General features: G+C 72.5%; 105 protein-coding genes, 1 pseudogene and 1 riboswitch (2 of these 107 cut by a window edge). Of the genes and pseudogenes, 51 read left to right on the forward strand and 55 right to left on the reverse strand.

Annotated features, from left to right (window positions below):
- A protein-coding gene (locus tag ABTZ58_RS22895) for an alpha/beta hydrolase (protein ID WP_351359624.1) crosses the window boundary here: on the reverse strand, window positions 1-702 show its 5' portion. The gene continues 420 nt to the left of window position 1, outside the view; the window shows 702 of its 1,122 coding nt (coding positions 1-702); its start codon is at window positions 700-702; its stop codon lies off the left edge, out of view.
- A 71-nt stretch (window positions 703-773) separates the two neighbouring features.
- On the reverse strand, window positions 774-1,517 hold the full coding sequence (locus ABTZ58_RS22900) for a class II aldolase/adducin family protein (protein WP_351359626.1): 744 nt from the start codon (window positions 1,515-1,517) through the stop codon (window positions 774-776).
- Between the two features lie 311 nt (window positions 1,518-1,828).
- Here ABTZ58_RS22900 and ABTZ58_RS22905 point away from each other — a divergent pair, with 311 nt between their 5' ends.
- From ABTZ58_RS22905 to cobC, 15 genes are all read left to right on the forward strand, one after another.
- Window positions 1,829-3,079, forward strand: a complete 1,251-nt coding sequence (locus ABTZ58_RS22905) for an inorganic phosphate transporter (protein WP_351359629.1) — start codon at window positions 1,829-1,831, stop codon at window positions 3,077-3,079.
- 32 nt (window positions 3,080-3,111) lie between these two features.
- Complete coding sequence (locus ABTZ58_RS22910; protein WP_059422310.1) at window positions 3,112-3,333, forward strand: hypothetical protein; 222 nt, start codon at window positions 3,112-3,114, stop codon at window positions 3,331-3,333.
- 132 nt (window positions 3,334-3,465) lie between these two features.
- Window positions 3,466-3,604: riboswitch (cobalamin riboswitch) on the forward strand.
- A 103-nt stretch (window positions 3,605-3,707) separates the two neighbouring features.
- Entirely contained in the window at window positions 3,708-4,649 is a 942-nt protein-coding gene (locus ABTZ58_RS22915; protein ID WP_351359632.1) for a cobalamin biosynthesis protein, read from the forward strand.
- Window positions 4,646-6,154, forward strand: a complete 1,509-nt coding sequence (locus tag ABTZ58_RS22920) for a cobyric acid synthase (RefSeq protein WP_351359634.1) — start codon at window positions 4,646-4,648, stop codon at window positions 6,152-6,154. Before ABTZ58_RS22915 ends, ABTZ58_RS22920 begins: the two co-directional genes overlap by 4 nt.
- Complete coding sequence (gene cobN, locus ABTZ58_RS22925) at window positions 6,151-9,807, forward strand: cobaltochelatase subunit CobN (RefSeq protein ID WP_351359637.1); 3,657 nt, start codon at window positions 6,151-6,153, stop codon at window positions 9,805-9,807. The genes ABTZ58_RS22920 and cobN overlap by 4 nt, the downstream gene beginning before the upstream one ends.
- On the forward strand, window positions 9,804-11,798 hold the full coding sequence (locus ABTZ58_RS22930) for a putative cobaltochelatase (RefSeq protein WP_351359640.1): 1,995 nt from the start codon (window positions 9,804-9,806) through the stop codon (window positions 11,796-11,798). Before cobN ends, ABTZ58_RS22930 begins: the two co-directional genes overlap by 4 nt.
- Window positions 11,798-12,397, forward strand: a complete 600-nt coding sequence (gene cobO, locus ABTZ58_RS22935; protein WP_351359643.1) for a cob(I)yrinic acid a,c-diamide adenosyltransferase — start codon at window positions 11,798-11,800, stop codon at window positions 12,395-12,397. Before ABTZ58_RS22930 ends, cobO begins: the two co-directional genes overlap by 1 nt.
- Window positions 12,394-13,776 (forward strand): cobyrinic acid a,c-diamide synthase CobB, encoded by a 1,383-nt coding sequence (locus tag ABTZ58_RS22940; RefSeq protein WP_351359646.1) that lies wholly within the window; start codon window positions 12,394-12,396, stop codon window positions 13,774-13,776. Before cobO ends, ABTZ58_RS22940 begins: the two co-directional genes overlap by 4 nt.
- Entirely contained in the window at window positions 13,773-14,504 is a 732-nt protein-coding gene (gene cobI, locus ABTZ58_RS22945) for a precorrin-2 C(20)-methyltransferase (protein WP_351359649.1), read from the forward strand. Before ABTZ58_RS22940 ends, cobI begins: the two co-directional genes overlap by 4 nt.
- A gap of 50 nt (window positions 14,505-14,554) precedes the next feature.
- On the forward strand, window positions 14,555-15,373 hold the full coding sequence (cobM, locus tag ABTZ58_RS22950) for a precorrin-4 C(11)-methyltransferase (protein ID WP_351359652.1): 819 nt from the start codon (window positions 14,555-14,557) through the stop codon (window positions 15,371-15,373).
- Complete coding sequence (cbiE, locus tag ABTZ58_RS22955; RefSeq protein ID WP_351359654.1) at window positions 15,370-16,605, forward strand: precorrin-6y C5,15-methyltransferase (decarboxylating) subunit CbiE; 1,236 nt, start codon at window positions 15,370-15,372, stop codon at window positions 16,603-16,605. The genes cobM and cbiE overlap by 4 nt, the downstream gene beginning before the upstream one ends.
- Window positions 16,602-18,302 (forward strand): precorrin-3B C(17)-methyltransferase, encoded by a 1,701-nt coding sequence (cobJ, locus tag ABTZ58_RS22960; protein ID WP_351359656.1) that lies wholly within the window; start codon window positions 16,602-16,604, stop codon window positions 18,300-18,302. The genes cbiE and cobJ overlap by 4 nt, the downstream gene beginning before the upstream one ends.
- Entirely contained in the window at window positions 18,299-18,886 is a 588-nt protein-coding gene (locus ABTZ58_RS22965; RefSeq protein ID WP_351359659.1) for a precorrin-8X methylmutase, read from the forward strand. Before cobJ ends, ABTZ58_RS22965 begins: the two co-directional genes overlap by 4 nt.
- Window positions 18,883-19,821 carry a sirohydrochlorin chelatase gene (locus tag ABTZ58_RS22970; RefSeq protein ID WP_351359662.1) on the forward strand — a complete coding sequence of 313 codons (939 nt, stop codon included), beginning with the start codon at window positions 18,883-18,885 and terminating at the stop codon, window positions 19,819-19,821. The genes ABTZ58_RS22965 and ABTZ58_RS22970 overlap by 4 nt, the downstream gene beginning before the upstream one ends.
- Window positions 19,811-20,866, forward strand: a complete 1,056-nt coding sequence (cobC, locus tag ABTZ58_RS22975; protein ID WP_351359665.1) for an Rv2231c family histidinol phosphate aminotransferase CobC — start codon at window positions 19,811-19,813, stop codon at window positions 20,864-20,866. The genes ABTZ58_RS22970 and cobC overlap by 11 nt, the downstream gene beginning before the upstream one ends.
- Window positions 20,867-21,338: 472 nt before the next feature.
- On the opposite strand, the gene ABTZ58_RS22980 is transcribed toward cobC, so the two are convergent.
- Together ABTZ58_RS22980 and ABTZ58_RS22985 are read right to left on the reverse strand one after the other, a co-directional pair.
- A complete protein-coding gene (locus tag ABTZ58_RS22980) occupies window positions 21,339-22,232 on the reverse strand; it encodes an SCO1860 family LAETG-anchored protein (RefSeq protein WP_351359668.1) in 894 nt (297 codons plus the stop codon).
- Between the two features lie 152 nt (window positions 22,233-22,384).
- Window positions 22,385-23,482: an amidohydrolase family protein gene (locus tag ABTZ58_RS22985; RefSeq protein WP_351359671.1), complete on the reverse strand. Its 1,098-nt coding sequence runs from the start codon at window positions 23,480-23,482 to the stop codon at window positions 22,385-22,387.
- 132 nt (window positions 23,483-23,614) lie between these two features.
- On the opposite strand from ABTZ58_RS22985, the gene ABTZ58_RS22990 reads away from it, so the two are divergent.
- From ABTZ58_RS22990 to thpD, 5 genes are all read left to right on the forward strand, one after another.
- Window positions 23,615-24,730, forward strand: a complete 1,116-nt coding sequence (locus ABTZ58_RS22990; protein ID WP_351359674.1) for a pyridoxal-phosphate-dependent aminotransferase family protein — start codon at window positions 23,615-23,617, stop codon at window positions 24,728-24,730.
- Between the two features lie 350 nt (window positions 24,731-25,080).
- Window positions 25,081-25,587 (forward strand): diaminobutyrate acetyltransferase, encoded by a 507-nt coding sequence (ectA, locus tag ABTZ58_RS22995; protein WP_351359677.1) that lies wholly within the window; start codon window positions 25,081-25,083, stop codon window positions 25,585-25,587.
- Between the two features lie 104 nt (window positions 25,588-25,691).
- Complete coding sequence (ectB, locus tag ABTZ58_RS23000) at window positions 25,692-26,963, forward strand: diaminobutyrate--2-oxoglutarate transaminase (protein ID WP_351359680.1); 1,272 nt, start codon at window positions 25,692-25,694, stop codon at window positions 26,961-26,963.
- A gap of 47 nt (window positions 26,964-27,010) precedes the next feature.
- Complete coding sequence (locus ABTZ58_RS23005) at window positions 27,011-27,409, forward strand: ectoine synthase (protein ID WP_094056451.1); 399 nt, start codon at window positions 27,011-27,013, stop codon at window positions 27,407-27,409.
- A 7-nt stretch (window positions 27,410-27,416) separates the two neighbouring features.
- On the forward strand, window positions 27,417-28,331 hold the full coding sequence (gene thpD / locus ABTZ58_RS23010; protein ID WP_351359683.1) for an ectoine hydroxylase: 915 nt from the start codon (window positions 27,417-27,419) through the stop codon (window positions 28,329-28,331).
- 80 nt (window positions 28,332-28,411) lie between these two features.
- Here thpD and ABTZ58_RS23015 read toward each other — a convergent pair whose 3' ends face one another.
- The 5 genes from ABTZ58_RS23015 to ABTZ58_RS23035 form a co-directional block, all read right to left on the reverse strand.
- Window positions 28,412-29,464 (reverse strand): aminotransferase class V-fold PLP-dependent enzyme, encoded by a 1,053-nt coding sequence (locus tag ABTZ58_RS23015; protein ID WP_351359686.1) that lies wholly within the window; start codon window positions 29,462-29,464, stop codon window positions 28,412-28,414.
- A 96-nt stretch (window positions 29,465-29,560) separates the two neighbouring features.
- On the reverse strand, window positions 29,561-30,277 hold the full coding sequence (locus ABTZ58_RS23020) for a DsbA family oxidoreductase (protein WP_351359689.1): 717 nt from the start codon (window positions 30,275-30,277) through the stop codon (window positions 29,561-29,563).
- A gap of 74 nt (window positions 30,278-30,351) precedes the next feature.
- Complete coding sequence (locus ABTZ58_RS23025; protein WP_351359692.1) at window positions 30,352-30,846, reverse strand: GNAT family N-acetyltransferase; 495 nt, start codon at window positions 30,844-30,846, stop codon at window positions 30,352-30,354.
- A gap of 46 nt (window positions 30,847-30,892) precedes the next feature.
- Window positions 30,893-31,501 carry a DUF1349 domain-containing protein gene (locus ABTZ58_RS23030; RefSeq protein WP_351359695.1) on the reverse strand — a complete coding sequence of 203 codons (609 nt, stop codon included), beginning with the start codon at window positions 31,499-31,501 and terminating at the stop codon, window positions 30,893-30,895.
- 100 nt (window positions 31,502-31,601) lie between these two features.
- Window positions 31,602-33,131 (reverse strand): aldehyde dehydrogenase (NADP(+)), encoded by a 1,530-nt coding sequence (locus ABTZ58_RS23035; RefSeq protein ID WP_351359698.1) that lies wholly within the window; start codon window positions 33,129-33,131, stop codon window positions 31,602-31,604.
- A 132-nt stretch (window positions 33,132-33,263) separates the two neighbouring features.
- On the opposite strand from ABTZ58_RS23035, the gene ABTZ58_RS23040 reads away from it, so the two are divergent.
- The 6 genes from ABTZ58_RS23040 (at window position 33,264) to ABTZ58_RS23065 (ending at window position 39,044) form a co-directional block, all read left to right on the forward strand.
- Window positions 33,264-34,037, forward strand: a complete 774-nt coding sequence (locus ABTZ58_RS23040; RefSeq protein ID WP_351359701.1) for an IclR family transcriptional regulator — start codon at window positions 33,264-33,266, stop codon at window positions 34,035-34,037.
- Between the two features lie 3 nt (window positions 34,038-34,040).
- Complete coding sequence (locus tag ABTZ58_RS23045) at window positions 34,041-34,511, forward strand: GNAT family N-acetyltransferase (protein WP_351359704.1); 471 nt, start codon at window positions 34,041-34,043, stop codon at window positions 34,509-34,511.
- Between the two features lie 89 nt (window positions 34,512-34,600).
- The gene (locus ABTZ58_RS23050; protein ID WP_351359707.1) at window positions 34,601-35,596 is read left to right on the forward strand and encodes a hypothetical protein; all 996 of its coding nucleotides are present in this window, start codon (window positions 34,601-34,603) and stop codon (window positions 35,594-35,596) included.
- Entirely contained in the window at window positions 35,593-36,852 is a 1,260-nt protein-coding gene (locus ABTZ58_RS23055; protein WP_351359710.1) for a sensor histidine kinase, read from the forward strand. Before ABTZ58_RS23050 ends, ABTZ58_RS23055 begins: the two co-directional genes overlap by 4 nt.
- Window positions 36,849-37,511 carry a response regulator transcription factor gene (locus ABTZ58_RS23060; protein WP_351359713.1) on the forward strand — a complete coding sequence of 221 codons (663 nt, stop codon included), beginning with the start codon at window positions 36,849-36,851 and terminating at the stop codon, window positions 37,509-37,511. The genes ABTZ58_RS23055 and ABTZ58_RS23060 overlap by 4 nt, the downstream gene beginning before the upstream one ends.
- A 75-nt stretch (window positions 37,512-37,586) precedes the next feature.
- A complete protein-coding gene (locus ABTZ58_RS23065) occupies window positions 37,587-39,044 on the forward strand; it encodes a peptidoglycan D,D-transpeptidase FtsI family protein (RefSeq protein WP_351359716.1) in 1,458 nt (485 codons plus the stop codon).
- 108 nt (window positions 39,045-39,152) lie between these two features.
- Here ABTZ58_RS23065 and ABTZ58_RS23070 read toward each other — a convergent pair whose 3' ends face one another.
- Window positions 39,153-40,610, reverse strand: a complete 1,458-nt coding sequence (locus ABTZ58_RS23070; protein ID WP_351359719.1) for an NCS2 family permease — start codon at window positions 40,608-40,610, stop codon at window positions 39,153-39,155.
- A gap of 269 nt (window positions 40,611-40,879) precedes the next feature.
- Between ABTZ58_RS23070 and ABTZ58_RS23075 the strand changes: the two genes are divergently transcribed.
- The 4 genes and pseudogenes from ABTZ58_RS23075 to ABTZ58_RS23090 all read left to right on the forward strand — a co-directional run bounded on the left by ABTZ58_RS23075 (window position 40,880) and on the right by ABTZ58_RS23090 (window position 45,809).
- Entirely contained in the window at window positions 40,880-41,479 is a 600-nt protein-coding gene (locus tag ABTZ58_RS23075; RefSeq protein WP_351359722.1) for a SigE family RNA polymerase sigma factor, read from the forward strand.
- Entirely contained in the window at window positions 41,476-42,321 is an 846-nt protein-coding gene (locus tag ABTZ58_RS23080; protein ID WP_351359725.1) for a hypothetical protein, read from the forward strand. The genes ABTZ58_RS23075 and ABTZ58_RS23080 overlap by 4 nt, the downstream gene beginning before the upstream one ends.
- An 85-nt stretch (window positions 42,322-42,406) precedes the next feature.
- Window positions 42,407-43,240: a pectate lyase gene (locus ABTZ58_RS23085; RefSeq protein WP_351359728.1), complete on the forward strand. Its 834-nt coding sequence runs from the start codon at window positions 42,407-42,409 to the stop codon at window positions 43,238-43,240.
- A 353-nt stretch (window positions 43,241-43,593) separates the two neighbouring features.
- Window positions 43,594-45,809, forward strand: a pseudogene (locus ABTZ58_RS23090) (glycoside hydrolase family 43 protein).
- A gap of 3 nt (window positions 45,810-45,812) precedes the next feature.
- Here ABTZ58_RS23090 and ABTZ58_RS23095 read toward each other — a convergent pair.
- The 16 genes from ABTZ58_RS23095 to ABTZ58_RS23170 form a co-directional block, all read right to left on the reverse strand.
- A complete protein-coding gene (locus tag ABTZ58_RS23095) occupies window positions 45,813-46,907 on the reverse strand; it encodes a dienelactone hydrolase family protein (protein ID WP_351359731.1) in 1,095 nt (364 codons plus the stop codon).
- On the reverse strand, window positions 46,889-48,016 hold the full coding sequence (locus ABTZ58_RS23100; RefSeq protein WP_351359734.1) for a pectinesterase family protein: 1,128 nt from the start codon (window positions 48,014-48,016) through the stop codon (window positions 46,889-46,891). The genes ABTZ58_RS23095 and ABTZ58_RS23100 overlap by 19 nt, the downstream gene beginning before the upstream one ends.
- A 96-nt stretch (window positions 48,017-48,112) precedes the next feature.
- Complete coding sequence (locus ABTZ58_RS23105; RefSeq protein WP_351359737.1) at window positions 48,113-49,423, reverse strand: pectate lyase family protein; 1,311 nt, start codon at window positions 49,421-49,423, stop codon at window positions 48,113-48,115.
- 32 nt (window positions 49,424-49,455) lie between these two features.
- Window positions 49,456-50,247: a rhamnogalacturonan acetylesterase gene (locus ABTZ58_RS23110; RefSeq protein WP_351359740.1), complete on the reverse strand. Its 792-nt coding sequence runs from the start codon at window positions 50,245-50,247 to the stop codon at window positions 49,456-49,458.
- A gap of 123 nt (window positions 50,248-50,370) precedes the next feature.
- Complete coding sequence (locus ABTZ58_RS23115; RefSeq protein WP_351359743.1) at window positions 50,371-51,720, reverse strand: ABC transporter substrate-binding protein; 1,350 nt, start codon at window positions 51,718-51,720, stop codon at window positions 50,371-50,373.
- A 51-nt stretch (window positions 51,721-51,771) separates the two neighbouring features.
- A complete protein-coding gene (locus ABTZ58_RS23120; RefSeq protein WP_351359746.1) occupies window positions 51,772-53,763 on the reverse strand; it encodes a pectinesterase family protein in 1,992 nt (663 codons plus the stop codon).
- A 33-nt stretch (window positions 53,764-53,796) separates the two neighbouring features.
- A complete protein-coding gene (locus ABTZ58_RS23125) occupies window positions 53,797-55,317 on the reverse strand; it encodes a glycoside hydrolase family 43 protein (protein WP_351359749.1) in 1,521 nt (506 codons plus the stop codon).
- A complete protein-coding gene (locus ABTZ58_RS23130; protein WP_351359752.1) occupies window positions 55,314-56,162 on the reverse strand; it encodes a DUF6807 domain-containing protein in 849 nt (282 codons plus the stop codon). The genes ABTZ58_RS23125 and ABTZ58_RS23130 overlap by 4 nt, the downstream gene beginning before the upstream one ends.
- Window positions 56,159-57,346, reverse strand: coding sequence for a Gfo/Idh/MocA family protein (locus ABTZ58_RS23135; RefSeq protein WP_351359755.1), 1,188 nt, complete (start codon window positions 57,344-57,346; stop codon window positions 56,159-56,161). Before ABTZ58_RS23135 ends, ABTZ58_RS23130 begins: the two co-directional genes overlap by 4 nt.
- Complete coding sequence (locus tag ABTZ58_RS23140) at window positions 57,343-57,723, reverse strand: hypothetical protein (RefSeq protein ID WP_351359758.1); 381 nt, start codon at window positions 57,721-57,723, stop codon at window positions 57,343-57,345. Before ABTZ58_RS23140 ends, ABTZ58_RS23135 begins: the two co-directional genes overlap by 4 nt.
- The gene (locus tag ABTZ58_RS23145) at window positions 57,720-58,616 is read right to left on the reverse strand and encodes a carbohydrate ABC transporter permease (RefSeq protein WP_351359761.1); all 897 of its coding nucleotides are present in this window, start codon (window positions 58,614-58,616) and stop codon (window positions 57,720-57,722) included. The genes ABTZ58_RS23140 and ABTZ58_RS23145 overlap by 4 nt, the downstream gene beginning before the upstream one ends.
- A complete protein-coding gene (locus tag ABTZ58_RS23150; protein WP_351359764.1) occupies window positions 58,613-59,548 on the reverse strand; it encodes a carbohydrate ABC transporter permease in 936 nt (311 codons plus the stop codon). The genes ABTZ58_RS23145 and ABTZ58_RS23150 overlap by 4 nt, the downstream gene beginning before the upstream one ends.
- A gap of 120 nt (window positions 59,549-59,668) precedes the next feature.
- On the reverse strand, window positions 59,669-61,399 hold the full coding sequence (gene araD / locus ABTZ58_RS23155) for an L-arabinonate dehydratase (RefSeq protein ID WP_351359767.1): 1,731 nt from the start codon (window positions 61,397-61,399) through the stop codon (window positions 59,669-59,671).
- A complete protein-coding gene (locus ABTZ58_RS23160) occupies window positions 61,396-62,307 on the reverse strand; it encodes a dihydrodipicolinate synthase family protein (protein WP_351359770.1) in 912 nt (303 codons plus the stop codon). Before ABTZ58_RS23160 ends, araD begins: the two co-directional genes overlap by 4 nt.
- On the reverse strand, window positions 62,304-62,963 hold the full coding sequence (locus tag ABTZ58_RS23165; protein ID WP_309097558.1) for a GntR family transcriptional regulator: 660 nt from the start codon (window positions 62,961-62,963) through the stop codon (window positions 62,304-62,306). The genes ABTZ58_RS23160 and ABTZ58_RS23165 overlap by 4 nt, the downstream gene beginning before the upstream one ends.
- 151 nt (window positions 62,964-63,114) lie before the next feature.
- Window positions 63,115-63,711 carry a TIGR03086 family metal-binding protein gene (locus ABTZ58_RS23170; protein WP_351359774.1) on the reverse strand — a complete coding sequence of 199 codons (597 nt, stop codon included), beginning with the start codon at window positions 63,709-63,711 and terminating at the stop codon, window positions 63,115-63,117.
- Between the two features lie 132 nt (window positions 63,712-63,843).
- Between ABTZ58_RS23170 and ABTZ58_RS23175 the strand changes: the two genes are divergently transcribed.
- Window positions 63,844-65,064, forward strand: coding sequence for an MFS transporter (locus ABTZ58_RS23175; RefSeq protein ID WP_351359777.1), 1,221 nt, complete (start codon window positions 63,844-63,846; stop codon window positions 65,062-65,064).
- A gap of 498 nt (window positions 65,065-65,562) precedes the next feature.
- Here the strand turns inward: ABTZ58_RS23175 and ABTZ58_RS23180 are convergent, their stop codons facing one another.
- Together ABTZ58_RS23180 and ABTZ58_RS23185 are read right to left on the reverse strand one after the other, a co-directional pair.
- A complete protein-coding gene (locus ABTZ58_RS23180) occupies window positions 65,563-66,726 on the reverse strand; it encodes a hypothetical protein (RefSeq protein ID WP_351359780.1) in 1,164 nt (387 codons plus the stop codon).
- The gene (locus tag ABTZ58_RS23185) at window positions 66,723-67,664 is read right to left on the reverse strand and encodes a 5-dehydro-4-deoxyglucarate dehydratase (RefSeq protein WP_351359783.1); all 942 of its coding nucleotides are present in this window, start codon (window positions 67,662-67,664) and stop codon (window positions 66,723-66,725) included. Before ABTZ58_RS23185 ends, ABTZ58_RS23180 begins: the two co-directional genes overlap by 4 nt.
- Before the next feature lie 223 nt (window positions 67,665-67,887).
- Here ABTZ58_RS23185 and ABTZ58_RS23190 point away from each other — a divergent pair, with 223 nt between their 5' ends.
- The 8 genes from ABTZ58_RS23190 (at window position 67,888) to ABTZ58_RS23225 (ending at window position 75,558) form a co-directional block, all read left to right on the forward strand.
- A complete protein-coding gene (locus tag ABTZ58_RS23190; RefSeq protein ID WP_351359786.1) occupies window positions 67,888-68,697 on the forward strand; it encodes an NAD-dependent epimerase/dehydratase family protein in 810 nt (269 codons plus the stop codon).
- Window positions 68,698-68,999: 302 nt separating this feature from the next.
- The gene (locus ABTZ58_RS23195; protein WP_309095102.1) at window positions 69,000-69,767 is read left to right on the forward strand and encodes a DeoR/GlpR family DNA-binding transcription regulator; all 768 of its coding nucleotides are present in this window, start codon (window positions 69,000-69,002) and stop codon (window positions 69,765-69,767) included.
- An 80-nt stretch (window positions 69,768-69,847) separates the two neighbouring features.
- On the forward strand, window positions 69,848-71,221 hold the full coding sequence (locus ABTZ58_RS23200) for an ABC transporter substrate-binding protein (protein ID WP_351359790.1): 1,374 nt from the start codon (window positions 69,848-69,850) through the stop codon (window positions 71,219-71,221).
- Window positions 71,218-72,159, forward strand: a complete 942-nt coding sequence (locus ABTZ58_RS23205) for a carbohydrate ABC transporter permease (RefSeq protein ID WP_351359794.1) — start codon at window positions 71,218-71,220, stop codon at window positions 72,157-72,159. The genes ABTZ58_RS23200 and ABTZ58_RS23205 overlap by 4 nt, the downstream gene beginning before the upstream one ends.
- A complete protein-coding gene (locus ABTZ58_RS23210) occupies window positions 72,156-73,007 on the forward strand; it encodes a carbohydrate ABC transporter permease (RefSeq protein WP_311683720.1) in 852 nt (283 codons plus the stop codon). The genes ABTZ58_RS23205 and ABTZ58_RS23210 overlap by 4 nt, the downstream gene beginning before the upstream one ends.
- Complete coding sequence (locus ABTZ58_RS23215; protein ID WP_351359797.1) at window positions 73,004-73,993, forward strand: zinc-dependent alcohol dehydrogenase family protein; 990 nt, start codon at window positions 73,004-73,006, stop codon at window positions 73,991-73,993. The genes ABTZ58_RS23210 and ABTZ58_RS23215 overlap by 4 nt, the downstream gene beginning before the upstream one ends.
- A gap of 73 nt (window positions 73,994-74,066) precedes the next feature.
- Window positions 74,067-74,288: a hypothetical protein gene (locus ABTZ58_RS23220; protein WP_351359800.1), complete on the forward strand. Its 222-nt coding sequence runs from the start codon at window positions 74,067-74,069 to the stop codon at window positions 74,286-74,288.
- A 64-nt stretch (window positions 74,289-74,352) separates the two neighbouring features.
- Window positions 74,353-75,558, forward strand: a complete 1,206-nt coding sequence (locus ABTZ58_RS23225) for a TerD family protein (protein WP_351359944.1) — start codon at window positions 74,353-74,355, stop codon at window positions 75,556-75,558.
- 185 nt (window positions 75,559-75,743) lie between these two features.
- Here the strand turns inward: ABTZ58_RS23225 and ABTZ58_RS23230 are convergent, their stop codons facing one another.
- From ABTZ58_RS23230 to ABTZ58_RS23240, 3 genes are all read right to left on the reverse strand, one after another.
- Window positions 75,744-76,319: a TetR/AcrR family transcriptional regulator gene (locus ABTZ58_RS23230; RefSeq protein ID WP_351359803.1), complete on the reverse strand. Its 576-nt coding sequence runs from the start codon at window positions 76,317-76,319 to the stop codon at window positions 75,744-75,746.
- Window positions 76,320-76,403: 84 nt separating this feature from the next.
- Window positions 76,404-77,441: a LacI family DNA-binding transcriptional regulator gene (locus ABTZ58_RS23235; protein WP_351359806.1), complete on the reverse strand. Its 1,038-nt coding sequence runs from the start codon at window positions 77,439-77,441 to the stop codon at window positions 76,404-76,406.
- A 108-nt stretch (window positions 77,442-77,549) separates the two neighbouring features.
- Window positions 77,550-77,954 (reverse strand): VOC family protein, encoded by a 405-nt coding sequence (locus ABTZ58_RS23240; RefSeq protein WP_351359809.1) that lies wholly within the window; start codon window positions 77,952-77,954, stop codon window positions 77,550-77,552.
- Between the two features lie 285 nt (window positions 77,955-78,239).
- Here ABTZ58_RS23240 and ABTZ58_RS23245 point away from each other — a divergent pair, with 285 nt between their 5' ends.
- The gene (locus ABTZ58_RS23245) at window positions 78,240-78,755 is read left to right on the forward strand and encodes a DinB family protein (RefSeq protein WP_351359812.1); all 516 of its coding nucleotides are present in this window, start codon (window positions 78,240-78,242) and stop codon (window positions 78,753-78,755) included.
- 31 nt (window positions 78,756-78,786) lie between these two features.
- On the opposite strand, the gene ABTZ58_RS23250 is transcribed toward ABTZ58_RS23245, so the two are convergent.
- From ABTZ58_RS23250 to ABTZ58_RS23265, 4 genes are all read right to left on the reverse strand, one after another.
- Window positions 78,787-79,803 (reverse strand): 1-aminocyclopropane-1-carboxylate deaminase, encoded by a 1,017-nt coding sequence (locus ABTZ58_RS23250; protein WP_309095092.1) that lies wholly within the window; start codon window positions 79,801-79,803, stop codon window positions 78,787-78,789.
- 29 nt (window positions 79,804-79,832) lie between these two features.
- Window positions 79,833-80,474 (reverse strand): GntR family transcriptional regulator, encoded by a 642-nt coding sequence (locus ABTZ58_RS23255; protein WP_351359815.1) that lies wholly within the window; start codon window positions 80,472-80,474, stop codon window positions 79,833-79,835.
- Between the two features lie 109 nt (window positions 80,475-80,583).
- Complete coding sequence (locus ABTZ58_RS23260) at window positions 80,584-82,026, reverse strand: alkaline phosphatase PhoX (protein WP_351359818.1); 1,443 nt, start codon at window positions 82,024-82,026, stop codon at window positions 80,584-80,586.
- Window positions 82,027-82,177: 151 nt separating this feature from the next.
- The gene (locus ABTZ58_RS23265; protein ID WP_351359821.1) at window positions 82,178-83,593 is read right to left on the reverse strand and encodes a hypothetical protein; all 1,416 of its coding nucleotides are present in this window, start codon (window positions 83,591-83,593) and stop codon (window positions 82,178-82,180) included.
- Between the two features lie 306 nt (window positions 83,594-83,899).
- Here ABTZ58_RS23265 and ABTZ58_RS23270 point away from each other — a divergent pair, with 306 nt between their 5' ends.
- On the forward strand, window positions 83,900-85,729 hold the full coding sequence (locus ABTZ58_RS23270) for a DUF8508 domain-containing protein (RefSeq protein ID WP_351359824.1): 1,830 nt from the start codon (window positions 83,900-83,902) through the stop codon (window positions 85,727-85,729).
- Between the two features lie 43 nt (window positions 85,730-85,772).
- On the opposite strand, the gene ABTZ58_RS23275 is transcribed toward ABTZ58_RS23270, so the two are convergent.
- The 5 genes from ABTZ58_RS23275 to ABTZ58_RS23295 all read right to left on the reverse strand — a co-directional run bounded on the left by ABTZ58_RS23275 (window position 85,773) and on the right by ABTZ58_RS23295 (window position 88,521).
- Window positions 85,773-86,471, reverse strand: coding sequence for an antibiotic biosynthesis monooxygenase (locus ABTZ58_RS23275; RefSeq protein WP_351359827.1), 699 nt, complete (start codon window positions 86,469-86,471; stop codon window positions 85,773-85,775).
- 318 nt (window positions 86,472-86,789) lie between these two features.
- A complete protein-coding gene (locus tag ABTZ58_RS23280; protein WP_351359830.1) occupies window positions 86,790-87,155 on the reverse strand; it encodes a DUF3618 domain-containing protein in 366 nt (121 codons plus the stop codon).
- Window positions 87,152-87,571, reverse strand: coding sequence for a phage holin family protein (locus ABTZ58_RS23285; RefSeq protein WP_351359832.1), 420 nt, complete (start codon window positions 87,569-87,571; stop codon window positions 87,152-87,154). The genes ABTZ58_RS23280 and ABTZ58_RS23285 overlap by 4 nt, the downstream gene beginning before the upstream one ends.
- 63 nt (window positions 87,572-87,634) lie before the next feature.
- Window positions 87,635-88,348 carry a hypothetical protein gene (locus ABTZ58_RS23290; RefSeq protein WP_351359835.1) on the reverse strand — a complete coding sequence of 238 codons (714 nt, stop codon included), beginning with the start codon at window positions 88,346-88,348 and terminating at the stop codon, window positions 87,635-87,637.
- The gene (locus ABTZ58_RS23295; protein WP_351359838.1) at window positions 88,345-88,521 is read right to left on the reverse strand and encodes a hypothetical protein; all 177 of its coding nucleotides are present in this window, start codon (window positions 88,519-88,521) and stop codon (window positions 88,345-88,347) included. The genes ABTZ58_RS23290 and ABTZ58_RS23295 overlap by 4 nt, the downstream gene beginning before the upstream one ends.
- A gap of 152 nt (window positions 88,522-88,673) precedes the next feature.
- Between ABTZ58_RS23295 and dapA the strand changes: the two genes are divergently transcribed.
- Window positions 88,674-89,570: a 4-hydroxy-tetrahydrodipicolinate synthase gene (gene dapA / locus ABTZ58_RS23300; protein ID WP_351359841.1), complete on the forward strand. Its 897-nt coding sequence runs from the start codon at window positions 88,674-88,676 to the stop codon at window positions 89,568-89,570.
- Window positions 89,571-89,746: 176 nt separating this feature from the next.
- On the opposite strand, the gene ABTZ58_RS23305 is transcribed toward dapA, so the two are convergent.
- The 4 genes from ABTZ58_RS23305 to ABTZ58_RS23320 form a co-directional block, all read right to left on the reverse strand.
- Window positions 89,747-89,977: a hypothetical protein gene (locus ABTZ58_RS23305; RefSeq protein WP_351359844.1), complete on the reverse strand. Its 231-nt coding sequence runs from the start codon at window positions 89,975-89,977 to the stop codon at window positions 89,747-89,749.
- 105 nt (window positions 89,978-90,082) lie between these two features.
- Window positions 90,083-91,072, reverse strand: a complete 990-nt coding sequence (dapD, locus tag ABTZ58_RS23310) for a 2,3,4,5-tetrahydropyridine-2,6-dicarboxylate N-succinyltransferase (protein ID WP_351359847.1) — start codon at window positions 91,070-91,072, stop codon at window positions 90,083-90,085.
- Between the two features lie 359 nt (window positions 91,073-91,431).
- Window positions 91,432-91,983 carry a TetR/AcrR family transcriptional regulator gene (locus ABTZ58_RS23315; protein ID WP_351359850.1) on the reverse strand — a complete coding sequence of 184 codons (552 nt, stop codon included), beginning with the start codon at window positions 91,981-91,983 and terminating at the stop codon, window positions 91,432-91,434.
- Window positions 91,983-92,303 (reverse strand): DMT family transporter, encoded by a 321-nt coding sequence (locus tag ABTZ58_RS23320; protein WP_309095078.1) that lies wholly within the window; start codon window positions 92,301-92,303, stop codon window positions 91,983-91,985. Before ABTZ58_RS23320 ends, ABTZ58_RS23315 begins: the two co-directional genes overlap by 1 nt.
- Before the next feature lie 200 nt (window positions 92,304-92,503).
- On the opposite strand from ABTZ58_RS23320, the gene ABTZ58_RS23325 reads away from it, so the two are divergent.
- Window positions 92,504-93,343, forward strand: coding sequence for an AbfB domain-containing protein (locus tag ABTZ58_RS23325; RefSeq protein WP_351359854.1), 840 nt, complete (start codon window positions 92,504-92,506; stop codon window positions 93,341-93,343).
- A gap of 57 nt (window positions 93,344-93,400) precedes the next feature.
- Here the strand turns inward: ABTZ58_RS23325 and ABTZ58_RS23330 are convergent, their stop codons facing one another.
- From ABTZ58_RS23330 to ABTZ58_RS23365, 8 genes are read right to left on the reverse strand one after another with little or no spacing between them, the layout of a single operon-like run.
- The gene (locus ABTZ58_RS23330; RefSeq protein ID WP_351359857.1) at window positions 93,401-93,733 is read right to left on the reverse strand and encodes a metal-sulfur cluster assembly factor; all 333 of its coding nucleotides are present in this window, start codon (window positions 93,731-93,733) and stop codon (window positions 93,401-93,403) included.
- On the reverse strand, window positions 93,730-94,200 hold the full coding sequence (gene sufU / locus ABTZ58_RS23335; RefSeq protein ID WP_062926164.1) for a Fe-S cluster assembly sulfur transfer protein SufU: 471 nt from the start codon (window positions 94,198-94,200) through the stop codon (window positions 93,730-93,732). The genes ABTZ58_RS23330 and sufU overlap by 4 nt, the downstream gene beginning before the upstream one ends.
- A gap of 18 nt (window positions 94,201-94,218) precedes the next feature.
- On the reverse strand, window positions 94,219-95,475 hold the full coding sequence (locus ABTZ58_RS23340) for a cysteine desulfurase (RefSeq protein ID WP_351359861.1): 1,257 nt from the start codon (window positions 95,473-95,475) through the stop codon (window positions 94,219-94,221).
- On the reverse strand, window positions 95,472-96,236 hold the full coding sequence (sufC, locus tag ABTZ58_RS23345) for a Fe-S cluster assembly ATPase SufC (RefSeq protein ID WP_309095075.1): 765 nt from the start codon (window positions 96,234-96,236) through the stop codon (window positions 95,472-95,474). Before sufC ends, ABTZ58_RS23340 begins: the two co-directional genes overlap by 4 nt.
- Before the next feature lie 7 nt (window positions 96,237-96,243).
- The gene (locus ABTZ58_RS23350) at window positions 96,244-96,561 is read right to left on the reverse strand and encodes a non-heme iron oxygenase ferredoxin subunit (RefSeq protein ID WP_351359864.1); all 318 of its coding nucleotides are present in this window, start codon (window positions 96,559-96,561) and stop codon (window positions 96,244-96,246) included.
- Window positions 96,558-97,778: a Fe-S cluster assembly protein SufD gene (gene sufD / locus ABTZ58_RS23355; RefSeq protein ID WP_351359867.1), complete on the reverse strand. Its 1,221-nt coding sequence runs from the start codon at window positions 97,776-97,778 to the stop codon at window positions 96,558-96,560. Before sufD ends, ABTZ58_RS23350 begins: the two co-directional genes overlap by 4 nt.
- A gap of 60 nt (window positions 97,779-97,838) precedes the next feature.
- Window positions 97,839-99,260, reverse strand: coding sequence for a Fe-S cluster assembly protein SufB (sufB, locus tag ABTZ58_RS23360; protein ID WP_351359870.1), 1,422 nt, complete (start codon window positions 99,258-99,260; stop codon window positions 97,839-97,841).
- A complete protein-coding gene (locus ABTZ58_RS23365) occupies window positions 99,257-100,000 on the reverse strand; it encodes a helix-turn-helix transcriptional regulator (RefSeq protein WP_309095071.1) in 744 nt (247 codons plus the stop codon). The genes sufB and ABTZ58_RS23365 overlap by 4 nt, the downstream gene beginning before the upstream one ends.
- Window positions 100,001-100,161: 161 nt before the next feature.
- On the opposite strand from ABTZ58_RS23365, the gene ABTZ58_RS23370 reads away from it, so the two are divergent.
- Genes ABTZ58_RS23370 through ABTZ58_RS23385 form a run of 4 tightly spaced genes read left to right on the forward strand, consistent with a single transcriptional unit; the run spans window position 100,162 to window position 103,756 of the window.
- Window positions 100,162-100,956: an AAC(3) family N-acetyltransferase gene (locus tag ABTZ58_RS23370; RefSeq protein WP_351359873.1), complete on the forward strand. Its 795-nt coding sequence runs from the start codon at window positions 100,162-100,164 to the stop codon at window positions 100,954-100,956.
- 49 nt (window positions 100,957-101,005) lie between these two features.
- Window positions 101,006-101,929, forward strand: a complete 924-nt coding sequence (locus ABTZ58_RS23375; protein ID WP_351359876.1) for an ABC transporter ATP-binding protein — start codon at window positions 101,006-101,008, stop codon at window positions 101,927-101,929.
- Window positions 101,926-102,702, forward strand: coding sequence for an ABC transporter permease (locus ABTZ58_RS23380; RefSeq protein ID WP_351359879.1), 777 nt, complete (start codon window positions 101,926-101,928; stop codon window positions 102,700-102,702). Before ABTZ58_RS23375 ends, ABTZ58_RS23380 begins: the two co-directional genes overlap by 4 nt.
- 4 nt (window positions 102,703-102,706) lie before the next feature.
- Window positions 102,707-103,756, forward strand: a complete 1,050-nt coding sequence (locus ABTZ58_RS23385) for a COX15/CtaA family protein (protein ID WP_351359882.1) — start codon at window positions 102,707-102,709, stop codon at window positions 103,754-103,756.
- A 9-nt stretch (window positions 103,757-103,765) separates the two neighbouring features.
- Here the strand turns inward: ABTZ58_RS23385 and ABTZ58_RS23390 are convergent, their stop codons facing one another.
- From ABTZ58_RS23390 to ABTZ58_RS23400, 3 genes are all read right to left on the reverse strand, one after another.
- Entirely contained in the window at window positions 103,766-104,881 is a 1,116-nt protein-coding gene (locus ABTZ58_RS23390) for an amidohydrolase family protein (RefSeq protein WP_351359885.1), read from the reverse strand.
- A gap of 151 nt (window positions 104,882-105,032) precedes the next feature.
- Window positions 105,033-105,365: a hypothetical protein gene (locus ABTZ58_RS23395; RefSeq protein WP_351359888.1), complete on the reverse strand. Its 333-nt coding sequence runs from the start codon at window positions 105,363-105,365 to the stop codon at window positions 105,033-105,035.
- A 67-nt stretch (window positions 105,366-105,432) separates the two neighbouring features.
- Entirely contained in the window at window positions 105,433-106,386 is a 954-nt protein-coding gene (locus ABTZ58_RS23400) for a heme o synthase (protein WP_309095064.1), read from the reverse strand.
- A 346-nt stretch (window positions 106,387-106,732) separates the two neighbouring features.
- On the opposite strand from ABTZ58_RS23400, the gene tkt reads away from it, so the two are divergent.
- The 4 genes in view from tkt to opcA are tightly spaced (at most 34 nt apart) and all read left to right on the forward strand, a layout consistent with a single transcriptional unit that may run on beyond the window.
- Window positions 106,733-108,820: a transketolase gene (tkt, locus tag ABTZ58_RS23405; protein ID WP_351359891.1), complete on the forward strand. Its 2,088-nt coding sequence runs from the start codon at window positions 106,733-106,735 to the stop codon at window positions 108,818-108,820.
- Window positions 108,821-108,854: 34 nt separating this feature from the next.
- Window positions 108,855-109,973, forward strand: coding sequence for a transaldolase (gene tal, locus ABTZ58_RS23410; RefSeq protein WP_351359894.1), 1,119 nt, complete (start codon window positions 108,855-108,857; stop codon window positions 109,971-109,973).
- A 4-nt stretch (window positions 109,974-109,977) separates the two neighbouring features.
- Window positions 109,978-111,501: a glucose-6-phosphate dehydrogenase gene (zwf, locus tag ABTZ58_RS23415; RefSeq protein ID WP_351359897.1), complete on the forward strand. Its 1,524-nt coding sequence runs from the start codon at window positions 109,978-109,980 to the stop codon at window positions 111,499-111,501.
- Window positions 111,498-112,093: the 5' portion of a glucose-6-phosphate dehydrogenase assembly protein OpcA gene (gene opcA / locus ABTZ58_RS23420; RefSeq protein ID WP_351359900.1), read on the forward strand. The gene runs 487 nt beyond the window's last position; the window shows 596 of its 1,083 coding nt (coding positions 1-596); it begins with the start codon at window positions 111,498-111,500; its stop codon lies off the right edge, out of view. The genes zwf and opcA overlap by 4 nt, the downstream gene beginning before the upstream one ends.

Here is a 112,093-nt window from a genome sequence, read left to right on the forward strand (position 1 = left end):
CCAGCCGTGCAGGACGACCTGGCGGGCGCCGTAGCGCACGGCGTAGCGGATCGCCGCGTCGAGGTCGCGCCACTCGGTCTCGCCGAGGTGGTTCAGGCCGTCGGCGGGGCGGGGTGCGCCGAGGTCGCCGCGGTAGGCGAGGGCGAGCACCGGGAAGCGGCTGCGGTGCCAGAACCCCATGACGTTGAGGGCGACTTCCCGGGTGGTGCCCAGGCCGTGCACAGCGATCACCCAGGTGTCCCGGGCGCCGGGCACGAACCACGCGGGCAGGGCGCCGAGTTCGCCGGGGACGTCGACGTCGGCGTGTTCGATGCCGAGGGCGGAGCCCGGGTCGCCGACGTGCACGTTGGGGGTGAGCCAGACCTTGTCGCCGGGTTCCAGGGTGCCGTGCGTCACGCTCTCCAGACGGCGCACGACGGTGTCGGCGGAGGGCGGGGCGCCGGCCAGGACGGGGCCGACGATCGCGTGGGAGCCGTCGCCGGACAGGCCGTAGCGGCCGGGCCGCAGGGCGGCCAGGTCCCGGGTGAGGGTGATCCGCCCGGCGGCGGTGCCGTGCACGGTGAGCCGGGGTTCGGTGGGCAGCGGCCGGCCCGCGGGCGCCTTGAGCGCGGCGTCGCTGGCGAGCCGGCCGGCCGCCACCGCGGCGGCGCCGGCCCCTAGCGCGGCGGTGACGGCAGCGGCCGTCGCTCTGACAGTGCGCACGGCTCCAGTGTCCCGGCGGGGTGCGCGGGCGACCAGTGGGAGGCGGCGGCGGGGTGACGTCGCGCGCCGGGTCAGGACCGCTGGCCGTAGCCGCGCAGCCGCTCCCGCACCTCCGCCAGTTGCCGACCGGACAGCAGGCTCGGTGTGAGGCCCGGCACCGACGTGGCGGTGAGCCACAGGCGGCACATCCACTCCAGCTGGGCCGTGCGGTCGTAGGCCTGGTCGAGGGTGGCGCCGTAGGTGACGGTGCCGTGGTTCTGCAGGAGGCAGCCGGAGCGGCCGGCGAGGGCGCGCAGCATGTGCGCGGCCAGCTCGTCGGTGCCGTACGTGGCGTAGGGGGCGACCCGGACGGGTCCGCCGAGCGCGGCGGCCATGTAGTGGATCAGCGGCAGCTCGGTCACGAGCGTGGACACGGCCGTGGCGTGCACGGCGTGGGTGTGCACGACGGCACGGGCGTCGGTGGTGCGGTGGACGGCCAGGTGCATGGGCAGCTCGCTGGTGGGGACGAGGGTGCCGAGGACCTGCCGGCCGTCGAGGTCGACGCCTGTGACGTCGCCGGGCGTGAGGCGGTCGTAGGGGACGCCGGAGGGCGTGACCAGGACGGTGTCCCCGACACGCACCGAGACGTTGCCGGACGTGCCGACGACGAGTCCCTCCGCGACCGTGCGGCGGGCCGTCGCGACGAGTTCCTCCCAGGCGCGTGCCTCCTCGGGGCGTACGCTCCTGCGCCGCGAGGAGGCGCGCGCCTGGCCCGCGTCCTCTCCGCCGCCCCGGACGTCCCGCCTGTCCCGCTCGTCGTCTCGCTGCTCAGCCATGCGGCGATCCTGCCAGGCGGAGGCCCGGCACACGGCCGTGCGGCTTGTATCCGATGGGGCTCCGGCCGGGCGGCACCGAAGACCGGGCACCGGGCACCGGGCACCGGTGACGGAACGTCCTCGACGGGTCACTCGATCGGCTGAGACGTTCGCGGGGGGCGCCTAGGTCGCGGGGGCGTGGGGAGTCTCACAGCGGGGCGGAACGTCAAACCCCCGTTGTGGACACCCATGCGCCCCTCCCAGTTCATCTTCCGTTCACTCGGGTTACTTACGTTCGTCCAGCCAATGACCTCGAACGATTGCCTGGGTAAATGGAAAGCTTCTCGCTGATCCTCGCGATTGTGGTGGTAACCGCACTCGCGTTCGATTTCACGAACGGTTTCCACGACACCGCGAACGCGATGGCCACGACCATTTCCACGGGCGCCATGCGACCGAAGGCCGCGGTCGCCATGTCCGCGGTCCTGAACCTGGTCGGCGCCTTCCTGTCCGTCGAAGTCGCCAACACGATCTCCAAGGGCCTCGTCGACGAGGCCGGCATCCGTCCCGAAGTCATCTTCGCCGCCCTGGTCGGCGCGATCCTGTGGAACCTGCTGACGTGGTTGGTCGGCCTGCCGTCCAGTTCCTCGCACGCCCTCATGGGCGGTCTGATCGGCGCCACGATCGCCTCGGCGGGCGTCGGCGCGGTGCACGGCGACGTGCTGGTGACCAAGGTGCTCATCCCGGCGGTCGCCGCCCCGCTGGTGGCGGGCGTCGCGGCGATGCTGGCCACGCGGCTGACGTACTCGCTGGGCCGCAAGGCCGACGGCAAGGCGTCCGAGAAGGGCTACCGGGCCGGCCAGATCGCCTCGGCGGGCCTGGTCTCCCTGGCGCACGGCACCAACGACGCGCAGAAGACGATGGGTGTCATCACCCTGGCCCTGGTCGCCGGCGGCGCCGTCGCCCCCGACTCCGACCCGCCCATGTGGGTCATCCTCTCCGCGGGCATCGCGATCGCGCTCGGCACCTACCTGGGCGGCTGGCGCATCATCCGGACCATGGGCAAGGGCCTGACCGACCTCCGGCCGCAGCAGGGCTTCGCCGCCCAGACCAGCGCGGCCACGGTCATCCTGGCCTCCTCGCACCTCGGCTTCTCCCTCTCCACCACCCACTCCGTGTCCGGCGCGGTGATGGGCGCGGGCCTCGGCCGCAAGGGCGGTGTCGTCCGCTGGTCGACCGCGACGCGGATGTTCGTCGCCTGGGGCCTGACCCTGCCGGCGGCCGCCCTGGTGGGCGCGCTCGCCGAGTACGTCACCGGCTTCGGGAACTGGGGCACCGCCGTGGTGGCCGTCTTCCTCGTCGCCTCCTCCGCGGCGATCTGGAAGCTCTCCCGGCGTGAGGTCGTCGACCACACCAACGTCAACGACGCCGGCGCCGAAGCCGACGAGGAGCCGGCCGGCGTGGTGACCGCGGCGATGGCCGCGGTGACGCCGCCGCCCGCGGGCCCCACGGCCGGCGACGTCCCGACGTTCCCCGCCCAGGCGGCCGCCGAGCGGACGCCCACCACGACCACCACGGTCTGACCCCGCCCACCGGTTACAAGGAAGAAGCAGAGATGAAGATCGACTGGGCGGCGCTCGGCTCCGTCTTCGGCGTCAGCCTCGTGGTCACCGTGGCCCTCGTGGGGCTGTTCACCCTCGGCATCACCGGTCTGTCGCGCCGCGAACGGGCGGTGGCGCAGGGCGGGTCCGCGGGCCTGGCGGTGACGGGCGCCTACGCGTGCTTCGCCGCGTGCGCGGCGGCCGTGGGGTACGGCATCTACCTGATCGTGGCCTGACGGCCCGACCGCACATCGTGTCCGCCGGGCGGCACGGGACCTCGGTCCCGTGCCGCCCGGTCGTCGTGTGTGCGAAAGGGACGGTGTGGGGTTCTCCACACTCTCCCCTCGCAGGTCAAGGGCAAGTTGACGGCGGTTCGCGCCCGTGGTGGACTTCCGGGGCCAGTACGGCGGCAGGAGAGGAAGCCGGTGCGAGTCCGGCGCGGTCCCGCCACTGTCACCGGGGTAGCCATCCCCGGGAGCCAGGAACTCTCACCGCCGGTCACGTCGAACCAGGGCGCGGACACCCTGAGTGAGGACACGTATCGCCATGCGCGGCTGCCGATCGAGGTTCAGCACCCCACCCCTGCCTGCCCCGTTGGGCGGCTGACCCCATGGGTGCCGGTCGCGTCTTCGCGTACGGTGCCGCCGCCGGCCTGATCGGTGACCTGCTGCTCGGCGACCCCCGCCGAGGGCATCCGGTCGCCGCGTTCGGGCGGGCCGCGGGTGCCGTGGAACGAGTGGTGTGGCGGGACCACCGCGGGTGGGGCGCGCTGCACGCCGGGGTGTGCGCGTCAGGCGCCGTCGCGCTGGGGGCTGTCGCCCAGCGTGCGGTGCGGTCCTCCGCCGTCGCCTCCGTCGCGCTCACCGGTGCCGCCACCTGGGCCGTCGTCGGGGGGACTTCACTCGCGCGCGAGGCGCGGACCATCGGACGTGCCCTGGAGGCGGGCGACGTCGAGGCGGCCCGGGCGCGGCTGCCGCATCTGTGCGGACGCGACCCGCAGGCCCTGGACGCCGACGGCATTGCCCGGGCCGTGGTCGAGTCCGTCGCCGAGAACACCTCCGACGCGGTGGTGGGGGCACTGGTGTGGGGGGCCCTGGGCGGGGTGCCGGGGCTGCTCGGGTTCCGGGCCGTCAACACCCTGGACGCCATGGTCGGGCACAAGTCGGCCCGTTACCGCCGCTTCGGGTGGGCCTCCGCGCGGCTGGACGACGTCATGGGGTGGCCGGGGGCGCGGCTGACGGCCGTCCTGGCGACGCTGGCCGGGCCGGATCCGCGCGGCGCCGTGCGCGCCTGGCGGGCGGACGCCGCGCAGCACCCGAGCCCCAACGCCGGCCCCGTGGAGGCCTCGTTCGCGGGGGCGCTCGGGGTGCGGCTGGGCGGGACCCTGTCGTACGGCGGGCGGGTGGAGCACCGGCCCGTGCTCAACGAGGCGGGGCGGGGCGTCGGCATCCGGGACGTCGAACGGGCCGTGCGGCTGTCCCGCCGCGTCGGCTGGCTCGCGCTCGGCGTCTGTGTCGCCGCGCGCCACATCACGAAGGGGCGTACGTCATGAGCGGTGGGCTTCTCGTCGCCGGGACCACCTCCGACGCGGGCAAGAGCGTCGTGACGGCCGGGATCTGCCGGTGGCTGGTGCGTCAGGGCGTCAAGGTCGCGCCCTTCAAGGCGCAGAACATGTCCCTGAACTCCTTCGTGACGCGGGAGGGCGCCGAGATCGGGCGGGCGCAGGCCATGCAGGCACAGGCCTGCCGGGTCGAGCCGACCGCGCTGATGAACCCCGTGCTGCTCAAGCCCGGTGGCGAGCAGAGCAGTCAGGTCGTGCTGCTGGGCAAGCCGGTCGGCGAGATGAGCGCGCGCGGCTACCACGGCGGGCGGCAGCGGAAGCTGCTCGGGACGGTGCTGGACTGTCTGGAGCAGTTGCGGGGCACGTATGACGCGGTGATCTGTGAGGGGGCCGGTTCTCCCGCCGAGATCAACCTGCGGCGGACCGACATCGTCAACATGGGCATCGCCCGGAACGCCGGGCTCCCGGTGCTCGTCGTGGGCGACATCGACCGGGGCGGTGTCTTCGCCTCGTTCTTCGGGACGGTGGCGCTGCTGTCCCGCGAGGACCAGGAGCGCGTCGCCGGGTTCCTGGTCAACAAGTTCCGCGGGGACGTCTCCCTGCTGGAGCCCGGGCTGGAGATGCTCCAGGGCCTCACGGGGCGGCGGACGTACGGCGTGCTGCCCTTCCGGCACGGGCTCGGGATCGACGAGGAGGACGGGCTGCGGGTGTCCCTGCGCGGTGCGGTGCGCGAGTCCGTCGTCGCGCCGCCCGTCGGACAGGACGTGCTGCGTGTCGCCGTGTGCGCGGTCCCCCTCATGTCCAACTTCACGGACGTCGACGCGCTGGCCGCCGAACCCGGTGTCGTGGTGCGGTTCGTGGACCGGCCGGAGGAGCTGGCCGACGCCGACCTCGTCATCGTGCCCGGCACCCGAGGGACGGTCCGCGCGCTGGACTGGCTGCGCGAGCGGGGGCTCGCCGACGCCCTGGTGCGCAGGGCCGCCGAGCAGCGGCCGGTGCTCGGCGTCTGCGGCGGCTTCCAGATCCTCGGCGAGCACATCGAGGACGACGTGGAGAGCCGCCGGGGCCGGGTCGACGGGCTGGGCATCCTGCCCGTGCGGGTGCGGTTCGCCCGCGAGAAGACCCTCACCCGGCCGGAGGGCGAGGCCCTCGGGGAGCGGGTCGAGGGCTACGAGATCCACCACGGGGTCGCCGACGTCACCGGTGGTGAACCCTTCCTGGACGGCTGCCGGGTCGGCCAGACCTGGGGCACCCACTGGCACGGCTCACTGGAGTCGGACGGCTTCCGGCGGGCGTTCCTGCGCGAGGTGGCGGCCGCCGCGGGCCGCCGTTTCGTGCCGGCTCCCGGCACCTCGTTCGCCGCGCTGCGCGAGGAGCAGCTCGACCGGCTCGGCGACCTCATCGAACAGCACGCGGACACCGACGCGCTGTGGCGGCTCATCGAGTCCGGCGCGCCGCAAGGACTGCCCTTCATCCCACCGGGAGCACCCGCATGAGCACTGTGTTGTTGTTGTCGACCGCCGACACGGACCTGCTGGCGGCCCGGGCCGCCACGGGCGCCTCGTACCGGATCGGCAATCCGACCCGCGTGGACGTGCGCGAGGAGCTGCCGGCGCTGCTGCACGGGGCGGACATCGCCGTGGTGCGGCTGCTCGGCGGCAAGCGGGCCTGGGAGGACGGGCTCGCCGCGCTGAGGGCCTCCGGGATCCCCACCGTGCTGCTGGGCGGCGAGACAGTGCCGGACGCGGAGCTGATGGCCGAGTCGTCCGTGCCCGCCGGGGTCGTCGCGGAGGCGCTGAAGTACCTCGTGGAGGGCGGCCCGGAGAACCTCACCGAGCTGGCCCGGTTCCTGTCCGACACCGTGCTGCTCACCGGCGAGGGCTTCGCCGCGCCGCGGAAGATGCCCGAGTACGGCGTGCGCGGCGAGCGGGCGCACACCGAGGGACGCCCGACCGTCGGTGTGCTCTTCTACCGGGCCCACGAACTGAGCGGCAACACCGCCTTCGTGGACACCCTGTGCGACGCGATCGAGGCCCACGGCGCCAACGCGCTGCCCGTGTACTGCGGTTCGCTGCGCGGGGCGGACGAAGGGCTGTACGAGATCCTGGGCCGGGCGGACGCCCTGGTCGCCACCGTCCTGGCCGCCGGCGGCACGCACGCCTCGCAGGCCTCGGCCGGCGGGGACGAGGAGGCCTGGGACGTCGGCGCCCTGGCCGAGATGAACGTCCCCGTGCTGCAGGGGCTGTGCCTGACGTCCTCCCGGCAGGCCTGGGAGGAGTCGGACGCCGCCCTCTCCCCCATGGACGCCGCGATGCAGGTGGCGATCCCGGAGTTCGACGGGCGTCTGATCACCGTGCCGTTCTCCTTCAAGGAGCAGGGCCCGGACGACGTGCCCGTGTACCTGGCCGACCCGGAGCGTGCCGCGCGGGTCGCCGGCATCGCCGTACGGCACGCCCGGCTGAAGCACAAGGAGAACGGCGAGAAGAGGCTCGCGCTGGTCTTCACCGCGTACCCGACCAAGCACTCGCGGGTCGGCAACGCGGTCGGGCTCGACACCCCGGCCTCGGCGGTGCGGGTGCTGGACGCGCTGCGGGACGCCGGGTACACCGTCGAGGGGTACCCGGACAACGGCGACGAGCTGATCCACCGGCTGATCGAGGCCGGCGGGCACGACGTGGAGTGGCTGACGGAGGAGCAGCTCGCCTCGGCGCCGGCGCGGGTGCCGCTGGCGGACTACCGGGCCTGGTTCGACAAGCTCGACCCGGAGCTGCGGGACGCCATGACCGAGGCGTGGGGCGAGCCGCCGGGCGGCCTCTACGTCGACGGGGACGACATCGTGCTGGCGTCCCTGCAGTTCGGGAACGTCGTGGTGATGATCCAGCCGCCGCGCGGCTTCGGCGAGAACCCGATCGCGATCTACCACGACCCGGACATGCCGCCCTCGCACCACTACATGGCGGCCTACCGCTGGCTGGAACACAGCTTCGGCGCCGACGCCATCGTGCACATGGGCAAGCACGGCACCATGGAGTGGCTGCCGGGCAAGGGCCTCGGGCTGAGCGCCGGGTGCGCCCCGGACGCGGTGCTGGGCGACCTGCCGCTGGTCTACCCGTTCATCGTCAACGACCCGGGCGAGGGCACCCAGGCCAAGCGCCGCGGGCACGCCACCGTCGTCGACCACCTCGTGCCGCCGATGGCCCGCGCCGACACCTACGGCGACCTGGCCAAGCTGGAGCAGCTCCTGGACGAGTACGCGCTCGTCTCCGACCTGGACCCGGCCAAGGCCCCGGCCGTGCGGGCGCAGATCTGGACGCTGGTGAAGGCCGCCGAACTCCACCACGACCTGCACGTCGACGAGCAGCCGGACGACGAGGCGTTCGACGAGTTCGTCATGCACATCGACGGCTACCTGTGCGAGATCAAGGACGTGCAGATCCGCGACGGACTGCACGTCCTGGGCGGCGGTCCGGTCGGCGAACCGCGCGTCAACCTGGTGCTGGCCGTGCTGCGCGCCTCCCAGGTGTGGGGCGGGCAGGCCGGCGCGCTGCCCGGGCTCCGGGCGGCGCTGGCGGAGCACTTCGGGCTGGTGGAGAAGGAGCTGCTGGCCGAGCCGGGCGCCCCGGTGAAGGTGCCGGCCGAGCTGACGGACCTGGTCGACGGCCCCGCCCGCAGCGCCGCCGACGCGATCGACCTGCTGGAGCAGTTGTGCCGGCGGTTCGCGGAGGGCCTGGAGGAGCGCGGCTGGGCGGTCACGGAGAGCGCGCCGCTGGTGCGGGAGGTCCTCGGCGCCGACCTGCCCGAGGCGGTGGCCGTGCTGGAGTTCGCCTGCGCCGAGGTCGTGCCGCGGCTGGCGCGCACCACCGACGAGATCGGGCACATCCTGCGCGCCCTGGACGGCGGTTACGTCCCGGCCGGTCCCTCCGGCTCGCCCACCCGCGGTCTGGTCAACGTCCTGCCGACGGGCCGCAACTTCTACTCCGTCGACCCCAAGGCCATCCCGTCCCGGCTCAGCTGGGAGGTCGGGCAGTCGCTCGCGGACTCGCTGGTGCAGCGCTACCTCCAGGACACCGGGGAGTACCCGAAGTCCGTCGGCCTGACGGTGTGGGGCACCTCCGCCATGCGCACCCAGGGCGACGACATCGCCGAGATCCTGGCGCTGCTGGGCTGCCGGCCGGTGTGGGACGACGCCTCGCGCCGGGTGACCGGGTTCGAGGTGATCCCCCTGGCGGAACTCGGCCGGCCGCGCATCGACGTCACGGTCCGCATCTCCGGGTTCTTCCGGGACGCGTTCCCGCACGTGGTGGGCCTGATCGACGACGCCGTGCGCACGGTGGCCGAGCTGGACGAGCCCGCCGAGTCCAACCACGTCCGGGCGCACGCCGACGAGGACACCGCCGAGCACGGCGACCGGCGCCGCGCCACCGCCCGGATCTTCGGCTCCAAGCCGGGCGCCTACGGGGCCGGTCTGCTGCCGCTGATCGACGCCCGCAACTGGCGCTCCGACGCGGACCTCGCCGAGGTGTACGCGGTGTGGGGCGGCTACGCCTACGGGCGGGGCCTCGACGGGCGGGCCGCGCGCGGGGACATGGAGACGGCGTTCCGGCGGATCGCGGTCGCCGCGAAGAACGTCGACACCCGCGAGCACGACCTGGTCGACGCCGACGACTACTTCCAGTACCACGGCGGCATGGTCGCCATGGTCCGCCACCTCACCGGCGCGAGCCCCGAGGCGTACGTCGGCGACTCGGCCACCCCGGACCAGGTGAAGACCCGCACGCTCGGCGAGGAGACGCACCGCGTGTTCCGGGCCCGGGTGGTCAACCCGCGCTGGATGGCGGCCATGCGGCGGCACGGCTACAAGGGCGCCTTCGAGATGGCGGCGACCGTCGACTACCTGTTCGGGTACGACGCCACGGCCGGGGTCGTGGACGACTGGATGTACGAGAAGCTCAGCGCCGAGTACGTCTTCGACCCGGAGAACCGGGACTTCATGAAGAAGTCCAACCCGTGGGCGCTGCGCGGGATCACCGAGCGGCTGCTGGAGGCCGCCGAGCGCGGGCTGTGGGCCGAGCCGGACGCCGAGACGCTGGAGCGGCTGCGCGCCACCTACCTGGAACTCGAAGGCGACCTGGAGGGCGACGACAAGTGACCACCCCCTTTCCGTTCACGGCCGTCGTCGGCCAGGACGATCTGCGGCTCGCGCTGCTGCTGAACGCCGTGTCGCCGGCGGTCGGCGGTGTGCTGGTGCGCGGCGAGAAGGGCACCGCCAAGTCCACGGCGGTGCGGGCCCTGTCGGCGCTGCTGCCGGCGGTCCCGGTCGTCCCCGGCTGCCGTTTCTCCTGTGACCCCGCCTCCCCCGACCCGGGGTGCCCGGACGGGCCCCACGAGGCCGGCGGCGGTGTCGAGCGGCCCGCCCGCATGGTGGAGCTGCCCGTCGGCGCCTCCGAGGACCGGCTCGTCGGCGCGCTGGACATCGAACGGGCGCTGTCGGAGGGCGTGAAGGCCTTCGAGCCCGGCCTGCTCGCCGACGCGCATCGCGGGATCCTCTACGTCGACGAGGTCAACCTCCTCCACGACCATCTGGTCGACCTGCTGCTGGACGCCGCCGCGATGGGCGCCTCGTACGTCGAGCGCGAGGGCGTCTCCGTGCGGCACGCCGCGCGGTTCCTGCTCGTCGGCACCATGAACCCCGAAGAGGGCGAGCTGCGGCCGCAGTTGCTCGACCGGTTCGGGCTGACCGTCGAGGTCGCGGCCTCCCGGGAGCCGGACCAGCGGGTCGAGGTCGTGCGCCGGCGACTGGCCTACGACGACGACCCGGCCGCCTTCGCGGCCCGCTGGGCCGAGGAGGAGGCCGCCGTACGGGCGCGGATCGTGGCGGCGCGGGAACTGCTGCCGTCGGTGCGGCTGGGTGACGGGGCGCTGCGGCAGATCGCGGCGACCTGCGCGGCCTTCGAGGTGGACGGCATGCGCGCCGACATCGTGATGGCCCGGACCGCGACCGCGCTCGCGGCCTGGGCCGGGCGGACGGACGTGCTCGCGGAGGACGTCCGGCAGGCGGCGCTGCTGGCGCTGCCGCACCGGCGGCGGCGCAACCCGTTCGACGCGCCCGGGCTGGACGAGGACAAGCTGGACGAGACGCTGGAGGAGTTCGGCGGTTCGGAGGACGACGACCCGGATCCGGACCCTGGGCCGGACGGGCCCGGCGGGGGCGGCGGACAGCCGGACCCCGGCGAGGGTCCCGAGGGCGGTGACACCGGTGCCCGGCCCGAGGCCGGGGAGGGCGGGCAGCCGCAGCCGTCGGGCGGCGGCGAGCAGCCGGCCGCACGGCCCTCCGAGCCGTTCCGCACGAAAGTGCTGAGCGTGTCCGGGATCGGCGAGGGTGCGGCCGGGCGGCGCTCGCGGGCGCGGACCGAGCACGGGCGCACCACCGGGGCCAGGCGGCCCCGGGGCGCGCTCACCAGGCTGCACCTGGCCGCGACCGTGCAGGCCGCGGCACCCCACCAGCGGGCGCGTGGACGGTCCGGGCCGGGTCTGGTGGTGCGCCGGGACGATCTGCGGCAGGCCACCCGCGAGGGGCGCGAGGGCAATCTCGTGCTGTTCGTGGTGGACGCCTCCGGGTCGATGGCGGCGCGGCAGCGGATGAGCGCCGTGAAGGGCGCCGTGCTGTCGCTGCTGCTGGACGCCTACCAGCGGCGGGACAAGGTGGGTCTGGTGACCTTCCGCGGCACGGGCGCGGACGTCGCGCTGCCGCCGACGTCGTCGGTGGACGCGGCGGCGGCCCGGCTCCAGTCGCTGCCGACGGGCGGGCGGACGCCGCTCGCGGCGGGGCTGCTGCGGGCGCACGACGTGCTGCGCGTGGAGCGGCTGCGGGATCCGGCGCGGCGGCCGCTGGTCGTGGTGGTGACGGACGGGCGGGCGACGGGCGGGCCGGAGCCTGTCGCGCTGGCCTCGCGCGCGGCTCGGCTGTTCGCGGCCGAGGGGGTCGCCTGTGTGGTCGTGGACTGCGAGTCGGGGCCCGTGCGGCTGGGGCTCGCCGGGCAGCTCGCGGGTGAGCTGGGCGGCACGGCCGTGACCCTGGAGGAGCTGCGGGCGGACAGCATCGCCGGGCTGGTGAAGGACGTACAGAGGAGGGTCGCGTAATGCCGCAGGGACAGCCGAGTGTGGTGCCCGACGACGGACTGACGACCCGGCAGCGGCGCAACCGGCCGCTGGTCGTGGTGCACACGGGCGTCGGCAAGGGCAAGTCCACCGCCGCGTTCGGGCTCGCGCTGCGGGCCTGGAACCAGGGGTGGCCGATCGGGGTGTTCCAGTTCGTCAAGTCGGCGAAGTGGAAGGTCGGCGAGGAGCGGGCGCTGCGCGTGCTCGGCGACTCCGGCGAGGGCGGCACCGTCGCCTGGCACAAGATGGGCGAGGGCTGGTCCTGGGTGCAGCGCGACGCGCAGATGGACAACGAGGAGAAGGCCCGGGAGGGCTGGGAGCAGGTCAAGCGGGACCTGGCGAACGAGACGTATCAGCTGTACGTGCTGGACGAGTTCGCGTACCCGATGCACTGGGGCTGGGTCGACACCGACGAGGTCGTCGACGTCCTGCGCAACCGGCCCGGGACGCAGCATGTGGTGATCACCGGACGCAACGCCCCGGAGCAGCTCGTGGACTTCGCCGACCTCGTGACCGACATGTCCAAGGTCAAGCACCCCATGGACGTCGGGCAGAAGGGGCAGAGGGGCATCGAGTGGTGAGTCCTTCCGTCCCCCGGCTGGTCGTCGCCGCGCCGTCGTCCGGCAGCGGCAAGACCACCGTCGCCACGGGGCTGATGGCCGCGTTCGCCGCGCGGGGGCTCGCCGTGTCCGCGCACAAGGTCGGGCCCGACTACATCGACCCCGGGTACCACGCGCTCGCGACCGGGCGGGTGGGGCGGAACCTGGACGCCTACCTGTGCGGGCCCGACCTGGTCGGGCCGTTGTTCGGGCACGGGGCACGGGGGTGTGACATCGCCGTCGTCGAGGGCGTGATGGGGCTGTACGACGGGGCGGCCGGGGAAGGGGAGCTGGCCTCCACCGCCCATGTCGCGAAGCTGCTGCGGGCGCCGGTGGTGCTGGTCGTCGACGCGTCGTCGCAGTCGCGGTCGGTGGCGGCGCTGGTGCACGGGTTCGCGTCCTGGGACCCGGAGGTGCGGGTCGGGGGCGTGATCCTGAACAAGGTCGGGTCCGATCGGCACGAGGAACTGCTCCGGGAGGCGCTGGATTCGGCCGGGGTGCCTGTGCTGGGGGTGTTGCGGCGGGCGGGGCAGGTGGAGACGCCGTCGCGGCATCTGGGGTTGGTTCCGGTCGCCGAGCGGCAGGCGGCGGCGGTGGAGGCCGTGGCGGCGATGGGGGCGCAGGTCGCCGCCGGGTGCGATCTGGAGGCGTTGGTCGCGCTGGCGCGGAGTGCGGGCGCGTTGCCGTGTGCGGCGTGGGACGCGGCTGAGGCGGTCGCCTCGCCCACCCGGCACCCGGCACGGCCGGATGACCGCTTCCCACCGAGGATCGCCGTGGCCGGGGGCCCCGCGTTCACCTTCTCCTATGCCGAGCACGCCGAGTTGCTTCGGGCCGCCGGGGCCGACGTCGTGTCCTTCGATCCTCTCCGGGACGAGGAATTGCCCGAAGAGACCCGCGGGTTGGTGATCGGGGGCGGGTTCCCCGAGGTGTACGCCGCCGAGCTGTCCGCCAACGAGCCGTTGCGCGAGGCCGTCGCCGAGCTGGCGCTGAGCGGCGCTCCCGTGGCCGCCGAGTGCGCCGGGCTGCTGTATCTGTGCCGGGAGCTGGACGGGCTGCCGATGTGCGGGGTGCTGGACGCCCGGGCGCGGATGAGCGAGCGGCTCACGCTGGGCTACCGGGACGCCGTGGCCGTCGGCGACAGCGTGCTCGCGGCGGCCGGGACACGGATGCGCGGGCACGAGTTCCACCGGACCGCCGTGGAGCCCGGGTCGGGGGCGGAGCCCGCCTGGGGCGTCCGCACACCCCGGCCCCGGGTCGAAGGTTTCGTACAGCGCGGTGTGCACGCGAGTTATCTGCACACGCACTGGGCGTCCGAGCCCGGTGTCGCCCGTCGGTTCGTGGAGAGGTGCCGGACGTCATGAGCAGCAGGCTGGTCGGGATCGGGGTCGGCCCCGGGGATCCGGAGCTGGTGACCGTCAAGGGCGTCAACGCCCTGCGCGCGGCGGACGTGGTCGTCGTGCCCGTGATGGACACGGGCGAGCGCGGGCGGGCCGAGGCGACCGTGGTGCACTACGTGCCCGAGGGAAAGGTCGTCCGGGTCGTGTTCGCGCTGAACGAGCGCAGCGACCGGGCCCGGCGCGAGGCCGCCTGGGACGCGGCGGGCGAGCGGGTCGCCGAGCTGCTGCGTGCCCACGCCACCGTGGCCTTCGCCACCATCGGCGACCCCAATGTCTATTCGACCTTCACCTATCTCGCGCAGACCATCGCCGGGCTGGTGCCGGGGACCGTCGTCGAGACCGTGCCCGGGATCACCGCCATGCAGGACCTCGCCGCCCGGTCGGGTGCCGTGCTGACCGAGGGGACCGAGCCGCTCACGCTGGTGCCCGTCACCGCGGGGGCGACCGTGCTCAAGGAGGCCCTCGCCGGGCCCGGGACCGTCGTCGCCTACAAGTTCGGCCGGCAGGCGCACGAGGTCGCCGAGGCGCTGCGCGAGACCGGGCGGATCGAGGACGCGGTGTGGGGGTCGGCGCTGGGGCTGGCGGAGGAGTCGATCCGACCGGCCGCCGACCTCGACGGCGCTCCCCTGCCCTATCTGTCGACGCTCATCGCGCCCGCCCGGCGCGAGGGCGGCCGGGGCGGAAAGCTCTGACCCGGCCGCCCGTTCATCACCGTCAAACCCCTGTACGAGAGGACCCACCCATGGCCGACGCCCCCGCCGGCAAAGTGACCTTCGTCGGTGCCGGCCCCGGCGCCGCCGACCTGCTGACGTTCCGCGCCGCGCGCGCCATCGCCGAGGCCGACGTCGTGATCTGGGCGGCCAGCCTGGTCCAGGCCGAGGTCCTCGACCACGCGCGCGAGGACGCGGAGATCCTCGACTCGGCGACCATGTCCCTGGAGGACGTCGTCGCCGTGTACGAACGGGCCCGCCGCGACGGCCTGAAGGTGGCCCGTATCCACTCCGGCGACCCCGCCCTGTGGGGCGGCACGCAGGAGCAGCTCGACCGGTGTGCCGAGCTCGGCATCGCGACCGAGATCGTGCCCGGGGTGTCCTCCTTCTCGGCCGTGGCGGCGCTGGCGCAGCGCGAGCTGACCATCCCGGAGGTCGCGCAGTCCGTGGTGCTGACCCGGCTCGGCGGCGGCAAGACGCCCATGCCGCCCGGTGAGGAGGTCCGCGAGTTCGCCAAGCACGGCACGACCATGGCCGTGTTCCTGTCCGCCGCCCGCAGCGGGCAGCTGGTGCGGGAGCTGCTGGAGGGCGGGTATCCGACGACGACCCCGGTCGTGGTGGCCTACCAGGCGACCTGGCCGGAGGAGCTGGTCGTGAAGTGCACGATCGGCACGCTGGAGGAGACGGTCAAGGAGCACAAGCTCTGGAAGCACACGCTGTTCCTGGTCGGCCCGGCCCTCGACGCGCACGGCACGCGCTCGCACCTGTACCACCCGGGGCACTTCCACGGCTACCGCAAGGCCGACCCTCAGGCCCGCCGGGCGCTGCGCGAGCGGGGGGCGAGTACGTGATCACGGTGATCGGCACGGGGACGGGGGCGGCGCCTTCCGGTGACGTCCTCGCCGGTGCCGAGCTGGTCGTGGGCGGGCGGCGGCATCTGGACGCCGTTCGGCTGCCGGACGGCGTCGAGCGTGTCGTGCTCGGGCCGCTCGCCCCTGCCCTCGACACCATCGGGGAGTACGTCGCGAAGGACCGGCCGGTGGTGGTGCTGGCCTCCGGGGACCCCGGGTTCTTCGGGATCGCCCGGGTGCTGGCCGAGCGGTTCGGGCCGGAGCGGCTGGACGTGCGGCCCGGGGTGTCGTCCGTCGCCGCCGCGTTCGCGCGGGTCGGGCTGCCGTGGGACGACGCCGTGGTGGTGAGCGCCCACGGCCGTCGGCTGCGGACGGCCGTCAACGTGTGCCGGGCGCGGGCCAAGACGGCTGTGCTGACCGGGCCGGGTGCCGGTCCGGCCGAGCTGGGTGCGGCCCTGGCGGGCTGGGACCGGGTGCTGGTCGTCGCCTCCGGGCTCGGCTCGGCGGACGAGCGCGTGGAGCGGATGACGCCCGACGAGGCCGCCGCCCGGGACTGGGGCACGGCGGTGAACGTGGTGCTGTGCCTGGAGGAGACGCGGGCGCTCGGGCCCGTGCGCACGGTCGCGGGTCCCGGGGAGCAGCCGGCCGGCTGGGCCCTGGACGAGGCGGAGTTCGCGCACCGCGATTCGATGATCACCAAGTTCGAGGTGCGGGCGCTGGCCCTGGCCCGGCTGGGTCCCCGGCTGGGCGACCTGGTGTGGGACGTGGGCGCGGGCTCCGGCTCGGTGGCCGTGGAGTGCGCCCGGCTCGGGGCGGCGGCCGTCGCCGTGGAGAAGGCGCCCGACGGGGTGGAACGCATCCGCGCCAACGCCGCCGCGCACGGGGTGGACGTGCGCGTGGTGCACGGCACGGCGCCGGCCGCGCTGGACGGGCTCGCCGACGACCCGGACGCCGTGTTCGTCGGGGGCGGCGGGCGGGAACTGCCCGCGATCGTCGCCGCGTGCGCCCGGCGGGCCCGGCGCGCGGTGGTCGTCGCGATGGCCGCGCTCGACCGGGTGCCGGCCGCGCGCGAGGCCCTGACGAGCGCCGGGTTCTCCTGCGACGGGGTGCTGTCGCAGTCGTCCCGGCTCGCGCCGCTGCCGGGCGATGTGACCCGGCTGGCGGCGACCAATCCGGTTTTCCTGTTGTGGGGTGTCCGTGAGCCCCTGGATCGTGAGGGAGTTGCCCAGTGATCGGCCTCATTTCCGCCACCGCGGCGGGGGCGGCGGCACGCGACCGGCTGGCCGCGGCGTGGCCGGACCGCACCCGCGTGTACGAAGGGCCCGTGGGGGACGCCGTCCGGCGGGCGTTCGCGGAGTGCGAGCAGCTCGTGTGCTTCCTGGCGACCGGCGCGGTCGTGCGGATCGTCGGCCCGCTGCTGGCCGACAAGGCCAGCGACCCGGGCGTGGTCTGCGTGGACGAGGCCGGGCGGTTCGCCGTGTCGCTGGCCGGCGGGCACGGCGGCGGCGCGAACGAACTGGCCCGCGCGGTCGGTGAGGTGCTGGGCGCCGAGCCCGTGGTGACCACGGCGACGGACGCCGTCGACCTGCCCGGCCTCGACACGCTCGGACTGCCCGTGGAGGGCGATGTCGCCGGGGTCTCGCGGGCCCTGCTCGACGGTGAGCCGGTGGCGCTGCGGGCCGAGGTGCCCTGGCCGCTGCCGCCGCTCCCGGTCGCGGCCGAGGGAACGTACACGATGCGGCTGACCGACCGGCTCGTCGGGGCGGCGCCGGGCGAAGTGGTGCTGCGGCCCCCGTCCCTCGTCGTCGGCGTGGGCGCCTCCTCGGGCGTGCCGGCCGAGGAGGTGCTGGGGCTGGTCGAGACGGCGTTGCGGGAGGCGGGGCTGTCCGCCCGCAGCCTCGCCGAGGTCGCCACCGTCGACGCCAAGGCCGAGGAGCCCGGGATCGTCGAGGCCGCGCGGCGCCTCGGGGTGCCGCTGGTGACGTACCCGGCCGGGGAGCTGGCCGGAATCGAGGTGCCCAACCCGTCGGACGCGCCCCTCGCCGCCGTCGGCACGCCCTCCGTCGCGGAGGCGGCGGCGCTCCTGCGCGGCGGCGAACTGCTCGTGCCGAAGCGGAAGTCGGAGCGCGCCGACGGCACACCCGCGATGGCGACCTGTGCCGTCGTACGGCGGCCCGGGCGCGGGCGGCTCGCGGTGGTCGGGCTCGGGCCGGGCGCGCGGGACCTGCTGACGCCGCGTGCGAAGGCGGAACTGCGGCGCGCCGCCGTGCTCGTCGGGCTCGACCAGTACGTCGACCAGATCCGGGACCTGCTGCGGCCCGGCACGCGGGTGCTGGAGTCGGGGCTCGGGGCCGAGGAGGAGCGGGCCCGCACCGCCGTCGAGGAGGCCCGCAAGGGGCAGGCCGTCGCGCTGATCGGCAGCGGCGACGCGGGCGTGTACGCCATGGCCTCGCCCGCGCTCGCCGAGGCCTCCGACGACATCGACGTGGTCGGTGTGCCCGGGGTGACGGCGGCCCTCGCGGCGGCCGCGATCCTGGGTGCGCCGCTCGGCCACGACCACGTGTCGATCAGCCTGTCCGACCTGCACACGCCCTGGGAGGTCATCGAGCGCCGGGTGCGGGCGGCGGCCGAGGCGGACATCGTCGTCACCTTCTACAACCCGCGTTCGCGCGGCCGCGACTGGCAGCTGCCGAAGGCCCTGGCGATCCTCGCCGAGCACCGGACGCCGGCCACGCCGGTCGGTGTGGTCCGCAACGCCTCCCGGCCGGACGAGTCCAGCCGGCTCACCACGCTGGGCGCTCTCGACCCGGCGACGGTCGACATGATGACGGTCGTGACCGTGGGCAACACGGCGACCCGGGAGATCGCGGGGCGCATGGTGACGCCGCGCGGCTACCGCTGGCAGAGCGGGCGGGAGGGCGCCGAGTGAACCGCGTCGTGCATCCCATCGAGGTGGAGTCCTACCGTCGGCTGCGCGCCCGGCTGGACACCTCGCACTTCCCGCCGCTGACCCGGGCGGTCGTGGAGCGGGTCATCCACTCCGCCGCCGACCTCGACTACGCCACCGACCTCGTGATGGCCGAGGCCGATCTGGAGAAGGCGCACGCCGCGCTGCACGCCGGGGCGCCCGTCGTCGTGGACGTGGAGATGGTCGGGGCCGGCATCACCCGCCGCGAGACCGTCTGCCGGCTGAGGGACGCCGTGGCCGGACCCGGGCTGACCCGGTCCGCGCACGCGATCCGGCTCGCCTACGAGCAGGTCGGGCCGGGCGCCCTGTGGGTGATCGGCAACGCCCCCACCGCGCTGGAGGAACTGCTGACCCTGGACGCCGACCCGGCGCTCGTCATCGGCCTGCCCGTCGGGTTCGTCGGCGCCGTCGAATCGAAGGCCGCGCTGCGCGAGAGCGGGCTGCCCGCCGTGAGCAACGTGTCCGAGAAGGGCGGCTCGGCGGTCGCCGCCGCCGCGCTCAACGCCCTGCTGTACCACCCCGCTTCCGCCGAGGAGAAACTGTGACCACCCCGCCCGCCCTGCTCATCGCCGGCCACGGCACCCGGGACGACGCCGGAGCCGAGGCGTTCCGCGACTTCGTACGGGAGCTGGGGGCCCGCCACCCCGAACTGCCCGTCGCGGGCGGCTTCATCGAACTGTCCCCGCCGCCGCTGGGCGAGGCCGTGACCGAACTCGTCGAGCGGGGTGTGCGGCGCTTCGCCGCCGTGCCGCTGATGCTGGTGTCGGCCGGGCACGCCAAGGGCGACATCCCGGCCGCGCTGGCCCGCGAGAAGGAGCGCCACCCCGGCATCTCGTACACCTACGGGCGTCCCCTCGGCCCGCACCCGGCGCTGCTGAGCGTGCTGGAGCGGCGGCTGGACGAGGCGCTGGGCGCCGGCCCCGGGCGCACGCCCGGGGACCGGTCCGAGGTGACGGTGCTGCTGGTGGGGCGCGGGTCGACGGACCCGGACGCCAATGCCGAGGTGCACAAGGCGGCGCGGCTGCTGTGGGAGGGGCGCGGCCACGCGGGCGTGGAGACGGCGTTCGTGTCGCTGGCGGCGCCGGACGTGCCGAGCGGGCTCGACCGGTGCGTGCGGCTGGGCGCCCGCCGGATCGTGGTGCTCCCCTACTTCCTGTTCACGGGCATCCTGCCGGACCGGGTGCGGCAGCAGACGGAGGGCTGGGCGGCCGCGCACCCGGAGGTCGACGTGCGCTCGGCCGACGTCATCGGTCCCGAGCCGGAGCTGCTGGACCTGGTGTGGGAGCGGTACGAGGAGGCCGTCAAGGGCGACCTGCGGATGAACTGCGACTCGTGCGTGTACCGCATCGCGCTGCCTGGCTTCGAGGACAAGGTGGGGATGCCGCAGCAGCCGCACTTCCACCCGGACGACGACGACCACCACCACGGTCATGGCCACGGGCACGGCCATCACCACGGCGCGCACTCGCATGCGCACTGAGAACGGGCACGACCTGCGCCACCACGGGGACGCGGAGGTCCGGGACGACGGCGGCTCGCTGGTCGACCTGGCCGTGAACGTCCGCGCGGACACGCCGCCGGTGTGGCTGCGGGAGCGCATCGCGGCGTCGCTCACCGGACTGGCCGCCTACCCGGACGGGCGGGCGGCGCGCGCGGCGGTGGCGGCGCGGCACGGTGTGCCGGTGGAGCGGGTGCTGCTGACGGCGGGCGCCGCGGAGGCGTTCGTGCTGCTGGCCCGGGCGCTGAAGGTGCGGCGGCCGGTCGTGGTGCATCCGCAGTTCACGGAGCCGGAGGCGGCGCTGCGGGACGCGGGGCACACGGTCGGGCGGGTGCTGCTGCGGGAGGAGGACGGCTTCCGGCTCGACCCGGCGGCCGTCCCCGAGGACGCGGACCTCGTGGTGATCGGCAACCCCACGAACCCGACGTCCGTGCTGCACGCGGCGGACGCCGTGGCCTCCCTCGCGCGGCCCGGGCGGGTGCTCGTGGTGGACGAGGCGTTCATGGACGCCGTGCCCGGTGAGCGGGAGTCCCTGGCCGGGCGGGCCGACGTGCCCGGTCTCGTGGTGCTGCGCAGCCTGACCAAGACCTGGGGGCTGGCCGGGCTGCGCATCGGGTACGTGCTGGCCGCGCCGGAGACCGTGGAGGACCTGGAGCGGGCCCAGCCGCTGTGGCCGGTGTCGACACCGGCGCTGGCGGCGGCCGAGGCGTGCGTGGCGCCCCAGGCGGTGGCCGAGGCCGCGCACGCGGCCCACCGCGTCGCGGCGGACCGCGCGTACCTGCTGGCGGGACTGGCCCGTTTCGCGGCGGCCGGGCTGCGGGTGGTCGAACCCGCGCAGGGCCCGTTCCTCCTGATCCGCCTGCCACGGGCGGGGACCGTACGCCGCCGCCTGCGCGGCCTCGGCTACGCCGTGCGCCGCGGGGACACGTTCCCGGGTCTGGACGAGGAGTGGCTGCGCCTGGCGGTCCGGGACCGCACGACCGTGGACGGCTTCCTGACGGCGCTGGAGCGGGCCCTGAGGAGCTGACCGGAGCGCTGTGGCGTGAGACCGTGGCCCCTGGGACGCGTGGTTCCGTGCGGCTGCGGAGGTACGCGCCGCGGTCTTGCTCCCCCGGGACCCGGCATGCCCGTGCGGCCCGCCGCCCCCTCGGCCGGGTCGGTCGGGTCCCGCGCGGTCGCCCCCTCGGCCCGGTCGATCGGGTCCCCGTGCGACCGCCGCCCCGCCCAGGTCAATGGGGCCCCTTGCGGTCCGCAACCCCGGCCCGGTCAATGGGCCCCCTGCGGTCCGCAACCCCGGCCCGGTCGATCGGGTCCCCGTGCCACCGCCGCCCCGCCCAGGTCGACACGGGGCCTACTGCGGCGACACCCGCGCCGCCGGGCTGCGGCGCCAGCCACGCCACCAGCCTGCGACGACACCCGCGAAACGAGCCGCGGCGCCGGGCTGCAGCGTCAGCCACGCCGCCAGCCTGCGACGACACCCGCGCCGCCCGGCTACGGCGTCACCCGCGGCGCCGGGCCAGGAGCACCGCTCCCCCGCCCCCGGCCAGCAGGGCCACCGCGCCGCCCACGAGGTACGGCGTCGCCGAAGTGCCGCCCGTCTCGGCCAGGTTGGTCTGTGCGGGGGCGCCCTGGGGCTCGATGCCGACGGGTGGGGCGGAGGGCGCCGTCGCGGGGCCGGGAGTCTTGCAGGTCGCCTCGGCCAGGGTGAGCGTGCCGTCGACCTCGGCGACGTTCAGCTTCAGCGGGTTGACAGAGACCTTGAGTTCGAGGGCGGTGGCGGCGGCCGAGCGGGCCGTCGTCCGGGTGTTCGACAGGTCCAGGCGCACCTCGCCGACGCCCGGCACCGTGACGTCGGTCGGGCCGCCGGCGGTCAGGTTCACGCGCTTGCCGAGCACGGTGACCGAGCCGGGCAGGTCGGTCGCGGCGACCGGCTTCTTCCCCACCTCGCACGTGGCCGTCGAGGTGACCTGCTCGATCTCGATCAGCGACAGCAGCGGCAGGCCCGGGACGTGCAGGCGGGCGTGGGCCAGGGTGGTGTTCCCCTCGGCCTTCGTGGCGGTCGTGGTGGCCGTCGCCCGGGCCACCTCCGCGCGCAGCACGCTGAACGGCCGGCCGCCGTCCACCGCGTCCAGGCGGGCCGTCAGCGTGGTCTTCTCGGCGCTGCCCGGGGCCTCGACCTCGTTGAGGGAGACGGCCAGCGGGGCGTCGACCGACTTGTTCAGCAGCGAGACGTCCAGGCCGGTGCGCAGGACGGCGGCGCTGGCGCGCCCGTGGTCGCCGGTGGCGTGCCCCGGGCTCGCGCCGGCCAGGACCGCGGGCCCGGCGGCGAGGGCCGTCGCCGTGGCGAGGGCCGCCAGACGGCGTGCGGGCATGCGGAAGGAAGTGCTGTTCACGGTGGGGACTCCCAGAAGAGACAGGCTCGGGACCCGGACAGAATCACCCCGCCGCGCGCCCCCCGTCAGCGATCCGGCAGCGCTTCACCCCAACGGGGCGAGATCGCCGCTGTATTCGAATCCCCCGGCACAGGCGTTCCCCGGCGCCACCCTCACGCCCCGCCCACCACACGCCCGTTGAGCACCACCCGGCGCGGTGCCGCCAGCACGCGCACGTCCGCGCGCGGGTCCTCGTCGTAGACGACGAGGTCGGCCGGGGCGCCCTCGTCCAGGCCGGGCCGGCCGAGCCAGGCGCGCGCCTTCCAGGTGCCGGCGGCCAGGGCCTCGACGGGCGGGATGCCCGCGGTGACGAGTTCGGCGACCTCGGCCGCCGCAAGGCCGTGGGCGAGTCCGCCGCCGGCGTCGGTGCCGACGAAGACGGGGATGCCGGCGTCGTAGGCGCCGCGGACGGTGTCGTAGCGGCGTGCGTGGAGCCTGCGCATATGGGCCGACCAGCGGGGGAACTTCTCCTCGCCGCCGTCGGCGAGCTGCGGGAAGGTGGCGATGTTGACGAGGGTCGGCACGATGGCGACGCCCCGCTCGGCGAACAGCGGGACGAGGTCCTCGGTCAGGCCCGTCGCGTGTTCGATGCAGTCGATGCCCGCCTCGACGAGGTCGCGCAGGGAGCTCTCCGCGAAGCAGTGCGCGGTGACGCGGGCGCCCAGGCGGTGTGCCTCGGCGATCGCCGCCTCCACCGCGCCGCGGGGCCAGCAGGCCGACAGATCGCCGAGGTCGCGGTCGATCCAGTCGCCGACCAGCTTGACCCAGCCGTCGCCGCGCCGGGCCTCCTGGGCGACGTAGGCGACCAGGTCGTCCGGTTCGATCTCCCAGGCGTAGTTGCGGATGTAGCGGCGGGTGCGGGCGATGTGCCGCCCCGCGCGGATGATCTTCGGCAGGTCCTCGCGGTCGTCGACCCAGCGGGTGTCGGAGGGCGAGCCCGCGTCGCGGATCAGCAGGGTGCCCGCGTCCCGGTCGGTCAGTGCCTGCTGCTCGGCGACGTCCCGCGGGACCGCGCCGTGCCGGTCGAGCCCGACGTGGCAGTGCGCGTCGACGAGGCCGGGCAGCGCCCAGCCCTCGACCGTGCGGACGTCGCGGGCACCGGCCGGACGGTCGTAGGAGATACGGCCGTCGACGACCCACAGTTCGTCCCGGACGTCCTCGGGCCCGACGAGCACCCGTCCCTTCACGTGCAGCACCGCGTGATCGCTCATGCACGGCACCTTAGTGAGCCGCGGGCGGCACCTCGCAGGGGGGCGGTCCCCTCCGGGCCTCGCGTACGGGGGGCGTGGTACCCGCCGGTTACCCTCGTTGCCGTCGAACCTGTGAGTGAAGAGAGCATTGCTGTGACGCATCCGTTTCTGGACCTGGCCCCGCTCGGCGCGGACCGTTTCGCCGCGATCGAGGACCGTGTGGCGCGGCTGCTGAGCACCGAGCAGGACGTCGTGATCATGCAGGGCGAGGCCCTGCTGCCGCTGGAGGGCGCGATCCGCGCCACGGCCGGTCCGGGGACGACGGCGCTGAACGTCATCACGGGCCCCTACGGGCAGACCTTCGGCGACTGGCTGCGGGACTGCGGCGCGACGGTGATCGACCTGGCGGTGCCCTTCCACACGGCGGTGACGGCCGAGCAGATCCGGGAGTCCTTCGCCGCGCACCCGGAGATCGACTTCGTGTCCCTGGTGCACGCGGAGGCGGCCACCGGCAACACCAACCCGGTCGCGGAGATCGGCGAGGTGGTGCGGGCGCACGGGGCGCTGTTCTACCTGGACGCGGTGGCGTCGATCGGGGCCGAGCCGGTGCTGCCGGACGCGTGGGGCGTCGACCTGTGCGTGATCGGCGCGCAGAAGGCGATGGGCGGCCCGGCCGGGGTGTCGGCGGTGTCGGTGAGCGAGCGGGCCTGGGCCCGGATGGCGGCGAACCCGCGGGCGCCGCGGCGGTCGTACCTGTCGCTGCTGGACTGGAAGGAGCGGTGGATCGACGGCGGCCGCAAGGCGCTGCTGCACGCTCCGGCGCAGCTGGAGATGCTCGCGCTGGAGGCGTGCGTGGAGCGGATCGAGGCGGCGGGCCTGGACGTGGTGATGGCGCGGCACGCGTCGGCCGCGGCGGCCACCCGCGCCGGGGCGGTCGCGCTCGGCGGCGGCCTGGAGCCGTACGTGCGCGAGGCCCGGGACGCGGCTCCGGTCGCCACGACCCTGCGCGTCCCGGCCGGGGTGGTGGCCTCGGAGCTGGTGGGGCGGGCGCTGGCGGCGGACCCGGCGCTGCCGATCGCCGCCGGCGGGGGTGCGCTGGCCAAGGAGATGATCCGGGTCAACCACTACGGCGCCGACGCGACGCCCGGGGCCGTCCGGGCCGGCCTGACGGCGCTCGGGGCGGCGCTGGCCGAGCAGGGTGTGACGGTGGACGTGCAGGGGGCGCTGCGGGCCGTCGAGGACGCGTGGCGGTCCCCGGCCCGCCGGTGACCGGCCGCTGAATTCCAGGTGTTTTCCGAGTTTCCCCACGTGTAATCTGGAACACAATTAAGAATTCTTCCGGGAATAGCTACCCGTACTCTTCTGCCCGCTTTCCCAGGTCCTAAACGCGCAGATTTCGAGGACCTTTCACGAGGTAATTCTGGCAGATCTCGTGGGGGTTACATGGTTGTGACGCGTTACACACCGTGACCCCTTTGCCCGGTATTACCCGGACAATTTCGGGCATCTCTCCGCCGCTCCCTCCCGAGTCTCGCGTTCGCGCGATAACACAGAGCGGGTTCATCCGTAACCCCGATCGGCGATGCATTTTTGAATATCGCTGGGTAAGTTCGATTTGCATGACCGCCGTTCAAGCAGATGTGCAGATCGACCGACCCACGGTGGCCGACGGGGCCGCACTGTGGCGGATGGCCAAGGACTCGAAGGTTCTCGACGTGAACTCGTCCTACAGCTATCTGCTGTGGTGCCGCGACTTCGCCGCCACGTCGGCCGTCGCGCGTGACGAGCGCGGCGAGCCGATGGGCTTCATCACCGGGTACGTGCGACCGGACAGCCCGCACACCCTGCTGGTGTGGCAGGTGGCCGTGGACGAGGCGCACCGCGGGCGCGGTCTGGCCGCGGCGCTGCTCGACGGTCTGGTCGCGCGGACCGTCGCCGAGCGCGCGGTGACGACGGTGGAGACGACCATCACTCCGGGCAACGCCGCCTCGGAGCGCCTGTTCACGTCCTTCGCCGAGCGGCACGGCGCGCCGTTGGAGCGCGAGGTGCTGTTCGACACGGGCCTGTTCCCCGACGGGCCGCACGACCCGGAGGTGCTGTACCGCATCGGACCGCTGCCCCGCTGAGACGTCCCGCCCGACCCCCGCAGACTTCGCAGACTTCGCAGACTTCGCAGTTCACAGACTTCGCAGTTCGCAGACTTCCCCCACGCACCGAGGAGCGATTCGTCGTGACCATCACCCAGCCCGACCTGAGCGTCTTCGAGACCCTGGAGTCCGAGGTGCGCAGCTACTGCCGCGGCTGGCCCACCGTCTTCGACCGTGCGGTGGGCAGCCGCATGTACGACGAGGACGGCCACGAGTACCTCGACTTCTTCGCCGGAGCGGGGTCACTGAACTACGGGCACAACAACCCCGTCCTGAAACGCGCGCTGATCGACTACCTGGAGCGGGACGGCGTCACGCACGGGCTCGACATGTCGACCACGGCCAAGCGCCGCTTCCTCGAGACCTTCCAGAACCTGCTGCTGCGCCCGCGCGACCTGCCGTACAAGGTCATGTTCCCGGGCCCGACCGGCACCAACGCCGTGGAGTCCGCGCTGAAGCTGGCGCGGAAGGTGAAGGGGCGCGAGGCGATCGTGTCGTTCACCAACGCCTTCCACGGCATGTCCCTGGGCTCGCTGGCCGTCACCGGCAACGCCTTCAAGCGGGCCGGCGCGGGCATCCCGCTGGTGCACGGCACGCCGATGCCGTTCGACAACTACTTCGACGGCCAGGTCCCGGACTTCCTGTGGTTCGAGCGGCTCCTGGAGGACCAGGGCTCCGGCCTGAACAAGCCGGCCGCGGTGATCGTCGAGACCGTGCAGGGCGAGGGCGGCATCAACGTGGCCCGGCCCGAGTGGCTGCGCGCGCTGGCCGACCTGTGCGAGCGGCAGGACATGCTGCTGATCGTCGACGACATCCAGATGGGCTGCGGCCGCACCGGCGCGTTCTTCTCCTTCGAGGAGGCGGGCATCACGCCGGACATCGTCACCGTCTCCAAGTCCATCAGCGGCTACGGCCTGCCCATGTCGCTGTGCCTGTTCAAGCCCGAGCTCGACGTCTGGGAGCCCGGCGAGCACAACGGCACCTTCCGCGGCAACAACCCCGCCTTCGTCACGGCGACCGCGGCCCTGGAGACGTACTGGGCCGACGGCTCCGCGATGGAGAAGCAGACCCGCACGCGGGGCGAGCAGGTCGAGCAGGCGCTGATCTCCATCACCGAGGAGAACCTGGCCGACGTGAAGGAGTACCGGGGCCGCGGCCTGGTGTGGGGCATGGAGTTCCACGACAAGGCCCGCGCGGGCAGGATCGCCAAGCGCGCCTTCGAACTCGGGCTGCTCATCGAGACGTCCGGCCCGGAGAGCGAGGTCGTGAAGCTGCTTCCCGCCCTCACCATCACGCCCGAGGAACTGGACGAGGGCCTCAGCACCCTGGCCCGCGCCGTCCGCGAGACCGCCTGACCACACCGGCACCACAGCACCACCCACCTAGGAGGCATCGCAGCACCGTGATTGTCCGTTCGTTCAAGGAGATCGAAGGTACCGACCGGCACGTGAAGGCGGCGTCCGGTACGTGGGAGAGCAAACGCATCGTCCTCGCCAAGGAGAAGGTCGGCTTCTCCCTGCACGAGACGATCCTGTACGCGGGTACGGAGACGTCGATGTGGTACGCGAACCACATCGAGGCCGTGGTCTGCGTCGAGGGCGAGGCCGAGCTGACCGACCACGAGACCGGGCGGAAGCACACCATCACGCCCGGCACCATGTACCTCCTGGACGGGCACGAGAGGCACACGCTGCGGGTCAAGGAGGACTTCCGCTGCCTCTGCGTGTTCAACCCGCCCGTGACCGGACGGGAGGACCACGACGAGAACGGCGTCTACCCGCTGCTCACCGAGGAGGTGTGACGTTTCCGTGACCGCCACGACCGACACGACCACCACCACCGGTATCCCCGACCTCTACCCCACGCGCGGCACCGCCGAGGTGCTCACCCCGCGGCAGGACCCGGTCGTCTGGGGCGCGCCCGACGCGCCCGGGCCGATCGTGCCGGCCGACCTGCTGTCCTTCGAGCGCGACGGCTTCCTCGCCATCGACCAGCTCATCACGGACGACGAGGTCACCGTCTACCGCGACGAGCTGAACCGGCTGGTGAACGACCCGGACGTCCGTGCCGACGAGCGGTCGGTCGTCGAGCCGAAGTCCAGGGAGATCCGCTCCGTCTTCGAGGTGCACAAGATCAGCGAGGTGTTCGCCCAGCTGGTCCGTGACGAGCGGGTCGTCGGCCGGGCGCGGCAGATCCTCGGCTCGGACGTCTACGTCCACCAGTCGCGGATCAACGTCAAGCCGGGGTTCGGCGCCAGTGGCTTCTACTGGCACTCGGACTTCGAGACGTGGCACGCCGAGGACGGTCTGCCGCGGATGCGCACGGTGTCGGTCTCGATCGCGCTGACCGAGAACTACGACACCAACGGCGGGCTCATGATCATGCCGGGGTCGCACAAGACGTTCCTCGGGTGCGCGGGGGCCACGCCGAAGGACAACTACAAGAAGTCGCTGCAGATGCAGGACGCGGGCACGCCCTCGGACGAGGCGCTGACCCGGTTCGCCACCGAGCACGGCATCAGGTTGTTCACGGGCAGGGCCGGTTCGGCGACCTGGTTCGACTGCAACTGCATGCACGGTTCCGGCGACAACATCACGCCGTTCCCGCGCAGCAACGTGTTCATCGTGTTCAACAGCGTGGAGAACACGGCGGTGGAACCGTTCGCGGCCCCGGTGCGGCGGCCGGAGTTCATCGGGGCGCGGGACTTCACGCCGGTGAGGTGAGCGCGTGAACGAGCTGCCGGGTGGGGCCTCCTCGTGTGGGACGGGAGGCCCCACCCGGTTTCATTCACGCCGTCATGCCGTCACGCCTTGAGGGCGTCCAGCAGCCGGTCCACGTCCGCCGCCGTGTTGTAGAGGTGGAACGCGGCCCGCAGGTTCCCCGCCCGGTCGGACACCTGGATGCCCGCGCGGCTCAGCTCGCCCTGCCGGTGGCCGAGCCCGGGCACGGACACGATCGCCGAGCCCGGCGCGGGCACCGGCTCGTGTCCCAGCTCGGCGAGCCCGGCCCGGAAGCGGTCCGCGAGCGCGACGTCGTGGGCGTGCACCGCGTCGACGCCGATCTCCTCCAGGAGTTCCAGGGAGGCCCGCAGCCCGGCGTGGCTGAACAGGGACGGGCTGATGTCGAACCGCCGCGCGGAGTGGGCGTGTTCCGCCACCGGGCCGTAGCAGCTGTCCCAGGGGACCTCGCCGGCGACCCAGCCGGCCAGCAGCGGCGAGAGCCCGCCGAAGTCCCGCGGGGCGACGAAGAACACGGCACCGTGCGGGCCCAGGAGCCACTTGAAGCCGACGGCGGCGAGGAAGTCGTCGGCGTCGCCGTCCATGGGCAGCCAGCCGGCGGACTGGGAGACGTCGACGTAGGTGCGCGCCCCGTGCGTCCGGGCCGCGTCGCGCACCGCCGGCAGATCCGCGAGCCGGCCGTCGGCGGACTGGGCGCTGCTGACGGCGACCAGCGCGGTGCCGGGCCGGACGGACTCGGCGAGCCGCTCCAGGGGCACCGCCCGCACCTTGAGGTCGCCACGCTCGTGGAACGGGTTCACCAGGGAGGCGAAGTCCCCCTCGGCGGTGAGGACTTCGGCCCCGGCGGGCAGCGAGGCGGCGATCAGGGCGCCGTACTCGGCGACCGAGGCCCCGGTCGCGACCCGCTCGGCGGGCACCCCGGCGAGCCGGGCGAAGGAGGCGCGGGCGGCCTCCACGTCCTCGTACAGGGGACCCAGGGGCGCGCCGTCGGCCCGCATCCGCACCGCCTGCTGCACGGCGGTGACGGTACGGGCGGGCAGGAGCCCGTTGCTCGCGGTGTTGAGGTAGGTGTGCTTCGGGGCGAACTCGGCACGGACGAGGTTCTCGAAGGTCTCCATGGGACCACTCTGCGTCCCCTCGATGTCCCCGTCCATTGCCGATTTCTGCGTGATGTCGCCAACAATCGCTTATGGATGCGCCCTGAGCTGGGTGTTTCAGCGCTGGGGCACCGCACAGCCGTCCGGGCCGCAGGCGCCGTCGGCGTCCGCGCCGTCGACGATCTCCAGCGGCGCGCGGTCGCCGTAGGCCTGGGCGAGGGCCCGGGTGAAGACCTCCGCGGGCTGGGCGCCGGAGACGCCGTACTTGCGGTCGAGGACGAAGAACGGCACCCCGTTGGCGCCGAGCTGCGCGGCCTCCCGCTCGTCGGCGCGGACCTCGTCGGCGTACGCGCGGGGGTCGGCGAGCACCGCCCGCGCGGCCTCCTCCTCCAGGCCGGCGGCGACGGCGAGCTCCACCAGACGCTCGTCGTCGTCGAAGACGGAGCGCTCGTCGGCGAAGTTGGCCCGGTACAGCAGGTCGAGCAGCCGCTCCTGGCGGCCGTGCTCCCTGGCGAGGTGGAGCAGGCGGTGCATGTCGAAGGTGCTGCCGTGGTCGCGGCCGCGCGTGCGGTAGTCGAGCCCTTCGGCGGCGGCCTGTGCGCCCAGGTTGTCCTCGCCCGCCTCGGCCTGCGCGGGGCTCATCCCGTACTTCCTGGTGAGCATGGTGATCACGGGCTGGACGTCGCCCTTGGCGCGCCCCGGGTCGAGCTCGAAGGAGCGGTGCACCACCTCGACCTCGTCGCGGTGCGGGAACTCCCGCAGCGCCTTGTCGAAGCGGGCCTTGCCCACGTAGCACCAGGGGCAGGCGATGTCGCTCCAGATCTCGACGCGCATGACTTCGGCTCTCTCCGGCTCTCGGGGTACGGAGGCTCCCTCCGCCGCATGCGTGAACGTTCAAGCAGAGCTTTTCATTCCGCGGGCAGGCCGAGCCGCATCCGCAGGTGGTGGTCCCCCGGCTCCGCCGGTTCGGGCACCCAGCCCTGCCGCCGGTAGAAGTCCTGGGCCCGCCGATTGTCCACGTGCACGTCGAGCACGGCCGTCCTGCTGCCGTCGGCCTGCCACTCCTCGACGCACGCGGCGTGCAGGGCGCTGCCGACGCCACGGCGCCACTGACCGGGGTCGACATGGAACTGGTACAGCTTCACCACGTCCGGCGGAGCGTCGTCGGGGGTGCGGAAGGACGCCAGGCCGGCGATCCGCCCCGCCTCCACGACGCACAGCACCCGTCCGTCCGGCCGGGTGAGGGCGCTGTGCCAGGCGGCGAGCCAGTCGGTGCCGTCCTGCGGCACCCCGTCCGGGTAGTACGTCGCCCTGGCCCGGGCGTGCAGCGCGACGACCTGCTCCACCTCGGCGGGCAGCACCGTACGGATCACCCGGCCGGGGGTCACTCTGTCCCTGATCATGGACCGGAGGACGTGCCCGGCACACAGGGCGGTTCCCGGTCCGCCCTCAGCTGCCGTCGCGCAGGTCGTCCGGCCACCGGTGCCGGAACGCGATGTGGTCGTAGGTCACCGCGCAGCCCTCGCCCATCGGGGACTGGGTCATGAAGCCGACCAGGGCCGCGCCCGTCTCCTTCTCCTCGCCGAGCGTGAAGAGGCGGACGAAGGTCCAGCGCTCACCGTCGCGGGAGGCGTGGAAGGCGAAGGCGCGGCCGGTGCGGCTCACCCGGAGCCAGACGGAACTGCCGTCCACCGTGAAGGAGTTGGCGTCGTCCGAGTGGCCGCGGGTGACGACCGTGCAGACGGTGGGGACGTCCGGGGAGTACTCCAGGCAGAGCTTGGCCCAGGCCCGCTCGCCCACGTGGACGTAGAGCACCCCCGCGTCGAAGGCCGCTGCGAACCCGACCGTGACCCTGGCGATCAGCTGGAAGTCCCCTTCGGGCGCCCCCAGCAGCCGCGGCGCGTCGGAGGCCGGGTCCAGCCCCTCCCCGGTGGGCGGCACGAACCGGTCCTGCCGCGCCCCGGCCCACCCGGTGAGCACGCCGTCCTCGTAGGACCAGTGCGCCTCGGGCCCGTAGGAGCGCAGCGGGAACGGCAGTTCGGGAAGTTCGAGATCCATTCGGCCCACTCTTCCAGACGCGCCCTTCAGGGGCGCGGGGAACTGCGCGAACGGCCACGACGTACCGGCAGCCCGCGATCCACCCGCACCCCCGCGGCGCTCAGCGCTCCAGCCGCCCGTTGAACCGCCGCGGCAGCCCCAGCGGGTTCTCGTCCCGCAGCTCCGCCGGGAGCAACGCCTCCGGGGCGTTCTGATACACGACCGGCCGCAGCCACCGCTCGATCGCCGTGCCGCCCACCGACGTGGACGTCGACGTCGTCGCCGGGTACGGCCCACCGTGGTGCTGCGCGGGCGCGACCGCGACCCCCGTCGGCCAGCCGTTGACGAGCACCCGCCCGGCCAGCGGCGTCAGTTCCTGCAGCAGCTCGGCGCCACGGCCCTGGCCCGCGGCCTCCTCCTCGGACAGCTGCACCGTCGCGGTCAGGTTGCCCGGCAGCCGCGACAGCACGGCCTTGACCTCGGTCTCGTCCTCGTAGCGGGCCACCACGGTGACCGGCCCGAAGCACTCCTCCAGGAGCAGGTCGTGCTCGCCCTCCTGGGCCAGCCTGCTCGCGGGGACGGTGAGGAAGCCCGCGCTGACGGTGTGCTCGCCGCCCGCGCCGGGCGTGACCGGCGACTCGACGTCGGGCAGTTCGGCCCGCTCGGCGACACCGGCGACGAAGTTGTCGCGCATGCGGTGGTCGAGCAGGACCCCGGCGTCGGTGTCGCTGACGGCGTCGGTCAGCGACTTGAGCAGGGCGTCACCGGCGGCGCCGGAGGGCGCGAGGACGAGGCCCGGCTTCACACAGAACTGGCCGACGCCCAGCGTCATCGAACCGGCGAGGCCCGAGCCGATGGCCTCGGCGCGCTCGGCGGCGGCGGCCTCGGTGACGACGACCGGGTTCAGCGAGCCCAGCTCACCGTGGAACGGGATCGGCACGGGGCGGGCGGCCGCCGCGTCGAACAGGGCCCGCCCGCCGCGCACGGACCCGGTGAAGCCGGCCGCCGCGACCAGTGGGTGCTTGATCAGCTCGACGCCGGCCTCGAAGCCGTGGACCAGGCCCACGACGCCCTCGGGGATGTCGTGCCGGGCGGCGGCGCGGCGCAGCACCTTGGCGACGTACTCGGACAGGGCCGGGTGGTCGGGGTGGGCCTTGACCACGACGGGGCAGCCGGCCGCGAGGGCGCTCGCGGTGTCGCCGCCGGCGACGGAGAAGGCGAAGGGGAAGTTCGAGGCCGAGTAGACGGCGACGACGCCGAGGGGCACCTTGTAGCGGCGCAGGTCCGGGATCGGCGGGGTGGCGGTGTCGTCGGGGTGGTTGATGACGACGTCGAGGAAGGCGCCCTCGTCGACGATGTCGGCGAAGGCCCGCAGCTGGTAGCAGGTGCGGGCGAGTTCGCCGGTCAGCCGGACCGGGCCGAGCGCGGTCTCGGCGTCGGCGGTCTCGACGAGTCCGTCCTTGGCCGCCTGAAGCTCCTCGGCGGCGGCGCGCAGGAAGGCCGCGCGGACGGTACGGTCCGCGAGCGAACCGCGCGCCTCGTGCGCGGCACGGACGGCGGCGTCCACCTCCTGGGCTGTGGCCTCCACCGCAACCTGCTCGCGCTGCTTCCCGGTTCGGGGGTCGACACTCCAGACTGGTGCTGCTGCCACCGCGGGTCCCTCCACACATGTAATGCCGCAGTACTGGGTCATCCACCAGGGGCGTTCGATATACTGAACGCTGTCTCTGATGATGAATACGCTTCGGAGACTATTTCCCGTCGAACGAAGGGGTCAAGGGCGATGTCGGCTGGCGAGACGGGCGGCGGGGCGCAGGTCAAGTCCGCGGTACGCACGGTTGAACTGCTCGAATACTTCGCCGGGCGTCCCGGTATGCACTCGCTCGCGGCGGTCCAGGAGGCCGTCGGCTACCCCAAGTCCAGCCTCTACATGCTGCTGCGCACGCTCGTCGAGCTGGGCTGGGTGGAGACGGACGCCACGGGCACCCGCTACGGCATCGGGGTGCGGGCCCTGCTGGTGGGCACGTCGTACATCGACGGCGACGAGGTCGTCGCCGCGGCCCGGCCGACCCTGGACCGGCTCTCGGACGACACCACGGAGACCATCCACCTCGCCCGCCTCGACGGCACCAACGTCGTCTACCTCGCCACCCGCCAGTCGCAGCACTACCTGCGCCCCTTCACCCGGGTCGGCCGCCGGCTGCCCGCGCACTCCACGTCCCTCGGCAAGGCGCTGCTGAGCACCTACTCCGACGAGCAGGTCCGCAAGATGCTCCCGGAGACGCTGCCCGGGCTGACCGAGAACACGATCACCGACCGGGAGAAGCTCATCGAGGAGCTGCACCAGGTGCGCGAGCAGGGCTTCGCCGTGGACCGCGAGGAGAACACGCTGGGGCTGCGCTGCTTCGGCGTGGCCATCCCCTACCGCACCCCGGCGCGGGACGCGATCAGCTGCTCGGTGCCGGTGGCCCGGCTGACGCCGGCGCACGAGCAGTTGGTGAAGGACGCGCTGTTCGACGCCCGGGACCGGCTGACCCTGGCCACCCGTAGGCTCTGAGGCATGAACGTCGAGCTGCGCGCGGTCCACGACAGCGACCTGCCGGTCTTCTTCCGGCAGCTGAACGACCCCGAGTCGCTCCGCATGGCGGCCTTCACCCCGGCGGATCCGTCCGACCGGGACGCCTTCGACGCCCACTGGGCTCGGATCCGTTCCTCCTCGGACGTGGTGCGCACGGTGCTGGCCGACGGTGACGTGGTCGGCAGCGCGGCGGTGTACGGGGTGCCGGGCGAGCGCGAGGTGACGTACTGGATCGACCGCGCGTACTGGGGCAAGGGCCTGGCCACGGCCGCCCTGCGGGCGCTGCTGACGGAGGTGCCCGAGCGTCCGCTGTACGCCCGGGCGGCCGCGGACAACGCGGGATCGCTGCGGGTGCTGGAGAAGTGCGGGTTCCGCGCGGTGGCCTCGGCCAGGGGCTACGCGCAGGCGCGGGGCGCCGAGACCGACGAGACGGTGCTGGTCCTGGAGGGCTGAGCCGGGCGGGACGGTCTCCCCCGTGCGGCGGAGACGGATCGTCGGCGCGCAGGAGGTGGCCGCGGGCTTCGCCACGGGAGCCTGGGCGCATGACGCAGTCGCTCGCTCCGCGCACCACTGCCGGTCCCGGCCGCACCCGGCGGATCCTCCGTGCCGTCGCCGTCGTCTCCTGTCTGCCCTACCTCGGGCTCAAGGCCGCCTGGATCGCCGGGAGTCACCTCGGGATCCCCGCGGGCAGCGCGATGCTGGACGACCGCCTCACCACGGCCGTGATCAACGCCCTCTCCGTGCTGCTGGACAGCGCGGTGATCGTGCTGGCGCTGGTGCTGACCCGGCCGTGGGGGCTCAGGGTGCCCGCGTGGCTGCTCGCGTTCCCGGTCTGGGTCGCCACCGGGCTGCTCGCGCCGATCATGGCGGGCTTCCCGGCACAGCTGGTCGTGCGGGCGTTCGGCGGCGGCGGGGCGCGGCCGGCGGGGCGGGAGCCCTTCCTGGCGGAGTGGGTGTTCGCCGTCGTGTACTCGGGGTTCATCCTCCAGGGCCTCGCCCTGGGCGGGTTGTTCGCGCTCCACGCGCGGGACCGCTGGGGGCGGCTGTGGCGCGGGCGGGTGTGGGAGCTGCCCGTCGGCGACCTCGGACCGGCCCATCGCGCCCTCGCCGTCGCCGCCGCCGTCGCCGCCCTGCCGCCGCTCACCCTGCACCTGCTGTGGGCCTGCGGCGGCACCGCCGGGCTCGGCGCCGGGCGGGCCGCCGGGCGCACCGGTGACTTCCACGTCCTGGAGGCCGTCTTCGTGTGCTTCCTGCTGGCGGCGGTCGCGGGAGGGCTGTCCCTGGCCTTCCGGCGCGGCCGGGCCCTGCCCGTGGCCGTGCCGCTGGGCCTGGCCTGGGTCGGTTCCGGGGCCGTGGCCTGCTGGGGCGGCTGGCTCTCGCTCGCCTCCCTCGGCGGTGTCGAGGACATCGCGGACCGGCCGACGCCGCTGATGAACCTCGCCTACGCTGGGCAGATGCTCTCCGGCTTCCTCGTCGCGGCCCTCGGCGCCTACTTCTTCGCGGAGCGTGCGGCCGGGTCCGCGCGGCGGACGGCGTGAGGGGTGCCGCCCGGTTCCTGTTCGGCCGGCGGGCGCGGCTGCGCTGGGTGCATCTGATCCTCGGCGGCGCGCTCGCCATGCCCTATGTCCTGGTCGGGGAGGCGGTCATCGGCCCGGTCACCGGATCGCGGAACGTCTTCGGGTCCTTCCCGCTCCAGCTCGCCTCGTTCGGTGTGGGACTGCCGATCGCCGCCGTCACGTCCCTGTTCCCGCTGACCCGGCCGCTGGAGGCCGCCGCCGTGCGCTGGCTGTGCGGGGTCGACGCGGAGCGGCTCGCCTTCGAACCGGCCCGCACGCGCGGTGAGAAGGGGCGCACGGCGGCCTGGTTCACGCTGCACCTCGGGGTCGGCGGGATCATCGCGGGGATGTCGCTGGCCCTGCCGCCGTTCGCCGCCGTGCTGATCGCGCTGCCGGTCTTCGCGGGACTGCGCGGTACCCGGCTCGGGCTGCCCGAAGTCCTCGACCACACCTGGGCGCTGGCCCTCGCCCCGGTCGTGGGCCTGGTCTCGCTCGCGGCCCTGGCGGGCTGCGCGGCCGGCTGCGGCGCCCTGCTGGCCCACTGGGCGCCGAGGCTGCTGGGGCCCACGCCGCAGGACCGGCTGGCCGCCGCCGAGGCACGCGCCGCCGACCTCGCCGTGCGCAACCGGCTGGCGCGGGAGCTGCACGACTCCGTCGGGCACGCGCTGAGCGCGGTCACCCTGCAGGCGGGCGCGGCCCGCCGGGTCCTCGACTCCGACCCGGAGTTCGTGCGTGAGGCCCTCGCCGCGATCGAGGACACGACCCGGCGTACGGTGGGCGAACTCGACGCCGTGCTGGGCGTGTTGCGCGAGGGCGGCGGTCCGGGCACGGCGCCGGCGCCCACCCTCGCCGCCGACCTGGACGGCCTGCTGGCCCGGACCCGGGCGGGCGGGCAGCGCGTGTCCGCCACGGTCGCCGCCGGCCTCGGGGCGCTGCCCCCGCTCGTGTCCCGCGAGGCCTACCGCATCGTGCAGGAGGGGCTGAGCAACGCCCTCAGGCACGCCGGTGAGCAGGTCGCCGTGGACGTGCGGATCGGGGTGGCGGACGGGGAGCTGACGATCACCGTGGAGAACCCGGTGACCGGGCCGGTGTCCTCCCGGCCCGGCGGCGGCCACGGCCTGCGGGGCATCGCGGACCGGGCCAGGCTGCTGGGCGGCACGATGACGGCGGGAACCACCGGACCGGCCGGGGAGATCTTCCGTCTGCACGTACGCCTGCCGCTGAAGGGACCCGCATGACCCGTCCGAGCCCGATCCGCGTCGTCCTGGCCGACGACGAGCGCATGGTCCGCACCGCGCTGCGCGCCATCCTCTCCGCCGAGCCCGACCTGGAGGTGGCGGGCGAGGCGGCCACCGGCGCGGAGGCCGTCTCCCTCGTGCGGGACCTGCGTCCGGACGTCGTCCTCATGGACGTCCGGATGCCGGGGATCGACGGCATCCGTGCCACCGAGCAGATCCTGGCCACCCTGGCCGAGCCGCCCCGGATCGTCGTCGTGACGACGTTCGAGAACGACTCCTATGTGTACGACGCGCTGCGCGCCGGGGCCGCCGGGTTCCTGCTGAAGCGGGCCGACGCCGACGCGCTCGTGCAGGCGGTCCGGCTGGTGGCGCGCAGCGACAGCCTGCTCTTCCCGGCGGCCGTGCGCACCCTGGCGACCGAGCACGCCCGCGCGCACCCGGCCCCGCCCGCGTGGGTGGCGAAGCTCACGGCGCGCGAGGGGGACGTGCTGCGGCACATGGCGCGGGGCCTGACCAACGCGGAGATCGCGCGCCGGCTCCAGGTCGGCCCGGCCACGGTGAAGTCGCACGTCGCGGCGGTCCTGGCCAAGACGGGCACCCGGGACCGGACGCAGGCGGTGATCGCGGCGTACGAGGCGGGCTTCCTGAACGGCGGATGAGAAAACGGGGCGGGCGGAGGTGAATCCGGACGGACGGGAACGATCCGCCCCGCGCGATTCGTCTTCCAGTTCGGTATGAACAAGACGATCAGGCGCGCATCGGTCTTCACACTGCTGCTGGTGTTGGCCCTGCTGGTCAGGGCGACCTGGGTGCAGTTCTACGAGGGCCGGGCGCTGGCAGACGACAAGGACAACCGGCGGAACGCGATCCTGACGTACTCGGCGCCGCTCGGGAACATCATCGTGGGCGGCCGGTCGGTCACCGGCTCGGCCCCGACGAAGACGGGCGACCTCAGGTACAAGCGCACGTACGCGGACGGCCCGCTGTACGCGGCGGTGACGGGATACGCGTCACAGGCCTACGCGCCGACCCAGCTGGAGGGCATCTACACCGACCTGCTCAACGGCACGGACAGCCGCCTGAAGTCGGTGCTGGACACGCTCACCGACCAGCGGGCCGACCCGGGCAACGTGGTGACGACGATTGACCCGGACGTGCAGAAGGCGGCGTACGACGCGCTCGGCGGCAAGAAGGGCGGGGCCGTCGCCGTCGACCCGCGGACCGGGAGGATCCTGGCGGTCGTGTCGACGCCGTCCTACGACCCCTCGTCGCTGACGGACGCCAACACGGCGGGTGCGGCCTGGAAGAAGCTCACCGCGGATCCGGACAAGCCGCTGACCAACCGCGCGCTGCGGCAGCCGCTGCCGCCCGGTTCGACGTTCAAGCTGGTCGTGGCCGCCGCGGCGCTGGAGGACGGGTTGTACTCGTCGGTCGACGAGCGCACCGACAGCCCTGACCCGTACACCCTGCCGGGTACCACCCGGCAGCTGACCAACGAGAACCCGAACGCGCCCTGCACCAACGCCACGATCCGCACGGCGTTGGAGTACTCGTGCAACAACGTCTTCGCGAAGATGGCCGTGAAGCTCGGCGAGGACAAGGTCAGGGCGATGGCCGAGAGGTTCGGCTTCAACGACGACGAGCAGGACGTGCCGGTCCGGGCCTACACCAGCGTGTACCCCTCCGACATGTACCCGTCGGAGACGGCCCTGACGGGCATCGGCCAGTTCGACGTCACCGCCACGCCCCTGCAGATGGCCATGGTGTCGGCGGCCATCGCCAACGGCGGCAAGCTCGTCGCTCCGCACATGGTTTCGCAGATCACCGACAGCGGCGGTGACGTGCTGCAGGACTACGACGACCAGGCGGGTTCAGAGGAGATCGTCTCCGCCTCGACCGCCGAGCAGCTGCAGTCGGCGATGCGGACGGTCGTGGAGACGGGCACGGGCACGAACGCGCGGGTTGCGGGCGCGACGGTGGGCGGCAAGACGGGTACGGCGCAGCACGGCGAGAACAACAGCCAGGTGCCGTACGCCTGGTTCACCTCGTACGGGAAGTCCGACGCCTCGGGCAAGGAGGTCGCCGTGGCGGTGGTCGTGGAGCAGTCGGACGCGGCCCGCTCGGAGGTAAGCGGCAACGGGCTCGCGGCGCCGGTCGCGAAGGCGATGATGGAAGCGGCGCTGAAGGACTGAACCCCGGCCGGGCGAATGGCGTCTGTACGAGCGAAGGGCCGCCCCCTTCCCCCCGGGGGCGGCCCTTCGCCGTCGCTTCGCCTGCTTCGCTCACTTCGCTTACTTCGCTTACTTCGCTCCCAGGAGCTGCTCGATCGGATCGATCGCGAAGTACACGAGGAACAGCGCCGAGGTCGCCCACAGCAGCCAGTGCACCTCCCTGGCCTTGCCGAGGACGGTCTTGATGACGACGTAGGCGAGGAAGCCGGCGCCGATGCCGTTGGTGATGGAGTAGGTGAACGGCATCACGGCGATGGTGAGGAACGCGGGGACCGCGATGTCGTAGCGGTCCCAGTCGATGTGCTTGACCTGGGTCATCATCAGGAACCCGACGGCGACCAGGGCGGGGGCGGCCGCCTGCAGCGGGACGATGGTCAGCAGCGGCGTCAGGAACAGGGCGAGGGCGAACAGGCCGCCGGTGACCAGGTTGGAGAAGCCGGTGCGCGCGCCCTCGCCGACGCCGGCCGCGGACTCGATGTAGGAGGTCGCGGAGGAGGCGGAGGCGGCTCCGCCGGCGACGGCGGCGGCGCCGTCGATGAGCAGCACCCGGCCGAGGTTCGGGACCTTGCCCTCCTCGTCGAGCAGACCGGCCTCGGCGCTGATGCCGACGACCGTGCCCATGGTGTCGAAGAAGTCGGACAGGATCAGCGTGAAGACCAGCAGGACGACGGTGACGACGCCGACGCCGGGAGCGCTGAAGGCGCCGAACAGGTCGAAGTCGCCGAGCAGTCCGAAGTCGGGCGCGTCGACGATCCGGTCGGGCCAGGACGGTGTGGTCAGGCCCCAGGACTTGATGTCGGCCGTGGCGTTGATCACTATCGCCACGGCCGTCATGGTGACGATGCTGATCAGGATGGCGCCCTTGACCTTGCGGGCGAGCAGGGCGACCGTCAGCAGCACGCCGAGGCAGAAGACGAGGATCGGCCAGCCGGTGAGGGTGCCGGTGCCGCCCAGCTGCACGGGCACGGTGGTGTTGGCGGCGTCCGGGATGCGGCTGACGAACCCGGCGTCGACGAAGCCGATGAAGGCGATGAACAGGCCGATGCCGACGCTGATCGCCTGCTTCAGCGGCTGGGGGATGGCGTGCATGACGGCCTCGCGCAGCCCGGTCACCACCAGCACGCAGATCAGCAGGCCTTCGAGGACGATCAGGCCCATCGCGTCGTCCCAGCTCATCAGCGGGGCGATCTGGAAGGCGAGCACGGCGTTCAGGCCGAGTCCGGCGGCCAGCGCGAGGGGGAGGTTGCCGGCGACGCCCATGATGATCGTCATGACGGCGGCCACCAGGGCGGTGGCGGTGGTGAGTTGGACGGCGTCCAGCTGCTGCCCGGATATGTCCTTCGCGCTGCCCAGGATGATGGGATTCAGGACCAGGATGTAGGCCATCGTGAAGAAGGTGGCGAAGCCGCCGCGTATCTCCCGGCCGAGGGTGGAGCCCCGCTCGGAGATCCGGAAGAACCGGTCGACGCTGTGGGCCGGGGGCGGGCCGGCGGCCGGCCGGTCGGTGACCTGCTGCGGTTCGGACATCGTGCGTGCTCCTCGGTGCCGGGTGATCTGTGTGCGGATGCTGGCCGGATTGTGCCCGTGCTGAACCCGGTTCGGGTTTTCTCCGTGTTACGGAATCAGAGTCCGGCCCGCCACACGCCGTTCGAAGCTCCGTACGAACCATTCCGGGATCGCTGCTACGCTTCCGGATCTCGTCCGGGTCCCCTCCGGACGATCACATGTCATCTACATGACACTCACAGGGCGCCCCCGTCCGGGAGTGCCCGCGCCGCTGCGAGGAGAGGTCGCCCGTGGGCACAGTCGTCGACGACGCCGCCTCCGTGGAGTTCCACGCCTTCTTCGAGCGCCACTACGCCGAACTGTCCCGGCTGGCCTTCCTGCTGACGGGCGAACCGGACACCGCCGACGACCTGGCGGCGGACGCGTTGCTGGCGCTGTGGCACCGCTGGGACCGGGTGCGCGCGGCCGACCATCCGGCGGCGTACGCCCGCGGAGTGGTGGCCAACCTGGCCCGTACCCGCATCCGCAGCGCGGTGCGCGAGCGGCGGCGCGTCGCGCTGTTCTGGTCGCAGCGGGAGGAGCGGACCGAGAACCCCGACGTCGCGGGCGTCGTCGACGTCCGGGAGGCCCTGCGCAGGCTGCCGTTCCGCAAACGGGCCTGTGTGGTGCTGCGGCACGCCTTCGACCTCTCGGAGAAGGACACCGCGCTCGCCCTCGGCGTCTCGGTGGGTACGGTGAAGAGCCAGACCTCGAAGGGGATGGCCGAACTCCAGCGGCTGCTGGGTACGCAGGGGGTGCCGCAGCGGATGCACGCGGCGTTGGGCGCTCCCCGCTGCTCACCCGCCGTGGAAGGGGTGCGCACCGGTGAGGGCGGAGGAAGGGACCGATGACGATGCGGCGGGACGTGCACGAGGAGCTGCGCGCCCGGCTGCACGAGGCGGCCGGGGGGCACGAGCCGGACCGGGAGCGGATCCTGGCCCGGGTCGAGCGCGGGATGACCGGTCCGGCCGCTTCCGGCCATCGGGCGACGCGTCCGCCGGTGGTCGGCTGGCTGCGGGTGGCGGGCGCGACGGCCGCGGTGGCGGGGGTGCTGGCGGTAGGCGGGTACGCGGTCGCTTCCGCGGTGAAGGAGGAGGCCGCCCCGCGGCAGCGGGAGGTGGCGACGTCGCCGACGCCCACGCCGTCGCCGCGGGCGACGAGCCGGGCGCCCGCACCGCCGGTGGACCCCGCGCCGAGCAGCTCGCCCGAGGAGCGGCGGTCGAGCCCGCCGCCCTCGCGCCCGCCGAGCCCTTCCGCCCCGCAGCGGACGCCGGCCGCGACCGAGGACGGGCCGCTGTGGTCGGACGGCTCGGTCGACCCGCACAGCAACGACTTCTGGGCGCAGAGCAACGTCACCCTCAAGAACCGCGAGCAACTGACCGCGCTGACCGTGCGGTTGCGGATCGCGCAGACCGGCGGTGTCTCCGAAGCGGGCGCCTGGCGCTCCCTGCCCGAGGGCGACTTCACGCTCACGGTCGCCGAGGAGGACGGCTTCCTCGTCTACACCTGGACGCTCAAGGAGGACCGTACGGTCCCGGCGGGCGAGTGGGTGTTCGCCGGGCAGTACGACCACGACCGCGGGGGCCGGGACGCGGGCGCGGACCGCTACTCGGTGACGGCTGCGGCCGGTTCCCGGCAGCTGTCGGTCGGCGGTGGTTTCGCCGCCGTGGACGGCGGCGAGGACGACTCGTGAAAAAAACCGGAGGACGCGGCAACCCTTTCCTCACCGGTGGCGACCACTTCGCGCAAGAGTCACCACCCATCTGAGGAATCGGTACATGACTGCACCAGCAGAACAGCGCGTCCGCCACCGCCGCCGGGTCACCAAGCGGCGGGCGGTGATCGCCGGGGTGTCGGCGTTGGGCATCACCGGAGCGGCGGTCATCACGACGTCGATGCTGTCGACGGCGGGCGCCGCGTCCTCCTGGCCCACGGACAAGGGCAAGACGCCCGTGTCGGAGACCATCGCGGTCTCCGGTGTCCGCGACGGCGGGATGAAGATGTTCTACGGCACCGGCGCGCTCGGCGGTGACAGCCAGGACGAGGGCCAGGATCCCCTCTTCGAGCTCGCCGACGGCGCGGTGCTGAAGAACGTCATCATCGGCACCCCGGCCGCCGACGGCGTGCACTGCAAGGGCAGTTGCACGCTGCAGAACGTGTGGTGGACGGACGTCGGCGAGGACGCGGCCAGCTTCAAGGGCAAGTCCTCCTCGGCGGTGTACAAGGTGATCGGCGGCGGTGCGAGGAACGCCGACGACAAGGTGCTGCAGTTCAACGGCGCCGGCACGCTGAACGTCTCGGGCTTCCAGGTGCAGAACGCCGGCAAGCTGGTCCGCTCCTGCGGCAACTGCAAGACGCAGTACAAGCGCACGATCGTGCTGGACGACGTCGACGTGACCGCGCCCATGAACTCGATCGTCGGGGTGAACGCCAACTACGGTGACACGGCCACGCTGTCGCGGATCCGCATCCACGGCGACAGCAAGAAGAAGGTCAAGACCTGTGTGCGCTTCGAGGGCAACAACACGGGCAAGGAGCCCACGGAGCTGAAGCCGGCCGGCCCGGACGGCAAGACCTGCAAGTTCAAGGCCTCGGACATCAGTTACCAGTAGGGCCTGCCCCCTGTGACTCCGGCCGGCCCCGGTCCCCCCTTGGGCCCGGCCGGACGCCGGTGTCCGGCCCCCCAGCCGGACGTCCGGCACCACGACCCTCCGGAGCCCCCCTCCGGACGGTCGGACGGCACCGGCCGAGCCCCCCTCGGCCGGTTCGCGGGACGCCCCCGCCGGTTCGCACCCGGCGGGGGCGTCGTCGTGTGCGCGTGCGCGGCGCCCGGACGGCGCCCGGCACGTTTCGAAAGTTTCCGGACCACCGGCCTCACGCACACCCGTTGACGCCCTGCTCCCGTCCGGTGACACTCCGAGGGCCGCTATCCAACAGAATCCCCCAGACTCCGACAGGAAGTGTCATGCGCCCCCGCATCGCCCGCACGCTCCTGCTCCCGTTCCTCGCCCTGACCGGCCTCCTGCTGACCCTCCTGACGGCCCCGCACAGCACCGCAGCCCCGGAGCCCCACCCGTGAAGCAGCCCGAGTACGCCGGATACCTCTTCGCCTACTTCACGGGCGAGGGCACCGCCGACGGCGAGCAGATCCGCTACGCCCTCAGCCGGGGCAACGACCCGCTGCACTGGCGCGAGCTGAACGCCGGCAAGCCGGTCCTGACCTCCACGACCGGCGAGAAGGGCCTGCGCGACCCGTTCGTCATCCGCTCCCCGGAGGGCGACAAGTTCTACCTGATCGCCACCGACCTGCGGATGTACCGCAACTCCAGCGGCAGCTGGGACCAGGTGCAGCGGCACGGCAGCAAGTCGATCATGGTGTGGGAGTCCACCGACCTGGTCCACTGGACCGACCAGCGCCTGGTGCGGGTCTCCCCGGACAACGCGGGCAACACCTGGGCCCCGGAGGCCTACTGGGACGACGAACTCGGCTCCTATGTCGTCTTCTGGGCGTCGAAGCTGTACGCCGACGACGACCCGGAGCACAAGGGCGACACGTACAACAAGATGCTGTACGCGACGACGAAGGACTTCCGCACCTTCAGCGAGCCGGAGATCTGGAACGACCCGGGGTACTCGGTGATCGACTCCACGGTCGTGAAGTACGGGGACGAGTACTACCGCTACACCAAGGACGAGCGTGACCCCGGCTCCGCCGGCCCCTGCTCGAAGTTCATCACCGGCGAGAAGTCGGCCTCGCTGACGTCGACGAGGTACGACTTCGTGGCGGACTGCATCGGCAAGGGCGCGATGGACCGCGGTGAGGGGCCGACGGTGTTCAAGTCGAACACCGAGAAGAAGTGGTACCTGTTCATCGACGAGTACGGCGGCCGTGGCTACCTCCCCTTCGAGACCACCGACCTCGCCTCCGGCCGGTGGACCCCGTCGACGGACTACCAGCTCCCGGCGAGCCCCCGGCACGGCACGGTCCTGCCGGTCACGCAGCAGGAGTACGACCGTCTGCTGGCCGCGTACCCGGCCACGCCCACCTCGGTGGTGGACGCGACGGCCAGGCACCAGAAGGGGTACGCGATCGTCACGGACAGCGCCTCCAAGGTGGTGCTGCCGATGGAGCCGGGCGCCGACCTGCGGCGTCTCGCCCCGAAGCTGTGGGTCGGTGAGGGCGCCACGCTGAGCCCGACGTCGGGCACCCGCCGCGACTTCCGCAGGCCGCGGACGTACACGGTCACGGCCGCCGACGGCACCAAGCGGACCTGGACGGTCGAGGCGGTCCGCACCCGCAGCCCGCTGCTGCCCGGCCTGAACGCCGACCCCGACGTGCACCGCCTGGACGGCCGCTACTGGATCTACCCCACGACCGACGGCTTCCAGGGCTGGAGCGGCACGAAGTTCAAGGCGTACTCGTCGAAGGACCTGGTCCACTGGAAGGACCACGGTGTCATCCTCGACCTCGGGCCGGACGTGAGCTGGGCCGACAAGTACGCCTGGGCGCCCGCGATCGCCGAGCGGAACGGCACGTACTACTTCTACTTCTGCGCCGAGCAGCAGATCGGCGTGGCGGTGGCCGACTCCCCCGCCGGCCCCTTCGAGGACGCGCTCGGCAAGCCGCTGGTCGCCAAGGGCGGATCGCTGCTGGGCCAGATGATCGACCCGGCGGTCTTCACGGACGACGACGGCCAGGCCTACCTGTACTGGGGCAACGGCCGCGGGTACGTGGTGCCGCTCGCCGACGACATGGTGTCGTTCGACGCGTCGAGGGTGCGGGACATCACCCCGGCGAACTTCCGCGAGGGCTCCTTCGTGATCAAGCGGAAGGGCACGTACTACTTCATGTGGTCGGAGGACGACACCCGCAGCGAGAACTACCACGTGGCGTACGCGACCGGGCCGTCCCCGCTCGGCCCGTGGACCAAGCGCGGCACGATCCTCCAGAAGCGGCCCGAGTACGGCATCCTCGGCACCGGTCACCACTCGGTGGTGAACACCCCCGGCACCGACGACTGGTACGTCGTCTACCACCGCTTCGCCCTCGACGGCCCCGGCAGGCCGGGCGGCGACGGCATGCACCGCGAGACGACGGTCGACCGCATGGAGTTCACGGCCGACGGCTCCATCGAGCCGGTGACACCGACGCTTGAGGGGATCGAGCCGGTACGGCGGTGAGCCTCACAGGACGTCGTCGAGCCAGCTGAGGACCTCGTCCTGCATCAGGGCGGTGAAGACGTGGCCCAGCTCCGGCCACGTCTTCACCCGTATCCGGTCCCCGGCGTTCCGCGCACGCCACACGGCACGCAGCCTGTCGTACGCGACCCGCACGCCCTCGGCCGGGAACAGCGGGTCCAGGCCGCCGTGGAAGAACAGCGCCGGCTTGGGCGCGGCGATGCTCGCCACGTCCGGCAGGTCGAGGTGCCGGGCGAGCCCGGGGTGGAGCATGCAGTACGCGGACTGCCCGCGCAGGGTGTTGTTGCCGGGCACCATCACCTCCTTGAGCCCGGTCATCCAGCAGACGCTCGCGGCGGCCGCCACGTGGTCGCTGAGGGCGGCGGCCTGCCAGGCCCGGTAGGCGCCCATGGAGAAGCCGACGGCCGCGACCCGCCGGGCGTCGACCCGGTCGAGTCCCGCCAGGAAGGCGGCGGCCCGTTCGTCCTCCCGGGCCATGAGCCCGGCGAGCGAGGAGCCGAGGTGGAAGAGGCCGGCCGCCAGCGCCTGCTGCTGCTCGTAGGCGAGGGGCCCGCGGTCGCCCCAGCCGAGCGCGTCCAGGCACAGCACCACATGCCCCCGCCGGGCCAGTTCGTCGCCGACGAACCGCCCGCCGTAGCAGCGGTCCGCCCAGGCGGTGGCGGAGGCGAGGCGGGTGTCGTCGTACCAGGGGCGGACGAGCTTCTCCTTGCCGATGTCGAAGCGGGAGCCGTGGTCGTGCAGGAGCAGCACGGCCGGGAAGGGACCGCGGCCGTGCGGGGTGAGCAGGGCGCCGCGCACCCGTGCGTAGCGGGTGAGGGAGACGGTCACCAGCTCCCGGTCGTACCCCTCGCCCGGGACGCGGCCGGTGAACTCCGGCGCGAACGGCACCCCGTCCTGCCGCTCGACGAGCAGATGCCGCTCGACGGCCGCCCGGGCGGCCCGGCGCCAGGCCCGGGTGTCGCGGACCGGGGACCGGCCCCAGGCCAGCGGGAAGGTCAGGGCGTCCTTCAGCGCCGGGTGGAAGCCGGGCAGCGGACCGTCCACGACCCCCGCCGTCCCGCTCAGCAGTTCTCCTTCCACGGCTCCCAGTCGCCGAGGTGGGCGGCGCGGGTCGCGGACCGGGCCTGTTCGTCCGTGAGGTGGGGCCGGTTCTCGGGGACGGTCACCTTCGCGCCCGGGCCGGTGTTGCGGTACTCGGCGAACCGCATGCTCTGCCACGGGTGGGCAGCGCGCATGTCGGCGTACGGGGCGACCGCGTCGATGCCCGGGCCGAGCCAGGTGTCCCGGACGGTGAGCATGGGCCGGGCGGTGAGGTCGGAGCTGGGCACCCAGGGCCGGGCCAGCTTGTAGAAGCCGTCCGGGGCCTCGCTGCTGACGCGGCCGCGGGTGACGAGGTAGCCGTGCGGGTTGGCCCCGGCGGTCGACGGCGCGAACACGAACCCGTACGGGGCGCCGGACAGGTCGGTCCGCGACAGCGTCCGGAAGTGGCACCGCTCGAACACGGCCGTCGCCCGCCCGAAGACGAAGTCGACGTCCCCCTCGGCGTAGCAGTGGGCGAAGTACTGGCGGGCGAAGGCGCCGAGGGCCAGGGAGTCGGCGTACAGGGTGTCCTGGTGCCCGAGGAACCGGCAGTGGTGGAAGGCCGACCGGTCGCCCTGGACCTTGAGGGCGACGGCCTGCGTGCCGGTGACGCCGGGGTGGTCGGCGCGCAGCCAGTCGTTGGCGAAGGTGATCCAGCGGGCGGTGAACCCGTCGGCCTGGACGGTGGCGGTGGCGGAACCGCTGGTGCCGTAGGTGCCGCCGCCCGGCTTGGGCGTCCCGGCCGCGTTGTCGTACACGATCACCACGTCACGCGGATCCTCGCTCGCGCCGATCCAGGTCGTGCCGGTGCGGGCCGGGTCGACGGAGACCGTCTGCCGGTAGACGCCCGGGGCGATGACCAGGGTGTACCCGGGGCCGTTCGCGGCGGCCACGGCGTCCCGGACGGTGGTGACGTCACCGGCGCCGCCGGGGTGGACGTACAGGGTCCGGGGGTCCCGGCGGGCGGCCGGTGAGCCGTACCGGCCGAACGGGCGCGGACGCGCGGCGGCCCGCGCGGGCCCGGGCGCGAGGCCGAGGGCGGCGCCGGCCGCGGCGCCCGCGGCGAGGAACCCCCGGCGGGAGACGGAACGGTGGGGCTGCGCGGACATGCGGCTGCTCCTTGGCGTGCGGCGGATGTGCGGGGAGGGAAGGGGCCGGGGCGGGAGGCGGCGCTGACCCGCCCCGGCCGCTGCGTTGTGATCGGATCAGCACACGCGTCCGGCGCCCGCCCGGGCGTCGACGATGCCGGGCACGGCCTTCGCGGGGTCGATCCGGGTCCGCAGCGTCGGCGTCCAGCCGGCGCCCGGCTGGAGCGTCTCGCCGGGGATCTCCGCGTTGTGCACGGCGATCAGGTCGACGGGCCTGCCGTTGACGACGTTGGCGTTCGCGGTGACCGGCGCCTCGCTCCACTTCTTGAGGATCTTCGCCGGGCTGAGGCCCTTCGCCAGCGTGAAGGCGTTGTGCTCGGCGACGAGCCGGGACTCCTTGCCGATGCCGTAGACGTAACCCCACTTCTGGTCCTTGGTGACGACGAAGTGGTTGTTGTACGAGTCGACCTGCCCGAAGCGCACGCGCGGCGCCCGTTCGACGATGCCCTCGAAGCGGTTGTGGTGCAGGGTGACCTTCAGCTTGCCCGTGTCGTCGGCGGTGGCGCTGTCGCTGTTGCCGATCAGCATGGTCTTGTCGTGGTCCCGGAACGAGTTCCAGGACACCGTCACGTGGTTGGAGCCCCGCACGACGTCGAGCAGCCCGTCGTGCTGCTGGTAGGTCTTGCCGAAGTACGTCGGCAGCGAACTGTCCGGGTGACGGCCGTCGGTGAGCGTGTTGTGGTCGATCCACACATGGGTCGACCCGTGGACGACCACGCCGTCGTACTCGGAGTTCCAGGCGCCGGTCTTGTTGTCGTCGGTCGGGTCCCACTGCGGGAAGCAGTCGACCGGCGCCTCGAAGGTGAGGTTGCGGACGATGACGTTGTCGACGCCCTTGATCTGCAGGCTGCCGCCGAGGATGCCCGCGCCCTTGCCGACGCCGATGATCGTGGTGTCGGCGGGCACGTTCGCCTTGATGGCCTTGTCCTGGTTGGCCGCGGACGCGGCCCGCAGCTCCTCCTGCTCACCGCTGACCGGCCGGTCGTGGCCCCAGACGGCGGGGTCGTAGGCGGCGAGGTACTTCCCCAGGTCGTACCCCTCGGCCGCGAACGCGTCGCAGCCCTGGGAGACGGCGTCGATCATCCCCTTCACCTTGATGATCCGGGGCGCCGTCCCGCCGTCCTCCAGGGCGGCCCGGAACTGTTCCCAGGTGGTGACGGTGTGGACGTGCGCGGCGTCGGCGGCGGCCCCGCCCGTGGTGCCCGTGCCGTACGAGCCCCAGCCGTCTCCGGCGGCCAGGGTCTGGCGGGCCGCGTCCCGGGGCCCGGCCTGGGCACCGGTGCCGGTGAGGGCGAGGACGAGCGCGGTGCAGCCGGCCAGCACCACCGCTCTCCCAATGACACGATCATGACACTTGCGAACGTTCATGGTGCGGCTCTCTTCCTGCGTCGTCGGGGGTGTTACGAGGTGGCCCGCGGCCAGCCGATCCAGGACTCGGGAACCGGCTCGTCCAGCCGCCGCACGTCCCGCGGGCCGAGCACCCGGCGTTGCAGCGACTCCCGTGCCACGAGCCGCGCCACGGCGATGGCTCCCGGCGGGTTGAAGTGCGTGTTGTCCTGTTCGGTGGCGGTCCAGTTGAAGTACTTCTTCGTCTCCTCGGGCCCCAGCTCCTGCCACAGGGCGAGCGAGAGCGCCTGGAGGTCGAGCAGCGCGACCCGCTCCTCGGCCGCGAGCGCCCGCATGGCCGCCGGGTACTCCCCGTGCGTCGGCAGGGCCTTGCCGCTCGCGTCGAACCGGCGCCGCTCCACGGACGTGGCGAGCACCGGCCGCGCCCCCCGGGCGCGAGCCCCGTCGACGTACCGCCGCAGATAGTCCTGATACGTCGACCAGGGCTCGGTATGACGGGCGGGATCCTCCGCCTTCGCGTCGTTGTGCCCGAACTGGATGAACAGCAGATCCCCGGGCCGTGTCACGGAGAGCACGGCAGCGAGCCGCCCCTCGTCGGCGAAGCTCTTGGAACTCCGCCCGTTCACCGCGTGGTTGGCGACCACCAGGTCCTTGCGGAGGAAGAACGGCAACGCCATTCCCCACCCGGTCTCCGGCGCGGCGTCCGCGTACTTCTGGGCGGCGGTGGAGTCGCCGGCGATGTGGAGGGTGCGGCGACCACGCGCATGCGCGCCGCCGCCGAACGCGAGTGCGAGAGGGACTGCGCCCATTCCGGCGGCAGCCACTCGTCTACGGCTGAGAGACACGCGGAGTTCCTTCCGAACGGCGGATGGTATGTGCCCCAGGGGCGCGGGGAACTGCGCGACCGGCCCGGGACGGCCCGCACCCCGCAACGCACAGGCCGTCCCACGGCGAAACCCGGCAGCCACTCACCCGTTCCGCTGGTTCCACTCCTCCTGCGCGGTGTTCAACTGCTCGGCCATCGTGTCCAGGAACTCCTTCGCACTCATCTTCCCGAGCAGCACCTTCTGGAAGTTCGGCTCGTTGTCGGCCTTGGAGATCGCGTTCCAGTCCGGCAGGTAGTACGGCAGCTGCACGATCGTCGTGGATCCGTCCGACAACGCGTCAGCGGCCAGCTTCGTCGGCTCCGCCTTCGAGATCCACGCGTCCCCCGCCGCGTCCGTGTTGGAGGGAACCTGCCCCGCCGCCTCGTTGAACTTGGAGTTCTCCGCCTTGGACGTGGCGAACTCGATGAACTTCCAGGCGGCTTCCTTGTTCTTGCCGCTCTTGAACAGCCCCAGGCCGTCCACCGGGTTGGACACCTGCACCCGCTTCCCGCCGGGCCCGGTCGGCTGCGGGATGCCGCGGAACTTGTCGACGCCGAGCGCCTTCACATGGTCCTGGTACGACCCGAGGTTGTGGTTCAGCATCCCGATCGTGCCGGAGTCCCACTGCGCGACCATCTTGGTGAAGTCGTTGTTCAGGTCGGCGGCCGGGGTAGCCTTCTTGTACAGCGCCGCGTACTTCTCCAGCGCCTCGACGTTCTTCGGGTCGTTGACGGTGGTCTTCTCACCGCTGGAGTCCCAGAACGACGTGATCCCGGACTGCCCGTACATCGCGTCCAGCGCCTGGGCGATGGAGCCGGCACCCCCGCGGATGGTGTAGCCGAACTCGTTCTTGCCCCTGTTGGTCAGCTTCTCCGCGGCCTCGTAGAACCGCTCCCAGGTCGTGGGCTCCTGCAGCCCCGCCTTCTCGAACAGGTCGGTGCGGTAGTACAGCACGCCGTTGTTCGCGGAGGTCGGGATCGAGTACAGCTTGTCGTCGCCACCGCCGGCCGCCTTGAGCGACTCGACCATGTCCTTGTTGAGCTTGCCGTTCAGGGACGACCCGGCGAGCCGGTCATCGAGCGGCTCCAGCGCGCCCTGCGCGGCGAACCCGGCGAGCATCGCCGCGCCCACGCCGCCGACGTCCGGCAGGCCGCCGCCCTGCAGGGCGGTGTCGACCTTCGACTGGTACTCGGTCGAGGCGATCCCGACGTACTCGACGTCGATGTCCGGGTTGGCCTTCTCGAAGTCGGCGATGATCTCCTTCCAGATCTCGGTGCGGACACCGCCGTTGTTGTCCCAGAAGACGATCTTGCCCTTGCCGCTTCCCTCGGCGCCCTTGTCGCCGCCCGCCCCGCTGCCGTCGTCGCCGCAGGCGGTCGCGGTCAGCGCGAGTACGGCCCCCAGGGCGACGGCCGTGGCGGCGCGCCTGCTTCTGCGATTGCTGATCTTCATTGGTCGGCTCTCTTCTTCTTCCGGATGGGCGGAACTTGAGGGTGTGGGGGGTCAGTGACGGGCGTGGGGTGCCCAGCCGTCCGTGCCCTTGAGGTAGGCGGCGACGGTGTGGGACCGCGCCTGGTGCGGGGTGAGCTGCGGACGGTCGGCGGTGACCGTGGCGCCCGGGCCGTGATTGCGGTACTCGGCGAACCTCGCGTCCCTCCACGAGAACCCGCTCATGTCGGTCCACGGCGAGGCCTTGATCGCGGCCGGCAGCTCGGTGTCACGGATCAGCACCCGGCCGATCGCGTCGGGCTCGCCGCCCGGGTGCCAGGGCCGGCCCAGGTGGAAGGTCCCGGCGGGGGCGTCGCTGACGATCCTCGACCGGGTGATCAGGAACCCGTACGGGTTGCCCTTCCAGGTCGAAGGGGCGGTGAGGTAGCCGTTGTTGGTGTCCGAGCCGCGGCTCAGGGCCCGGATCACCGACCGTTCCACGACCGTCGTGGCCCGGCCGTAGAGGAAGTCGACGTCGCCCTCGACATGGGAGTCGCGGATGTAGACCCGGCTGACGGTGGTCGGTTTCGGGCTGTCGGTCATCAGGGTGTCCTGGTTGCCCAGGAAGGCCGTGTCCTCGAAGACGATCCGGTCGCCGGTCGTCTTCACCGCCAGGGCCTGCTCGCCCTTCAGCCCGTGCGCGGCCTCGTCGAAGTCGTTGCTGAAGGTGAGGTGGCGTGCGGTGACGTCGTCGGCGGCGATGCGGACGGTGGCGCTCCCCGTCGATCCGCCGTACTCGGCGGGCGTGCCGAAGACGACGACGGTGTCGGAGCGGTGCCGTCCGGTGCCGCGCAGCTCGATGTGCGGCCTGCCCGCCGGGATCACCACCTTCTCGCGGTAGGTGCCCGGCGCGATGTCGATCCGTACCGGCAGGTCGTTGCCGTCGGGCACGGCGTCCACGGCGGCCTGCACGGTCGGGTGGTCGCCCGGGACGTGCAGCGTGACCGGTCCGCCGATCCGCTTCTGCGGTCCGGAGAACCGCTTCACCAGCGCGGGCACGGCGGCGGCCGGGTCGAGCCGGTAGGCGTAGAACTCCCGCGGGTCGAACGCCGTGCCCCAGGCGTCGTGCCGGCCGGTCGTGTCCCGGAGGACCGACCCGCGCTGCACCAGCTCGGCGGTGGCGTCGGCCTGGTAGGGGTGCTGGACGCCGTCGTAGTAGCTGTTCTCGACGACCATCCTCGTCCGGCCGCGCGCCCAGTTCCCGTAGGTCCACACGGGGTCGCCGTCGGCGAGCTGGGAGGACAGGTAGTTGTTGTAGAGGTGCGCGTAGGCGCAGTTGTCGGCGGACGGGTTGCGCTGCTTGGTGTTGCGGAACCAGTTGTGGTCGACGGTGATCTGCGTCCGGACGTTCGGGGTCCAGCCGATGCCGAAGGTCTTGTTGTTGTCGGTGAACCGGTTGTAGGAGACGGTTACGTACTCGCTGTCCTTGCGGATGTCGAGCTGGCCGTCGCAGATCCGCGAGAACCGTATGTGGTCGATCCACACGTGGTGCGCGGTGTCGAGGCGGATGCCGTCGTAGTCGGTGCCCTTGCAGTCCCAGTCGCCCTCGACGGCGGTGTCGCGGATCGTGAGGTTGCGGATGATCACGTTGTGCGTGCCGGGGCCGAGGGTGAACCCGCCGTGGACGATCTCGGCGGTGTCGCTGACGCCGATGATGGTCTTGTCGGAGGCGACGGGTATCTCCGTGCCGAACGGGTCCATGTCCAGGGAGCCCTGGACGCGGATGACGTACGGCTCCTCGGCCGCCGCGTACTTGGTGAGCGCGGCCTGGTCGGTGACGGTGACGACCTTGCCGCCCGCCCCGCCGGAGGTGCCGCCGGCGAGGGAGGCGAAGCCGTGCGGCCGGTCGCTCCAGCGGTCCGCCGCGGGCGCGGTCCGCCGCGGCTCGGCCGCCCGGGCGTCCCCGATCGTCCCGATGCCCAGCGCGGCGACGAGGCCGAGCACGGCGGCCACGACCGTGCCGGGCCGCCCCGGTCCGGACCGGCGCTTGCTACGGAAGTGCGTCATTGCGGCTCCCAACAGGCCTACGAGCGTGGTGACTTACGAGGGCGTGACTCTGAACCGGGTGAAGGTCGCGACACCGGCGTGACCGGGTCCGGCGGGCGCGAGCGCGACGAGGCCGAGCAGGGCGCCGACCCAGCGCCACGGGGTCGCGGCGAAGACCGGACCGGAGGGCCGGAAGCCGTCGCCGGTGTCGGCGGAGAAGCGGCAGCGGGCGCCGGCGCCGATCTCGATCCGCAGCCGGACCCGGCCTTCGGAGGCGAGCCGCGGGTGGGCGGCGTCCCGCTCGGCCTCCGCGACGCCCTCGGCGAACCGGTGCACCAGGTGCACGGTGCCGTCCGTGCCCCGCTGCAGGCCGATCCAGGAGAACGCGTCGCCGAGCACCGCGAGTCCGGCCCGCGCCCCGGGCTCCTCGCTGTCGAGCCGCAGCTCCACCTCGGCCGTGCAGGGCTTGCCGGGCAGCCGCTGGGTGAGCACGTTCGGCAGTTTCCGCAGGTCGTGGGCGTCGGCCGAGCGGACGCAGGTCAGCCGGAGTCCGTCCCCTGAGTGCTGGGTGGCCCAGCCGTCGCCCGGGTTGGCCGTCCACTGCCACTGGCGGCCGAACCGTCCGCCGGGGAAGTCGTCGTCGGTGACCGGAGCGGCGGGCGGCTGGGGCGGCAGGGCGGGACGGCGGTGCACGGCGACGGGGGCGCCGTCGTCCCCGAGCACCGGCCAGCCGTCCTGCCCCCAGCGCATCGGCTGGAGGTGCACGACCCGGCCGTAGGGGCCGCGCTGCTGGAAGTGCAGGAACCAGTCCTCCCCGGACGGGGTGCGCACCCAGCCGCCCTGGTGAGGTCCGTTGACCTCGGTGTCCTTCTGCTCCAGCACGATCCGCTCCTCGTACGGCCCGAAGAAGCCGCGTGAGCGGAAGGCGCCCTGCCAGCCGGTCTCCACTCCCCCGGCGGGGGCGAGGATCCAGAACCAGCCGTCGTGCCGGTACAGCTTGGGCCCTTCGAGGGTGAACCAGCCGGGGATGCGGTCACCGTCGACGATCACCTTGCCCTCGTCGAGGAGTTCGGTGCCGTCGGGGCGCATCCGGTGGCCGGTGAGGCGGTTCTTGACGCCGGAGCGGGACTTCGCCCAGGCGTGCACCAGATAGGCCTCGCCGGTCTCCTCGTCCCACAGGGGGCAGGCGTCGATCAGGCCCTTGCCCGCCTTCAGCAGGTGCGGGCGGCTCCAGGGGCCCTCGATGCCGGGGGCGTTGGTCTGGAAGACGCCCTGGTCGGGGTCGCCCCAGAAGATCCAGAAGCGTTCGTCGTGGTAGCGCAGGGACGGGGCCCACACGCCGCAGTCGTGCCGGGGCGTGGCGAACGCCGCCGCGGGTTCCAGGCGTTCCAGGGCGTGTCCGACCAGGGTCCAGTTGACCAGGTCGCGGGAGTGCAGCAGGGGCAGGCCGGGGGCGCGGCCGAAGCTGGAGGCGGTCAGGTAGAAGTCGTCGCCGACACGGACGACGTCCGGATCCGACCAGTCGGCGTCGAGGACGGGGTTGGTGTAGGTCTCGGCGGACGTCTCGGCGGTCACGGGCTCACCGCCTTGCGGACGAGGGACGCGGCGGCGTCCCGGCCGAGGCGGCCGTCGGCGACGACGGTGACGATCCGGCGGACGACGGTCTCCCCCGGCGGGATCGGCAGCCGCTCGTCGTACGCCAGCGAGGAACCGACCCCGGGGTACTCCTCGGTCCGCACGAGCCACGGGTCGCGCCGGGTCCGTTCGGTGGCCCCGGCGAAGACCAGCGTCCAGCCGGACCCGGCCAGGGCGAGCCAGTCGGCACGCCTGCCGTGCACCGCGGCCTCGCCCTCGGCGTCGGCCGTGAAGACCTCCGGCGCGGCGGCCTCCTTGCGGGCCCGCCAGAAGAAGCCGCCGTAGGCCGCGCCCGGGCGTCCGTTGGTCGCGGGGCTGCCGATCGACAGCGGGCTGCTCGTGACGTTGGTGAGCGAGAAGGTGAGGTCCAGCGCCCAGGTCCGGTCGGTGAGTTCGGTGGCCGCGACCGTGCGGCGCTCGCGCAGCAGCTCAGCGCCCGCGGCGACCCAGCGCAGCTCCTCCACGAAGCCGTCGGGGTCGCGCAGCTGGAAGGTGACGTGCCGCTGGGAGCCGTGGTTGTCCAGCTCGGTCGGGCCCTGGTCGCGGACGTAGGTGCGCCCGCCCCAGAAGTTGAACCCCTCGACGTCGGGAACGGCGACACCGACGCCGAGGTGGTGTGCGTGGTCGGCGGGGCCGAGCTCGGTGACCGCCGTGCCGGCCAGGGTGGTGACGGGGTGCAGATGGGGCCGCGGGGAGAGCCGTGCGGGCAGCTCGGGCCGGGCGACGTACCGGCCGACCGGCCGGCCGGCCACTCGCAGCACCGCGGTGTCGTTGCCGCTGGTCATCTGGTGCTCACCTCTTTCGGCAGGTGCTCCGCCGCCGCAGCCCAGGGGGCGCCCAGCTCGGAGTAGAGGGAGAGGGTGTCGGCGGCGGCCGCGACGAGGCCGTCGATGCCGGGCACCACCCGGCGCCGCTCGCCGGGGATCCGGTGCCAGGCGGTGTCCGGCAGCGGCGCCGGGTCGGGAGCGGTGCGGATGGCCTCCACGACCTTCATGAAGGCGCCGGTCCCGTCCGGCGGGACCAGCAGGCCGGCACCGGTGGTGAGGTGGTCGACGAGGTTCTCCAGCAGGTCGGTGCGGCCGTGCTCGAACTCCTCCGGGCCGTGCCCCGCGCGCTGCAGCAGCACGCGGTCCTGCTTGTACCAGAAGGTGATGCGGCCGCTGCTGCCGTGCACCAGCACGTACGGCTCGTCCGCCCGCTCGGCGCACAGGGTCGCGGCGACGGTGACCGGGTGGCCCTGGGCGGTGGTGATCCGGACGCAGGAGGTGTCGTCGGACTCGATGGCGTTGGCGCGCAGCAGCTCGGTCTCGATGGCGAGGACGTCCTCGGCGCGGGTGCTGCCGCCGAGGGCGAGCGCGGTGGCGACGGCGTGCGCGAGGGGGTTGGTCAGCGCCCCGTCGATCACGTCGACGCCGTTCATCCGCCGCTTGCCCGCCCAGGGGGCGCGGCGGAAGTAGTCCTCGTCGCGCACCCAGGCACCGGCCCCGCCGAGCCCGACCAGCGTGCCGATCGCGCCGTCGGCGATCAGCGCGCGGACGGCGGGCAGGGCGTGCGAGCCCAGCGACTGGAAGCCGATCTGGCAGGCGACCCCGGCGGCGGCGACGCCGTCGGCCATCCGGCGGAACTCGGCGAAGGAGGGGGCCGGGGGCTTCTCCAGCAGCAGGTGCACCCCGCGCTCGGCCGCCGTGAGCGCCAGGTCGGTGTGGGTCGGGATGGGCGTGCAGACGATCGCGATCCCGGCGCCGGTGGAGTCCAGCAGGGCACCGAAGTCGGCGGACTGCTCGGGGGCGCCCAGGTCGCCGAGTTCCTCCGCGGTCAGCGGCGTCAGCTCGCAGACGCCGGCCAGCCTGACGAGGCCCTTGTGCTGCAGGCGGCGGATGTTCGCCAGGTGCCAGCGGCCGTGACCGCGGGCGCCGGCGAGGACGACGGGCACAGGTGTGTTCATGGCGTCGATCATGGGACCGGTCATGGGATCCTCCCCGCTCCCGCGCCGCGGGCCACCGCCCGGTCGGCGGCGGCGCTGTCGACCGGCCCGCGCAGGACGGTCGTCCAGCCGGCGTCGGCCGTCGGATCGCGCTCGCTGCCGGAGTCGCGGGCGTTGTGGATGGCGAGCAGGCTCGGGGTGTCGCTGCGGCCGTCCAGGGCGCGGACCAGCCCGGCCCGGTCGGTCACCTTGTGCACGTGGCCGGCTTCGGCGGCGGCGCCCCCGGTGGTGCCCGGCCCCTCGGAGGCCGAGCCGTCGTGCGCCGGGAGGCTGCCGCGGCCGAGGTCCCGCGCCCGCGCGGGCACGGGGACGCGGAGCACTCCCCGCGGGCTCGCCGTGACGGCCGGTCGTCCGCGTCTCATCCCTTCACCGCCCCCGCGCTGAAGCCGGTGATCAGCCACTTCTGGATGAAGGCGAAGACGACCACGACCGGCACGGCCGCGATGATGCCGCCCGCCGCCAGGGCGCCCAGGTCGACGCTGTCGGCGCTCATCAGGGTGTTCAGGCCGACCGGGATGGTCTGCTTGTCCTGGTTGTTGAGGAACATCAGGGCGAACAGGAAGTGGTTCCAGGAGTGGACGAAGGCGAAGGAGCCGACCGCGATCAGGCCGGGCCGCAGCAGCGGCAGCACGACGATCCGAAAGGCCGTCATGCGGTTGCAGCCGTCCACCCAGGCCGCCTCCTCCAGGGAGTACGGCACGTTCTTGATGAAGTTGCTGATCAGGATCATCGACAGCGGCAGCTGGAAGACCGTCTCGGCGAGGATGACACTGCCGAGCGAGTTGATCATCTGCAGTTCGGCGAAGATCTCGAACAGCGGGACCAGCAGCAGCGCGCCGGGCACGAACTGGGAGCAGAGCAGGGCGAGCATGAACGCCCGCTTGATCCTGAAGTCGAACCGGGCGAGGGCGTAGCCGCCGGCCAGGGCGACGAGGGTCGTCATGACCAGGGTGGCGACGCCGACGAGGACGCTGTTGCCGAAGTAGGTGCCGAAGCTGCGCTCGGTCCAGACCTTCTCGAAGTGGTCGAAGGTCATCGGCCAGGGCACCAGGGAGGTCGAGCCGGCCGGGCGCAGGGCGAAGAGCAGGATCCAGTAGAAGGGGATGAGGGTGAAGAGCAGGTAGATGCCCAGCGGGAGGTAGATCTGCCAGCGGGGTGCCTCGTCCCAACCCCGGTTGCGCTTGGCCGGCCGGGGCGGTGCGGGGGCGGCGCGCACGGGAGCGGGCGCCGTCTTGGTCGCTTCCTTGACGCTCACTTGCTCTCCCCTCCGAACTTGCTCAGCCGCAGGTACACCATCGAGCAGAAGAGCAGGATCACGAACGCCACCGTGGTCAGGGCCGACGCGTAGCCGAAGTTGTGGGCATCGACGGATGTGTTGGCGATGTACAGCGGCAGCGTGGTCGTCTCGCCCGCGGGTCCGCCGCCGGTCAGGGTGTAGAGCAGGTCGACGTTGTTGAACTCCCACACCGCCCGCAGCAGCGTGGACAGGATGATGGCGTCCTTCAGGTGCGGCAGCGTGATGTGCCAGAACTGCTTGATGCGGCTGGCGCCGTCGACCTCGGCGGCCTCGTAGAGGTCCTTGGAGACGGACTGGAGGTCGGCGAGGATGAGGATCGCGAAGAACGGCACCCCGCGCCACAGGTCGGCCACGACCGCCGCCGGGAAGACGGTGGAGGTGTCCGAGAGCCAGCTGGTGCCGTAGGAGCCGATGCCGAGGTCCGCGAGGTAACGGGTGATGCCCGTCTGGGAGTTGTAGAGCAGTACCCAGATCGCGGAGGTGAGCACGCCGGAGACGGCCCACGGGGAGAAGACCAGGGCGCGCCCCAGACCCCGGCCCACGAAGGTCTGGTTGACGATGAGGGCCAGCGCGAGACCGAACAGCAGCTGGAGCCCGACCTCGACGAAGACCCACTTGGCGCTGAAGACCAGGGTGTCCCAGAAGACGGGGTCCTCGGTGAAGGCGTGGACGAAGTTGTCGAAGCCCGCGAATCCGTTCCGCCACGGCTTGGTGGGGTTGTAGTTCTGCAGGCTGTAGTAGAAGACGCTGATGACCGGGTAGGCGATGAAGCCCAGCATGAGCAGGGCGGCCGGGGCGATCAGCAGGTACGGGAGCCTGCGCGGGGTGGCGGAGGCACGGCGCCGCCGTGGTGGCGCGGGCGGTTTCGCCACGGCTGCGGCTTGGGCCATGACTGTTCTCCGTTCTCAGTACGTCGTGGTACGTCGTGCGTCGGTACCTGCGTGGCAAGCGCTTTCTGCCGGGGCAGGGTCGTGCCGGGTCGTGCTGAGGTGCGTGGGTGGTGCGGCCGTTCAGCCCGCGTACGGGTCGGCGACCCGGCCCGGGCGGGCGAGGAACTCGAAGTCGCAGCCGGTGTCGGCCTGCGTGATCTGCTCGTTGTAGAGCGCGCCGTAGCCGCGCTCGTACCGGGTGGGCGGCGGCGTCCACCGCGCCCGCCTGCGCTCCAGCTCCTCGTCGTCCACGTTGAGCTGGAGGATCCTGGCCTCGACGTCGAGGGTGATCGAGTCGCCGGTGCGGACCAGGGCGAGCGGTCCGCCGACGTACGCCTCGGGCGCGATGTGCAGCGCGCAGGCGCCGTAGCTCGTGCCGCTCATGCGGGCGTCGGAGATCCGGACCATGTCCCGCACGCCCTGCTTCAGCAGGCGGTCGGGGATCGGCAGCATGCCGTACTCGGGCATGCCGGGGCCGCCCTTGGGCCCGGCGTTGCGCAGCACCAGCACGCTGTCTGCGGTGATGTCCAGCTCGGGGTCGTTGATCGTGCGCTGCATGGTCCGGTAGTCGTCGAAGACGACGGCGGGGCCGGTGTGTTTGAGCAGGTGAGGCTCGGCCGCGATGTGCTTGATGACCGCGCCGTCCGGGCAGAGGTTGCCGCGCAGCACGGCCACCCCGCCCTCGGCGGCCACCGGGTTCTCGCGGGGGCGGATCACGTCGTCGTTGTGGACGACGGCGCCCGCGAGCTGCTCGCCCAGGGTGCCGTTGACGGTCGGCCGGTCCAGGTGCAGCAGGTCGGTGATCCGCGAGAGGAACGCGGGCAGGCCGCCGGCGAAGTGGAAGTCCTCCATGAGGTAGGTCCGCCCGCCGGGCCGGACGTTGGCGAGCACCGGCACGGTGCGGGCGATGCGGTCGAAGTCGTCCAGGGTGAGTGCGACGCCGCAGCGTCCCGCCATCGCGATCAGATGGATGACGGCGTTGGTGGAGCCGCCGAGCCCGAGCACGGTCGTGACGGCGTCCTCGAAGGCCTCGCGGGTGAGGATCCGGGACGGCTTGAGCGCGGTCCAGGCGAGTTCCACGGCGCGGCGCCCGGAGGCGGCGGCCATCCGCTCGTGCCCGGAGTCGACGGCCGGGATCGAGGAGGCGCCCGGCAGCGTCATGCCGAGGGCCTCCGCCGCCGCGGTCATGGTCGACGCGGTCCCCATGGTCATGCAGTGACCGGGTGACCGGGCCAACCCGCCCTGCAGTTCGCGCAGTTCGCAGTCGGTCAGATTGCCCGCGCGGTGCTCGTCCCAGTACTTCCACATGTCGGTGCCCGACCCGAGGGTCTCACCGCGCCAGTGGCCGGGCAGCATCGGCCCCGCGGGGACGAAGAGCGCCGGTACGTCGGCCGAGGCCGCGCCCATGAGCAGCGCGGGCGTCGACTTGTCGCAGCCGCCGAGCAGCACCGCCGCGTCGACCGGGTACGACCGCAGCAGCTCCTCCGTCTCCATGGAGAGGAGGTTGCGGTAGAGCATCGGGGTCGGCTTCTGGTACGTCTCGGAGAGCGTGGCCACCGGGAACTCCAGCGGGAAGCCGCCGGCCTGCCACACCCCCCGCTTGACCGCCTCGGCGCGCTCGCGCAGGTGGACGTGGCAGGGGTTGATGTCGGACCAGGTGTTCAGCACGGCGATCACCGGGCGGCCCTGGTACTCCTCCGCCTCGTAACCGAGCTGGCGCATCCGGGCGTTGTGCGACCAGGTGCGCAACTGGCCCTCGGCGCCGTACCACTGGTGGCTCCTGAGGTCCTCGGGGTTCAGCCGGCCGGTCATATCGACCACCCCGCGGCGATCGCGGCGACCTCGGCGCGCCCGCCCTCGGGCAGCGGCTTGCTCGGCGGCCGGACCTCGCGGCGGCACAGGCCGAGGGAGGCGAGGGCCTCCTTGACGACGGTGACGTTGTCGGCGGAGCCGTTGGCGGCGCGCAGCTCCTCGAAGCGGCGGATCTGCTCCCAGACCTTCATCGCGGCCGGGTAGTCGCCCGAGCGCAGCGCCTCGATCATGTTCAGGGAGACGGCCGGGGCGACGTTCACCAGCCCGGAGGTGAAGCCGGTGGCGCCCGCGGAGAAGTAGGAGGGGGCGTACGGCTCGGCGAGCCCGGCGACCCACACGAACCGCTCCAGGCCCGCGTCCCGGGCGAACGCGGCGAACCTGGCGGCGTCCGGCACGGCGTACTTCACGCCGATGACGTTCGGGCAGGCGTCGGCGAGTTCGGCCAGGCGGGCGCCGGTGAGCTGCGCGTTGCGGATGTAGGGCACGACGCCCAGCTCGGGCACGGCCTCGGCGACGGCCCGGTGGTAGTCGACCCAGCCGGCCTGGGAGACGTACGGGTGGACGGGCTGGTGGACCATCACCATCTGCGCGCCGAGCTCCCGGGCGTGCCGGGCGGAGGCGACGGCGGTGGGGATGTCGTGCCCGACCCCGACCAGGACGACGGCCCGCTCCCCGGCCTCCTCGATCGTCAGCTCCGTGACCAGCCGGCGCTCCTCGGGGGTGAGGGCGTAGAACTCGCCGGTGTTGCCGTTCGGGGTGAGGGTCCCGATGCCGCCGTCGAGCAGGCGGCGCAGCAGGGCCCGGTAGGTGTCCGGCGCGACGGAGCCGTCCTCGGCGAACGGGGTCACCGGGATCGCCACCACGTCGGCCAGGGCCGCCCGCTGGGTCTCGAACGCCACGCTGCTCATTCCTGACCTTCCTGTTCCAGTGCGGCCTCGGGGAAGGCACGCTGCACGAAGGACGCGATGTGGGAGTGGAGGGCGCGGGCCGCGCCGTCGGCGTCGCCGGCGAGGGCGAGCCGCAGGATCTCCCGGTGCTCGCCGGCCTCCCGCTCCCAGGAGGGCGAGGCGGCCCAGGCGACGGCGGAGACCAGGGCGGCCTGGTCGCGGACCTCGTCGAGCATGCGGCCGAGCAGCGGGTTGCCGCAGGGCAGGTACAGGGCGCGGTGGAACTCCCGGTTGGCCAGGGAGCGTTCGGCCGTGTCGGTGGCGTCGTCGGCCCGGGTCAGCGCGGAGCGCGCGGCGTCCAGGGAGGCGCCGCGCTGCACGGCCCGCCGCAGCGCCTCGGGCTCCAGCAGCAGCCGGACGTCGTAGACCTCGCGCGCCATGTCCGCGTCCACCATGCGCACCGTGACGCCCTTGTACTGGCTCATCACGACCAGTCCCGTCCCGGCGAGGGTCTTGAGCGCCTCCCGCACCGGCGTCTTGGACACCCCGAACTGCGCGGCGAGTTCGGTCTCGACCAGGGCCTGCCCCGGCGTCAACTGCCCGGTCAGGATGCGGTGTTTGATCCCCTCCAGCACGTACTGCGTGCGGGAGGGGATCGGCGTGGGCACAGAGGTCATGCGCGCCTCTCGGATCTCGCGGTCACGGTGGATCGCGTATCGGATCTCGCGTATCGCGTCTCATATATGACGTACGAAGTACGACGCGATGACGGTAGGAGGGCGCGTTTGTTTCGTCAATGCTTCTGACGGAAGAAACAGCAATCGCTTTCTACGACCTGGGCTTCCACCCCGGATCCCGTCCGCTCAGCCCCACCGTCCGCTCCAGCAGGGACGCCCCGGGCCCGGTGGGGACGACGGGGCCGAAGATCTCGCCCCGGCTCGGGTCGTCGACGCTCGCGGCGAGGAAGTCGTGGCAGACCCGGAGCGCCGCCGGGTCGGGGGCGTACGCCCGGCCGGTCGCGCGGGCCAGGTCCCAGCCGTGGATCACCAGTTCGTCGGTGGCGACGAGCCCGGCGACCTCGCCCGGCAGGTCGACGCCTCCGGCCCGGGCCATGCCGGTCCACGCGGCCGGGTCGCGCCAGGCCTCGGCCAGTTCGGCGAGGACCCGGGGCAGTTCCTCGCGCCAGCCGGGGCCGATGTCCGGGAGCGCGTCGCCCGGGCTGGTGTCGGTCGTGACCCCCAGGTCCTTGCGGCCGGCGTCGCGGAAGGCCACGGCCAGTCCGGTCAGGTGCCCCAGCAGGTGGCGCACCGCGTACTCCGGGCAGGGTGTGGGGTCCCGCAACTGCTCGTCGGTGACGCCTTCGGCCAGGCGCGCCAGGACCGCCGTCTGCGGTCCGAGGTCGAGGGTCGGGGTGGTGTCGGTCATCCGCGGTTCCTCCAGGTTCCGTCTCCTGGGAGGCAGACCGACGGCGCCCGCGGAACTCATCGCCCCGCGGCCCGGTCTCTACGGCATCCTCCCGATCCCGGCCCCCGGGCCTTAGCGCCACGATGACCGGGCATGACGACCGGAACGACCTGGCCCGCGGCGCGTGTCCTGCGTGACCGCGACGCCGGGCTCTACCTCTGCGGCGTGGTGGTCTCCGGCTTCGGCACCTCCGCCCTGTGGCTGGCCTGCGGCGTGTGGGTCAAGGACCTCACCGGCTCGGACGGCCTGGCGGCGCTGTGCCTGCTCGCGATGTGGCTGCCGACCCTGGCCGGACCGCTGCTGGGCACGCTGGCCGACCGGGGCCGCCGCAAACCGCTGCTGATCGGCGTGAACCTGCTCCTGGGCGGACTGCTGCTCACCCTCGTCGGCATCGACGCACCGGGCGAGTTGTGGCTGCTGTACGCGGTGCTGTTCGTGTACGGTGCGGCGGGCGTGGTCCACGACGCGGCCGAGTCGGCGCTCGTCGCCACCGCTGTCGACCCGTCCCTGCTGGGCGACTTCAACGGTCTGCGCATGACCGCCGCCGAGGGCATGAAGCTGCTGGCCCCGCTGGCCGGTGCGGGCCTGTACACGGCGTACGGCGGCGCGGGTGTCGCCCTTCTGGACGCGGCGACGTTCGTGCTGGCCACGGGCGTGTACGCCCTGCTGCGCGTCCGGGAGGAGAGGCCCGCGCCGCCCCACGGCGGCACCCGGCGGCGCACCGCCGAGGGGATCCGCCACCTGTGGGCGCACCCCGTGCTGCGTCCCCTGGTCCTGGCGGGCGGCGCCACCATGCTGCTCGCCGGCCTGAACGGGGCGATGGTCTACGCCGTCGTCGACGGCCTCGGGCACTCCCCCGCGTACGCCGGTGTGCTGTACGCCGTGCAGGGCGCCGGGTCGGTCGCGGCCGGGCTGCTGTCCGGCCCGGCTCTGCGCCGCCTTGAGGCGCGGTGCTTCGCGGCGTACGGCATCGCGCTGCTGGCGCTCGCGGTGGCCCTGCGCGCGGTGCCGTCCGACCCGGTGGCGCTGGTGTGCAGCGCGGCGGTCGGGGCGGGGCTGCCCGCCGTGCTGATCGCCGCGCTGACGTCCGTGCAGCGCGAGACGCCGGGCCCGCTGCTGGGCCGGGTCACCGCCACGGCCCACACGCTGGTCTACGCGCCGAACGTGGCGGGCCTGGCCGCGGGGGCGGCCCTGGTGGAACTGGTGAGCCACCGGCCGGTGCTGGTGTGCCTGGGCGCGGCTCTGCTGGGGACGGCGGTGGCGCTGCTGCCGCCGCCGTCGCGGGCCAGGCGCGAAGCCGCCCCGCACGGGTGACGGCGGCGCCGCTGCCGTCCTTCCTCGGCAGCCCGGACCGACCCGTCCCGCACCCGGGAAGGCGGCACTGGAGCGACCCTCGGCGCCCCCGCCCCGCAGGGCCCTGCAGCCGCCCCGGGCGCCCCCGCCCCGACCAGGCCGACAGCGGACACCCCGGGGTCCCCCGGCAGGACCCCAGGACGCTCCCCGCGGGAACGGCGGCGCCGCTGCTGTCCTTCCTCGGCAACCCGGACCAACCCGTCCCGCACCCGGGAAGGCGGCACTGGAGCGACCCTCGGCGCCCCCGCCCCGCAGGGCCCTGCAGCCGCCCCGGGCGCCCCCGCCCCGACCAGGCCGACAGCGGACACCCCGGGGTCCCCCGGCAGGACCCCAGGACGCTCCCCGCGGGAACGGCGGCGCCGCTGCCGTCCCTCCCTCGGCAACCCGGACGAAACCACCCCGCACCCGGGAAGCGGCACCGCTGCCTTCTCGACAACGCCCCCCTGACAACCGCCCCCGTCAGAGCCCGGCGAGGGCCGCGCGGACCGTGTCCAGGTCGCTGTCGGAGGCCAGCCCGGCGTGATAGAGCCGCAGCTCGGTGGCACCCAGCCGCCGGGCCTCGGCCGCGTCGGCGGCGAGGGTGCCGGGGCTGCCGCCCATGCCGGAGACGACGGTGAAGTTGGCGGCGATGACGGCGCCCGCCCTCTCCTGCCGCGCGAAGGGCGTCAGCGTGCCGGTGCCGCCCGCGCAGGGCACCACCACGCCGTCGGCGACGGACAGGATGTGCGCGGGGTCGACGCCGGCGTTGGCGCCGACGTGGTACGACACCGGGTCCGCGTGCAGCAGCACCTGGAAGCCCTCGGGTGCGGCCGCCCGGACCGCCGCGACGGTCTCTTCCTGGAGCGTGCGGGCGGTTTCGTCGCGGTACGCGCGCGTGGCCCCCGCGAGCGTCTCGCCGAGGAGCTTCTCGATGCCCGGCCAGCCCCCGTCCGAGGGCGCCCCCTGCCACACCGGCTCCAGCGCGGTGCGCACGGCGGCCGCCAGCTCGTCGGCGTCCAGGCCGCGGCGGCCGTAGCCCTCCCGGCAGGACGGGCAGAAGCAGAGCGCCATCAGGTACTGCCCGGCGTCCCCGAGGCCGACGCCGCCGGTCTTGTCGTGGGCGTGCAGGTGCTGCAGTCCGTACCAGCCGAGGGACTCCAGCTCGGTGCCACGGGCCCCGGGCCGGACGGCCGCCTCCGCCGCCAGGTCGGTCAGGTACGCGCGCGTGGCGGGCTGCGCGATGCAGGGCGCCCAGGGGTAGCGGTCGCCGTAGGCGTTGACGACCGAGGTGTGCGGGTGCTCGGCGCCCAGACGGGAGTTGTGCGCGAGGACGACCCAGGTGTGCACCTCGAGGCCGGCGCCGGCGAACGCGGCGGCGGCCTCCCCGAAGGCGTCGCCGGGGGCCCAGTCACCGGCGGCGTAGGGGCGCAGCTCCCGCCCGTTCCAGCGGTCGTCCACCGGGTACAGCACGGCGGCGTGCTCGGCGGTGACGACGCGGTGGCGCGGGTGGCGGGGCGTGAGGGCGCGGGTGGAGTGGTAGGCGGCGGCCAGCGTCACCTGGGCCACGCCGAGCGCGGCGATCCGCCCGGGTGCCTCCAGGTCGCCGTTGACGTCCCAGGGGTAGACGAATGCGGACGCCTTCACTTGGCCTCCTCCAGCAGCGCGTGGCCGCGTTCGATCAGTTCGGCGAGCTGCTTCACATGATCCTCGGCCGGCTCGTGCAGCGGGGACCGTACCTCGCCCACGTCGAGCCCGCGCAGCCGCACCCCGGCCTTGACGAGGGAGACGGCGTAGCCGCGGCCCTGGGCGCGCAGTTCGACGAACGGGCGGTAGAAACCGTCCAGCAGCCTCTCCACCAGGTCGTCGTCGCCGGTGCGGAGCGCCCGGTGGAAGGCCAGGGCGACTTCGGGGACGAAGCAGAACACGGCGGAGGAGTAGAGCGTCACGCCCAGGGCGCGGTAGGCGAGCTGGGTCTGCTCGGCGGTCGGCAGGCCGTTGAAGTAGAGGAAGTCGCCCGGGGCCTCGGTGCGCACGGCGCTGACGATCCGCTGCATGAGGTCCAGGTCGCCGAGCCCGTCCTTCAGGCCGATGATGCCGTCCGTGCGGGCCAGTTCGACGACGGTCCGCGGGGTGAACACGGCGTTGTCCCGCTGGTAGACGATGACCGGCAGGGCGGTCGCGGCGGCCACCTCCCGGTAGTGCCGCAGCAGCCCCTCCTGCGCGGCGACGACGAGGTACGGCGGCATCGCGAGCAACCCGTCGGCCCCGGCCGCCTGGGCGAGCCGGGCGTAGCGCACGGCGAGCGCGGTGCCGTACCCGGCGCCCGCGACGACCGGCACACGCCCCTCGGCCGCCTCGACGGCGACCCGGACGCAGCGCTCGAACTCCTCGGGGGTGAGCGCGTGGAACTCACCGGTGCCGCAGCAGGCGAACACGGCGGCGGCTCCGGCGGCCACGCCGTCGCGCACGTGCGTGCGATAGGCGTCGAGGTCCACGGAGCCGTCGGGCCCGTAGGCGGTGACCGGGAAGAACAGCGGCCCGCTGGGGATGTTGAGTCGAGCGGCGAGAGGGGCTGACGTCACGAGCTCTCCCGGTTCCATATTCATGATTGGCGTCTATATTTCTGAACGACTCCACGCTAAGGCGCCGCATCCGCGCCGGTCAAGCGCGCGCACCCGCGTCGCACCAGCGGATTCGCCCCTTACGCGGCCCACTTGACGGGCTCCGTCATGGCTCCCTAGCGTGTCCACGCATATGAATGCCGTGCGCGCATGTGCACGATCGGCGAGTCAAGGAGAACCGAGGATGCCCGCTCCCCGCACCGTCCTGCTCACCGGCGCCGCCGGCGGCCTCGGCACCCTGATGCGGGACCTGCTCCCGGACTACGGCTACGACCTGCGCCTGCTCGACATGCGCCCGATCGAGGGCGCGCCCGACGCGGTCACCGCCGATCTGGCCGACCGGGACGCCGTGCGCGAGGCGGTCCGGGGTGTCGACGCGATCATCCACCTCGCGGGCATCTCCCTGGAAGCCCCCTTCGAGAAGATCCTCAAGGCGAACATCGAGGGCACGTACCACCTCTACGAGGCCGCCCGCGAGGAGGGCGTCGGCCGGATCGTCTTCGCCTCCTCCAACCACGCCGTCGGCTACACCCCGCGCCCCCGGGGCGACGACCCGCTGATCCCGGTCGACACCCCGCGCCGCCCGGACACCTTCTACGGTCTGTCCAAGTGCTTCGGCGAGGACCTGGCACAGCTCTACTGGGACAAGCACGGCCTGGAGACGGTGTCGGTGCGCATCGGGTCCTGCTTCCCCGAGCCGACCAGCGTGCGCATGCTCTCGGTGTGGATGAGCCCCGCCGACGGTGCCCGTCTCTTCCACGCGGCCCTGACCGCCGAGCACGTCGGCCACACCGTCGTCCACGGCTCCTCCGCCAACACACGCCTGTGGTGGGACCTCACCTCCGCCCGGGCGCTCGGCTACGAGCCGCAGGACGACTCCGAGCCCTGGGCCGAGAAGCTCATCGCCGAGCAGGGCGAGCTGGACCCGGGGAACGAGGCGCACGCCTACCTCGGCGGCCACTTCGTGACGGACCCGCCGATCTGGCCGTACTGACCGGAAAGAGGCGGCTCACACAGGCGGGCGGGCACAGAACGGGCCTGTCCGCTCGGGCATTCGGGCACGGCCCGGACCCGGCCGGGCAGCGCTCCCGAGGGCCCGAACACCCTCCCCACCAGCCATGACGAGCCCGGCTTCCCCGGCATCCCGGCACAGGCGCCCGGGTCCGAACAGGCACATCCGGGCAGGATCCCGCGCGCAACAGACCTGGCCATCCGTGGAACACCCGCTGTAGAACTTCCCCCAAGGCCCGACCGAGGGCCCGAACGGGCAGCAGGGCAGGAAGGCGGGTGACGGCCGTGAACAGGACCGCGGAGGAACGCCAGCGCGAGATCGTGCTGGCCGCACGGCGCGACGGCTCGGTCGACGTCACCGTCCTCGCCGCCGCACTGGGTGTGGCCAAGGAGACGGTACGGCGGGACCTGCGGGTCCTGGAGGACCACGGCCTGCTCCGCCGCACCCACGGCGGCGCCTACCCCGTGGAGAGCGCCGGCTTCGAGACGACGCTCGCCTTCCGTGCCACCAGCCACGTCCCCGAGAAGCGCCGGATCGCGGCCGCCGCGGCCGAGCTGCTCGGGGACGCCGAGACCGTGTTCGTCGACGAGGGCTACACCCCGCAGCTCATCGCCGAGGCACTCCCCCGGGACCGGCCGCTGACCGTGGTCACCGCGTCCCTGCCGGTCGCGGGCGCCCTCGCCGGGTCCGACAGCGTGTCCGTGCTGCTGCTCGGCGGGCGGGTCCGCTCCGGCACCCTCGCCACGGTCGACCACTGGACGACGAAGATGCTGGCCGGCTTCGTCCTCGACCTGGCGTACATCGGCGCCAACGGCATCTCCCGCGAGCACGGCCTCACCACCCCCGACCCGGCCGTCAGCGAGGTCAAGGCCCAGGCGATCCGGGCCGCCCGGCGCACCGTGTTCGCCGGGGTGCACACCAAGTTCGGAGCGGTCAGCTTCTGCCGGTTCGCCGAGGTCGGCACCCTGGAGACGATCGTGACGAGCACCCTGCTGCCGGCGGCCGAGGCCCACCGCTACTCACTGCTCGGACCCCAGGTCATCCGGGTCTGACCCACCCCCTTTCGCACCCCACCGGGCGCAGCCACGCCCCGTGCTGCCCCTTATCTCCCCATTCATTCCAGGAGCGATCCATGCGAACCCAGAGCCGACGACGGCCTCCGCGAGCCACGCTCGCCCTGGCCGCCGCAGGGACGCTGCTCGCCCCGCTGCTCTCCGGCTGCTGGGTCGGGGCGGGCGGGGCCGGATCCGGCGGCGACGCCATCAACGTCCTCATGGTCAACAACCCGCAGATGGTCGAGCTGCAGAAGCTGACCCGCGCCCACTTCACCAAGGAGACGGGCATCAAGGTCAACTTCACCGTCCTGCCGGAGAACGACGTCCGCGACAAGATCAGCCAGGACTTCGCCAACCAGGCCGGCCAGTACGACGTCGCCACGCTGTCCAACTACGAGATACCGATCTACGCCCGCAACGGCTGGCTGCACGAGATGAACGGCTACCTGGCGAAGGACCCGGGCTACGACGAGCAGGACGTGCTCAAGCCGATGCGCCAGTCCCTCACCGGGGAGGACGGCAGACTCTACGGCCAGCCCTTCTACGGCGAGTCGTCGTTCCTGATGTACCGCAAGGACGTGTTCGAGAAGAAGGGCCTGACGATGCCCGCCCGTCCCACCTGGCAGCAGGTGGCGGACCTCGCGGCGCGGGCGGACGGGGCCGAACCCGGCATGAAGGGCATCTGCCTGCGCGGCCTGCCCGGCTGGGGCGAGGTGATGGCCCCCCTGACCACCGTCGTGAACACCTTCGGCGGCACCTGGTTCGACAAGGACTGGAAGGCGCGGCTGGACTCCCCCGAGTTCGGAAAGGCGACGAAGTTCTATGTCGACCTGGTACGCGAGCACGGCGAGTCCGGCGCCGCCCAGTCCGGCTTCGCCGAGTGCCTGAACAACATGACCCAGGGCAAGGTCGCCATGTGGTACGACGCCACCTCCGCCGCCGGTTCCCTGGAGGCGGACGGCTCCCCCGTCAAGGGCAAGGTCGGCTACGCCCCCGCCCCGGTGGAGAAGACGGAGTCCTCCGGCTGGCTCTACACCTGGGCCTGGGGCATCCAGAAGGCCTCGCGCAACCCGGACAACGCCTGGAAGTTCGTCTCCTGGGCGTCGAGCAAGGAGTACGAGCAGCTGGTCGGCGACCGGATCGGCTGGTCCAACGTCCCGGCCGGCAAGCGGGCGTCCACCTACGCCAACCCCGCCTACCGTGCCGAGGCCGCCGCCTTCCAGGAGATGACCAGGGAGGCCATCGAGCAGGCCCGGCCCGACGACCCCGGCGTGCAGCCGCGGCCCGCGCCCGGCATCCAGTTCGTCGGCATCCCCGAGTTCACCGACCTCGGCACCAAGGTCTCCCAGGAGATCAGCGCGGCCATCGCCGGACGCCAGTCCGTCGAGTCGGCCCTGAGGAAGTCGCAGGCGCTCGCCGAGAAGATCTCCGAGGAGTACGAGGGACGATGACCGCCACGACCACGGCCCCCCTGGCCTCCCCCGAGATCCACCCCCCGGCAGGCCGCCCCTCCGCCCGGCTGCGCGCCTGGGCGACCCGGGCGCCGCTGCTGCCCGCCCTGATCTTCATGATCGTCGTCACCCAGCTGCCCTTCGTGGCCACCCTGGTGATCTCCTTCTTCGACTGGAACAGCCTCTATCCCGACGCCCGGCGGTTCGCGGGCCTCGACAACTACCAGGAGGTCCTCACCGACTCGGACCTGCGCCACTCGGTGTGGACGACCGTGCTGCTGACGGTCGCGGTCGTGCTGGCCAGCCTGGTGCTGGGACTCGTCCTGGCGCTCCTGCTGGACCGCAGGTTCCGCGGCCGGGGCATCGTGCGGACGCTGCTGATCGCGCCCTTCCTGGTGGTGCCGGTCGCGGCGGCCCTGCTCTGGAAGCATGTGCTCTACAACCCCGAATACGGCCTGTTCAACGGGCTGTTGCACTATGTGGGCGGACCGCAGCCGGACTGGATCTCGAACACCCCGCTGCTGGCCGTCGAGGCCTCGCTCATCTGGCAGTGGACACCGTTCATGATGCTGATCCTGCTCGCCGGGCTGCAGAGCCGCGACCATGAGCAGATCGAGGCGGCCCGGGTCGACGGCGCGAGCGACTGGCAGATCTTCGTCCATCTGACGCTCCCGCACCTGCGCCGCTACCTCGAACTCGGCGCCCTGCTCGGCTCGATCTACATCGTGCAGAACTTCGACGCGGTCTTCACGATCACGTCCGGCGGTCTCGGCACCGCCAACCTCCCCTACACCGTCTACCAGAGCTTCTACCAGGCCCACGAGAACGGCCTCGCCTCGGCCGCGGGCGTCCTGGTCGTCATCGGCTCGATCGTCATCGCGACCTTCGCCCTGCGCGTGGTGTCGTCCCTGTTCCGCGAGGAGGTGTCCCGCGCATGAGCACGACCGCCCTGCGAGCCCGCCGTGCCCGTGGCAAGGGAGCGGGCCTCGGCCTGCTGGCCTGGCTGCTCGGCATCGCGTTCTTCCTGCCCATCGCGTGGATGGCGCTGACGTCCTTCCACTCGGAGACGGACGCGGCGACCAACCCGCCGTCCTTCGCGGCCGCCCTGACCCTGGACGGCTACCGCGAGTTCTTCGGCGCGGGCGGCGGCGCGAGCCCCTGGCCGGCGCTGATCAACTCGACGGTCGCGTCCGTGGCGTCGACCCTCCTCGTCCTCCTGCTGGCCTTCCCGGCGGCCTACGCGCTGTCCATCAACCGCGTCCGCAAGTGGACGGACGTGCTGTTCTTCTTCCTCTCCACGAAGATGCTGCCGGCCGTGGCGGGCCTGCTGCCGATCTACCTCTTCGCCAAGAACGCCGGGATGCTCGACAACATCTGGCTGCTCGTCATCCTCTACACCTCCATGAACCTCCCGATCGCGGTGTGGATGATGCAGTCCTTCCTCGCCGAGATCCCGGTCGCCGTCATCGAGGCGGCCCGGGTGGACGGAGCCCGGCTGCCGACGGTCCTGGCACGGGTGGTGGCCCCGATCGCCCTCCCCGGCATCGCCGCCACGGCGTTGATCTGCTTCATCTTCAGCTGGAACGAACTGCTCTTCGCCCGGGTGCTGACGGGCGTGGTCGCCGAGACCGCACCCGTCTTCCTGACCGGCTTCATCACCAGCCAGGGACTGTTCCTGGCGAAGGTGTGCGCCGCGTCGCTCGTCATCTCCCTGCCGGTGCTCGCCGCGGGGTTCGCCGCCCAGGACAAGCTGGTCCAGGGCCTGTCGTTGGGAGCCGTGAAATGAAGGCCGCCGTCATCGAGTCCGTGGGCAAGGCCGTCGTCGCCGAGGTCCCGGACCCGACGCCAGGGCCGCGCGAGGTCGTCGTCGAGGTCGCGGCCTGCGGGCTGTGCGGCACGGACCTGCACATCCTCCAGGGCGAGTTCGCCCCGAAGCTGCCGATCGTGCCCGGACACGAGTTCGCGGGCGAGGTCGTCGGCGTCGGCACCCAGGTCACGGAGGTGGCGGTCGGCGACCGGGTCGCCGTCGACCCGTCCCTGTACTGCTACGAGTGCCGCTACTGCCGCACCGGCCACAACAACCTCTGCGAACGCTGGGCGGCGATCGGCGTGACGACGGCCGGCGGCGCGGCGAAGTACGCCCTCGCCCCGGTGGCGAACTGCGTGAAGCTCCCGGACCACATCCGCACGCAGGACGCGGCGCTGGTGGAGCCGCTGTCCTGCGCGGTGCGCGGCTACGACGTCCTGCAGTCCCGCCTCGGCGCGCACGTGCTGATCTACGGCTCCGGCACGATGGGCCTGATGATGCTGGAGCTGGCCAAGCGCACGGGCGCGGCGAGCGTGGACGTCGTCGACGTGAACCCGGCCCGCCTGGAGACGGCCCGCCGCCTCGGCGTCTCGGCCTCGGCCGCGAACCCGGACGAGCTGGACCGCCCGCAGGGCTGGGACCTGGTCATCGACGCCACCGGCAACGCGGCGGCGATCCAGGACGGCCTGGACCGCGTGGCGAAGGCCGGCACCTTCCTGCAGTTCGGCGTCGCCGACTACGCGACCCGCGTGACGATCGACCCGTACCGCGTCTACAACCAGGAGATCACCATCACGGGCTCGATGGCGGTGCTGCACAGCTTCGAGCGGGCGGCGGAACTCTTCGCGGGCGGCGTCCTCGACCCCGACGTCTTCATCAGCGACCGCATCCCGCTGGAGCGCTACCCCGAGGCGCTGGAGCAGTTCGCGGCCGGCGTCGGCCGCAAGATCGTGGTCGTGCCGTAGGCGACGGGCCCGCACAGGCGGGGGCGGGCGTAAACCGGTGGGGCGCCCGCCCCCGCCCCCGTACGCTCGCGGCATGCCACGACCCCACGGATTCACCTACGAGCGGCACACCGGCGGGACCGTCCGCATCACCCACCACGGCCGCCCCGCCACCACCCTGAACGGCGGCCGGGCCGCGCGGTTCCTCGCCGAGGTGGAGACGTCCGACCCGCAGCTCGTCATGGCCCGCTGGACCGGCAACTACAAGCGGGGCAACGAGCGCACCGCCCGCGACCACCCGCGCAATCGCCGCTGACCCGATTGGCCCCAAGGTAAGGGAACGGCAAAACCGCCTCGCTCGTTCACCCGGCATGACAGCTATGACCCCCGGCTCGAACATCCCCCTGTCCGCCGCCCGCGTGACGGTGGACGTCGCCGCCCCGGTGCGGCTCGACGTATCGGGCCTGCTGCTCACCGCCGACGGCAAGGTGCGCTCCGACGACGACTTCATCTTCTACAACCAGCCGTCGGGCCCGGGCGTGACCTACCGCTCGGGCGGCGGCACCGCACCCGACGCGATCGTGGTCGACACCTCGGCCCTCCCGCCGGGCATCGAGAAGATCGTCGTGACGGCGAGCCCGGACGCCGCGGGCCAGACTTTCCAGGGCATCGAACCGACGGCCACGATCCGCAACGCGGACGACAGCTCCGTCCTGGCCACGTTCACGCCGCCGCAGCTCGGCAGCGAGACGGCCCTGGTGGTCGTGGAGATCTACCAGCGCAACGGCCAGTGGAAGGCCCGCGCGGTCGGCCAGGGCTACGCCAACGGCCTGGCGGGCATCGCCACGGACTTCGGTGTGACCGTGGAGGAACCGGCCGCCGCCGCCCCGGCCCAGCCCGTGGCCCCGCCGCCGCCCGCCCCGGTGCAGCCCCCGGCCCCGCCCGTCACCACGCCCGCCGCACCCCCGGCCGCCCCGGCCACGCCCCCGCCGCCCGCGCCCGGCTCGGGGAAGATCAACCTCGACAAGGGCCGCGTCAGCCTCCAGAAGAACCAGACGGTCTCGCTCATGAAGGGCGGCCGCCCCCTGCTCTCCCAGGTCAGGATGGGCCTCGGCTGGGAGCCCGCGTACCGCGGCAAGGACATCGACCTGGACGCCTCGGTCATCGCCTACGGGCCGCAGCGCAACCACATCGACAGCTGCTACTTCGGCAAGCTGCAGATCGTCGGCGGCGCGATCCGGCACTCCGGCGACAACCTCACCGGCGAGGGCGGCGGTGACGACGAGGTCATCACGGTCGACCTCGGCCGCCTGCCCCAGGAGGTCACCGGCCTGGTCTTCACGGTCAACTCCTTCTCCGGCCAGAAGTTCACCGAGGTCGCCAAGGCGTACTGCCGCCTCCTGGACGGCACGACCGGCGAGGAGCTGGTCCGCTTCGACCTCACCAGTGCCGAGCCCCAGACCGGGGTGATGATGGCCAAGCTGATCCGCCAGTTCTCCGGCGAGTGGGACATGACGGCGATGGGCGACTTCGTGAAGTCCCGCACGGTGAGGGGCATGGTGAAGCCCGCGGCACAGTCCCTGTGACACCGCGCCCCGGTCGACGCCCCGGACGCCCCCTGCCACGGGGCGTCCGGCGTCCACCCGGCCGCACCGCCTCGCGGCCACACCGGCCCGTGACCCTTCGTCCCCGGCCCCCGCCCCCGCCCCGAGGCTGTCCCCGGTTCTCCGGCTCCCCGGCTCCCCGGCTCCCCCGCTGCGGCGTCCTCCTGTCAGCGCCCCCGCGGCCGCAGCCCCTCCGTCAGCAGCGCGAGATACCGCCGGATGTGCCGCCCCTCCCCGTCGGCCAGTTCCGACGCCGTCGCGACCCCGTGGGCCAGCCGCAGCACGTCCATCGGCTGCACGTCCGCCCGCAGCGTGCCCTCCTCCCGCGCCGCGCGGACCAGCCGCCCCGCCGCGCTCCGCACCGAGTCGCCGCAGGCCGTGGCCCCCGCCGGGCCGCCCTCGGTGACGGCCGGGCCGAGGAGCGCCTTCAGGCCCCGCATGCGGATCATCCCGGTGCCCAGTTCGTGCAGCCACTCCAGCAGCGCCTCGCCCGGCGGCAGTTGGGCGGCGAGCGCGTCGGCCCGGGCCGCGAGCGTCTCGATCCGGTCCAGGTACGCGGCCTCCAGCAGGGCGTGCCGTGTCGGGAAGTGCCGGTACAGCGTCCCGGAGCCGACCCCGGCCCGCTTGGCGATGTCGTCGAGCGACGCCCCTTCCCCGTGCTCGGCGAACGCCTCCGCGGCCACCCGCAGCAACCGCTCGTGATTACGCCGGGCATCCGCCCGCATGGGCCTGACCTGCGCCACGCGACCACTCCTCACCAGCCGGGGACTCTCCGCGCACCCTACCGAGACCGAGCGGCGGCACGGCCCGGTCCGCGGGGCGGCGGCTCAGGCGGACGCGCGCACCAGGAGCTCGGGGGTCACCCAGGCGTCCGCTCCGCGCAAGGGCTCCTCGCCCGCGCGCAGCCGGGCCACCTGCTCCACGGCCAGCCGGCCCAGCCGCCGCTTGTCGATGTGCAGCGTGGTCAGGGCGGGTTCGACCAGTTCGCCCAGGGAGAGGCCGTCGAAGCCCAGCACGGCCAGCTCGTCCGGAACCCGGCGGCCGTGGCGGCGGGCGGTGCGCATCGCGCCGACGGCGATCAGGTCGTTGAAGCCGAGGACGGCCGTGATCCCGGGCCGTGCCCGCAGCAGCCGTTCCATGCCGGCCTCGCCGCCGGTCACGCTGTGCTCGGGGCAGATGACGACCCAGTCCTCGTCGACGGGCAGGCCGAGCCGACGGGCCCGCTCCAGGAAGGCCTGCCGACGGGGGCCGGGCCCGTGCACGCCGTCCAGCATGCCGATCCTGCGGTGGCCCTGGCGGTAGAGGTGGTCCATGCCCTGTGCGACGCCGGCCGCGGCGTCGATGCCGGCGGCCGCGAACCGGGTCTGCTGCGGGCCGCGCTCCAGCAGCACCAGAGGGACACCCCCGAGGTGCCGGGTCAGCACGTCGTCGGAGTCCTTGAAATAGCCCACGACGGCGTCCGCCTGGTGGGAGAGCACGTCGAGCGCCTGCCGTTCCCGGGCCCGGTCGATCCGCGAGTCCCACACCACGACCTGCCAGCCGCGCTGTTCGGCGGCCTCCAGCACCCCGGCGGCGACCTCCGGGAAGAACGGGTTGCGCAGGTCCGGGATGACCAGGCCGGCCGTCACCGCGCCCTTTTGGACGAGCCCGCGCGCGAACCGGCTCGGCCGGTAGTCGAGGAGCCGCACCGCCTCCAGGACCCGCTCCTTGGTGACCGGGTCGATCTCACCCTTGTCGTTGACCGCCCGGGAGACCGTCTGGCGTGACACCCCGGCCAGGCGGGCGACGTCGTGGATCGTGGCCCGGCGCCGCGTACCGTCGGGCCGCTCGGCTCCCGGCTCCGCGCGCTGATCGTCCGTCCACACGCCCAGCACCTTATCCGGCGGCGGGCGCGGCCCGGCAGGACGGCCGGTCGGCCCCCGGCCCCGCCGGCGCGGGGCCGGCCGGTGCCGGGCGGGGCGGCCGTGGGCGCGTCAGTCGCCGAGCTCGGTGAACAGCGTCAGCTGCAGGGCGGCCGGCGCTTCGAGCCGGGCGTTCAAAGAGTTCCAGGGGGTGCGGGTCGGCTCCGCGATCACCTCGGCGCCGGCTGCGGCGAGCCTGGCGGTGGTGGCGGCGGAGTCGTCCACCTGGAAGGCGACCCGGACGTGCCCGGCCACCCGCCGTCCCACCTCGACCTCGTCGATGAACGCGGCGTGGTTCGGATCGGTCAGCTCCAGGGTGGCCCGTCCGGCCTCCAGGATCGTCACCCGCCCGTCCTCGGAGGCGAAGGCGCCCCGCTCGGGCAGACCGAGCACGTCCCGGTAGAAGTGCAGCGCGGCGTCGTAGTCGTCGGCGGTCACGACCAGGCGGAGTTCCCGGACGGCTGGTTCGTCGGTCATGGCGGCTCCTCGTTGACGTCGGATCACCGCTGACAACCGGCCCACCGACCGCTTGATTCCCCGCCCGGGCAGCACGGCGCACCCGTCACGGACTGTCGGGGCCACACCCGGCGCACCCGTCACGGACTGTCGGGGCCACACCCGGCGCACCCGTCACGGACTGTCGGGGCCACACCCGACGCGCTCCGCCCGGACGGGCTCCGGCCACCCCCTACGCGCGGTTCAGCCCCGCGGCTGCGAAAACCCGGCGACAGGCCGGGCCGTGGCGCGCTAACGTCCGCCGGCATGGCCCCTTCACTCGACCGTCCCCCCTTCCAGGCCGACGAGCGCACCGCGCTCATCGGCTGGCTGGACCTGCAACGCCGGATCCTGCGCTGGAAGTGCGAGGGCCTCAGCGAGGCGGACGCGCACCGCTCCGTCGTCCCGACCTCGCCGATGATGACGATGGCCGGGCTGGTCAGCCATATGCGGTGGGTCGAGCACACCTGGCTGGAGGTGCTGTTCCTCGGCGGCGACGAGACGCAAAACCCGTCCTTCGACGAGACGGACGAGGACGCCGACTGGCGCACCGACGGCGTCACGTTGCGACAGGTGCTCGCGGAGTACGAGGCGCAGTGCGTCCGGAGCGACGAGATCGTGGCCGCGGCGTCCCTGGACGACGTCGGCCGCCACCCCGGGTACCGCTCCGCCAAGGCCAACCTCCGCTGGATGCTCATCCATCTCGTCGAGGAGACGGGACGGCACGCCGGGCACGCGGACATCGTGCGGGAGCTGCTGGACGGGACGAAGGGGTACTACTAGGCGGTGCCCGCACCGGGCGCCGCGCGGCCTGCTAGAACAGCGCGCTGTAGGCGTTCAGCGCGGGCTGCCCGCCCAGGTGGGCGTAGAGCACCGTGGAGTCCCGGCCGATCTCGCCCCGGGAGACCAGGTCGATCATCCCGGCCATCGACTTGCCCTCGTAGACCGGGTCGGTGACCATCCCCTCCGTGCGGGCCGCGAGGCGCATGGCCGCCAGGGTGGTCTCGTCGGGAACACCGTACGTGCCCGCGTGGTACCGCTCGTCGAGCTCGACGTCCGCCTCGGTCAACTCCCGTTCGACGCCGATGAGCTGCCCGGTGCGGTGGGCGATGCGGGCGATCTGGGTCCGGGTGGCGGCCGGTTTCGCCGAGGCGTCGACGCCGAGCACGCGCCGGGGCCGCCCGCCCGCCTCCTCCAGCGCGGCGAACCCGGCGACCATGCCGGCCTGGGTCGACCCGGTCACCGAGCACACCACAACGGTGTCGAAGAAGACACCCAGCTCCCGTTCCTGCCGCACCACTTCGTGCGCCCAGGCGGCGAAGCCGAGACCGCCGAGCGGATGGTCGGAGGCCCCGGCCGGGATGGCGTACGGCTTGCCGCCCGACTCCTCGACCTCCCTGAGGGCCTGCTCCCAGCTCTCCTTGAACCCGATCCCGAACCCGGCCCGCACCAGCCGGACGTCGGCCCCGGCGAGACGGCTGATCAGGATGTTGCCGACCTTGTCGTACACGGCGTCCGGCCAGTCCACCCAGCTCTCCTGCACCAGCACGCACTTGAGCCCGGCCCGGGCGGCGACGGCGGCGACCTGGCGGGTGTGGTTGGACTGCACGCCGCCGATCGACACGAGCGTGTCGCAGCCCTGGGCGAGGGCGTCGGCGACCAGGTACTCCAGCTTGCGGGTCTTGTTCCCGCCGTAGGCGATGCCGGAGTTGCAGTCCTCCCGCTTCGCCCAGAGGGAGGCGCCGCCGAGGTGCGCGGTCAGGCGCTCCAGGGGGTGGACGGGCGAGGGCCCGAAGAGCAGCGGGTAACGCTCGTACGAGGACAGGGGCATGGGTCCCTCCGGGTGGGTGTCGGTCCGCCTCAGTCGGCGAGCTCTTCGAGGCTCCGCCAGATGTCCGCGGTGACGCGGACCGCCCCGGCCGCGTCACCGGCCGCGCAGGCGTCGATCAGCCGCTCGTGCAGCCCGGCCGAGCGGCAGCTGCCGCCCTCGCCGAAGCGGCGGCGCTCCAGCCGGCGGATGAGAGGGGTGTAGCGGGCGATCGTGGCGGCGGCCGCGCGGTTGCCGCTCGCCCGGACGAGGACCTCGTGCAGTTCGTCGTCGGCACGCAGGGCCGCGTCCACGTCCCCGGCGCGCACGGCCGCGGCGAACCGCTCGTTGGCGGCGCGCATCACGGCGAGGTCCGCGTCGGCGAGCCGGGGCACGGCGACCCGGGTCACCAGCTCGTGCAGGGCGCCGACCACCGCGGCGGCGTCCCGGACGTCGGCGGCCACGAGCGGGGTCACCCGGGTGTAGCTCTGCGGCTTGCTCTCCAGCAGCCCTTCGTCCACGAGCCGGGAGAACGCCTCCCTGACCGGCGCCCGGGACAGCCCGAGCCGCTCGGCGAGGTCGGCGTCGCGCACCACCGCGCCGGGTTCGATCTCCCCGGCCACGATGGCGTCCCGGATCGCCGCGTAGGCCCGGTCCCTGAGCAGGGTGCGGGGCACGGGCCGGATGGCTTCCATGAACTGAAATGTTAGATGTCAGTGCTCCGCCGAACAAGGGCGCCGTATGCCCAGCGCCGGGCATGCGTCGCGTCCGTACGGACTCACCGGCAGGAGCGAACCGGTTCCGCTACCGCTTCTGCCGCTTCCACGGCCCGGTGATGGCGAGCAGGATCCCGGGCGTCTGGATGCTCGCGAAGAGGGTCCGGCCGTCGGGCGAGAAGGTGACGCCGGCGAACTCGCTGTACTCCGGTTCCCCGGGGGTGCCGATGTTCAGCTCGTTGCGGGCGATCGGGTACGTGCGTCCGCTGTCGGTCGCTCCGAACAGGTGCTGCACGCCCTCGCCGTCCTCGGCGATGACGAGCCCGCCGTACGGGGAGACGGTGATGTTGTCGGGGCCGTCGAAGGCGCCGTCGCGGGACGGGTCGGGGTCCACGCCCAGCAGGACCTTCAGCGTCAGCGTCCGGCGCCTGGGGTCGTAGAACCAGACCTGCCCCTCGTGCCGGACCGGGCTCTCCTCACGGGCGTAGGAGGAGACGAGATAGGCGCCGCCGTCTCCCCACCACATGCCCTCCAGCTTGCGGGCGCGGGTGACCTCGCCGGCGCCGAACTGCTTGCGCACGGGGGTGGCGCGGGCGTCGCGGTCGGGTACGTCCACCCAGTCGACGCCGTAGACGGTGCCGATCCGCGTGGCGCGGGACAGGTCGTCGACGAACCGGCCGCCGGAGCCGTAGCACTTGGGCGCCTGGAGGACCCCGGCGTCGTCGGCGAGCGCGCGGAACCTCCCGGGGCCGTGGGCGAAGCCCTGGGGCGGGCTCCAGCGGAAGAACAGGCCGTTGGGGTTCGCGGCGTCCTCGGTGAGGTAGGCGTGGCCGCGCCTGGGGTCGATGACGACGGCCTCGTGGTCGTAGCGGCCGAAGAACTTCAGCGGCTTGGGGTCGCGGTTGGCGCGCCGGTCGACGGGGTCGACCTCGAAGACGTAGCCGTGGTCCCTGGTCATGCCGTTGGTGCCGGCCCGGTCGGAGTTCTCCTCGCAGGTGAGCCAGGTGCCCCACGGGGTGCGGCCGCCCGCGCAGTTGGTGGAGGTGCCGGCGATGCCCACCCATTCGGCGACCCGTCCGTCGGGGCGGATCTCGACGACCGTGCAGCCTCCGGAGGCGGCGGGGTCGTAGACCAGGCCCTCGGTGAGCGGGACCGGGTGGGCCCAGTTGGCGCGGGGGCCCTTCAGCTCATGGTTGTTGACGAGCAGGGTGGTGCCGCGCGGGCCGTCGAAGGCGGCGGTGCCGTCGTGGTTGGACGGCGTGAACTCACCCGACTCCAGCCTCGTCCTGCCGCTGTACGTGATGATCCGGTACGAGAACCCGGCGGGCAGGGCGAGGATGCCCCGGGGGTCGGGCACGAGCGGCCCGTAGCCGGCCCCGTGCCGGGCGTCCGCCGCGCCCTCCGCGCCGTCGGTGTCGTAGGACGCGAGGGCGTTCGGCGCGGTGGCGAGGGCGCCGACGCTGCCGGCCAGCGCGACACCGGCACCGGTGATCGCGGAGGTTCTGGCGAAGTCCCTGCGGGTGAGCGACATGGTGTCTCCTGTGACGGGATGCCGTGGAGGGTGGCGAACCTCGTTCGCCGACACCGTCCCGCTCACACGTGAACGAGGGCTGAACAGCACCCCGGGGGCGCGGGGAACGGCGCGACAAGCCACGACGGCGCCGCACCCGCGGCCCCGGGGGTCAGCCGCCCTGCTGCGACCGCGCCTTGAACGCGGCCTTGCGCGCTTCCTTCGCCACCTTCTTGTCGGGATGCAGCCGCCCCATCGCCTCCAGCACATCGGCGGTGGCAGGGTGATCGACCCGCCACACCGCCGCGAAGAACCCGCTGTGCCGCTGCGCCAGCCCTTCGACCAGCGCCCGCAGTTCCTCGGAGTTCCCCTCCGCCGCCAGTTGCGCGGCCACCGTGTCGATGGTCAGCCAGTACACCATCGCCTCGGTCGGCGCGGGCACGTCCGCCGCGCCCTGCTCGGTCAGCCACACCCGGGCGAGCCCGCCCAGCTCGGCGTCGTCGAGCACCTCGCGCAGCGCCGGCTCGGCCGCCGGGCCCACCAGCGACAGGGCCTGCTGGCACCGCAGTCGGCGCAGCGGCGCCCCGGCGTCGGAGCCGCGGGCCGCCGCCAGCAGCTCCCGTGCCGCCGTGAGCGCTTCGCGCCGCTGCAGCCACTGCTCGGTCTCGGCCTGCGCCGCGGCCGGCGGAAACGCCGCCGTGCCGTCGAGCAGCGCGTCGGCCCCCTTGTCCGCGAGGTCCCCGACGGCCGGTGCCCCGAACCCGGCCTCCAGCAGCCGCGCCCGCATCCCGTACAGGCCGAGCGGGGTGAGCCGGACCATGCCGTACCGGGCAACGTCGGTGTCGTCCACGGGCCCGGCGGGCTCCTCGTCGGCGTCGATCATGAGCGCCTCGTCGACGGGCTGGTACTCCACGAGGCCCACCGGCTCCAGCATCCGGAACTGGTCGTCCAGGCGCATCATCGCGTCGGAGACCCGCTCCAGGACGTCGTTGGTGGGCTCGCCCATGTCGCCGGGCACGAGCACCGAGGCGGCCAGCGCCGGCAGCGGCACCGGAGCCCCGCCGGACGCGTCGCCGGCGGTCAGCAGGTAGAGGTTGCCGAGCACCCCGTCGAGGAACTCGGCCTCGGCCTCCGGGTCCCAGTCGAGGGCGGAGAGGTCGACCTCGCCGTCCGCGTCCAGCAGTCCGTCGAGGTCGGGCACGCTCGCGTCGGCGAGCACGGTCTCCAGGGCCGCGAGCCACACGGCCAGCACGTCCTGCGGCGAGCCGCCGGTGAGCAGCGCGAGGTCCTCGCCCGCGCGGACGGTGCCCTCCTCCTCGTCGACGACCTCGACGAGCCCGGCGTCCACGGCCACCCGCCACGCCTCACTGGCGTCGGCGGCGGCGTCGTCCCCGCTCAGCCCGAGCAACTCGGCGGCGGCGGGCAACTGCTCGTCGACGAGCCCTCCCCCGGCGTCCACGCGGGTGTCCGGCCCGGCCCAGCGGGCGAGCCGGGCGGCCCGGGACAGCAAGGGTGTGGACAGCGCGTCGCGCGCCAGCTCCGCTTCGGGGTGCAGCCGCACCGGCGGCAGGGGGGAGCTGTCTGACATCGGCTTGTTTCTCCTAGCGCGCCTCAGGTGACTCAGCCGCTCAGCCTAGACGGATTTCCACCCATGCCGCCCGCTTCATCTCCCCGTCGGCTGCCGTACATGGCCGAAACCTTGACAAGTGACATGGACAGGCTGGAGATTGACGCGCGTAGAAGTCGGCGGACACTTGTTCACCGGACCTGCCCCACCAGCCATCCCGGCCACCGTCGTCTACGCGCGTCATACCGCCCGCCCCACAGGTAGCGGCAGACAGTCCGAGCACCACCCTCGTCCCGGCGCCCTGTCACGTCCCCGGAGGGAATCCCGTTGCCGAGCAAGTCCTCCGCGCGCCTCGCCGCGCTCACCGTCGCCGCCGCGTGCTCCGCGGCCTCCACGATCGTCCTCACCACCCCCGCACACGCCGAGTCGGTCCGCGTCCACGACATCCAGGGCAACACCCGGACGTCCCCGTACGCCGGCCGGCAGGTCACCGACGTGACCGGAATCGTCACCGGCGTCCGCACCTACGGCTCCTCCCGCGGCTTCTGGATCCAGGACCCGAGCCCGGACGCCGACCCGGCGACCAGTGAGGGTGTCTTCGTCTTCACCAGCTCCACCCCGAAGGGCGTCGCCGTCGGCGACGCCGTCAAGGTCAGCGGCACCGTCTCGGAGTTCGTCCCCGGCGGCACCGGCTCCGGCAACCAGGCCCTGACGGAGATCACCAAGCCGACGACCACGGTCCTGTCCAGCGGCAACGAACTGCCCGCCGCCACACCCGTCACGGCCCGGTCGGTCCCCGCCGCCTACACCCCCACGGGCGACACCGCGGCGAACGGCTCGATCAACGCCCTCCCCCTCCAGCCCGCGACGTACGCCCTGGACTACTACGAGTCCCTGGAGGGCATGACCGTCGAGGTCGCCGACGCCCGCGTGGTCGGCGCCACCGACCCGTACACCGAGCTCTGGGTGACGGTGAAACCGCACGAGAACCGCACCGGCCACGGCGGTACGGTCTACGGCTCCTACGACGCCCAGAACACGGGCCGCCTGCAGATCCAGTCCCTCGGCTCGACGGCGGACTTCCCGAAGGCGAACGTCGGCGACACCCTCACGGGCACCACCGAAGGCCCCCTGGACTACAACCAGTTCGGCGGCTACACCCTGGTCGCGAGCGAACTCGGCACGCTGAAGAGCGCCGGTCTGCAGCGCGAGACCACCCGCAAGCAGCGCTCCTCGGAACTGGCCGTCGCGACCTACAACGTCGAGAACCTCGACCCGACGGACGACACGTTCGCCGCGCACGCCTCCGCGATCGTGAACAACCTGCAGTCGCCGGACATCGTGTCCCTGGAGGAGATCCAGGACAACAACGGCGCGAAGAACGACGGCACGGTCGCGGCCGACCAGACGCTGACGAAGCTGATCGACGCGATCGTCGCGGCCGGCGGCCCCCGCTACGACTGGCGCTCGATCGACCCGTCCGACGGCACCGACGGCGGTGAGCCCGGCGGCAACATCCGCCAGGCGTTCCTGTTCAACCCGGAGCGCGTCTCCTTCGCGGACCGCCCGGGCGGTGACGCCACGACGGCCACCGGTGTGACGAGGATCCGCGGCAAGGCGCACCTGACGCTCAGCCCCGGCCGCGTCGCCCCCGCCGACGAGGCGTGGAAGAACAGCCGCAAGCCCCTGGCCGGCGAGTTCGTCTTCCGCGGCCGCACGGTCTTCGTGATCGCCAACCACTTCAACTCCAAGGGCGGCGACCAGGGCCTGACCTCCCAGTACCAGCCGCCGTCCCGCAGCTCCGAGACGCAGCGTCACCAGCAGGCCACCCTGGTCAACGCCTTCGTCAAGGACATCCTCGACACCCAGAAGAACGCGGACGTCGTCACGCTCGGCGACATCAACGACTTCGAGTTCTCCCGGACCACCGAGCTCCTGGAGGGCCGGGGCGAACTCTGGTCGGCGATCAAGTCCCTGCCGCGGGGCGAGCGTTATTCGTACGTCTACCAGGGCAACAGCCAGGTCCTCGACCAGATCCTGATCAGCCCGTCGATCCGCCGCGGCTGCGACTTCGAGTACGACAGCGTGCACGTCAACGCGGAGTTCCACGACCAGATCAGCGACCACGACCCGCAGGTCCTGCGGTTCCGCCCCTGACAGGGCGAGGGCCGGCCGAACACGGCGTTCGGCCGGCCCGCCCTCAGGGCACCAGCCCGAGGACGTGGTCGTACCGCCGGACGGAGCCGCTCTCCAGCAGGCCCGGCCAGTTCTGCACCCGCTTCCACCGCTCGGTCGCCGAGCCGACCCCGTCCCCCGGTGCGGCCAGGGCGTCGATGTGTGCCTGGGCGCTTTCCCACTCGGCGTAGTTGAGCACGCGGGTGCCGTCCGTACTGAGGTGGAAGTGGGCGGAGATCCCACCGGGATGCTGTTCCGGATCGCTCTCCAGGGCCTCGAACACCGCGTCGACCCAGGCGCGCTGCCGCTCCGCGTCGGGCCCGTCGAACCGGACGTCGACGATCACGACACATCCCGGGACGGCCCCACCCTCCCGCCGGGCACTGCGGTAGCGCCGGTACCGCCCGAGCCACACCCGCTCGATCCCCGGCACGGCCGTGTCGATCTCGTCGACGCGCTCCTGCCGGTGGGTCTTCACGAACGCCTCGTAGGCCTGCTCGCTGCGCCACTGCGAGTAGTGCAGCAGGGTGTCCCCGTCGTGCCCGGCGTACACGTGGTACCCCAGCAGGTCCCCGGCCGGCCAGGGCCGCCGCTCCCACGCCCGCGCGATCGCGTCCACGGTCTGCCGCTGCCGCTCGGGGGTCCCGACCCGCCAGGTGCTGAAGAAGGGAGCACCGATCCGGGGGTCGGTGAGATCCGGGTGCCGTTCGGTCCGCCGGGCCATGAGAACACTCCAGTCGTGTAGGCCGATCGCTACGCCCTCACCTTCCGGCCTCAACCGAACTTGAGGTCAAGTGGGTCCGGCGGAAGCCGAGACGGCCCGCAGCCGCCGACGCACGGAAGGGGCCGTGCCGGGGGTGTCCGCCCGCAGCGGTTGGCGCGTCAACGGGGAGTCGGTCGGCACGCAACTCGATCGCGCCGTTGTGAGGACGGACACCCCCCGGCGCGGCCCCGGCCCACCCCCGGCGCGCAGGCGCACGCGTGCGCACCCACGCGAAGAGACGAAGACACGCCGCACCGGGGAGAGACGAGGACCGGGCCCTCACCGATGCCCGTGAGCGACCTTCCACCGCACGACCCCGACCGCCACCACGACCCCCGCCGCCCCGGCCATCAGCACCGGCTTGGGATGCCGCATCCCGGCCTGCACCACGGTCCGCACCGGCCGGGGCCCCACCTGCGCGGCCCGCTCCTGCACGGAGTGCCCCGCCTGCGCCGCGGTGCTGCGCAACTGCACGGTCATCGCCCCGGCCTTGTCCCGGAGGTCGGCGGCCCGTGTCAGCGCACGCCCCTTCACATCGGCCTTCCCGGCCAACTCCTCCACCGTGTTCCCGAGTTCACCGCGCGTCCGCTCGATATGACGCCGCAGCTCGTCGGGCCCCTTCGCCCCACCCGTCGGCTCCGTCATCGGTGCGCCCTTTCCCTGATCTCCTCGACATCCGCCTTCACGCTGTCGATCGTCCGCTCAGGCGTGGGCGGCGCGGCCCGCCTCAGCTGCCCACGGCCCATCGCGGCCAGCACCGCCGCGATCACGAACAGCACTCCCGTCACGATCAGCGCGGCGGCCCACACGGGCAGCACCAGCGAGAGCGCGGCGGTACCCGTCCCGGCCAGCGCGAGGAACCCGGCGTAGGCGACGGCACCCGCGGCACCGAGCAGTCCGCCACCACGCCCCGCCCGCCGCCCCTTCTCGGCCAGCTCCTCCTTCGCCAGCGCCACTTCCTGCCGCACGAGCCGAGAAAGCTGTTCCGCTGCCTGCCCGACGAGTTCGCCCACGGAGTGGTGCTCGTCGCGCACGGCCCGACGATCCATCGTCCCGGTCACGGTTCCGCCTCCTCTCGAACTCCTCTCGAAGTAGGAACCCCCGAGTACCCGTCCCCCCTGCGGCTACCCCTGCGGACCGGCCGAGTCCCCCCGCTGCCCGAGCCGTGCCAGCTGCGTCTGGAACCAGTCGAGCCGCGCCTGCAACAGCGCGGCCTCCGCCACGAGTTCGGGCACGCCCAGCCCGTCCGCCGCCTCGATCCCGGCCGGCACCGTACCCGCGCCCCCACCGCCGGGCGCGCTACCACCCGCGCCGACGACACGCACCCCGTGACCCGCCAGCCGGGCGAACCGGCCGAGCGACACCGAGGCCCGCCCCCGCGCACACGCCGCGCACGCGGGTGCCAGCCCTCGCCACCCGACCCGCCCCCACCCGGCATCGGCCAGCACCCGCGCGCCCGCCCCGCAGCCGCACATCCCCACCGTCACCACCCGCACCCGTTGCCGCGCATACCGGAACCCCCGCTCGAAGCGGATGTAGGCCCCGAGGACGGACACCTCCAGCAGCACGGCGGCCCGGTGCTCGGCGGTGCACAGCAGCGCCTCAGCGGCGGACCGGTCGTGCACGCAGTGGAAGCCGCAGTCGCAGCGGCGGTGCGGCGCCCGGTGTCGCAGCCCGTACACACAGGCCGCCTCGGCCACCACGCCGTACGGCAGCGCACCGCCCAGCGACACACCGGTGAACCCGGCCCGGGCGCCGTCCTGGGACAGCACCGGATGAGCGATCTTGTATCCGGTCGGCGGCTCCGTCGGACGCTCCGAGGGAAGCCGCAGCCTCATCGGACGACCGGAACCTCTTCGACCACGGCAGCCTCGCGGACCTCGACGCCCTCGGCGGTCCCGTCCGCCCGCAGCTGCTCCAGGTCCCGGCCGGCCCTCTGGTCGGAGCCCTCGCCCCGCCCCTCCGGCTGCTCCTCCGCGATCCCCGTGGCCAGTGCCTTGCCGAGCTTCATGACGCCTCCCAGGACATCCGTCGCCGACCGTCCTGGCCATGGTGACGCATCGACACCCGGCTGGGAAGAACACCTTCCATCAAGCAAGCCTTAACGATAAGCGGTAACAAAACTAAGTAGAGCTACACGATGATTCCGCCGACACTACTCTCATGACCCCACCGCGCACGCCCCCCTTCGGCCGCACGCTCTGCGCCATGATCACCCCGTTCACCGACTCCGGCGCCCTGGACCTGGACGGCGCCCGGCAGCTCGCCGCCCACCTGGTCGCGAGCGGCTGTGACGGCCTCGTCCTCTCCGGCACGACGGGCGAGTCCCCCACCACCACGGACGCCGAGAAGTCCGCCCTGATCAGCGCCGTCCGCGAGGCCGTGGCCGGCAGCGCGACGATCGTCGCGGGCATCGGCACCGCCGACACCCGCCACACCGCCGAACTGGCCCGGGAGGCCGAGAAGGCTGGCGCGGACGGCCTGCTGGTGGTGGCGCCGTACTACAGCCGGCCCCCGCAGGACGCCGTCGAAGCCCACTTCCGCGAGATCGCCGACACCACCGGACTCCCGCTGATGCTCTACGACATCCCGGCCCGCACCGGCATCCGCGTCGAAGCCGAAACGCTCCTCCGCCTCGCGGACCATCCCCGGATCGTCGCCGTCAAGGACTGCTCCGCCGACTTCCTGGCCGCGCAGAAGGTCCTGGCCCGCACGGACCTGGCGTACTACGCGGGCTGCGACGAACACGACCTCGCGCTGTACGCCGTGGGCGGCGCGGGCTACGTCAGCACGGTCGCCAACGTGATCCCGCGCCACCTGCGAGCCGTGCTGGACGCCTTCGACGCGGGTGACACGGAACAGGCCGCCCGCCTCCAGCAGCAGGCCACCCCCCTCATCGAGGCGATGATGTCGGCGGGCCTGCCGGGGGCCGTGACCGCCAAGTCACTGCTCACCGCACTGCGCCTCCCCGCGGGCCCGGTCCGCGCACCCCTGCGGCCCGCCGACCGCACCACGGCCGACGGCCTGCTCTCGCTCCACAGGGACCTGATCAGCGCGTGATCACCGCTCGCCCCCTCGCTCTCCCCCGGGCGGGCCCGTGCCCGCACCCCGTACTCCCTGTGACGCGTGCGGGGGCGTCGCGCCGTGCCACCCGCGCGAAGAGAGAAGGGACGGCCCGTGCCGCAGGCGTCTGCGACACGGCCGTCCCGTCGGTGCGAGGCCGGTGCCTCCCGGTCTCAGTTCCAGGCGTACCCGTCCCCGAGGAGCAGCGTGTGCTCCAGCACGTCCTCCGCCGGGTCGTCGATCTGCCCGACGTTGACGTTGACCAGACCGACCCGGTGGCCGTTGTGCGAGTCCTTGTTGGTCTCGTCGGCGTGCGCGGCACCCGCCGGCAGCCAGGACACCGCCAGCACTGCGACGGTCCCCACCACCGAGCGCACCGCGCCCCGCCCCCGCTCGTTCCTCATACCCCGGTCCTCGTTTCGTCGGTTCGGCTTCTGATCGGACTCTGCGTCCACCCATTCATCTGCCGAAACGACCACAAGGTCACGCCGGGTACCTCGTACGGGTCGTCAGTTGTGGCTGTGCAGGATCTCGTTCAGGCCGCCCCACACCGCGTTGTTCGGCCGGGCCTCGACGGTGCCGGTGACCGAGTTGCGGCGGAAGAGGATGTTGGAGGCGCCGGACAGCTCGCGGGCCTTGACGATCTGGCCGTCGGGCATGGTGACACGGGTGCCGGCGGTGATGTACAGGCCGGCCTCGACGACGCACTCGTCGCCGAGCACGATGCCGACGCCCGCCTCGGCGCCGACCAGGCACCGCTCGCCGATGGAGATGATCACGTTGCCGCCGCCGGACAGCGTGCCCATGGTCGACGCGCCGCCACCGATGTCGGAGCCGTCGCCGACCACGACACCCGCCGAGATACGGCCCTCGACCATCGACGTGCCGAGCGTGCCGGCGTTGAAGTTGACGAAACCCTCGTGCATGACGGTGGTGCCCTCGGCGAGGTGCGCGCCGAGCCGGACCCGGTCGGCGTCGGCGATGCGGACGCCCTTGGGGGCCACGTAGTCGGTCATGCGGGGGAACTTGTCCACGGAGGTCACCTGGAGGTGCAGGCCCTCGGCACGGGCGTTCAGCCGGACCTTCTCCAGGTCGTCGACGGCGACCGGGCCCAGCGAGGTCCAGGCGACGTTGGCGAGGTGGCCGAAGACGCCCTCCAGGTTCTGGCCGTGCGGCTTGACCAGGCGGTGGGAGAGCAGGTGCAGGCGCAGGTAGGTGTCGTGCGCGTCGATCGGCTTCTCGTCGAGCGAGGCGATGACCGTGCGGACCGCGACCACTTCGACGCCCCGGCGGGCGTCCGGGCCGATCGCCGCGGTGGCGCCACCGCCGAGCAGCTCCGCGGCACGCTCGGCGGACAGCCGCTCGGTGCCGGACGGGCCGGGCGCGTCGGCCAGCTCGGGCGCGGGGAACCAGGTGTCGAGTACGGTGCCGTCGGCGGCGATCGTGGCGAGGCCGGCGGCCACGGCGCCGGTGGTGCGAGGAGCAGTCGTGTCGGTCATGAGGGCAACCTAACCGGCGGACACGGGTCGATGCGAACCGGTGCCCGCACGTCTCACGAGCCGGTCGCCGTCGCCCAGCCCAAGCCCCCCCCTCAACAGCCCGGACACCCCACCGGCACGCCTCTTTCCGACGGACACCGCACCGGCCGGGGCCCGTCGCCCGTCCCCCTGCGAACGCCGGCCGCCGAACGCCCGCCCACGAAGGCCCGCCCTCGAAACACCGGGCCCCGGCCGCCCGCCCATGAGACACCCGCCCCGGACTCCCCGCCCCCGAACGCCGAGCCCACGAACGCCCGCCCTCGAAACACCCGCCCCGAACGCCCAGCTCATGAGACGCCCGCCCAGGAACGCCCCCCTCACTACTCCCGGGACGCCCCCGCCAGCACCCGCCCCAGCACCTCCCGCGCGTACGCCTCGTCGTACGGCGCCCCGGTCAGCAGCACCTGGAGGCAGATCCCGTCGACGACCGCCACCAGGGCCCGCGCGGTGACGGGATCCATGTGCCGGGACAGCTGCTCGGCGACGCCCTCGGCCCACTCGGCGGCGACGGGACGCAGGGCGGGCCGGCGCAGCGCGGCCAGGTACAGCTCGTACTCCAGCTCCACTCCCGTGCGGTCACCGGAGAGCCACTGCCCGATCCAGCCGGCGAGAGCGGCGGCCGGGTCGGTCCAGGGGTCGTCCATGTCACCGCACGAGGCGATCACCTTGGCGAAGCCCTCGTTGGTCTGCCGCAGTGCGGCGACCAGCAGTTCGTCGAGGGTCTTGAAGTGGTAGGTCGTGGAACCGAGCGGCACGTCGGCCTCGGCGGCCGCGGTGCGGTGGCTCAGCCCGGCGATGCCCTTCGAGCCGACGACCCGGATCGCCGCGTCGATGATCCGCTGCCGGCGCTCGGGGTCGTGCCGCCGGGGCATCAGTGCGCACCTCCCAGGTTCAGCACGACGACGCCGAGGATGATCAGCGCGATACCGGCGGCCTTGGCGACGGTCATCCCCTCCCCCAGGAGGACGATGCCGATCGTGGCGATGGCGGCGGTGCCGACCCCGGCCCAGATGGCGTAGGCCGTGCCGACGGAGACGGTCTTCAGCGTCTGCGCGAGCAGCGCGAAGGAGACCACGTATCCGAGGAGCGTGAGCAGGGAGGGCCCGATCTTGCTGAACCCGTCGCTGTACTTCATGGCGGTGGTCGCGGCCACCTCGGCGATGATGGCGCCGGCCAGCAGCAGATAACCCATGTGTACGACCGTACACAATATCTGTACGGGCGTACGCAGGAGTGGTACGGACCTGCGGACAACGGCTTGATATCGCCGGGAAACCGCTCTCATCAAACGAGCCACCGGCCTCTCACCTGTCCACTACGGTGTCACCGATCGCACACCGGGCCACCACGACTGCGCCGCCGTCAGGGGTGCCCCGCCGGAGGAAACCGCGCATGTCAGCGAAGAAGTCCCGCCCGCCCCAGGACCGTCCCTGGGAGAGCGGCTGGGCCCCGGACACCACTCGTGCCCCGGGTACGCGACGGCTCTGGCTGGCGGGTGCGCTGGCCCTGGCCACGATCACCGCGTGCGTCACGGCCGTCACCGTGATGGAGAACGAATCCGGGGAGCCGGCCCGCCGCGCGGCGGAACCGACCACCCTCGGCAGCTCGGCCCCGGGCGGCCTGATCTCCTTCGCGACGCCCTCCGAGGGTGGCGGCACCGAGACACCCGGCGCGGGCCGCACCCACCCGTCCCCCACTCCGGCGAGCAGCGCTCCCAGCACCGCCGCGAGTCCCCGGTCCCCCGCCAAGGCCCCCGAGCCGCCGCCGAAGGCGTCCACCGCTCCTTCGAAGCGCCCAGAGCCCCCGTCCTCCCCCGGCATATCCATACGGGCGGTCAACTTCCCCGACCGCTACTGGCGGGTTCGCGACGGCTACGTGCGCCTCGACCGGATCGGCTCGGATTCCGAGCAGCGCGAGGACGCCACCTTCCAGCGCGTCACCGGCCTCTCCGACTCCTCCTGCTACTCGTTCACCACGTCGGACGGCCGCTACCTGCGCCACCGCGGCTTCGTCCTGGTCGCGGACAGGGACGACGGCTCGTCCCTGTTCCGCGAGGACGCCACGTTCTGCCCCCGCGTCTGGTCCCCGGCGGGAACGCTCTCGCTGGAGTCGGTCAACTACCCGGGGCGCTTCCTGCGGCACCGCGACTTCCGGCTCCGGCTGGACCCCTACGAGCACAGTCGCCAGTACCACTCGGACGCGTCGTTCCAGATCGTGTCCGGGCCGGACTGAGCATGCGTGAGGGCGGCACCCTTCCCGGGTGCCGCCCTCACGCATGTCAGACGGATCTCAGACGTTGAACCCGAGCGCCCGAAGCTGCTCCCGCCCATCGTCCGTGATCTTGTCCGGGCCCCACGGCGGCATCCAGACCCAGTTGATGCGCAACTCGTTGACGAGACCGTCCGTGGCGGACTTGGCCTGGTCCTCGATGACGTCCGTCAGCGGGCAGGCCGCCGACGTGAGGGTCATGTCGACCGTGGCCACGTTCGAGTCGTCGATGTGGATGCCGTAGATCAGGCCCAGGTTGACGACGTCGATGCCCAGCTCGGGGTCGACGACGTCCATCAGGGCCTCGCGGAGTTCCTCCTCCGAGGCCGGCTTCATCTCCACGGTCTCAGTCATGCCGTCGTCTCCTTCTCGGCGTCGGCTCCGCCCAGTACCTGGGCCGTCGCGTCCTTCCAGGCCATCCAGCTCAGCAGGGCGCACTTGACCCGGGCCGGGTATTTCGACACCCCGGCGAACGCGACCGCGTCCTCCAGGATGTCCTCCATCGCGTCGTCGGGCTCGAGCTTCCCCTTCGACTGCATCAGCTCCAGGAAGGTCTCCTGGATCTTCCGCGCGTCGGAGAGCTCCTTGCCGACGAGGAGGTCGTTCAGCACGGACGCGCTCGCCTGGCTGATCGAGCAGCCCTGGCCCTCGTACGAGACGTCCTCGATCGTCGTGCCGTCGTACTTCACGCGCAGCGTGATCTCGTCGCCGCACGTCGGGTTGACGTGGTGCACCTCGGCGTCGCCATCCCGCAAGCCCCGCCCGTGCGGGTTCTTGTAGTGGTCCAGGATGACTTCCTGGTACATGGAGTCCAGCTTCACGGTCTCAGCTCACGCCCTTCAGCCGAAGAAGTTCCGAACGTGCTCCAGGCCGTCGACCAGCGCGTCGATCTCGGCCGGCGTGGAGTACAGATAGAACGACGCTCGCGTGGTCGCAGGAATTCCGTACCGCAGGCAGACCGGCCGCGCGCAATGGTGTCCGACCCGGACCGCGATGCCCTGCTCGTCCAGGACCTGGCCCACGTCGTGCGGGTGGATGTCGCCGAGGGTGAAGGAGATCGCGGCGCCGCGCTCCTCGGCCGTGGTCGGGCCGATGATGCGCAGGTCGGGGACCTCCAGCAGCCGCTTGACCGCGTACTCGGTGAGCGCGTGCTCGTGGGCGAGGATCTTGTCCATGCCGATCGAGTTGAGGTAGTCGATCGCCGCGCCGAGACCGACCGCCTGGGCGATCGGCGGTGTGCCCGCCTCGAACTTGTGCGGGGCCGGGGCGTAGGTCGAGGAGTGCATCGACACCGTCTCGATCATCTCGCCGCCGCCGAGGAACGGAGGCAGGTCCTCCAGCAGCTCCTGGCGGCCCCACAGGACGCCGATGCCGGTCGGGCCGCACATCTTGTGGCCGGTGAAGGCCACGAAGTCGGCCTGCAGGGCCTGCACGTCCAGCGGCATGTGCGGCGCGGCCTGGGAGGCGTCGACGCAGACCAGGGCGCCGACCTCCTGGGCCCGGCGCACGATCGCCTCGACGGGGTTCTGGGTGCCGAGGATGTTGGAGACCAGCACGAAGGAGACGATCTTCGTCTTCTCGGTGATGATCTCATCGATGTTCGACAGGTCCAGACGGCCGTCGTCGGTGAGGCCGAACCACTTCAGCTTCGCGCCCGTGCGCTGCGCGAGCAGCTGCCACGGCACGATGTTGGAGTGGTGCTCCATCTCCGTGATGACGATCTCGGTCTCGGAGTCCACGCGGTAGGGCTCGTCGGCCCAGCCCAGCATGTTCGCCACGAGGTTGAGCGACTCGGAGGCGTTCTTGGTGAAGATCACCTCGTCGCGCGAGGGCGCGTTGATGAAGTCCGCGACCTTGTCGCGCGCGCCCTCGTACAGCGCCGTGGCCTCCTCGGCGAGCACATGCACACCGCGGTGGACGTTGGCGTTGTAGCGCTCGTAGTACTCACTGAGTGCGTCCAGCACCTGGCGCGGCTTCTGGCTGGTGGCCGCGTTGTCCAGGTACACGAGCTTCTGGCCGTCGTGGACCTGGCGGTCCAGGATGGGGAAGTCCTTGCGGATCGCCTCGGTGTCGAGGAGGCCCGGCAGCTGTGTCACGCGGATGCGCCACCCTTCGTGTAAACCTCGTAGCCCTCGTTCTCCAGCTTGTCGGCGAGCTCGGCACCGCCGGACTCGACGATCCGGCCGCCCGAGAAGACGTGGACGTGATCGGGCTTGATGTAGCGCAGGATGCGCGTGTAGTGGGTGATCAGCAGCGTGCCGACCTCGCCCGTCTCGCGGACGCGGTTGACGCCCTCGGACACGACGCGCAGGGCGTCGACGTCCAGGCCGGAGTCGGTCTCGTCGAGGATCGCGACCTTCGGGCGGAGCAGCTCCAGCTGGAGGATCTCGTGGCGCTTCTTCTCACCGCCGGAGAAGCCCTCGTTGACGTTGCGCTCGGCGAAGGCGGGGTCCATGTTGAGGCGCTCCATGGCCTCCTTGACCTCCTTCACCCAGGTGCGCAGCTTGGGGGCCTCGCCGCGGATCGCGGTGGCGGAGGTGCGCAGGAAGTTGGACACGGAGACACCGGGGACCTCGACCGGGTACTGCATGGCGAGGAACAGGCCGGCGCGGGCGCGCTCGTCGACGGACATCTCCAGGACGTCCTCGCCGTCGAGGGTGACGGTGCCGCCGGTGATCGTGTACTTGGGGTGACCCGCGAGGGAGTAGGCGAGGGTCGACTTGCCCGAGCCGTTGGGGCCCATGATGGCGTGCGTCTCGCCCTGCTTCACGGTGAGGTCGACACCCTTGAGGATTTCCTTCGTGCCGTTCTCGACCTCGACGGTGACGTGCAGGTCTCGGATTTCAAGCGTAGCCATGGGTGCCTCAGGACTCCTGGGTGAGGGAGACGAGCACGTCGTCCCCATCGATCTTTACGGGGTATACGGGGACGGGGCGCGTCGCCGGAAGGGCGTCGGGCTTGCCGGAGCGGAGGTCGAAGCGCGAGCCGTGCAGCCAGCACTCGATGTGGCAGTCGTCGACCTCGCCCTCCGACAGGGAGACGTTCGCGTGCGAGCAGATGTCGTGGATCGCGAACACCTCGCCCTCGGTCTGCACGATGGACACGGGCGTGCCGTCGAGTTCCACCCGCTTGGGGGTGTCCTCCTCCAGCTCGCCCAGTCCACAGACGCGTACGAAGGTCATGCGACCGCCGCCTCCAGCTCCTCCTCGATCTTGGCGATCAGGCGCTCCTCGATGTCGGGGACGCCGATCTGCTGGACCAGCTCGGCGAAGAAGCCGCGGACCACCAGGCGGCGGGCGTCGATCTCGGGGATGCCGCGCGCCATCAGGTAGAAGAGCTGCTCGTCGTCGAAGCGGCCGGTCGCCGAGGCGTGGCCGGCGCCGACGATCTCGCCGGTCTCGATCTCCAGGTTCGGTACGGAGTCCACGCGCGCGCCGTCCGTGAGGACCAGGTTGCGGTTCATCTCGTACGTGTCGGTGCCCTCGGCCTTGGCCTCGATCAGCACGTCGCCGATCCACACCGCGTGGGCGTCGTCGCCCTGGAGGGCGCCCTTGTAGACGACGTTCGACTTGCAGTGCGGGACGTTGTGATCGACCAGGAGGCGGTGCTCCTGGTGCTGGCCCCGGTCGGTGAAGTACAGGCCGAACAGCTCGGCCTCGCCGCCGGGCCCGGTGTACTGCACGCGCGGGTGGAGCCGGACGAGGTCGCCGCCGAAGGTGACGACGACGGACTTGAAGGAGGCGTCGCGGCCGACGAGCGCGTTGTGCTGCGCGACGTGGACGGCCTTGTCGTCCCAGTCCTGCACGGAGACGACGGTGAGCTTGGCGCCGTCGCCCAGCAGGTAGTCGACGTTGGCGGCGAGCACCGCGTCACCGGTGTGGTCGATGACCACGACGGCCTCGGCGAAGGCGCCCAGCTCGATCACCTGGTGGCCGAAGGCGGTGGCGCCCTCACCGTGCACGGCGATGCGGATGGGCTCGGTGAGGACGGTCTCCTTGGGCACGGTCACGACCGAGGCCTTCTCGAACGCCGAGTAGGCCTGGGCGGCGACACGGTCCGCCGGAACGCCGGCCCTGCCGAGCCGCGCGTCGTCGCGGCCGACGGTCTCGACGGTGACGCCCTCGGGGGCCTGGACCTCGACCTTCACACCGTTGCCGGTGGCGACGGCGGTGCCGTCGTGCAGGCCGCGCAGGCGCTCCAGCGGGGTGAACCGCCACTCCTCCTCGCGGCCGTGCGGGACCGGGAAGTCCGCGACGTCGAAGGACGGCGGCGCGCTCATGCGCGTGGCGACGGTCGACTCGGCGGCCACCGCGATCGAGCCCGCGGTGGTGGAGCCCACCGGTGGGGGTCCCCCCGCCGGAGCGTAGCCGGAGGTGGGGGAGTTCTGAGCCTCAGCCATGGCTGTCGTAATGCTCGCTTTCGTTGCGTAAGGGGCGTGACGGGGGCGGGGCGGCGGGGGTCAGCCGACCGCGCCCTCCATCTGCAGCTCGATCAGCCGGTTGAGTTCCAGCGCGTACTCCATGGGGAGCTCCTTGGCGATGGGCTCGACGAAGCCGCGCACGATCATCGCCATCGCCTCGAACTCGCTCAGACCGCGGCTCATCAGGTAGAAGAGCTGGTCCTCGGAGACCTTGGAGACGGTCGCCTCGTGGCCCATGGACACGTCGTCCTCGCGGACGTCCACGTAGGGGTAGGTGTCCGAGCGGGAGATGGTGTCCACGAGCAGCGCGTCGCACAGCACGTTGGACTTCGAGCCGTGGGCACCCTCGCCGATCTCGACGAGACCGCGGTAGGAGGTGCGGCCGCCGCCGCGCGCCACGGACTTCGACACGATGTTCGACGACGTGTTCGGCGCCATGTGGACCATCTTGGAGCCGGCGTCCTGGTGCTGGCCCTCACCGGCGAAGGCGATGGACAGCGTCTCGCCCTTGGCGTGCTCGCCCATCAGGTAGACGGCCGGGTACTTCATCGTCACCTTGGAGCCGATGTTGCCGTCGATCCACTCCATGGTCGCGCCCTCGTACGCCACGGCGCGCTTGGTGACCAGGTTGTAGACGTTGTTCGACCAGTTCTGGATGGTCGTGTAGCGGCAGCGGGCGTTCTTCTTGACGATGATCTCGACGACCGCGGAGTGCAGCGAGTCCGACTTGTAGATCGGGGCGGTGCAGCCCTCGACGTAGTGCACGTAGGCACCCTCGTCGACGATGATCAGGGTCCGCTCGAACTGGCCCATGTTCTCCGTGTTGATGCGGAAGTAGGCCTGGAGCGGGATCTCCACGTTGACGCCCGGCGGCACGTAGATGAAGGAGCCGCCCGACCACACGGCGGTGTTCAGCGCGGCGAACTTGTTGTCACCGGCGGGGATGACGGTCCCGAAGTACTCCTTGAAGAGCTCCGGGTGCTCCTTCAGCGCGGTGTCGGTGTCGAGGAAGATGACGCCCTGCTCCTCCAGGTCCTCGCGGATCTGGTGGTAGACGACCTCCGACTCGTACTGCGCGGCGACACCGGCGACGAGACGCTGCTTCTCCGCCTCCGGGATGCCGAGCTTGTCGTACGTGTTCTTGATGTCCTCGGGCAGGTCCTCCCAGGACTCCGCCTGCTTCTCCGTGGAGCGCACGAAGTACTTGATGTTGTCGAAGTCGATGCCGGAGAGGTCCGAGCCCCAGTTCGGCATGGGCTTCTTCTCGAACAGGCGCAGGCCCTTGAGGCGGAGCTTGGTCATCCACTCCGGCTCGCTCTTCTTGGAGGAGATGTCCCGGACGACGTCCTCGCCCAGGCCTCGGCGGGCCGACGCACCGGCCTCGTCCCGGTCGGCCCAGCCGTATTCGTACTTGCCCAGGCCCTCGAGCTCAGGGTGGGCAGTCTCCGTGGGGAGAGTCATGCGGGGTTCCTCCCGGCCGTGCTTGCAGATGCGTTGTGGGAAATCTTGGGGATGAACGTGGTGCAGACGCCGTCGCCGTGGGCGATGGTGGCGAGCCGCTGTACGTGCGTACCGAGCAGCTCCGCGAAAAATTCCGTCTCCGCCTCGCACAGCTGCGGGAACTGCTCGGCGACGTGGGCGACCGGGCAGTGGTGCTGGCACAGCTGCTCACCCTTCTGCGGGTGGGGCGCGCTGCGCGCGGTAGCAGCGTACCCGTCCGCGCTCAGGGCCTTGGCCAGCGCTTCGGTCCGCTTCTCGGGCGGGGCCGCCTCGACCGCCCGGCGGTAGACGCCCGCCTGGGCGGCGATCCGCGCGCGGGCGAAGGCGGCGATCGCCTCGCTGCCGCCCTCGCGGTCGGCGATCCAGCGCAGCGCGTCCGCCGCGAGCTTGTCGTAGGACTGGTCGAAGGCGTCCCGGCCGCAGTCCGTCAGGGCGAACACCTTGGCCGGCCGGCCGCGGGTGCGCGCGCCGTAGACCCGCTGCTCGCGGGCCTCCACGACACCGTCGCCCGCGAGGGCGTCGAGGTGCCGGCGTACGGCCGCCTGGGTGAGGCCCAGCCGCTCGGCGAGCTCCGCGACGGTCGAGGGGCCGTGGTCCAGGATGGATCGCGCGACGCGGTTGCGGGTGGACCGCTCACCGGTCGCGAGCTCCTCCTGCGGTGCCCCCGTGGGGGTCTCCCGAGCCTCGCCGACGTTTTTCACAACGCCATTGTTGCGTAATTCCTCAGGAGCGGGCAAGCCGCGTCCGGCCCGCCCGACGGTGCCCTGCGTCACTTAGGCATACCTAATCCGACCTGCGGAAACGATCTCCGATCGATCAAACCGGTGGCATCGGACGGCCGCTTCGGGGAGACTCCGGCATCATGGCCACACCCCCTCCCACCGGCCCACTCGTCACCCGCGACACCCTGCGCGCACAGTTGCGCGAGCTGGGTGTGCGACCCGGCGAGACCCTCCTCGTGCACTCCTCGCTCAGCGCCCTCGGCTGGGTCAACGGCGGCGCTGTCGCGGTCGTGCAGGGACTGCTCGACGCGCTCGGCCCCACCGGCACGCTGGTGGTCCCCACACAGACCGGCGAACTCTCCGACCCCGCCCTGTGGAGCAACCCGCCGGTGCCACCGGAGTGGTGGGCGGACATCCGCGCCACGATGCCCGCCTACGACCCGCTCATCACGCCCAGCCGCGGCGTCGGCGTCGTCCCGGAGACCGTGCGCACCTGGCCCGGCGCCCTGCGCAGCGCGCACCCGCAGACCTCGTTCGCGGCGCTCGGGCCGCGCGCCGCGGAGATCGTCGAGGGGCACGCGAGCGACTGCCGGCTCGGCGAGCGCAGCCCGCTGGCGAAGCTGGAGGCCATGGACGCCCGGGTCCTGCTGCTCGGCGCCGGCTACGCCTCCTGCACCAGCTTCCACCTCGCCGAGTACCGGATCCCGTCCCCCCGGGTGGCCGTCGGCCGCCCGGGTCCGGACGGCTGGGAGACCGTGACCGAGGTGTCCATCAGCTCGGACCGTTTCGACGAGCTGGGCTACGACTTCGAGCGGGACCGCCCCGTCGTGCGCGGCAAGGTCGGGGCGGCCGAGGCACGGCTGTTCCCGGTGAAGGACGCGGTGGCCTACGCCGAGCGGTGGCTGGCGACGCACCGGCCGCGCGAGGAGGAGTAGCCGCACCCCCCGCCCCGGACCCCCGGCCGCGTACCTAGACTCTGGAGTCATGCGAAGCGAGCCCGTGGTCCAGGTCCAGGCCCTGGTGAAGCGGTACGGCACGAAGACCGCGGTGGACGGGCTGGACCTGGTGGCCCACCAGGGCGTGACCGCCGTGCTCGGACCCAACGGGGCGGGCAAGACGACCACGATCGAGACCTGCGAGGGGTACCGGAAGCCGGACTCCGGCACGGTGCGCGTCCTGGGCCTGGACCCGGTGAGGCAGTCCCGGGACCTGCGGCCCCGCATCGGCGTGATGCTGCAGTCCGGCGGCGTCTACTCGGGCTCCCGCGCCGACGAGATGCTCCGGCACGTGGCCAAGCTGCACGCCCACCCCCTGGACGTGGACGCCCTCATCGAACGCCTCGGCCTCGGCTCGTGCGGCCGTACGACGTACCGGCGGCTGTCGGGCGGCCAGCAGCAGCGGCTCGCCCTCGCCATGGCCGTGGTCGGCCGCCCCGAGCTGGTGTTCCTGGACGAACCGACCGCCGGCCTCGATCCGCAGGCCCGCCGCGCCACCTGGGACCTGGTCCGGGACCTGCGCGCCGACGGTGTCTCCGTGATCCTCACCACGCACTACATGGACGAGGCCGAGCAGCTCGCCGACGACGTGGCGATCATCGACGCCGGCCGGGTCATCGCCCAGGGCTCCCCGGAGGAGCTGTGCCGGGGCGGCGCCGAGAACACCCTCCGCTTCGGCGGCCGGCCCGGCCTCGACGTGGGGTCGCTGCTGAAGGCCCTGCCCGCCGACTGCTCGGCCACCGAGCTGACACCGGGTTCCTACCGGGTCGTCGGCAAGGTCGACCCGCAACTGCTCGCGACGGTCACCTCCTGGTGCGCCCAGCACGGCGTGATGCCGGAGCGGATCTCGGTCGAGCGCCACACCCTGGAGGACGTCTTCTTGGAGCTCACCGGCAAGGAGCTGCGCGCATGACCGCCACCGGCACCGGGATGTACACGCCGAAGCCCGGCGCGGCCCCGCTCCCCCGCATGATCGCGGCCCAGGCCCTGCTCGAGACGAAGATGCTGCTGCGCAACGGCGAACAGCTGCTGCTGACCGTCGTCATCCCGACGCTGCTGCTGGTGCTGTTCAGCACCGTGGACATCGTCGACACGGGCTCCGGGGAGGCGGTGGACTTCCTCGCCCCAGGCATCCTCGCGCTGGCGGTGATGTCGACGGCGTTCACCGGCCAGGCGATCGCGACCGGCTTCGAGCGGCGCTACGGCGTGCTGAAGCGGCTGGCCTCCTCGCCCCTGCCCCGCTGGGGACTGATGACGGCGAAGACGCTGTCCGTGCTGGTCACAGAAGTGCTCCAGGTACTCCTGCTGACGGTGATCGCCTTCGCGCTCGGCTGGTCGCCGCAGGGCCACCCGTTCGCGGTGCTGCTGCTCCTCATCCTCGGCACGGCGGCCTTCTCGGGCCTCGGGCTGCTGATGGCCGGGACGCTGAAGGCCGAGGCGACCCTGGCCGCGGCGAACCTGGTGTTCCTGCTGCTGCTCGTCGGCGGCGGGGTCGTCGTCCCCCTCGACAAGTTCCCGGAGGGGGCGCAGGACGTGCTGGGCCTGCTGCCCATCGCGGCGCTGTCGGACGGGCTGCGGGACGTCCTCCAGCACGGGGCCGGGACACCGTGGGGCGACCTGGGGATCCTCGCGGTCTGGGCGGTCGCCGCCCTCGCCGCCGCCGGAGCGTTCTTCCGCTGGGAGTGAGGCCATGGCGGACCCTCGTGAAAGCGTGCACAAGCGGCCGCCTACGATGGGACGCGTGCCAAAAGTGACCCGCGCCGACGCCCTGGCGGCCCTGCGGAACCCGCTCGCCTTCATCGCCGCACGCTGGACCCCGGAACCCCGGACCGTCCGGCGCGCGACCCTGTCCGCACTCGTGATGTCGGTGCTCATCGTCGTCACCGGCGGTGCCGTACGCCTGACCGGCTCGGGCCTGGGCTGCCCGACCTGGCCCAAGTGCACCGACGACTCGCTCACCGCGACCAGCGCGATGGGCGTGCACGGCGCGATCGAGTTCGGCAACCGCATGCTGACGTACGTGCTGTGCGCGGCCGTCGGCTGGGCCATCATCGCCGCGCGCTCGCAGAAGCCGTACCGGCGCGGCCTGGTGCGGCTGGGCTGGGCGCAGTTCTGGATCGTGATGAGCAACGCGATCCTCGGCGGCATCGTGGTGCTGGTCGGTCTCAACCCGTACACGGTCGCGGCGCACTTCGTGGCGACGTCGGCGCTCATCGCGGTGGCCACGGTGATGTGGCAGCGCGTCGGTGAGGGCGACGGGGAGCCGCGCCCGCTGGTCGGCAAGGCCGTGCGGCAGCTGGTGTGGTTCCTGGTGGCCGCGGCGGTCCTGCTCATCCTGGTCGGCACGGTGGTCACCGGCGCGGGCCCGCACGCCGGCGACTCCAGCGAGGTCGAACGGATGCCGGTCGACTGGGAGACGGTGAGCAAGCTGCACGCCGTGCTGGCGTGGATCGTGGTGACGCTGACGTTCGCCCTGTGGTTCGTCCTCAAGGCCGTCGACGCGCCCGAGGGGCCGCTGCGCCGCACCCGCGAGCTGTTCCTGATCCTGCTCGCCCAGGGCGCCATCGGTTACGTCCAGTACTTCACCGACCTGCCCGAGATCCTGGTCGGCCTGCACATGTTCGGCTCGGCCGTGATGTGGATCTGGGTGCTGCGCGTGGTGCTGGCGCTGCGCGAACGCCCGGAGACCCTGGCCGACGTACCGGCTCCCGCCGGCGAGGCCACCCTCACCAAGGCCTAGGCCGGGCGCTCAGCCGCCCTGGCCGAGCCCGTAGACCCGGCGCGCGTTCGCCGACGCCAGCATGCCCGCCACGCGCTGGGCGTCGTGCAGGGACCAGGCACCCTCGGCGACCCAGGTGCCCAGGACCCGCCCGAGCGCCTCACGGAACAGGCTGGCGCCCACCACGTGCAGCTCGGGCAGTCCCCGGGCGCCCGTGGAGAAGAGGATCTTGCCGAAGGGGGCCAGCTCCAGGATCTCCGCCAGGACGGTCGCGGCCCGGGCGCCGGTGCGGACCAGGGCGGCGCCGGAGTCGACGTAGACGTGCGGGAAGACGCCGGCGAGATGGGCCGCGTGCCGGTGGTAGGGGTACCCGTGCAGCAGCACCAGGTCCGTGCCGAGCCCTGCGGTGGCCCGGACGAAGTCCGTCAGCAGCACCGGGTCCGTACGGTCGATGCGCAGGCCGGGCGCGCCGAGCCCCGCGTGCAGCTGCAGCGGCCGCCCCGAGGCGACCGCGCTCCACAGCAGGTGCCGCAGCAGCACGGGGTCGCTCAGCTCCCCGCCGACGCCGCGCCCGGCGAGCCAGCGGCCCACAGCCCCCCGCACCTCCCCCGGCCCGGGTGGCTCCGGGGCCAGCGCGAGGCCGTGCCGTACCCCGGCGACGGAGGTGAAGGCGACGGCGTGCGCGGCGGCCGCGTGCACCGACTCGGCGAGGTTGGCGAGGAAGGACTCGACGGTTCCGGAGGTGTCGGCGACCTGCTCGGCGAGCAGTTCGAGCCGGACGATCTCATGGGCCTCGGCGGCTCCGGCGGAGGCCAGCTCACCGGGTTCCGTGAGGTCGCCGGGGAGGCCGGTGTCGACCAGGTACGTGGTGATGCCGCTGCCGCGCAGGAGTCTTCGCCCGGATTCCAGCACGCCGAGCTCGCGGCGGCGGGCCAGGTAGCGGGCCGGTGCGCAGTGGGGCTCCAGGCCGAGCAGGGGCGGGCACCAGCGCCGCACGGCGAAGCCGGTCTGGGTGTCGAAGAGGGTGGTGCCGGGGGCGGGCGGCCCCTCGGTGCGGGAGAGGTGGGCCTCGAAGGTGCCGAGGCCCAGCTCCGTGCGGAGTACTCCGTGGCAGTACTGGTCCACTAGGGACGGCGTTTCGATCATCCGGGCTCCCCGGTGTGGACCCTGTGCTCTCAGGGGTCCTAACGGGTGAACCGGGTTCGAGGTCGCGGTTCGGGTACGGGGCCGGTGCGGTTCGGCGGGTGCGGGCCGAGCGTGGTCGCTCGCGCCGTTCCCCGCGCCCTTGGAAAGTAGGTCAGTCGTTCTTCGGGCCGCCGACCTGGATCCCCGCCATGCGCGACCACTCGTAGCGGCCCGTCTTCACCTTCGCGGCGAACTCGCCGTCGAAGGACTCGTGGCGGGTGATGCCCGACTTCTCCACGGCCTTCTCGGCGATCTCGTAGGACGGCGCGACCAGGTCGCCCCAGTTGCCGTCCTCGCCGACCAGGACGATGCGGGCGCCGCGCTCGCCGAGGTAGGCGACCTGGCCCTCGGCGCCGCCGTGGGCCTTGGAGAAGGAGCTGATCTGCTGGGCGAGCCGGGCGGCCTTGCGCTCGGCCTTCGGGTCAACCTGCTGCGTCTCTGCCATGACCAGGATGCTACTCACGAGTAGATGGACTGGCGAGGGCAGGGCCCTGTGACGTACGTCGGTGGCGTCAGCGCAGGAAGGGGTCGACAGCGACCGCCACGAACAGCAGCGACACATAGGTGATCGACCAGTGGAACAGGCGCATCTCCTTCAGCTTCGCGCCCGTCACCTCCGCCTTCGCGCGGTTCTGCAGGCCGTGCGCCTCCCAGAGCCAGAAGCCGCCCGCCAGCAGGGCGACCGCCGTGTAGAACCAGCCGGTGTAGCCGAGCGGGGTCAGCAGGAGCGAGACGGCGACCATGACCCAGCTGTAGATCACGATCTGCTTGGCGACGACCTTGTTGGAGGCGACCACCGGCAGCATCGGCACGCCCACGCGCGCGTAGTCCTCCTTGACCTTCATGGACAGCGGCCAGTAGTGCGGCGGCGTCCAGAAGAACATGACGAGGAACAGGATGATCGGCGCCCAGGACATCGAGTTCGTGACCGAGGACCAGCCGATCAGCACCGGCAGGCAGCCGGCGATGCCGCCCCACACGATGTTCTGGGAGGTGCGGCGCTTGAGGATCATCGTGTAGACGACCACGTAGAACAGGAGCGCGCCGAGGGAGAGCCAGGCGCTCAGCCAGTTCACGGTGAGGCCGAACAGCAGGGTGGACGCGATCGCCAGGGTGATGCCGAAGACGAGGCACTCGCGCGGGCTGACCATGCCGGTGACCAGCGGCCGCTGCGAGGTGCGGTCCATCAGCGCGTCGATGTCGCGGTCGATGTACATGTTGAGGGCGTTGGCCCCGCCCGCGGACATGTAGCCGCCGACGCAGGTCAGCAGCACCAGCGTCAGATCGGGCACGCCCTGCTGCGCCAGGAACATCACGGGCACCGTCGTGATCAGCAGCAGCTCGATGATCCGCGGCTTGGTGAGAGCCACGAACGCCATGACACGGGCCCCGAACGGCCGGTGGGCCGGGCTCTGGTCCGTCCCGAGCAGACCCGCTGGACGGGATTCAACGGCCGTCACGCACACCCCTACAGAGACAGTCCAGCGAGCCCCACCGTGTGAAGTGACGGTAAAGGCTCGCGCGTACCACGCCACTTTAGACGTTGCCCAGAGTCGGACATTCGCGGGGGTCGCCTCGTGTTGGAGGGCGGCTTCCGACGGGCGGCCGGAAGCTCGATTGAGCACCCGGATGAGCGGCTCCGTATTCACCTGTCGAATGCGGTACGGCCCAGTCAGGGAGCGGATCGGAATGAGTCCCTGCACTCTGGAGTGACTCGGAAGAACGCACGTCCCACGGGGGTAGGCTCGGCTGCGGCCGGTGGGCGCCCCGAGACACCGGCATCCGACATGTGGAGAGGAGCCCTGACCCAGGGTGAGCATCAAGCCGACCACCACAGACCTCGAGTGGACCGAGTTGGACCAGCGGGCCGTCGACACCGCGCGTGTCCTGGCCGCCGATGCCGTACAGAAGGTCGGTAACGGCCATCCCGGTACGGCGATGAGCCTGGCGCCTGCCGCCTACACCCTCTTCCAGAAGGTGATGCGGCACGACCCGGCGGACGCCGACTGGGTCGGGCGGGACCGCTTCGTACTGTCCGCCGGCCACTCGTCCCTGACCCTCTACACCCAGCTCTACCTGGCCGGCTTCGGCCTGGAGCTGGACGACCTGAAGTCCTTCCGCACCTGGGGTTCCAAGACCCCCGGCCACCCCGAGTACGGGCACACGACCGGTGTGGAGACCACGACCGGTCCGCTCGGCCAGGGTGTCGCCAACGCGGTGGGCATGGCGATGGCCGCCCGCTACGAGCGCGGTCTGTTCGACCCGGAGGCCCCGGAGGGCGAGTCGCCCTTCGACCACTACATCTACTGCATCGCCGGTGACGGCTGCCTCCAGGAGGGCATCTCCGCCGAGGCGTCCTCGCTCGCCGGCCACCAGAAGCTCGGCAACCTGATCCTGCTGTGGGACGACAACCACATCTCGATCGAGGGCGACACGGAGACGGCCGTCTCCGAGGACACCGTCAAGCGCTACGAGGCCTACGGCTGGCACGTGCAGCGCGTCGAGCCGCAGGAGAACGGCGACCTGGACCCGGCCGCGATCTACGAGGCGATCCAGAAGGCCAAGGCCGTCACGGACCGGCCGTCGTTCATCGCGATGCGCTCGATCATCGCCTGGCCGGCCCCGAACGCGCAGAACACCGAGGCCGCGCACGGCTCGGCGCTCGGCGACGACGAGGTCGCGGCCACCAAGCGCGTCCTGGGCTTCGACCCGGAGCAGACCTTCGAGGTCTCCGACGAGGTCATCACGCACACCCGCAAGGCCCTGGAGCGGGGCCAGGCGGCCCGCGCGGTGTGGGAGAAGGCGTACCAGCAGTGGCGGGACAACAACCCCGAGCGCGCCGCCGAGTACGACCGGATCGCCAGGGGTGAGCTGCCCGAGGGCTGGGAGGAGAAGATCCCGGTCTTCGAGGTCGGCAAGGGTGTGGCCACGCGTGCCGCCTCCGGCAAGGTCCTCCAGGCGCTCGGCGCGGTCATCCCCGAGCTGTGGGGCGGCTCGGCCGACCTGGCCGGCTCCAACAACACCACGATCGACAAGACCAGCTCCTTCCTCCCGGCGGACAACCCGCTGCCGGAGGCGGACCCGTACGGCCGCACGATCCACTTCGGTATCCGCGAGCACGCGATGGCCGCCGAGATGAACGGCATCGCGCTGCACGGCAACACCCGGATCTACGGCGGCACCTTCCTGGTGTTCTCCGACTACATGCGCAACGCGGTACGGCTGTCGGCGCTGATGCACCTGCCGGTGACGTACGTGTGGACGCACGACTCCATCGGTCTCGGTGAGGACGGCCCGACGCACCAGCCGGTGGAGCACCTCGCCTCGCTGCGGGCCATCCCGGGCCTGAACATCGTGCGCCCGGCCGACGCCAACGAGACGGCCATCGCCTGGCGCGAGATCCTGCGGCGCTGGACGAAGGAGTTCGGCAAGGGCCAGCCGCACGGCCTGGCGCTGACCCGGCAGGGTGTGCCGGCCTACGAGCCCAACGACGACGCGGCCAAGGGCGGCTACGTCCTGTTCGAGGCCGAGGGCGGCGAGCCGGAGGTCATCCTCATCGCCACCGGCTCGGAGGTGCACGTCGCCGTCGAGGCGCGCGAGCAGCTCCAGGGCGCCGGCGTGCCCACGCGCGTGGTGTCGATGCCGTCCGTGGAGTGGTTCGAGCAGCAGGACCAGGGGTACCGGGACAGCGTCCTGCCGCCGTCCGTCAAGGCGCGTGTCGCGGTGGAGGCCGGGATCGGTCTCACCTGGCACAAGTACGTCGGGGACGCCGGCCGCATCGTTTCCCTGGAGCACTTCGGTGCTTCGGCCGACGGCAAGGTGCTCTTCCGGGAGTTCGGCTTCACTGCCGAGAACGTGGCCGCCGCCGCCCGGGAATCGATCGCCGCAGCCCAGCGCTGACGCTCATATACGACACGTAGGAGATGGAATTTCCATGACAGACGCACTCAAGCGCCTCTCCGAGGAGGGCGTCGCGATCTGGCTGGACGACCTGTCGCGCAAGCGGATCACGTCCGGCAACCTCGCCGAGCTGATGGACCAGCAGCACGTCGTGGGCGTCACCACCAACCCGTCGATCTTCCAGAAGGCGATCTCGCAGGGTGACGGCTACGACACGCAGCTGACCGACCTGGCCGCCCGTGAGGTCACCGTCGAAGAGGCCATCCGCATGATCACCACGGCGGACGTCCGCGACGCCGCCGACGTGCTGCGCCCCGTCTTCGACGCCACCGGCGGCAAGGACGGCCGGGTCTCGATCGAGGTCGACCCCCGCCTGGCGCACAACACTCGGGCCACCGTCGCCGAGGCCAAGCAGCTCGCGTGGCTGGTGGACCGGCCCAACACACTCATCAAGATCCCGGCGACCGAGGCCGGCATCCCGGCCATCGCCGAGACCATCGGCCTGGGCATCAGCGTCAACGTCACGCTGATCTTCTCGCTGGAGCGCTACCGCAAGGTCATGGACGCGTTCCTGACCGGCCTGGAGAAGGCCAAGGAGCGCGGCCTGGACCTGTCGCAGATCCACTCCGTGGCGTCGTTCTTCGTCTCCCGCGTGGACACCGAGATCGACAAGCGGATCGACGCCCTGGGCACCGACGAGGCCAAGGCGCTGCGCGGCAAGGCCGCCGTCGCCAACGCCCGGCTGGCTTACCAGGCGTACGAGGAGGTCTTCTCCTCGGACCGCTGGAACGCCCTGGAGAAGGCCGGCGCCAACAAGCAGCGTCCGCTGTGGGCGTCGACGGGCGTGAAGGACAAGGCGTACAGCGACACGATGTACGTCACCGAGCTGGTCGCGCCGAACACGGTGAACACCATGCCCGAGGCGACCCTGTTCGCCACCGAGGACCACGGCGAGATCACCGGCAACACCGTCGCCGGCACCTACGAGCAGGCCCGTGCCGACCTCGACGCCGTCGAGCGGCTGGGGATCAAGTACGACGAGGTCGTGCAGCTGCTGGAGAAGGAGGGCATCGAGAAGTTCGAGGACTCCTGGAACGACCTGCTGAAGTCGACCGAGGCCGAGCTGAAGCGCCTCGCCCCCTCGGAGGGCTGAACAGGTGTCGAGCAGCAATCCGCTGCGTGACCCGGCGGACCGACGGCTCCCGCGTATCGCGGGGCCGTCGGGCCTGGTCATCTTCGGCGTCACGGGTGACCTGTCACGCAAGAAGCTGATGCCGGCCGTGTACGACCTGGCCAACCGGGGTCTGCTCCCGCCGGGCTTCTCGCTGGTGGGCTTCGCCCGCCGTGAGTGGGCGCACGAGGACTTCGCGCAGGAGGTGCACGACGCGGTCAAGGAGCACGCGCGCACGCCCTTCCGCGAGGAGGTCTGGCAGCAGCTCATCCAGGGCATGCGCTTCGTGCAGGGCACGTTCGACGACGACGACGCGTTCGAGCGGCTGCGCTCCACGATCGAGGAGCTGGACGAGGCCCAGGGCACGGGCGGCAACTTCGCCTTCTACCTCTCGGTGCCGCCGAAGTCCTTCCCGGTGGTCATCCAGCAGCTGAAGAAGCACGGGCTTGCGGACCAGACCGGTGGTTCGTGGCGGCGCGCGGTGATCGAGAAGCCGTTCGGCCACAACCTGAAGTCGGCCGAGGAGCTCAACAAGGTCGTCCACGAGGTCTTCGCCCCGGAGCAGGTCTTCCGCATCGACCACTACCTGGGCAAGGAGACCGTCCAGAACATCCTGGCGCTGCGCTTCGCGAACACGATGTTCGAGCCGATCTGGAACCGGTCCTTCGTGGACCATGTGCAGATCACCATGGCCGAGGACATCGGCATCGGCGGCCGGGCCGGCTACTACGACGGCATCGGCGCCGCCCGTGACGTCATCCAGAACCATCTGCTCCAGCTGATGGCCCTGACCGCGATGGAGGAGCCGGCCTCCTTCGACGCGGACGCGCTGGCCGCCGAGAAGACCAAGGTGCTCGGCGCGGTGCGGCTGCCGCAGGACCTGGGCCGCGACACCGTGCGCGCCCAGTACGCGGCCGGCTGGCAGGGCGGCACGAAGGTGCGCGGCTACCTGGAGGAGGACGGCATCGACGCCTCCTCGAAGACCGACACCTACGCCGCGATCAAGCTGGAGATCGACAACCGCCGCTGGGCGGGCGTCCCCTTCTACCTGCGCACCGGCAAGCGGCTCGGCCGCCGGGTGACGGAGATCGCGGTCGTCTTCCAGCGGGCGCCGCACTCCCCCTTCGACTCCACCGCCACCGAGGAGCTCGGTTCCAACGCGATCGTCATCCGCGTCCAGCCGGACGAGGGCGTGACGGTCCGCTTCGGCTCGAAGGTGCCGGGCACGTCGATGGAGATCCGGGACGTGTCGATGGACTTCGCGTACGGCGAGTCCTTCACGGAGTCCAGCCCCGAGGCGTACGAGCGTCTCATCCTGGACGTCCTGCTCGGTGACTCGAACCTCTTCCCGCGCACCGAGGAGGTCGAGCTGTCCTGGAAGATCCTCGACCCGATCGAGGAGTACTGGGACACCAACGGCAAGCCCGCCCAGTACCCGGCCGGTACCTGGGGGCCCGTCGAGGCGGACGAAATGCTCGAGCGACACGGACGGAGCTGGCGCCGGCCATGAAGATAGACCTGACCGACACCACGGCCAGCAAGATCAACAAGGCGCTGGTGCAGGGCCGCCGGGCGATCGGCACCCCGGCGGTCGGCATGGTGCTCACGCTGGTCATCGTGACGGACGAGGAGAACGCCTACGACGCGCTGAAGGCCGCGAGCGACGCCTCGCGCGAGCACCCCTCGCGCACGCTCGTCGTCATCAGGCGCGTCTCCCGCTCCCCCCGCGACCGCACGCAGTCCCGCCTCGACGCGGAGGTCCGGGTCGGCGCGGAGGCCGGCACCGGCGAGACCGTGATCCTCCGGCTGTACGGGGAGGTCGTGGACCACGCCCAGTCGGTGGTGCTGCCGCTGCTGCTGCCGGACGCCCCGGTGGTGGTGTGGTGGCCGGTGAACGCGCCGCTCGACCCGGCGAAGGACCCCCTGGGCGCCCTCGCCCAGCGCCGCGTCACCGACACGTACGCCTCCGAGCAGCCGGTGCGGGACCTGGCCACCCGGTCGGGGACCTACACTCCCGGCGACACGGACCTGTCGTGGACCCGCATCACGCCCTGGCGTTCCATGCTGGCGGCGGCGCTCGACCAGGTCGCCTGCGAGGTCAG

The organism is Streptomyces sp. NPDC094143, from assembly GCF_040303825.1.
Lineage (GTDB): Bacteria > Actinomycetota > Actinomycetes > Streptomycetales > Streptomycetaceae > Streptomyces.

Bases quoted from the DNA above. Each gene is read 5' to 3' on its own strand.
- ABTZ58_RS22900 (WP_351359626.1), bottom strand. From the start codon at position 1,517: ATGGCTGAGCAGCGAGACGACGAGCGGGACAGGCGGGACGTCCGGGGC.
- ABTZ58_RS22905 (WP_351359629.1), top strand. From the start codon at position 1,829: ATGGAAAGCTTCTCGCTGATCCTCGCGATTGTGGTGGTAACCGCACTC.
- ABTZ58_RS22910 (WP_059422310.1), top strand. From the start codon at position 3,112: ATGAAGATCGACTGGGCGGCGCTCGGCTCCGTCTTCGGCGTCAGCCTC.
- ABTZ58_RS22915 (WP_351359632.1), top strand. From the start codon at position 3,708: ATGGGTGCCGGTCGCGTCTTCGCGTACGGTGCCGCCGCCGGCCTGATC.
- ABTZ58_RS22920 (WP_351359634.1), top strand. From the start codon at position 4,646: ATGAGCGGTGGGCTTCTCGTCGCCGGGACCACCTCCGACGCGGGCAAG.
- cobN (WP_351359637.1), top strand. From the start codon at position 6,151: ATGAGCACTGTGTTGTTGTTGTCGACCGCCGACACGGACCTGCTGGCG.
- cobO (WP_351359643.1), top strand. From the start codon at position 11,798: ATGCCGCAGGGACAGCCGAGTGTGGTGCCCGACGACGGACTGACGACC.
- cobI (WP_351359649.1), top strand. From the start codon at position 13,773: ATGAGCAGCAGGCTGGTCGGGATCGGGGTCGGCCCCGGGGATCCGGAG.
- cobM (WP_351359652.1), top strand. From the start codon at position 14,555: ATGGCCGACGCCCCCGCCGGCAAAGTGACCTTCGTCGGTGCCGGCCCC.
- cobC (WP_351359665.1), top strand. From the start codon at position 19,811: ATGCGCACTGAGAACGGGCACGACCTGCGCCACCACGGGGACGCGGAG.
- ABTZ58_RS22985 (WP_351359671.1), bottom strand. From the start codon at position 23,482: ATGAGCGATCACGCGGTGCTGCACGTGAAGGGACGGGTGCTCGTCGGG.
- ectA (WP_351359677.1), top strand. From the start codon at position 25,081: ATGACCGCCGTTCAAGCAGATGTGCAGATCGACCGACCCACGGTGGCC.
- ABTZ58_RS23015 (WP_351359686.1), bottom strand. From the start codon at position 29,464: ATGGAGACCTTCGAGAACCTCGTCCGTGCCGAGTTCGCCCCGAAGCAC.
- ABTZ58_RS23020 (WP_351359689.1), bottom strand. From the start codon at position 30,277: ATGCGCGTCGAGATCTGGAGCGACATCGCCTGCCCCTGGTGCTACGTG.
- ABTZ58_RS23025 (WP_351359692.1), bottom strand. From the start codon at position 30,846: ATGATCAGGGACAGAGTGACCCCCGGCCGGGTGATCCGTACGGTGCTG.
- ABTZ58_RS23030 (WP_351359695.1), bottom strand. From the start codon at position 31,501: ATGGATCTCGAACTTCCCGAACTGCCGTTCCCGCTGCGCTCCTACGGG.
- ABTZ58_RS23040 (WP_351359701.1), top strand. From the start codon at position 33,264: ATGTCGGCTGGCGAGACGGGCGGCGGGGCGCAGGTCAAGTCCGCGGTA.
- ABTZ58_RS23045 (WP_351359704.1), top strand. From the start codon at position 34,041: ATGAACGTCGAGCTGCGCGCGGTCCACGACAGCGACCTGCCGGTCTTC.
- ABTZ58_RS23050 (WP_351359707.1), top strand. From the start codon at position 34,601: ATGACGCAGTCGCTCGCTCCGCGCACCACTGCCGGTCCCGGCCGCACC.
- ABTZ58_RS23060 (WP_351359713.1), top strand. From the start codon at position 36,849: ATGACCCGTCCGAGCCCGATCCGCGTCGTCCTGGCCGACGACGAGCGC.
- ABTZ58_RS23065 (WP_351359716.1), top strand. From the start codon at position 37,587: ATGAACAAGACGATCAGGCGCGCATCGGTCTTCACACTGCTGCTGGTG.
- ABTZ58_RS23070 (WP_351359719.1), bottom strand. From the start codon at position 40,610: ATGTCCGAACCGCAGCAGGTCACCGACCGGCCGGCCGCCGGCCCGCCC.
- ABTZ58_RS23080 (WP_351359725.1), top strand. From the start codon at position 41,476: ATGACGATGCGGCGGGACGTGCACGAGGAGCTGCGCGCCCGGCTGCAC.
- ABTZ58_RS23085 (WP_351359728.1), top strand. From the start codon at position 42,407: ATGACTGCACCAGCAGAACAGCGCGTCCGCCACCGCCGCCGGGTCACC.
- ABTZ58_RS23100 (WP_351359734.1), bottom strand. From the start codon at position 48,016: ATGTCCGCGCAGCCCCACCGTTCCGTCTCCCGCCGGGGGTTCCTCGCC.
- ABTZ58_RS23105 (WP_351359737.1), bottom strand. From the start codon at position 49,423: ATGAACGTTCGCAAGTGTCATGATCGTGTCATTGGGAGAGCGGTGGTG.
- ABTZ58_RS23115 (WP_351359743.1), bottom strand. From the start codon at position 51,720: ATGAAGATCAGCAATCGCAGAAGCAGGCGCGCCGCCACGGCCGTCGCC.
- ABTZ58_RS23120 (WP_351359746.1), bottom strand. From the start codon at position 53,763: ATGACGCACTTCCGTAGCAAGCGCCGGTCCGGACCGGGGCGGCCCGGC.
- ABTZ58_RS23130 (WP_351359752.1), bottom strand. From the start codon at position 56,162: ATGACCAGCGGCAACGACACCGCGGTGCTGCGAGTGGCCGGCCGGCCG.
- ABTZ58_RS23135 (WP_351359755.1), bottom strand. From the start codon at position 57,346: ATGACCGGTCCCATGATCGACGCCATGAACACACCTGTGCCCGTCGTC.
- ABTZ58_RS23140 (WP_351359758.1), bottom strand. From the start codon at position 57,723: ATGAGACGCGGACGACCGGCCGTCACGGCGAGCCCGCGGGGAGTGCTC.
- ABTZ58_RS23150 (WP_351359764.1), bottom strand. From the start codon at position 59,548: ATGGCCCAAGCCGCAGCCGTGGCGAAACCGCCCGCGCCACCACGGCGG.
- araD (WP_351359767.1), bottom strand. From the start codon at position 61,399: ATGACCGGCCGGCTGAACCCCGAGGACCTCAGGAGCCACCAGTGGTAC.
- ABTZ58_RS23160 (WP_351359770.1), bottom strand. From the start codon at position 62,307: ATGAGCAGCGTGGCGTTCGAGACCCAGCGGGCGGCCCTGGCCGACGTG.
- ABTZ58_RS23165 (WP_309097558.1), bottom strand. From the start codon at position 62,963: ATGACCTCTGTGCCCACGCCGATCCCCTCCCGCACGCAGTACGTGCTG.
- ABTZ58_RS23170 (WP_351359774.1), bottom strand. From the start codon at position 63,711: ATGACCGACACCACCCCGACCCTCGACCTCGGACCGCAGACGGCGGTC.
- ABTZ58_RS23175 (WP_351359777.1), top strand. From the start codon at position 63,844: ATGACGACCGGAACGACCTGGCCCGCGGCGCGTGTCCTGCGTGACCGC.
- ABTZ58_RS23190 (WP_351359786.1), top strand. From the start codon at position 67,888: ATGCCCGCTCCCCGCACCGTCCTGCTCACCGGCGCCGCCGGCGGCCTC.
- ABTZ58_RS23200 (WP_351359790.1), top strand. From the start codon at position 69,848: ATGCGAACCCAGAGCCGACGACGGCCTCCGCGAGCCACGCTCGCCCTG.
- ABTZ58_RS23205 (WP_351359794.1), top strand. From the start codon at position 71,218: ATGACCGCCACGACCACGGCCCCCCTGGCCTCCCCCGAGATCCACCCC.
- ABTZ58_RS23210 (WP_311683720.1), top strand. From the start codon at position 72,156: ATGAGCACGACCGCCCTGCGAGCCCGCCGTGCCCGTGGCAAGGGAGCG.
- ABTZ58_RS23215 (WP_351359797.1), top strand. From the start codon at position 73,004: ATGAAGGCCGCCGTCATCGAGTCCGTGGGCAAGGCCGTCGTCGCCGAG.
- ABTZ58_RS23220 (WP_351359800.1), top strand. From the start codon at position 74,067: ATGCCACGACCCCACGGATTCACCTACGAGCGGCACACCGGCGGGACC.
- ABTZ58_RS23225 (WP_351359944.1), top strand. From the start codon at position 74,353: ATGACCCCCGGCTCGAACATCCCCCTGTCCGCCGCCCGCGTGACGGTG.
- ABTZ58_RS23240 (WP_351359809.1), bottom strand. From the start codon at position 77,954: ATGACCGACGAACCAGCCGTCCGGGAACTCCGCCTGGTCGTGACCGCC.
- ABTZ58_RS23245 (WP_351359812.1), top strand. From the start codon at position 78,240: ATGGCCCCTTCACTCGACCGTCCCCCCTTCCAGGCCGACGAGCGCACC.
- ABTZ58_RS23250 (WP_309095092.1), bottom strand. From the start codon at position 79,803: ATGCCCCTGTCCTCGTACGAGCGTTACCCGCTGCTCTTCGGGCCCTCG.
- ABTZ58_RS23255 (WP_351359815.1), bottom strand. From the start codon at position 80,474: ATGGAAGCCATCCGGCCCGTGCCCCGCACCCTGCTCAGGGACCGGGCC.
- ABTZ58_RS23260 (WP_351359818.1), bottom strand. From the start codon at position 82,026: ATGTCGCTCACCCGCAGGGACTTCGCCAGAACCTCCGCGATCACCGGT.
- ABTZ58_RS23265 (WP_351359821.1), bottom strand. From the start codon at position 83,593: ATGTCAGACAGCTCCCCCCTGCCGCCGGTGCGGCTGCACCCCGAAGCG.
- ABTZ58_RS23275 (WP_351359827.1), bottom strand. From the start codon at position 86,471: ATGGCCCGGCGGACCGAACGGCACCCGGATCTCACCGACCCCCGGATC.
- ABTZ58_RS23280 (WP_351359830.1), bottom strand. From the start codon at position 87,155: ATGACGGAGCCGACGGGTGGGGCGAAGGGGCCCGACGAGCTGCGGCGT.
- ABTZ58_RS23290 (WP_351359835.1), bottom strand. From the start codon at position 88,348: ATGAGGCTGCGGCTTCCCTCGGAGCGTCCGACGGAGCCGCCGACCGGA.
- ABTZ58_RS23295 (WP_351359838.1), bottom strand. From the start codon at position 88,521: ATGAAGCTCGGCAAGGCACTGGCCACGGGGATCGCGGAGGAGCAGCCG.
- dapA (WP_351359841.1), top strand. From the start codon at position 88,674: ATGACCCCACCGCGCACGCCCCCCTTCGGCCGCACGCTCTGCGCCATG.
- ABTZ58_RS23305 (WP_351359844.1), bottom strand. From the start codon at position 89,977: ATGAGGAACGAGCGGGGGCGGGGCGCGGTGCGCTCGGTGGTGGGGACC.
- dapD (WP_351359847.1), bottom strand. From the start codon at position 91,072: ATGACCGACACGACTGCTCCTCGCACCACCGGCGCCGTGGCCGCCGGC.
- ABTZ58_RS23315 (WP_351359850.1), bottom strand. From the start codon at position 91,983: ATGCCCCGGCGGCACGACCCCGAGCGCCGGCAGCGGATCATCGACGCG.
- ABTZ58_RS23320 (WP_309095078.1), bottom strand. From the start codon at position 92,303: ATGGGTTATCTGCTGCTGGCCGGCGCCATCATCGCCGAGGTGGCCGCG.
- ABTZ58_RS23325 (WP_351359854.1), top strand. From the start codon at position 92,504: ATGTCAGCGAAGAAGTCCCGCCCGCCCCAGGACCGTCCCTGGGAGAGC.
- ABTZ58_RS23330 (WP_351359857.1), bottom strand. From the start codon at position 93,733: ATGACTGAGACCGTGGAGATGAAGCCGGCCTCGGAGGAGGAACTCCGC.
- sufC (WP_309095075.1), bottom strand. From the start codon at position 96,236: ATGGCTACGCTTGAAATCCGAGACCTGCACGTCACCGTCGAGGTCGAG.
- ABTZ58_RS23350 (WP_351359864.1), bottom strand. From the start codon at position 96,561: ATGACCTTCGTACGCGTCTGTGGACTGGGCGAGCTGGAGGAGGACACC.
- sufD (WP_351359867.1), bottom strand. From the start codon at position 97,778: ATGGCTGAGGCTCAGAACTCCCCCACCTCCGGCTACGCTCCGGCGGGG.
- sufB (WP_351359870.1), bottom strand. From the start codon at position 99,260: ATGACTCTCCCCACGGAGACTGCCCACCCTGAGCTCGAGGGCCTGGGC.
- ABTZ58_RS23370 (WP_351359873.1), top strand. From the start codon at position 100,162: ATGGCCACACCCCCTCCCACCGGCCCACTCGTCACCCGCGACACCCTG.
- ABTZ58_RS23375 (WP_351359876.1), top strand. From the start codon at position 101,006: ATGCGAAGCGAGCCCGTGGTCCAGGTCCAGGCCCTGGTGAAGCGGTAC.
- ABTZ58_RS23380 (WP_351359879.1), top strand. From the start codon at position 101,926: ATGACCGCCACCGGCACCGGGATGTACACGCCGAAGCCCGGCGCGGCC.
- ABTZ58_RS23385 (WP_351359882.1), top strand. From the start codon at position 102,707: ATGGCGGACCCTCGTGAAAGCGTGCACAAGCGGCCGCCTACGATGGGA.
- ABTZ58_RS23390 (WP_351359885.1), bottom strand. From the start codon at position 104,881: ATGATCGAAACGCCGTCCCTAGTGGACCAGTACTGCCACGGAGTACTC.
- ABTZ58_RS23395 (WP_351359888.1), bottom strand. From the start codon at position 105,365: ATGGCAGAGACGCAGCAGGTTGACCCGAAGGCCGAGCGCAAGGCCGCC.
- tal (WP_351359894.1), top strand. From the start codon at position 108,855: ATGACAGACGCACTCAAGCGCCTCTCCGAGGAGGGCGTCGCGATCTGG.